General features: G+C 72.9%; 88 protein-coding genes and 1 riboswitch (1 of these 89 running past the window's edge). Of the genes, 70 read left to right on the forward strand and 18 right to left on the reverse strand.

What is annotated here, in order from left to right:
* The 3 genes from ACGFQ9_RS32400 to hflX all read left to right on the forward strand — a co-directional run.
* Positions 1-1,670 carry the 3' portion of a RelA/SpoT family protein gene (locus ACGFQ9_RS32400; RefSeq protein WP_393578824.1) on the forward strand. The gene continues 403 nt to the left of window position 1, outside the view, so the window shows 1,670 of its 2,073 coding nt (coding positions 404-2,073); its start codon lies beyond the left edge, outside the window; it ends in the stop codon at positions 1,668-1,670.
* A gap of 585 nt (positions 1,671-2,255) precedes the next feature.
* Positions 2,256-3,734 (forward strand): M1 family metallopeptidase, encoded by a 1,479-nt coding sequence (locus tag ACGFQ9_RS32405; protein ID WP_393578826.1) that lies wholly within the window; start codon positions 2,256-2,258, stop codon positions 3,732-3,734.
* Positions 3,735-3,888: 154 nt separating this feature from the next.
* On the forward strand, positions 3,889-5,367 hold the full coding sequence (gene hflX, locus ACGFQ9_RS32410) for a GTPase HflX (RefSeq protein WP_393578828.1): 1,479 nt from the start codon (positions 3,889-3,891) through the stop codon (positions 5,365-5,367).
* 110 nt (positions 5,368-5,477) lie between these two features.
* Here hflX and ACGFQ9_RS32415 read toward each other — a convergent pair whose 3' ends face one another.
* On the reverse strand, positions 5,478-6,659 hold the full coding sequence (locus ACGFQ9_RS32415) for a trypsin-like serine peptidase (protein WP_393578829.1): 1,182 nt from the start codon (positions 6,657-6,659) through the stop codon (positions 5,478-5,480).
* Between the two features lie 290 nt (positions 6,660-6,949).
* On the opposite strand from ACGFQ9_RS32415, the gene ACGFQ9_RS32420 reads away from it, so the two are divergent.
* Genes ACGFQ9_RS32420 through ACGFQ9_RS32435 form a run of 4 tightly spaced genes read left to right on the forward strand, consistent with a single transcriptional unit; the run spans position 6,950 to position 12,983 of the window.
* On the forward strand, positions 6,950-8,317 hold the full coding sequence (locus ACGFQ9_RS32420) for a diaminobutyrate--2-oxoglutarate transaminase family protein (protein ID WP_393578961.1): 1,368 nt from the start codon (positions 6,950-6,952) through the stop codon (positions 8,315-8,317).
* On the forward strand, positions 8,314-10,245 hold the full coding sequence (locus ACGFQ9_RS32425; protein WP_393578830.1) for an IucA/IucC family protein: 1,932 nt from the start codon (positions 8,314-8,316) through the stop codon (positions 10,243-10,245). The genes ACGFQ9_RS32420 and ACGFQ9_RS32425 overlap by 4 nt, the downstream gene beginning before the upstream one ends.
* A 5-nt stretch (positions 10,246-10,250) precedes the next feature.
* Complete coding sequence (locus ACGFQ9_RS32430) at positions 10,251-10,973, forward strand: GNAT family N-acetyltransferase (RefSeq protein WP_393578832.1); 723 nt, start codon at positions 10,251-10,253, stop codon at positions 10,971-10,973.
* Between the two features lie 39 nt (positions 10,974-11,012).
* On the forward strand, positions 11,013-12,983 hold the full coding sequence (locus tag ACGFQ9_RS32435) for an ATP-dependent DNA helicase (protein ID WP_393578834.1): 1,971 nt from the start codon (positions 11,013-11,015) through the stop codon (positions 12,981-12,983).
* Positions 12,984-13,054: 71 nt separating this feature from the next.
* Here ACGFQ9_RS32435 and lexA read toward each other — a convergent pair whose 3' ends face one another.
* Positions 13,055-13,849, reverse strand: a complete 795-nt coding sequence (gene lexA, locus ACGFQ9_RS32440; protein ID WP_365101790.1) for a transcriptional repressor LexA — start codon at positions 13,847-13,849, stop codon at positions 13,055-13,057.
* Between the two features lie 528 nt (positions 13,850-14,377).
* Here lexA and nrdR point away from each other — a divergent pair.
* From nrdR to ACGFQ9_RS32455, 3 genes are all read left to right on the forward strand, one after another.
* Positions 14,378-14,887, forward strand: a complete 510-nt coding sequence (gene nrdR / locus ACGFQ9_RS32445; RefSeq protein ID WP_393578836.1) for a transcriptional regulator NrdR — start codon at positions 14,378-14,380, stop codon at positions 14,885-14,887.
* A gap of 123 nt (positions 14,888-15,010) precedes the next feature.
* On the forward strand, positions 15,011-17,893 hold the full coding sequence (locus ACGFQ9_RS32450; protein WP_393578837.1) for a vitamin B12-dependent ribonucleotide reductase: 2,883 nt from the start codon (positions 15,011-15,013) through the stop codon (positions 17,891-17,893).
* A 160-nt stretch (positions 17,894-18,053) separates the two neighbouring features.
* On the forward strand, positions 18,054-18,737 hold the full coding sequence (locus tag ACGFQ9_RS32455; protein ID WP_393578839.1) for a DUF6215 domain-containing protein: 684 nt from the start codon (positions 18,054-18,056) through the stop codon (positions 18,735-18,737).
* Positions 18,738-18,778: 41 nt separating this feature from the next.
* Here ACGFQ9_RS32455 and ACGFQ9_RS32460 read toward each other — a convergent pair whose 3' ends face one another.
* Positions 18,779-19,165, reverse strand: coding sequence for a VOC family protein (locus ACGFQ9_RS32460; protein ID WP_393578841.1), 387 nt, complete (start codon positions 19,163-19,165; stop codon positions 18,779-18,781).
* Between the two features lie 199 nt (positions 19,166-19,364).
* Between ACGFQ9_RS32460 and ACGFQ9_RS32465 the strand changes: the two genes are divergently transcribed.
* The 5 genes from ACGFQ9_RS32465 to ACGFQ9_RS32485 all read left to right on the forward strand — a co-directional run bounded on the left by ACGFQ9_RS32465 (position 19,365) and on the right by ACGFQ9_RS32485 (position 24,723).
* Positions 19,365-20,189 (forward strand): arylamine N-acetyltransferase, encoded by an 825-nt coding sequence (locus ACGFQ9_RS32465; protein ID WP_393578842.1) that lies wholly within the window; start codon positions 19,365-19,367, stop codon positions 20,187-20,189.
* Between the two features lie 33 nt (positions 20,190-20,222).
* Positions 20,223-20,828, forward strand: a complete 606-nt coding sequence (locus tag ACGFQ9_RS32470) for a YdbC family protein (RefSeq protein WP_393578843.1) — start codon at positions 20,223-20,225, stop codon at positions 20,826-20,828.
* A 58-nt stretch (positions 20,829-20,886) separates the two neighbouring features.
* Positions 20,887-21,555 carry a histidine phosphatase family protein gene (locus ACGFQ9_RS32475; protein WP_393578844.1) on the forward strand — a complete coding sequence of 223 codons (669 nt, stop codon included), beginning with the start codon at positions 20,887-20,889 and terminating at the stop codon, positions 21,553-21,555.
* Positions 21,556-21,566: 11 nt separating this feature from the next.
* On the forward strand, positions 21,567-22,559 hold the full coding sequence (locus ACGFQ9_RS32480; RefSeq protein WP_393578846.1) for an ADP-ribosylglycohydrolase family protein: 993 nt from the start codon (positions 21,567-21,569) through the stop codon (positions 22,557-22,559).
* Positions 22,560-22,722: 163 nt separating this feature from the next.
* Complete coding sequence (locus ACGFQ9_RS32485; protein ID WP_393578847.1) at positions 22,723-24,723, forward strand: DUF4153 domain-containing protein; 2,001 nt, start codon at positions 22,723-22,725, stop codon at positions 24,721-24,723.
* Between the two features lie 51 nt (positions 24,724-24,774).
* Here ACGFQ9_RS32485 and ACGFQ9_RS32490 read toward each other — a convergent pair whose 3' ends face one another.
* Complete coding sequence (locus ACGFQ9_RS32490) at positions 24,775-26,361, reverse strand: MFS transporter (RefSeq protein ID WP_393578848.1); 1,587 nt, start codon at positions 26,359-26,361, stop codon at positions 24,775-24,777.
* 144 nt (positions 26,362-26,505) lie between these two features.
* Between ACGFQ9_RS32490 and ACGFQ9_RS32495 the strand changes: the two genes are divergently transcribed.
* From ACGFQ9_RS32495 to ACGFQ9_RS32505, 3 genes are read left to right on the forward strand one after another with little or no spacing between them, the layout of a single operon-like run.
* The gene (locus ACGFQ9_RS32495; RefSeq protein WP_393578849.1) at positions 26,506-27,087 is read left to right on the forward strand and encodes a TetR/AcrR family transcriptional regulator; all 582 of its coding nucleotides are present in this window, start codon (positions 26,506-26,508) and stop codon (positions 27,085-27,087) included.
* A 58-nt stretch (positions 27,088-27,145) separates the two neighbouring features.
* Entirely contained in the window at positions 27,146-27,856 is a 711-nt protein-coding gene (locus ACGFQ9_RS32500) for a ribonuclease HII (protein WP_393578851.1), read from the forward strand.
* Positions 27,857-27,915: 59 nt separating this feature from the next.
* Positions 27,916-28,560: a hypothetical protein gene (locus ACGFQ9_RS32505; RefSeq protein WP_393578853.1), complete on the forward strand. Its 645-nt coding sequence runs from the start codon at positions 27,916-27,918 to the stop codon at positions 28,558-28,560.
* A gap of 280 nt (positions 28,561-28,840) precedes the next feature.
* Here ACGFQ9_RS32505 and ACGFQ9_RS32510 read toward each other — a convergent pair whose 3' ends face one another.
* Complete coding sequence (locus ACGFQ9_RS32510; protein ID WP_393578855.1) at positions 28,841-29,470, reverse strand: hypothetical protein; 630 nt, start codon at positions 29,468-29,470, stop codon at positions 28,841-28,843.
* 405 nt (positions 29,471-29,875) lie between these two features.
* Between ACGFQ9_RS32510 and ACGFQ9_RS32515 the strand changes: the two genes are divergently transcribed.
* From ACGFQ9_RS32515 to ACGFQ9_RS32560, 10 genes are all read left to right on the forward strand, one after another.
* On the forward strand, positions 29,876-32,035 hold the full coding sequence (locus ACGFQ9_RS32515; RefSeq protein WP_393578857.1) for a DEAD/DEAH box helicase: 2,160 nt from the start codon (positions 29,876-29,878) through the stop codon (positions 32,033-32,035).
* Positions 32,036-32,891: 856 nt separating this feature from the next.
* Complete coding sequence (locus ACGFQ9_RS32520) at positions 32,892-37,082, forward strand: amino acid adenylation domain-containing protein (protein WP_393578859.1); 4,191 nt, start codon at positions 32,892-32,894, stop codon at positions 37,080-37,082.
* A 94-nt stretch (positions 37,083-37,176) separates the two neighbouring features.
* Positions 37,177-37,980, forward strand: coding sequence for an SDR family oxidoreductase (locus ACGFQ9_RS32525; protein ID WP_393578860.1), 804 nt, complete (start codon positions 37,177-37,179; stop codon positions 37,978-37,980).
* 149 nt (positions 37,981-38,129) lie between these two features.
* Positions 38,130-39,362 (forward strand): DUF4192 domain-containing protein, encoded by a 1,233-nt coding sequence (locus ACGFQ9_RS32530; protein ID WP_393578861.1) that lies wholly within the window; start codon positions 38,130-38,132, stop codon positions 39,360-39,362.
* Positions 39,363-39,547: 185 nt separating this feature from the next.
* Positions 39,548-41,524: a glycogen debranching N-terminal domain-containing protein gene (locus tag ACGFQ9_RS32535; RefSeq protein WP_393578862.1), complete on the forward strand. Its 1,977-nt coding sequence runs from the start codon at positions 39,548-39,550 to the stop codon at positions 41,522-41,524.
* 338 nt (positions 41,525-41,862) lie between these two features.
* On the forward strand, positions 41,863-42,606 hold the full coding sequence (locus ACGFQ9_RS32540) for an NUDIX domain-containing protein (RefSeq protein WP_393578863.1): 744 nt from the start codon (positions 41,863-41,865) through the stop codon (positions 42,604-42,606).
* A gap of 111 nt (positions 42,607-42,717) precedes the next feature.
* Entirely contained in the window at positions 42,718-44,553 is a 1,836-nt protein-coding gene (locus tag ACGFQ9_RS32545) for an ATP-binding cassette domain-containing protein (RefSeq protein ID WP_393578865.1), read from the forward strand.
* Positions 44,554-44,673: 120 nt separating this feature from the next.
* On the forward strand, positions 44,674-45,561 hold the full coding sequence (locus ACGFQ9_RS32550; protein ID WP_393578867.1) for a FadR/GntR family transcriptional regulator: 888 nt from the start codon (positions 44,674-44,676) through the stop codon (positions 45,559-45,561).
* A gap of 347 nt (positions 45,562-45,908) precedes the next feature.
* Complete coding sequence (locus tag ACGFQ9_RS32555; RefSeq protein ID WP_393578869.1) at positions 45,909-47,480, forward strand: RNA polymerase sigma factor; 1,572 nt, start codon at positions 45,909-45,911, stop codon at positions 47,478-47,480.
* A gap of 123 nt (positions 47,481-47,603) precedes the next feature.
* Entirely contained in the window at positions 47,604-48,428 is an 825-nt protein-coding gene (locus tag ACGFQ9_RS32560) for a S1 family serine peptidase (protein ID WP_393578871.1), read from the forward strand.
* A gap of 132 nt (positions 48,429-48,560) precedes the next feature.
* Here ACGFQ9_RS32560 and ACGFQ9_RS32565 read toward each other — a convergent pair whose 3' ends face one another.
* Complete coding sequence (locus tag ACGFQ9_RS32565) at positions 48,561-48,791, reverse strand: hypothetical protein (RefSeq protein ID WP_393578873.1); 231 nt, start codon at positions 48,789-48,791, stop codon at positions 48,561-48,563.
* Positions 48,792-49,244: 453 nt separating this feature from the next.
* Here ACGFQ9_RS32565 and ACGFQ9_RS32570 point away from each other — a divergent pair, with 453 nt between their 5' ends.
* The 5 genes from ACGFQ9_RS32570 to ACGFQ9_RS32590 all read left to right on the forward strand — a co-directional run bounded on the left by ACGFQ9_RS32570 (position 49,245) and on the right by ACGFQ9_RS32590 (position 56,133).
* A complete protein-coding gene (locus ACGFQ9_RS32570) occupies positions 49,245-51,365 on the forward strand; it encodes a type IIA DNA topoisomerase subunit B (RefSeq protein WP_393578875.1) in 2,121 nt (706 codons plus the stop codon).
* Between the two features lie 126 nt (positions 51,366-51,491).
* Complete coding sequence (locus ACGFQ9_RS32575; protein WP_393578876.1) at positions 51,492-51,965, forward strand: DUF485 domain-containing protein; 474 nt, start codon at positions 51,492-51,494, stop codon at positions 51,963-51,965.
* Positions 51,962-53,554 carry a cation acetate symporter gene (locus ACGFQ9_RS32580; protein WP_393578878.1) on the forward strand — a complete coding sequence of 531 codons (1,593 nt, stop codon included), beginning with the start codon at positions 51,962-51,964 and terminating at the stop codon, positions 53,552-53,554. Before ACGFQ9_RS32575 ends, ACGFQ9_RS32580 begins: the two co-directional genes overlap by 4 nt.
* 357 nt (positions 53,555-53,911) lie before the next feature.
* The gene (locus ACGFQ9_RS32585; protein WP_393578879.1) at positions 53,912-54,988 is read left to right on the forward strand and encodes a hypothetical protein; all 1,077 of its coding nucleotides are present in this window, start codon (positions 53,912-53,914) and stop codon (positions 54,986-54,988) included.
* A 53-nt stretch (positions 54,989-55,041) separates the two neighbouring features.
* Positions 55,042-56,133: a hypothetical protein gene (locus ACGFQ9_RS32590; protein WP_393578881.1), complete on the forward strand. Its 1,092-nt coding sequence runs from the start codon at positions 55,042-55,044 to the stop codon at positions 56,131-56,133.
* 9 nt (positions 56,134-56,142) lie between these two features.
* On the opposite strand, the gene ACGFQ9_RS32595 is transcribed toward ACGFQ9_RS32590, so the two are convergent.
* The 3 genes from ACGFQ9_RS32595 to ACGFQ9_RS32605 form a co-directional block, all read right to left on the reverse strand.
* Positions 56,143-56,868 carry a response regulator gene (locus tag ACGFQ9_RS32595; protein WP_393578883.1) on the reverse strand — a complete coding sequence of 242 codons (726 nt, stop codon included), beginning with the start codon at positions 56,866-56,868 and terminating at the stop codon, positions 56,143-56,145.
* A complete protein-coding gene (locus ACGFQ9_RS32600; protein WP_393578884.1) occupies positions 56,865-58,460 on the reverse strand; it encodes an ATP-binding protein in 1,596 nt (531 codons plus the stop codon). Before ACGFQ9_RS32600 ends, ACGFQ9_RS32595 begins: the two co-directional genes overlap by 4 nt.
* Positions 58,461-58,923: 463 nt before the next feature.
* A complete protein-coding gene (locus tag ACGFQ9_RS32605) occupies positions 58,924-60,159 on the reverse strand; it encodes a citrate synthase (protein ID WP_393578886.1) in 1,236 nt (411 codons plus the stop codon).
* Between the two features lie 55 nt (positions 60,160-60,214).
* Here ACGFQ9_RS32605 and ACGFQ9_RS32610 point away from each other — a divergent pair, with 55 nt between their 5' ends.
* Positions 60,215-61,402 carry a citrate synthase gene (locus tag ACGFQ9_RS32610; RefSeq protein ID WP_393578888.1) on the forward strand — a complete coding sequence of 396 codons (1,188 nt, stop codon included), beginning with the start codon at positions 60,215-60,217 and terminating at the stop codon, positions 61,400-61,402.
* 14 nt (positions 61,403-61,416) lie between these two features.
* Complete coding sequence (locus ACGFQ9_RS32615; protein ID WP_393578890.1) at positions 61,417-62,532, forward strand: CobW family GTP-binding protein; 1,116 nt, start codon at positions 61,417-61,419, stop codon at positions 62,530-62,532.
* On the opposite strand, the gene ACGFQ9_RS32620 is transcribed toward ACGFQ9_RS32615, so the two are convergent.
* Together ACGFQ9_RS32620 and ACGFQ9_RS32625 are read right to left on the reverse strand one after the other, a co-directional pair.
* Complete coding sequence (locus tag ACGFQ9_RS32620; RefSeq protein ID WP_393578891.1) at positions 62,511-64,865, reverse strand: restriction endonuclease; 2,355 nt, start codon at positions 64,863-64,865, stop codon at positions 62,511-62,513. The two genes, ACGFQ9_RS32615 and ACGFQ9_RS32620, sit on opposite strands and share 22 nt — an antisense overlap.
* Before the next feature lie 226 nt (positions 64,866-65,091).
* On the reverse strand, positions 65,092-67,548 hold the full coding sequence (locus ACGFQ9_RS32625; RefSeq protein WP_393578893.1) for a DNA topoisomerase (ATP-hydrolyzing) subunit A: 2,457 nt from the start codon (positions 67,546-67,548) through the stop codon (positions 65,092-65,094).
* Between the two features lie 236 nt (positions 67,549-67,784).
* On the opposite strand from ACGFQ9_RS32625, the gene ACGFQ9_RS32630 reads away from it, so the two are divergent.
* The 4 genes from ACGFQ9_RS32630 (at position 67,785) to ACGFQ9_RS32645 (ending at position 72,622) form a co-directional block, all read left to right on the forward strand.
* A complete protein-coding gene (locus tag ACGFQ9_RS32630; RefSeq protein ID WP_393578895.1) occupies positions 67,785-69,137 on the forward strand; it encodes a M16 family metallopeptidase in 1,353 nt (450 codons plus the stop codon).
* 20 nt (positions 69,138-69,157) lie between these two features.
* Entirely contained in the window at positions 69,158-70,525 is a 1,368-nt protein-coding gene (locus ACGFQ9_RS32635; protein ID WP_393578963.1) for a M16 family metallopeptidase, read from the forward strand.
* A 249-nt stretch (positions 70,526-70,774) separates the two neighbouring features.
* Positions 70,775-70,933: riboswitch (cyclic di-AMP (ydaO/yuaA leader) on the forward strand.
* Between the two features lie 12 nt (positions 70,934-70,945).
* A complete protein-coding gene (locus ACGFQ9_RS32640) occupies positions 70,946-71,743 on the forward strand; it encodes a M23 family metallopeptidase (RefSeq protein ID WP_393578897.1) in 798 nt (265 codons plus the stop codon).
* Between the two features lie 228 nt (positions 71,744-71,971).
* Positions 71,972-72,622: a GntR family transcriptional regulator gene (locus ACGFQ9_RS32645; RefSeq protein WP_393578898.1), complete on the forward strand. Its 651-nt coding sequence runs from the start codon at positions 71,972-71,974 to the stop codon at positions 72,620-72,622.
* A 353-nt stretch (positions 72,623-72,975) separates the two neighbouring features.
* Here the strand turns inward: ACGFQ9_RS32645 and ACGFQ9_RS32650 are convergent, their stop codons facing one another.
* Positions 72,976-73,257 carry an HPr family phosphocarrier protein gene (locus ACGFQ9_RS32650; RefSeq protein WP_393578899.1) on the reverse strand — a complete coding sequence of 94 codons (282 nt, stop codon included), beginning with the start codon at positions 73,255-73,257 and terminating at the stop codon, positions 72,976-72,978.
* A 185-nt stretch (positions 73,258-73,442) separates the two neighbouring features.
* On the opposite strand from ACGFQ9_RS32650, the gene ACGFQ9_RS32655 reads away from it, so the two are divergent.
* The 17 genes from ACGFQ9_RS32655 (at position 73,443) to ACGFQ9_RS32735 (ending at position 93,908) form a co-directional block, all read left to right on the forward strand.
* Positions 73,443-76,487 (forward strand): GNAT family N-acetyltransferase, encoded by a 3,045-nt coding sequence (locus ACGFQ9_RS32655; RefSeq protein WP_393578901.1) that lies wholly within the window; start codon positions 73,443-73,445, stop codon positions 76,485-76,487.
* 133 nt (positions 76,488-76,620) lie between these two features.
* The gene (locus tag ACGFQ9_RS32660) at positions 76,621-77,229 is read left to right on the forward strand and encodes a DUF5998 family protein (protein ID WP_393578902.1); all 609 of its coding nucleotides are present in this window, start codon (positions 76,621-76,623) and stop codon (positions 77,227-77,229) included.
* A complete protein-coding gene (locus ACGFQ9_RS32665; protein WP_393578903.1) occupies positions 77,229-78,437 on the forward strand; it encodes an alkaline phosphatase family protein in 1,209 nt (402 codons plus the stop codon). Before ACGFQ9_RS32660 ends, ACGFQ9_RS32665 begins: the two co-directional genes overlap by 1 nt.
* A gap of 44 nt (positions 78,438-78,481) precedes the next feature.
* Entirely contained in the window at positions 78,482-79,132 is a 651-nt protein-coding gene (locus ACGFQ9_RS32670; protein WP_393578905.1) for a thymidine kinase, read from the forward strand.
* A gap of 364 nt (positions 79,133-79,496) precedes the next feature.
* The gene (locus ACGFQ9_RS32675; RefSeq protein ID WP_393578907.1) at positions 79,497-79,646 is read left to right on the forward strand and encodes a hypothetical protein; all 150 of its coding nucleotides are present in this window, start codon (positions 79,497-79,499) and stop codon (positions 79,644-79,646) included.
* A gap of 198 nt (positions 79,647-79,844) precedes the next feature.
* Positions 79,845-81,005: a cytochrome P450 gene (locus ACGFQ9_RS32680; RefSeq protein ID WP_393578909.1), complete on the forward strand. Its 1,161-nt coding sequence runs from the start codon at positions 79,845-79,847 to the stop codon at positions 81,003-81,005.
* Between the two features lie 34 nt (positions 81,006-81,039).
* Positions 81,040-82,341, forward strand: a complete 1,302-nt coding sequence (locus tag ACGFQ9_RS32685; protein WP_393578911.1) for an MFS transporter — start codon at positions 81,040-81,042, stop codon at positions 82,339-82,341.
* Between the two features lies 1 nt (position 82,342).
* Positions 82,343-83,617, forward strand: coding sequence for a glycine amidinotransferase (locus ACGFQ9_RS32690; RefSeq protein WP_393578913.1), 1,275 nt, complete (start codon positions 82,343-82,345; stop codon positions 83,615-83,617).
* Between the two features lie 12 nt (positions 83,618-83,629).
* A complete protein-coding gene (locus ACGFQ9_RS32695) occupies positions 83,630-84,946 on the forward strand; it encodes an acetyl-CoA carboxylase biotin carboxylase subunit family protein (protein ID WP_393578914.1) in 1,317 nt (438 codons plus the stop codon).
* Entirely contained in the window at positions 84,943-86,250 is a 1,308-nt protein-coding gene (locus ACGFQ9_RS32700) for a peptide ligase PGM1-related protein (RefSeq protein ID WP_393578916.1), read from the forward strand. Before ACGFQ9_RS32695 ends, ACGFQ9_RS32700 begins: the two co-directional genes overlap by 4 nt.
* Positions 86,240-87,298, forward strand: coding sequence for a serine O-acetyltransferase (locus ACGFQ9_RS32705; RefSeq protein ID WP_393578918.1), 1,059 nt, complete (start codon positions 86,240-86,242; stop codon positions 87,296-87,298). The genes ACGFQ9_RS32700 and ACGFQ9_RS32705 overlap by 11 nt, the downstream gene beginning before the upstream one ends.
* 5 nt (positions 87,299-87,303) lie before the next feature.
* Positions 87,304-88,356, forward strand: coding sequence for a PLP-dependent cysteine synthase family protein (locus ACGFQ9_RS32710; protein WP_393578920.1), 1,053 nt, complete (start codon positions 87,304-87,306; stop codon positions 88,354-88,356).
* Positions 88,353-89,141 (forward strand): methyltransferase domain-containing protein, encoded by a 789-nt coding sequence (locus ACGFQ9_RS32715; protein ID WP_393578921.1) that lies wholly within the window; start codon positions 88,353-88,355, stop codon positions 89,139-89,141. Before ACGFQ9_RS32710 ends, ACGFQ9_RS32715 begins: the two co-directional genes overlap by 4 nt.
* Before the next feature lie 128 nt (positions 89,142-89,269).
* Complete coding sequence (locus tag ACGFQ9_RS32720) at positions 89,270-91,840, forward strand: MDR family MFS transporter (RefSeq protein WP_393578922.1); 2,571 nt, start codon at positions 89,270-89,272, stop codon at positions 91,838-91,840.
* 102 nt (positions 91,841-91,942) lie between these two features.
* Positions 91,943-92,425 carry a hypothetical protein gene (locus tag ACGFQ9_RS32725; RefSeq protein WP_393578924.1) on the forward strand — a complete coding sequence of 161 codons (483 nt, stop codon included), beginning with the start codon at positions 91,943-91,945 and terminating at the stop codon, positions 92,423-92,425.
* A gap of 83 nt (positions 92,426-92,508) precedes the next feature.
* Entirely contained in the window at positions 92,509-93,630 is a 1,122-nt protein-coding gene (locus tag ACGFQ9_RS32730) for a sulfite exporter TauE/SafE family protein (protein WP_393578926.1), read from the forward strand.
* Positions 93,627-93,908 (forward strand): cation transporter, encoded by a 282-nt coding sequence (locus tag ACGFQ9_RS32735; RefSeq protein WP_393578927.1) that lies wholly within the window; start codon positions 93,627-93,629, stop codon positions 93,906-93,908. Before ACGFQ9_RS32730 ends, ACGFQ9_RS32735 begins: the two co-directional genes overlap by 4 nt.
* Positions 93,909-93,929: 21 nt before the next feature.
* Here the strand turns inward: ACGFQ9_RS32735 and ACGFQ9_RS32740 are convergent, their stop codons facing one another.
* On the reverse strand, positions 93,930-94,706 hold the full coding sequence (locus ACGFQ9_RS32740; protein ID WP_393578928.1) for a VOC family protein: 777 nt from the start codon (positions 94,704-94,706) through the stop codon (positions 93,930-93,932).
* 191 nt (positions 94,707-94,897) lie between these two features.
* On the opposite strand from ACGFQ9_RS32740, the gene ACGFQ9_RS32745 reads away from it, so the two are divergent.
* Positions 94,898-95,734: a sulfurtransferase gene (locus ACGFQ9_RS32745; protein WP_393578929.1), complete on the forward strand. Its 837-nt coding sequence runs from the start codon at positions 94,898-94,900 to the stop codon at positions 95,732-95,734.
* Positions 95,735-95,799: 65 nt separating this feature from the next.
* Here the strand turns inward: ACGFQ9_RS32745 and sepH are convergent, their stop codons facing one another.
* The 3 genes from sepH to ACGFQ9_RS32760 all read right to left on the reverse strand — a co-directional run bounded on the left by sepH (position 95,800) and on the right by ACGFQ9_RS32760 (position 99,956).
* Positions 95,800-96,831, reverse strand: a complete 1,032-nt coding sequence (gene sepH / locus ACGFQ9_RS32750; RefSeq protein ID WP_393578930.1) for a septation protein SepH — start codon at positions 96,829-96,831, stop codon at positions 95,800-95,802.
* 598 nt (positions 96,832-97,429) lie between these two features.
* The gene (locus ACGFQ9_RS32755) at positions 97,430-98,752 is read right to left on the reverse strand and encodes a D-arabinono-1,4-lactone oxidase (RefSeq protein WP_393578932.1); all 1,323 of its coding nucleotides are present in this window, start codon (positions 98,750-98,752) and stop codon (positions 97,430-97,432) included.
* Positions 98,709-99,956, reverse strand: coding sequence for an MFS transporter (locus tag ACGFQ9_RS32760; RefSeq protein WP_393578934.1), 1,248 nt, complete (start codon positions 99,954-99,956; stop codon positions 98,709-98,711). Before ACGFQ9_RS32760 ends, ACGFQ9_RS32755 begins: the two co-directional genes overlap by 44 nt.
* A gap of 195 nt (positions 99,957-100,151) precedes the next feature.
* Between ACGFQ9_RS32760 and ACGFQ9_RS32765 the strand changes: the two genes are divergently transcribed.
* Complete coding sequence (locus ACGFQ9_RS32765) at positions 100,152-101,306, forward strand: ferrochelatase (protein WP_393578935.1); 1,155 nt, start codon at positions 100,152-100,154, stop codon at positions 101,304-101,306.
* An 11-nt stretch (positions 101,307-101,317) separates the two neighbouring features.
* Positions 101,318-102,151 carry an inositol monophosphatase family protein gene (locus ACGFQ9_RS32770; protein ID WP_393578937.1) on the forward strand — a complete coding sequence of 278 codons (834 nt, stop codon included), beginning with the start codon at positions 101,318-101,320 and terminating at the stop codon, positions 102,149-102,151.
* Between the two features lie 118 nt (positions 102,152-102,269).
* On the opposite strand, the gene ACGFQ9_RS32775 is transcribed toward ACGFQ9_RS32770, so the two are convergent.
* The gene (locus tag ACGFQ9_RS32775; RefSeq protein ID WP_393578939.1) at positions 102,270-102,437 is read right to left on the reverse strand and encodes a hypothetical protein; all 168 of its coding nucleotides are present in this window, start codon (positions 102,435-102,437) and stop codon (positions 102,270-102,272) included.
* A 335-nt stretch (positions 102,438-102,772) separates the two neighbouring features.
* Here ACGFQ9_RS32775 and ACGFQ9_RS32780 point away from each other — a divergent pair, with 335 nt between their 5' ends.
* The 4 genes from ACGFQ9_RS32780 to ACGFQ9_RS32795 all read left to right on the forward strand — a co-directional run bounded on the left by ACGFQ9_RS32780 (position 102,773) and on the right by ACGFQ9_RS32795 (position 106,276).
* Positions 102,773-103,426 carry a response regulator transcription factor gene (locus ACGFQ9_RS32780; RefSeq protein WP_393578941.1) on the forward strand — a complete coding sequence of 218 codons (654 nt, stop codon included), beginning with the start codon at positions 102,773-102,775 and terminating at the stop codon, positions 103,424-103,426.
* A 5-nt stretch (positions 103,427-103,431) separates the two neighbouring features.
* Positions 103,432-104,676: a sensor histidine kinase gene (locus tag ACGFQ9_RS32785; RefSeq protein WP_393578942.1), complete on the forward strand. Its 1,245-nt coding sequence runs from the start codon at positions 103,432-103,434 to the stop codon at positions 104,674-104,676.
* 383 nt (positions 104,677-105,059) lie between these two features.
* Complete coding sequence (locus tag ACGFQ9_RS32790; RefSeq protein WP_365101946.1) at positions 105,060-105,356, forward strand: DUF4193 domain-containing protein; 297 nt, start codon at positions 105,060-105,062, stop codon at positions 105,354-105,356.
* A gap of 11 nt (positions 105,357-105,367) precedes the next feature.
* Entirely contained in the window at positions 105,368-106,276 is a 909-nt protein-coding gene (locus ACGFQ9_RS32795) for a hypothetical protein (RefSeq protein WP_393578943.1), read from the forward strand.
* Positions 106,277-106,412: 136 nt separating this feature from the next.
* Here the strand turns inward: ACGFQ9_RS32795 and ACGFQ9_RS32800 are convergent, their stop codons facing one another.
* Positions 106,413-106,937, reverse strand: coding sequence for a DUF3093 domain-containing protein (locus tag ACGFQ9_RS32800; RefSeq protein WP_393578944.1), 525 nt, complete (start codon positions 106,935-106,937; stop codon positions 106,413-106,415).
* Between the two features lie 58 nt (positions 106,938-106,995).
* Here ACGFQ9_RS32800 and ACGFQ9_RS32805 point away from each other — a divergent pair, with 58 nt between their 5' ends.
* The 7 genes from ACGFQ9_RS32805 (at position 106,996) to ACGFQ9_RS32835 (ending at position 113,662) form a co-directional block, all read left to right on the forward strand.
* Positions 106,996-107,580 (forward strand): PaaI family thioesterase, encoded by a 585-nt coding sequence (locus tag ACGFQ9_RS32805; protein ID WP_393578945.1) that lies wholly within the window; start codon positions 106,996-106,998, stop codon positions 107,578-107,580.
* Complete coding sequence (gene dut, locus ACGFQ9_RS32810) at positions 107,580-108,116, forward strand: dUTP diphosphatase (RefSeq protein ID WP_393578946.1); 537 nt, start codon at positions 107,580-107,582, stop codon at positions 108,114-108,116. Before ACGFQ9_RS32805 ends, dut begins: the two co-directional genes overlap by 1 nt.
* A gap of 1 nt (position 108,117) precedes the next feature.
* Complete coding sequence (locus tag ACGFQ9_RS32815) at positions 108,118-108,912, forward strand: DUF3710 domain-containing protein (RefSeq protein WP_393578948.1); 795 nt, start codon at positions 108,118-108,120, stop codon at positions 108,910-108,912.
* Positions 108,913-109,029: 117 nt separating this feature from the next.
* The gene (locus tag ACGFQ9_RS32820) at positions 109,030-111,759 is read left to right on the forward strand and encodes an ATP-binding protein (protein ID WP_393578964.1); all 2,730 of its coding nucleotides are present in this window, start codon (positions 109,030-109,032) and stop codon (positions 111,757-111,759) included.
* Positions 111,756-112,442 carry a response regulator gene (locus ACGFQ9_RS32825; RefSeq protein ID WP_393578950.1) on the forward strand — a complete coding sequence of 229 codons (687 nt, stop codon included), beginning with the start codon at positions 111,756-111,758 and terminating at the stop codon, positions 112,440-112,442. The genes ACGFQ9_RS32820 and ACGFQ9_RS32825 overlap by 4 nt, the downstream gene beginning before the upstream one ends.
* Before the next feature lie 56 nt (positions 112,443-112,498).
* Entirely contained in the window at positions 112,499-112,918 is a 420-nt protein-coding gene (locus tag ACGFQ9_RS32830) for an OB-fold nucleic acid binding domain-containing protein (RefSeq protein WP_393578951.1), read from the forward strand.
* A 3-nt stretch (positions 112,919-112,921) separates the two neighbouring features.
* Complete coding sequence (locus tag ACGFQ9_RS32835; protein WP_393578953.1) at positions 112,922-113,662, forward strand: DUF3159 domain-containing protein; 741 nt, start codon at positions 112,922-112,924, stop codon at positions 113,660-113,662.
* Positions 113,663-113,819: the final 157 nt, after the last annotated feature.

The following is a 113,819-nucleotide window of genomic DNA, read 5'->3' on the forward strand; positions in this document are numbered from 1 at the left end:
GCTTCATCGTCGACGGCGTCACCAAGGTGGAGAAGATCGACTACGGTGCGGCCGCCGAACCCGAGACCTTCCGCAAGATGCTCGTCGCCACCGGCAACGACGTCCGCGTCATGTCCATCAAACTCGCCGACCGCCTGCACAACATGCGCACCCTCGGGGTGATGCGCCCCGAGAAACAGGCCCGCATCGCCAAGGTCACCCGCGACGTCCTGATCCCGCTCGCCGAACGGCTCGGCGTCCAGGCCCTCAAGACCGAACTGGAAGACCTCGTCTTCGCGATCCTCCACCCCGAGGAGTACGAGCACACCCGCGCGCTCATCGCCGCCCACGCCGGCGAGGCCGACCCGCTGCCCGCCGTCGCCGAATCCGTCCGCGGCGTGCTCCGCGAAGCCGGTATCCCGGCCGAGGTCCACATCCGGCCCCGCCACTTCGTCTCCGTCCACCGCATCTCCCGCAAACGCGGAGAACTGCGCGGCTCCGACTTCGGCCGGCTGCTCGTCCTGGTCGGCGAGAACGCCGACTGCTACGGGGTGCTGGGCGAACTGCACACCTGCTTCACCCCGGTGGTCTCGGAGTTCAAGGACTTCATCGCCGTCCCCAAGTTCAACCTGTACCAGTCCCTGCACACCGCCGTCGCCACCCCCGACGGCGAGGTCGCCGAGGTCATCGTCCGCACCCGCCAGATGCACCGGGTCGCCGAAGCGGGCGTGGTCGCCCTGGGCAACCCGTACGCCGTGGCCGAATCGGGCGCCGCGGGGGAGTCCGACGAGGAGCGGACCGACCCCACCCGGCCCGGCTGGCTCTCCCGGCTCCTGGACTGGCAGCAGTCCGCACCCGACGCCGACACCTTCTGGAGCTCCCTGCGCGCCGAACTCGCCCAGGACCGCGAGATCACCGTCTTCCGCGCCGACGGCGGCGGCCGCCTCGGCCTCCCCGCCGGTGCCACCTGTATCGACGCGGCCTACGCCCAGCACGGCGAGGCCGCGCACGGCTGTATCGGCGCCCGGGTCAACGGGCGCCTCACCTCCCTGGCCAGCCCGCTGGCCGACGGGGACACCGTGCAACTGCTGCTGGCCCAGGACGCCTCCTCCGGGCCGGCCCCCGACTGGCTCGACCACGCCCGCACCCCCGCCGCCCGGATCGCCATCAGCAGCTGGCTGCGGTCCCATCCGGACGGGGCGCGGACCGACCAGGCCGCCCCGCGGGCGCCGCTCTCCGTGGTCGGAGCCCGAGGCAAGGGCGGCAACGCCGTCGCCGACCTGCCCGACGCGCCGGTCCGGCTGGCCGGCTGCTGCACCCCGGTACCGCCGGACGACGTCGCAGGCTTCGTCGTACGCGGCGGTGCCGTCACCGTCCACCGAGTGGAATGCCCCGCGGTCGCCCAGATGCGGTCCCTCGGCCGCACCTCCGTCGCCGTGCACTGGAAGGCCACCGCCGACTGCCGGGTCACCCTGGTCGCCGAATCGTTCGGCCGCCCGCACCTGCTCGCCGACCTCACCGAAGCGATCTCCCGGGAGGGCGCCGACATCGTCTCGGCCACCGTGGAGCCCCCGAACGAACAGCGCGTCCGCCACCGCTACACCCTCCAGCTGCCCGATGCGACCGTGCTCCCCGCACTGATGCGCGCCATGCGCGACGTCCCCGGCGTCTACGACGTGGGCCGCGCCTGACCCGGCCGATGCGCAGCGCGGCCCCGCCACCGTGCCTGCCCCGGCCGCGGTGTGCGTGGCGGCCGCACCCTGCCGCCGCGCGGGCGGTCGTGCCGTACCGCGCCGCCGTGTGGGCAGGCGTGCCGCGTCGCCACCGGCCGTGTGGGCAGGCGTGCCGCAGGGCGATGGGGGTGGCCCCTGCTCGAGCGAAGTCGAGAGCTTGGGGGAGGGTGGGCACACGGCACGACGGCGCGCGCCGGTCGCGCAGCGTGTGCCTGCACCCCGACCCCGCTCACGGGTCGGACCCCGTCCGGGCGGAGCTCCGCTCCGGGCGGTGCCGGGTCGGGCGGAGCCCCGCCCAGGCCTGGGGGCAGCGGCTGCGGCCGGGGCCGGCCATGGCTTCGGTGGGGCGGGAGCGAGCCTGCGGGGCGGCGTTCCGGTGTGCCCACCCGTTCCGCCCTGCGGAACGCCTGCCCACACCTCCGGCGGAGCCGCGCCCACACCTTCTGCGGAGGCGCGGCCAGGGCGGGGCCCGTTCGGGTGGTCCCCGGACCGGGCCGCCGCGCCGCCGAAACGCATCGCGCAGCCCCTGGTATCGCCTAGGGAATGCGCCTCACCGCCCCCCGCCTGCGAGCAGCACTGCTCGCCACCGCCTCGCTCACCCTCGTCGCCGCGGTGCTCCCCGCTCCCGAACCGCTCGGCATCGGCGACCCCCTCTTCCCCGAGCTGGGCAACCCCGGGTACGACGTCATCGCCTACGACCTGTCCCTCACCTACCGGGACAACACCTCGGCGCTCGACGCGGTCACCGTCATCGACGCCCGCAGCCGGCAGCGGCTGGACCGGATCAACCTCGACTTCACCCACGGCAAGGTCGAGTCCGCCGTGGTCAACGGGCTCCCGGCGCAGTTCGCGACCGCAGGCGAGGACCTCGTCCTCACCCCGGAACGGCCGGTCCCCGCAGGCGCCCCCGTACGGATCACCGTCCGGCACACCAGCGACCCGAGCGGCCGCGGCGACGGGGGCTGGGTACCCACCCAGGACGGCCTGGCCATGGCCAACCAGGCCGACGCCGCCCACCGGGTCTTCCCCTGCAACGACCACCCGGCCGACAAGGCGTACTTCACCTTCCGCATCACCGCCCCGGCCGGCAAGACCGCCGTCGCCAACGGCCTGCCCGTCGCCGCGCCCCGCACCTCCGGCAGCGGCGCAGCCGCCACCACCACCTGGACGTACCGCACCCTGCACCCGATGGCCACCGAGCTCGCCCAGGTGTCCATCGGCGACTCCGCGGTGGTCCGCCGCACGGGCCCGCACGGGCTGCCGCTGCGCGACGTGGTGCCCGCCGCCGACCGGGAGCGGCTCGAGCCCTGGCTGAAGAAGACCCCCGGCCACCTGGCCTGGATGGAGGAGCGGGTCGGCCGCTACCCCTTCGAGACCTACGGCGTCCTGATCGCGAACGCCGCCACCGGCTTCGAGCTGGAGACCCAGACCCTCTCCTTCTTCGAACGCGGCCTGTTCACCACCGACGGCTACCCGGAGTGGTACGTCGAGGCCGTGATGGTCCACGAACTCGCCCACCAGTGGTTCGGCGACAGCGTCACCCCGCGCACCTGGTCCGACCTGTGGCTCAACGAGGGGCACGCCACCTGGTACGAGGCGCTGTACGCCGACCACCTGGGGAAGTACCCCCTGGAGCGGCGCATGCGCGAGGCGTACCAGCGCTCCGACCAGTGGCGCGCGGCCGGCGGCCCCCCGGCCGCCCCCAGGCTCCCCGAGCCCGGCCGGAAGATCAGCCTGTTCCGGCCGGTGGTGTACGACGGCTCCGCGCTCGTCCTCTACGCCCTGCGGCAGGAGGTCGGCACCGCCGTCTTCGAGCGGATCCAGCGCCGCTGGGTCTCCCGCCACGCCGACGGCGTGGCCGGCACGGCCGACTTCACGGCCCTGGCCTCCGCAGAGGCGGGACGGGACCTCACGGCCTTCCTGCACCCCTGGCTGTACGGGAAGACCACCCCGCCGATGCCCGGCCACCCCGAGTGGGGCGGTACCGCCGACCAGGGAAAGAGCACGCCGAAAAGGGTGTGACTCGCGTGGAACGGGCATGTCACCATCGAGAGGGCGGCAGCGCCGCCCGGTGGCGGGAATCCCCCGCCGGTGTGACACGTTGTACCCGTACAGCGCGGCACCCGACCACCAGCGGCACCCGACCGCCACCTGACACCAGCGACGTAAGGATCCAATGACCTCCTCTTCTTCCCCTTCACAGGACGCACAGAGCTTTACCGGGAGCCTTCGGGCCGATGCCCTGATGGAAGAGGACGTCGCCTGGAGCCACGAGATCGACGGAGAGCGGGACGGCGACCAGTTCGACCGTTCGGAGCGCGCGGCCCTGCGCCGCGTCGTGGGCCTCTCCACCGAGCTCGAGGACGTCACCGAGGTCGAGTACCGGCAGCTGCGTCTGGAACGCGTGGTGCTGGTCGGCGTATGGACCTCGGGAACGGTCCAGGACGCCGACAACTCCCTGGCGGAGCTCGCGGCCCTCGCCGAGACGGCGGGCGCCATGGTGCTCGACGGCGTGATCCAGCGCCGCGACAAGCCGGACCCGGCCACCTTCATCGGCTCCGGCAAGGCCCGGGAGCTCGCCGACATCGTCGTCGAGACCGGCGCCGACACCGTCGTCTGCGACGGTGAGCTCAGCCCCGGCCAGCTGATCGCCCTCGAGGACGTGGTCAAGGTCAAGGTGATCGACCGGACCGCGCTGATCCTCGACATCTTCGCCCAGCACGCCAAGTCCCGGGAGGGCAAGGCGCAGGTCTCGCTCGCGCAGATGCAGTACATGCTGCCGCGCCTGCGAGGCTGGGGTCAGTCGCTGTCCCGCCAGATGGGCGGCGGCAAGGGCGGCGGCCTCGCCACCCGTGGTCCCGGTGAGACCAAGATCGAGACGGACCGGCGCCGGATCCGCGAGAAGATGGCGAAGATGCGCCGGGAGATCGCGGAGATGAAGACCGGCCGCGACCTCAAGCGGCAGGAGCGCAAGCGGAACAAGGTTCCGTCGGTCGCGATCGCCGGCTACACCAACGCGGGCAAGTCCTCGCTGCTCAACCGGCTCACCGGAGCGGGCGTGCTGGTGGAGAACGCGCTGTTCGCCACCCTCGACCCGACCGTGCGCCGGGCCGAGACGCCGAGCGGCCGGATCTACACCCTGGCCGACACCGTCGGCTTTGTCCGGCACCTGCCCCACCACCTCGTCGAGGCGTTCCGCTCCACGATGGAGGAGGTCGGCGACTCCGATCTCATCCTGCACATCGTCGACGGCTCGCACCCGGCGCCGGAGGAGCAGCTCGCGGCCGTCCGCGAGGTGATCCGCGAGGTCGGCGCGGTCGACGTGCCGGAGATCGTCGTGGTCAACAAGGCGGACGCGGCGGACCCGCTGGTCCTGCAGCGGCTGCTGCGCATCGAGAAGCACTCCATCGCGGTCTCGGCCCGCACCGGCCAGGGCATCGGCGAGCTCCTGGAGCTGATCGACGCCGAGCTGCCCCGGCCCGCGGTCGAGGTGGAGGTGCTCGTCCCGTACACCCGGGGCGGCCTGGTCGCCCGCGCCCACGCCGAGGGCGAGGTGATCTCCGAGGAGCACACCCCGGAGGGCACCCTGCTCAAGGCCCGCGTCCACCAGGAACTCGCCGCGGACCTCGCACCGTACGCACTGGTCTCGCGCTGACGCCCAGCGCCGACCGGCACTGACTGGCACTGACCAGCGCAGACCAGCGCTGACCAGCACTGCGCCCCCGGGCCTCGGCCCGGGGGCGCACCTGTGCGTGGTGGTGCCGGTTACCGCTTGTCGAACTTCTTGCTCACGGCGTCGAAGATGCCCTTGGCCTCGGGGCCGAGTCGCGGACCCGCCAGCCAGGACGCCTTGGCCGGGCCGATCGAGGTGTTCGACACCAGCGCCGGCTTGCCGTCCGCGCCCGCCGCGACCCAGCCGCCGCCCGAGGAGCCACCCGTCATGGTGCAGCCGATGCGGTACATCACCGGGTCGTTCTGGTTCAGCGACAGCCGGCCCGGCTTGTCGGTGCACTGGAAGGCGCGCTGCCCGTCGAACGGTGCCGCGGCCGGGTAGCCCGTCGCCGTCATCTTGGTGATCTTCGGGACGGCCGGGGCGTTGAACTCCACCGGCAGCGCCGAACCGACCGTCTCCTCCAGGGACTTCGTCGTCGTCCCCTTCTCCGGGGTCACGTGCAGCACCGCGAAGTCGTACGGAGCGCCCGCGCCGCCGACCGGACCGCCGGTGGCGATCCACTGGTTGGAGGTCTGCGCCCAGTCGCTCCACCACACGCCGTACGGGGCCACCTGCTCGCGGGGCGCGCCCTTGATCTGCGCCGCCGACTTGCCCGCGTTGTTGTAGGAGGGGACGAAGGCGATGTTGCGGTACCAGCCGCCCTTGGCGCCCGCGTGCACGCAGTGGCCGGCCGTCCACACCAGGTTCGACTTGCCCGGGTGCGCCGGGTCCTTCACCACGGTCGCCGAGCAGACCATGGAGCCCTCGGGGCCGTCGAAGAAGACCTTTCCGGCCTCCGGAACGCTCTTGTGGTACGGCGGGGTCGCGGCCTTCGCGGTGACCGGAGCCGGCGCCGGGTCCGTCACGCCCTGGTCCTTGCCCAGGTCCGGGTCCGCGCCGCCCCGTTCGGGCTTCTGCGCGTCACGCATCCGGTCCGGGTCCCAGAGGTCCTCGATGATCGGGTTGACGTAGTCCTCGGCCTCCCGGAGCCAGTCCTCCTTCTTCCAGTTCTTCCACTCACCCCCCTTCCACTTGTCCAGGTCAAAGCCGCGTTCCTTGAGCTTTTCCTTCAGCCGGTCCGGGATCTGGATCCCGTCCGTGCCGGTGGGGTTGCTGGCTGCCACGGTCGGCTTGGCGTCGCCGCCCGCCTGGTCGTCCTCGGGCCCGCAGGCCGCAGCGGTCAGCGAGAGGGCGGCCGCGCAGAGTACGGCGGTGACCGGTCGCATCGGTCGCATGTCGTTGAGTCCCCCATGTGGATGGATCAGGTTTCGGACGTGGAGTGCAACCCCCCACTATGCCGATGACGTTGGGGACGGCGCAGAGCGGGTCCGCGGTTCCGGCAATGATCTTGACGCTACCCGTGATCTGCCGCGGACACCGTCGTTGGTACGTACGGGGGAAGCGCGACAGCGCTCCTGTTCGACGATCCAGCCTTCGACGAGCCATGCACGCGGGAGGTGCGACAGAGGTGGCCGCCTTGACCGAACGGGCCGTGGAGCGGGCGACCGCGGACGCCGGGACCACCGTGGCCGGAACGGAAGTTGACGGCCCGGCGGAAGCCGCGCCCGAGGCCATCCTGCGCCGGCAGTCCCTGCGCGAGTCGGCGGCGCGCACCTACGCCCGTGCCCTCCCGATCGTCCCGGTGAGGGCCCGCGGCCTCACCATCGAAGGCGCCGACGGACGCCGCTATTTGGACTGCCTCTCCGGCGCGGGCACCCTCGCGCTCGGGCACAACCACCCGGTGGTGCTCGAAGCCGTCCGCGGGGTCCTCGACTCCGGTGCCCCGCTGCACGTCCTGGACCTGGCCACCCCCGTCAAGGACGCCTTCACCACCGAACTGTTCGCCAACCTGCCGCCCGCACTGGCCGCGCACGCCCGGATCCAGTTCTGCGGCCCGGCGGGCACCGACGCCGTCGAGGCGGCGCTCACCCTGGTCCGCGCCGCCACCGGACGCTCCGGGCTGCTCGCCTTCACCGGCGCCTACCACGGGATGACCGCCGGAGCCCTGGCCGCGTCCGGCGGCGCGCGCGAGGGCCGGGTGACCAGGCTGCCCTTCCCGCAGGACCGTCACTGCCCGTTCGGCGTGGGCGGCCCCGAGGGCGCGGCCCTGGCCGCCCACTGGACCGAAAGCCTGCTCGACGACCCCAAGAGCGGGATCCCCCGGCCGGCCGGGATGATCCTCGAAGCCGTGCAGGGCGAGGGCGGAGTGCTGCCCGCCCCCGACGACTGGCTGCGCCGGATGCGCGCGATCACCGAGGCGCGCGACATCCCGCTGATCGCCGACGAGGTACAGACCGGGGTCGGCCGCACCGGCACCTTCTGGGGCGTCGACCACGCCGGCGTGGTCCCGGACGTGATGGTGCTCTCCAAGGCCATCGGCGGCAGCCTGCCCCTGGCCGTCGTGGTGTACCACTCCGACCTGGACGTCTGGCAGCCCGGCGCGCATGCCGGAACGTTCCGCGGCAACCAGCTCGCCATGGCGGCCGGCACCGCCACCCTCGCCTACGTCCGGCAGAACCGTCTCGCCGAACGCGCCGCCGCGCTGGGCGCCCGGATGCTCGCCGCCCTGCACGGCCTCGCCGCCGCCCACCCCTGCGTCGCCGAGGTCCGAGGCCGCGGCCTGATGATCGGCATCGAGTTCACCGACCCGGACGACCCGGACACCCCGGGGAACGGCGCAGCCCCGGCGCTCGCCGCCGCCGTCCGCCAGGAGTGCCTGGACCGCGGGCTGATCGTCGAGCTCGGCGGCCGCCACAGCGCGGTCGTACGGCTGCTGCCCCCGCTCACCCTGACCGACGAGCAGGCCACGGCGGTGCTGGACCGGCTCGCCGACGCCGTGGCCGCCGCCGAACGGGCCCGGCACCGCCGACTCACCCCAAGGAACCCGCAGTGACCTCCACACCCGATCCGTTCCGCTCCACCGGCACCCCGCACGCCGGTCTCCCGCGCCAGAACGACGGTTCCCTCCCGCCCCGCACCACCGCCCCCGCCGCGGGGTCCGCCGCCCCGGCCGACCCGCTGGACCATCCCGACCCGGCCGCCGCCGCCGACTCCGCCGCGGTGGAGAACCTGCTCCGCTGCTGGGTGCGCGAGCGGGCCCTGGCCCGGCCCGCCGGGGACGGCCCGCTCCGCATCCCGCTGCCCGCCTCCGGGATCGCCCTGCTCGTGCCCGTACGGCACTGGTCCGCGGCCGGCTGGCACCGTTTCGGGCCGGCGCGGATCGACGGCGCCCCGGCCGGCGCCCCCGCCCTGGACGCGGTCACCACCGCGGCACTCCTGGTCCGCGAGGCCGGTCGCGGCGGCCCGGCCGCCCCCGTCGCTCCCGGTGCACCGGGAGCGACGGGGGCACCGGCCGCTCCTGCTGCACCGGCCCCGCCCGGGGCGGACCTGGTCGGCCGGGTCGCCGACTCGGTCCGGCGTACGGCGGCCTTCCTCGCCGAGCGGCGCGCCAGGCCCGAGCCGCCCGCCCCCGTCGGCCGGGACCCCTTCCTCCATGCCGAACAGTCCCTGGTCTTCGGCCACCCCCTCCACCCGACCCCCAAGAGCCGGGAGGGGCTCACCGAGAGCGAGGCCCGCCGCTACTCACCGGAGCTCCACGGCTCCTTCCCGCTCCACTGGGTGGCCGTCGCCCCCTCCGTACTCGCCACCGACTCCGCGTGGACCGAGGGCGGACGCGCCCTCCCCGCCGGACACCTGCTGGCCCGTCTCGCCCCCGGACTCCCGCTGCCCGTCGGCACCACCCCCCTCCCGCTGCACCCCTGGCAGGCCCGCGAGGCGCTCCGGCGGCCGGCCGTCGCAGCCCTCCTGGACGCCGGACTGCTCCACGACCTCGGCCCGTTCGGCGCGCCCTGGTACCCCACCTCCTCCGTCCGCACCGTCCACCGCCCGGCCGGCCCCGCGATGCTGAAGCTCTCCCTGGGCCTGCCGATCACCAACTCCCGCCGGGAGAACCTCCGCAAGGAACTGCACCGCGGGGTCGAGGTGCACCGGCTGCTCCGGACCGGCCTGGCCGACCGGTGGCAGGCCGCCCATCCCGGGTTCGACATCGTCCGCGACCCCGCCTGGGTCGGCGTGGACGTCCACGACGGCAGGGGAGCCGCCACTCCGGTCCCCGGACTCGACGCCGTGCTGCGCCACAACCCGTTCCGCTCCGGCGAGCAGGCCCTCTGCGTCGCCGGGCTGACCGCGCTGCGCCCCCGGCCCGGCCGGAGCACCCTGGGCTCCCGGCTCGCCGAGGCCGTCTCCCGGCTCGCCGCGCGGACCGGGCGCCCGACCCCGGCCGTCGCCGCCGAGTGGTTCCTCCGCTACCTCGACCACGTGGTCCTGCCCGTGCTCGGGCTCGACGCGATCGCCGGCATCGCCCTGGAAGCGCACCAGCAGAACACCCTGGTCCTGATCGACGCCGAGGGCTGGCCCGTAGGCGGCCGCTACCGCGACAACCAGGGCTACTACTTCCGCGAGTCCCACCGCTCCGTCCTCGACGCCTGGCTCCCCGGCGTCGGCGCCGTGAGCGACACCTTCGTCTCCGACGCCGTCACCGACGAACGCTTCGCCTACTACCTGGGCGTCAACAACGTGCTCGGCCTGATCGGCGCCCTCGGCTCGCAGGGCCTGGCCGACGAGCGGGTCCTGCTCGCCGCCTTCCGCGGCTTCCTCGGGAAGGCCGCCGGCCTCGGCCCGCTGCCGGCCCTGCTGCTCGACTCCCCGACCCTGCGCTGCAAGGCCAACCTGCTCACCCGGGTGGGCGGCCTCGACGAGCTGGTCGGGCCGGTCGACACCCAGTCCGTCTACGTCACCATCCCCAACCCCCTCCACGGGTGACCGCCATGACCTCGATCCACATCAGCCCCGCCACCGCACCGGGCACGGCCCTCGCAGCGGAGACCGCCGCCGCACCGGAGACCGCCGTCCCGCCGGGCGCCGTACCCGCCCAGGCCCGGCCGCTCACCCCGGAACTGCTGCCCCGGCTCGCCGAGGCGGACCTCCTGGACAGCCCCGCCGACTGGGGCCCGGTCACCACCCGGGCCGGCCTGTTCCGGCTGGAACCCGTACGCCCCGCCCGTGACCGGAAGCTGATCGCCCGCTGGATGAACGACCCGGAGGTGGCTGCCTTCTGGGGGCTCAGCGGCCCCAGCCTGGTGACCGCAGCCCACCTGAGCGCCCTGCTGGCCGGGGACAGCCGCAGCATCCCCTGTCTCGGCCTGCTCGACGGCACCCCGATGAGCTACTGGGAGATCTACCGCGCCGATCGGGACCCGCTCGCCGCCCACTACCCGGCCCGCCCCCACGACACCGGGATCCACGTGCTGATCGGCGAGGCCACCGACCGGGGCCGCGGCCTGGGCACCGTTCTGCTGCGGGCCGTCGCCGACCTGATCCTCGACAACCGGCCCCGCTGCACCCGGGTCGTCGCCGAGCCCGACCTCCGCAACACGCCCTCCGTGACCGCCTTCCTCAACTCCGGATTCCGGCTGGCCGCGGAGATCGACCTGCCGGACAAGCGAGCCGCCCTGATGATCCGTGACCGCGCCCTCCGTACGCTGCTCTGACCACCGGTGTCGGTGGAGCCGCGTAGGGTTGTCAGTGCTATGACGAAGCCCTCCCTCCCCGACCTGCTGCACGCCGCCGTCACCGCCGTCGGCGGCACGGAGCGCCCCGGCCAGGTGGCCATGGCCGAAGCCGTCGCCGAAGCGATCGACGAGAACGCGCACCGGCTGATCCAGGCCGGCACCGGCACCGGAAAGTCCCTCGGCTACCTGGTGCCGGCCCTCGCGCACGGCGAGCGCGTGGTGGTGGCCACGGCCACCCTGGCCCTGCAGCGCCAGCTGGTCGAGCGGGACCTCCCGCGTACGGTCGAGGCGCTGCATCCGCAGCTGCGCCGGCGGCCGCAGTTCGCCATGCTCAAGGGCCGCTCGAACTACCTGTGCCTGCACCGGCTGCACGAGGGGGCGCCGCAGGACGAGGAAGAGGGCCTCTTCGACCAGTTCGAGGCGGCCGCCCCCAGCAGCAAGCTCGGCCAGGACCTGCTGCGGCTGCGCGACTGGGCGGACGAGACGGAGACCGGCGACCGCGACGACCTCACCCCGGGCGTCTCCGACCGGGCCTGGTCCCAGGTCTCGGTCTCCTCCCGGGAATGCCTGGGCGCGAGCAAGTGCGCGTACGGCGCCGAGTGCTTCGCCGAGGCCGCCCGGGAGCGCGCCAAGCTGGCCGACGTCGTCGTCACCAATCACGCGCTGCTCGCCATCGACGCCATCGAGGGCGCTCCGGTGCTCCCGCAGCACGAGGTGCTGATCGTGGACGAGGCCCACGAGCTGGTCTCCCGGGTGACCGGTGTGGCCACCGGCGAGCTCACCCCGGGGCAGGTCAACCGGGCGGTGAAGCGGGCGGCGAAGCTGGTCGACGAGAAGTCCGCGGACACCCTCCAGACCGCCGCCGAGTCCTTCGAGCGGATCATGGAGCTGGCCCTGCCGGGCCGTCTGGAGACCGTCCCGGAGGACCTGGGGTACGCCCTGCTCTCGCTGCGGGACGCGGCCCGCGAGGTGATCTCGCGGATCGGCGCGACCCGGGACAAGTCGATGGCCGACGAGGACGCCGTCCGCAAGCAGGCGCTGGCCTCGGTGGAGAACATCCACGCGGTGGCGGAGCGGATCACCCTGGGCTCCGAGTACGACGTGGTCTGGTACGAGCGCCATGACCGCTTCGGAGCGACCCTGCGGGTGGCTCCGCTCTCGGTGTCCGGCCTGCTGCGGGAGAAGCTGTTCGAGGACCGCTCGGTGGTGCTCACCTCGGCCACCCTGAAGCTGGGCGGGGACTTCAACGGGGTCGCGGCCTCGCTGGGTCTCTCGCCGGAGGGCGTGGAGGGCGAGGACGTACCGGTCTGGAAGGGCCTGGACGTCGGTTCGCCGTTCGACTACCCGAAGCAGGGCATCCTCTACGTCGCCAAACACCTGGCCACGCCCGGCCGCGAGGGCACCCGCGGCGACATGATGGACGAGCTGGCCGAGCTGATCGAGGCGGCCGGCGGCCGCACCCTGGGCCTGTTCTCCTCGATGCGCGGGGCGAAGGCGGCCGCGGAGGAGCTGCGGACCCGGCTGGACCACCCGATCCTGCTCCAGGGCGAGGAGACCCTCGGCGAGCTGATCAAGAACTTCGCGGCGGATCCCCGGACCTGCCTGTTCGGCACGCTGTCGCTGTGGCAGGGCGTGGACGTGCCCGGACCCAGCTGCCAGCTGGTGGTCATGGACAGGATTCCGTTCCCCCGTCCGGACGACCCGCTGATGAGCGCCCGGCAGAAGTCGGTCGAGGAGCACGGCGGGAACGGCTTCATGGCCGTCGCGGCCACGCACGCGGCCCTGCTGATGGCGCAGGGCGCGGGCCGGCTGGTGCGCGCTTCCGGGGACCGGGGTGTGGTGGCGGTGCTGGACCCGCGGCTGTCCACGGCCCGCTACGGCGGCTTCCTGAAGTCCTCGCTCCCGGACTTCTGGTACACCACGGACCGCAACCAGGTCCGCCGCTCCCTTTCCGCCATCGACACCGCCGCCAAGGCCGACGGCAAGTAGCCCCTCGCAACAGCCAGAACCCCCGGAACCGGCGCAGTGGGTTCCGGGGGTTCGCCAGGGGCAGCGGGGTGTCAGACCCGCCGCAGCACGGCGACGACCTTGCCGAGGATGGTCGCCTCGTCGCCGGGGATGGGCTGGTAGGCGGAGTTGTGCGGGAGCAGCCAGACATGGCCGTCCTCGCGCTTGAAGCGCTTGACCGTGGCCTCGCCGTCGAGCATGGCGGCCACGATGTCGCCGTTCTCCGCGACGGGCTGGCGGCGGACGGTGACCCAGTCGCCGTCACAGATGGCGGCCTCGATCATCGAGTCGCCGACGACCTTCAGAACGAAGAGCTCGCCGTCGCCGACCAGCTGCCGGGGGAGGGGGAACACGTCCTCGACGGATTCCTCGGCCAGGATCGGGCCGCCGGCGGCGATCCGGCCGACCAGCGGCACGTACGAGGCGGCGGGCTTGCCGGTGGTGTCCGTGGGCTGCGAGCTGGGCTGGTCCGAGCCACGGACCTCGTAGGCCCGGGGGCGGTGCGGGTCGCGGCGCAGGAAGCCCTTCCGCTCCAGGGCCATCAGCTGGTGCGCGACGGAGGACGTGCTGGACAGGCCCACCGCCTGGCCGATCTCCCGCATCGACGGGGGGTAACCGCGCCGCTGCACCGAGTCGCGGATGACCTCGATGACCCGCCGCTGCCGGTCGGTGAGTCCGGAGCTGTCGGCCCGGATCCCGGGAGGTCGTCCGGGCAGCGAGCGCGCGGGGCGTACGGAGGCCTCCCCGTCGGGGTTCAGGCTTGCGTCAGTCATGGCATGCACCGGCTCGACTCGGCTCTGGGAGCGGTTCTGGGCAGTGATGGTGGCACTGTCTGCGGTGGTGGTCACGTCGGCGGCCCCTCTCGAACGGAATGTTCTCCCCTGGCTGGACAACGGTAGTTGCTTTCGAAAGGTTGCGCCAAACACACGTTCGAGTGAAAAATCGCAGATTGCTCTACGTGACGACCGTAAGAGGTGTATAGACCGGAATCCGGGGTGCCGGGCTCCGTAACGGCCGGTGGCCTGGGTGCCGAACGCGGGTTCGGTCCGGCACCGCATCCTTACGGTACCCTTCCCGGTCGGACGGCCCCCGTCCGGGCCCGTGTCGCCCGGGCCGGCACCCAGTCTGGCAGTCCCGAGCCCCGAAACCGGTCATTCCGTCCCGCGACACGCGGTAGGGGTTCAGGTCCTGCGAAACACAAGATCTAGTGGTTGGATGGTCGAAGTCACCCACCAGTTGTGCTCCCAGTGGCTTCTGAGACGCCCGGGATCGCATATGCTGGTGGCTGCCTCAGGAGCCCACACCACAGCCGCCGCGCTGTTGGACAGGGCTGCCCTGGGCCATTCAGTCGTGCCGTGAGGGAGGGTGGGAGAACCGTGCATTGCCCCTTCTGCAGGCACCCCGACAGCCGCGTGGTCGACAGCCGCACCACGGATGACGGCACGTCGATCCGTCGTCGCCGTCAGTGTCCGGACTGCTCCCGCCGCTTCACCACGGTGGAGACGGCGTCACTGATGGTGATCAAGCGCAGCGGCGTCACCGAACCCTTCAGCCGTACCAAGGTCATCTCCGGCGTGCGCAAGGCGTGCCAGGGGCGGCCCGTCACGGAGGACGCCCTCGCCAAGCTCGGCCAGCGGGTCGAGGAGTGCGTGCGCGCCACCGGCAGCGCCGAGCTGACCACCCACGACGTGGGCCTGGCCATCCTCGGCCCCCTGCAGGAGCTCGACCTCGTCGCGTACCTGCGCTTCGCGTCCGTCTACAGAGCGTTCGACACGCTGGAAGACTTCGAGGCCGCCATCGCGGAACTGCGACAGCGGCATCACGGTGGAGTGAGCGAGCCCGCCGGGACCGGTCCGGTCCCCGCGCCCGCCTCCGCCGCCGACTGACCGGGCGGCCGCACAGCGGCCCGTCAGTCCGCACACAAAGCCACATGAAGATCAAGTCAGACCGTGCCACGGAATATTGCTGGCACATCAGGGCGTTTTTGCCCGCATATGGGAGGCGGCAGCATGACAGAGACGGCGAGCGGCCCGGCACGCGGTTCCCGCGCGAAGGGTGCAAAGTCGGCGGGCAAGGGCGGCCTGCGCATCGAGCGCATCCACACCACCCCCGGTGTGCACCCGTACGACGAGGTCGTCTGGGAGCGCCGTGACGTCGTCATGACCAACTGGCGCGACGGCTCGGTCAACTTCGAGCAGCGCGGCGTCGAGTTCCCCGACTTCTGGTCGGTGAACGCGGTCAACATCGTCACCAGCAAGTACTTCCGCGGCGCGGTCGGCACCCCGCAGCGCGAGACCGGTCTGAAGCAGCTCATCGACCGGATCGTGAAGACCTACACCAAGGCCGGTGAGGAGTACGGGTACTTCTCCACCCCCGCCGACGCCGAGATCTTCGAGCACGAGCTGACCTACGCCCTGCTGCACCAGATCTTCAGCTTCAACTCCCCGGTGTGGTTCAACGTCGGCACGCCCCAGCCGCAGCAGGTCTCCGCCTGCTTCATCCTGTCCGTCGACGACTCCATGGAGTCGATCCTCGACTGGTACAAGGAAGAGGGCATGATCTTCAAGGGCGGCTCCGGTGCCGGCCTGAACCTCTCCCGCATCCGCTCCTCCAAGGAGCTCCTCTCCTCCGGCGGCAACGCCTCCGGCCCGGTTTCCTTCATGCGCGGCGCCGACGCGTCCGCCGGAACGATCAAGTCGGGCGGCGCCACCCGCCGCGCGGCCAAGATGGTCGTGCTCGACGTGGACCACCCGGACGTCGAGGACTTCATCGCCACCAAGGTGAAAGAGGAGGAGAAGATCCGCGCCCTGCGCGACGCGGGCTTCGACATGGACCTGGGCGGCGACGACATCACGTCCGTCCAGTACCAGAACGCCAACAACTCCGTCCGCGTGAACGACGAGTTCATGACGGCCGTCGAGAACGGCACCGAGTTCGGCCTGCGCGCCCGGATGACCGGCGAGGTCATCGAGAAGGTCGACGCCAAGGCGCTGTTCCGCAAGCTCGCCGAGGCCGCGTGGGCCTGTGCCGACCCGGGCATCCAGTACGACGGTGTGATCAACCACTGGCACACCTGCCCCGAGTCCGGCCGCATCACCGCGTCCAACCCGTGCAGCGAGTACATGCACCTGGACAACACGTCCTGCAACCTCGCCTCGCTGAACCTGATGAAGTTCCTCAAGGACGACGGCAAGGGCAACCAGTCCTTCGAGGTCGAGCGCTTCGCCAACGTCGTCGAGCTGGTCATCACCGCGATGGACATCTCCATCTGCTTCGCGGACTTCCCGACCCAGAAGATCGGCGAGAACACCCGCGCCTTCCGCCAGCTGGGCATCGGCTACGCCAACCTCGGCGCCCTGCTGATGGCCACCGGCCACGCGTACGACTCCGACGGCGGCCGCACCCTCGCCGCCTCCATCACCTCGCTGATGACCGGCACCGCGTACAAGCGCTCCGCCGAGCTGGCCGGCGTCGTCGGCCCGTACGACGGCTACGCCCGCAACGCCGAGCCGCACAAGCGCGTCATGAAGCAGCACGCCGACGCCAACGCCGTCGCCCCGCGCACCGACGACCTGGACACCCCGGTCTGGGCCGCGGCCACCGAGGCCTGGCAGGACGTCCTCCGCCTCGGCGAGAAGAACGGCTTCCGCAACGCCCAGGCGTCCGTGCTCGCCCCGACCGGCACCATCGGTCTGGCGATGTCCTGTGACACCACCGGTGTCGAGCCGGACCTGGCCCTGGTCAAGTTCAAGAAGCTCGTCGGCGGCGGCTCGATGCAGATCGTCAACGGCACCGTCCCGCAGGCCCTGCGCCGCCTGGGTTACCAGGAGGAGCAGATCGAGGCGATCGTCGCCCACATCTCCGAGCACGGCAACGTGGTGGACGCGCCCGGCCTGAAGACCGAGCACTACGAGGTCTTCGACTGCGCCATGGGCGAGCGCTCCATCTCCCCGATGGGCCACGTCCGCATGATGGCCGCCATCCAGCCGTGGATCTCCGGCGCCATCTCCAAGACGGTCAACATGCCGGAGTCGGCGACCGTCGAGGAGGTCGAGGAGATCTACTTCGAGGCCTGGAAGCTCGGCGTCAAGGCCCTGGCGATCTACCGCGACAACTGCAAGGTCGGCCAGCCGCTCTCCGCGAAGAAGAAGGAGGACGAGAAGGCCGAGGTCACCGCCAAGGCGGAGGAGACCATCCGCACCGCGGTGGAGAAGGTCGTCGAGTACCGTCCCGTCCGCAAGCGCCTCCCCAAGGGCCGCCCGGGCATCACCACCTCCTTCACGGTCGGCGGCGCCGAGGGCTACATGACCGCCAACTCCTACCCGGACGACGGCCTGGGCGAGGTCTTCCTGAAGATGTCGAAGCAGGGCTCCACCCTCGCGGGCATGATGGACGCCTTCTCCATCGCCGTCTCGGTCGGCCTGCAGTACGGCGTCCCGCTGGAGACCTACGTCTCGAAGTTCACCAACATGCGCTTCGAGCCGGCCGGCATGACGGACGACCCGGACGTGCGGATGGCGCAGTCGATCGTCGACTACATCTTCCGCCGCCTGGCCCTGGACTTCCTGCCCTTCGAGACCCGCTCGGCACTCGGCATCCACACCGCCGAGGAGCGCCAGCGCCACCTGGAGACCGGCTCCTACGAGCCGCTCGACGAGGAGCTGGACACCGAGTCCCTGGCGCAGTCCGCCCCGCTGGCGGCCGTCCCGGCCGTCCCGGTGGTGGAGGTCCCGGCTCCGAAGAAGGTGGCCCACACCAACGCGGAACTGGTCGAGATGCAGCTCGGCGTCTCGGCCGACGCCCCGCTCTGCTTCTCGTGCGGCACGAAGATGCAGCGCGCCGGCTCCTGCTACATCTGCGAGGGCTGCGGCTCCACCAGCGGCTGCAGCTGAGCCTGACCGATAGGTGACACGAAGGGGACCGGCCCGCGGCCGGTCCCCTTCGGCGTACCCGCACGGGAAAGCAGCAGGTGAGACAGGTCTACCGTCGGGTAACGATCACGGGTTAGGCTGCCCGGCGCGCGCAGGGGGCGCGTGCACGGGGGGTGGGGACATGGCCGACAGGGTGGCAGTGGCGAACGAGGGCATGAGCGCGCCGGCGCAGGTGATCGCGGCCGTGGTGCTGGTCGGGGGCCTCGCGGCCGGGGCCTGGTCGATGCAGGCGGCCGATCAGAAGGAGGCGGACGGCCCGGCCAAGTGCTCCGTCTCCACGGACGTGCTGCCGGCTCAGTACGCCTCCGGGGCGCAGCTGTGCGCGGCGCTGAACCGGCCGGACCTGCCCACGCTCCTGGGCGCCCCGGAGGACCGGGTGAGATCCGCCAGTGGCACGGGCGACTGGCAGACCTTCGGCAGTGCCAAGAAGATGGCTGCGCCGGAGGCGACCGTGGAGACCGAGAAGCACCACGTGGAGATCGGGGTCGACTACGAGCTCCGGGTCGAATCGGCCGCGCTGCTGGGCTCGGACGTACAGAAGCAGACGGTCCTGGGGCGTCCCGCGGTCTTCTACTCCAGCCGGACCCTCGCCATCGGCTTCAACCTCGGCGGAAGCGGCAAGGCCACCTCCGGCCAAGGCCCCATGGCCCGTTCCCTGGCGGTGGCCAGGGACGCGAAGGACGGCGGCGGCTTCTACGAGGTGATCATCTGGCGGCAGAGCGGCAGCCTGATGCCCGATGACACGACCCTGCTGAGCGTGGCCGAGAAGGTCCTGCCGACGCTCCCGGGCTGGCAGAACGGCTGAGCCGGGGCGCGGGCCCTCCGCGCCCTCCGCCCGTTCCCCGCTCAGTTCTCCTGCATGACGGAGAGGACGTTGCCGGCCGGGTCGGTGAACCAGGCGATCGCCGCCGGGCCGCCCTCGGGGCCGCGGCGGGTGATCCCCTTCTCGTCGGCCTCGAACTGCGGGTAGCGCTCGAGGGTGACCCCGCGGGACGTGAGCTCGTCGACGGCCGTGTCGATGTCGGTGACGGGGAAGTTGAGGACCGTGTACGTCGCCGGGGTGTGCCCGTCCTTGGGGTAGACGAAGACCGGGCGGCCGCCGGGGATGTGGAGCAGGAGGGCCCCCATCGACTCGTCGGTGACGCGCAGTCCGAGGGTCTCGCCGTAGAACCGCCTGGCCCGCTCGATGTCGTCCACGGCGAAACTGCTGAATGCCTCGGTGTTCCCGAACATGCTGGTTCCCTTCTCCGGCGGGCCGCCCCGGTGCAGGTGGCTCCTGCCATGAGACCGCCCGGGGCCGCCGCCCGAGGCGGGCGACGCGGTCCGGCCGGCCGCGGACGGCGAGGATCACCCGTCCGGGCCCGTGCGGCACGCCCGAAGGGTGATCATGGTCCTGGACGGGACCGGACCGGACCGGAGAGTCGGGGGAGTCATGTGGAGCGGTGACGAGCTGGACCTGGAGGCCTACCTGGCGCGGATCGGGTACGCGGGGCAACTCGCCCCCGACCTGGACACCTTGCGCCGGGTGCACCGGGCGCACGTGCGGACGATCGTCTTCGAGAGCCTGGACGTGCTGCTCGGCCGCCCGGTCGGGCTGGACCTCAAGAGCATCCAGGACAAGCTGGTGCACGGCGGCCGCGGCGGGTACTGCTACGAGCAGAACTCCCTCCTCGCCGCGGCCCTGGAACGGATCGGCTTCCGGGTCTCCGGGCGGGCCGCCCGCAACCGCACCCGCGGCGCCCTGATGCCCGTCACCCACGCCCTCCTCGTGGTCACGCTGGACGGCGGGCCCTGGCTGTGCGACGCGGGCTTCGGCCACCAGGGTCCGCTGGAGCCGGTGCCGCTGGGCCGGGCCGGCACCGACGTCCGGCAGGGGGAATGGACGTACCGGATCCGCGAGGAGGAGGACGGCATCCTCGCCCTGTGCTTCCTGCGAGAAGGGGAGTGGCGCGACCTGTACGCCTTCTCTCCGCAGCGCATGTACCCCGTGGACTGGGTCCTGATGAACCACTACAGCTCCTCCCACCCCCGGGCCGCCTTCACCCGGCAGCTGATCGTCCAGCGGACGGCCGAGTCCGCCCGGACCGCCCTGATCGGCGACCGGCTGACCGTCCTGCCGGCCGGTGGCCGGGCCCCGGCCGTGCGGCGCACCGTGCCGGCCGGGGAGCTGCTCCCGCTGCTCGACCGGGAGTTCGGGATCCGGCTGTCCGATCGGGACTCGGTGGAACTCCTGCGGAGGTACCCGGCCGAGGACTGACCCCGGCCGGTCCCGGGCCCGTACGATGGTCCGGTGCTGGTCAAGTGGATTCGCTGCACGGTGACGGATCGACGGGGGTTCGAGCGTGGGCAGCGGAAATGGGCCGGGCTGCCCGGCGAGCCGGGATTCAGGGGGCAGGGCGGTGGCTGGAGCCGGGGGAGGCAGGGCGTCGCGCACATCTTCGCGTTCTGGGAGAGCCGGGCCTTCTACGACTCCTTCATGGCCCGCTCGTACGACCGGCTGGCGGCCGCGCAGAACGGCACCTACACGGGTCGGCGCAGCACGCTCTTCGATCACCGCTTCGACGTGAAGACCGGCTTCGAGCCGCGTTTCACCGACGCCGACGTGATCCGGGTCGCGCACACGCGGGTCCGCGACGGCCGGGTCGACCACTTCGCGCTGATGCAGGAGAAGGTGTGGAACCCGGCCATGGCCGGGTCCCCGGGCATGGTGCGGGGCCTGTTCGGGGAGGCGCCGGGGCGCGAGTTCCTGGTGCTGTCCATGTGGAAGTCGGCGGCCGAGCACGGCAAGTACCGGCAGGAAAGGGTCGAACGGCTGTCGCTGCGCGCGCAGACCGAGGCCGACGTCGAGGCGCTGACCGGGGACGTCGTCGACCTGGAGCCGACCTGGACGGTCTGATGGTCCTACCGGCGTGCTGCGTTCGTCCTCGGGGCGGTGTGCGATTTAGGGTCGGGGCATGGCACGCCCACAGCGCATCGTCCTCCTCCGGCACGGGGAATCGGAGGGCAACACCGACGACTCGGTGTACGAGCGCGCGCCCGATCACGCCCTGCGGATGACCCGGAAGGGGCACCGGCAGGCGGTAGAGGCGGGCGAGCGGCTGCGCGCGCTCTTCGGCGAGGAGCCCGTCAGCGCGTACGTGTCCCCGTACCGGCGCACCCTGCAGACCTTCCGCGAGCTGCGGCTGGACCCGGCGCTGGTGCGGATACGCGAGGAGCCGCGGCTGCGCGAACAGGACTGGGGGAACTGGCAGGACCGGGAGGACGTACGCCAGCAGAAGGCCTACCGGGACGCCTACGGGCACTTCTTCTACCGGTTCGCGCAGGGGGAGTCCGGAGCCGACGTGTACGACCGGGTGGGCTCCTTCCTGGACAGCCTGTACCGGAGCTTCGAGCAGCCTGACCACCCGCCGAACGTGCTCCTGGTGACCCACGGGCTGACGATGCGGCTCTTCTGCATGCGCTGGTTCCACTGGTCCGTGGCCGAGTTCGAGTGCCTGTCGAACCCGGGCAACGGCGAAGACCGGATCCTGCAGCTGGGAGCGGACGGGCGCTACCGTCTGGACCGCCCGTTCGAGCGGTGGACCACGCCCGAGACCTACGACCTGGACGACCGAGCCGACTAGAGTGACCCGCGATGACGACCGCTGACTCCTCTTCCGACGTTCCTGTCTCTTCCGGCAGCCCTGCCCCTTCCGGCCGCCCCGCGCCCTCCGGCCCTGCCCCCTCCGGCGTTGCCGCCGACCCCCGCTACGCCCGCGCACTGGCCAGTCTGCGCGCCCTGGCGGTGGGTGACGCGCTGGGCTCACAGTTCTTCGTCCCCGCCAACTACCCGCTGCTCAAGAGGCGCGAGCTGCCGCCCGGCCCCTGGCAGTGGACCGACGACACGGAGATGGCCTGCTCGGTGGCCGCCGTGCTCGCCGGGCACGGCCGGATCGACCAGGACGCGCTGGCCGCGTCCTTCGCCGAGCACCACGACTTCGACCGCGGCTACGGACCGGCCGTGAACCGGATGCTGCGGCTGATCCGGGAGGGCGGGGACTGGCGCACGCTGGCCGCCGAACTGTTCAACGGGCAGGGCTCGTGGGGCAACGGCGCGGCCATGCGGATCGCGCCGCTGGGCGCCTGGTACGCCGACGACCCCGAACAGGCAACGCACCAGGCGGAGATCTCCGCGTACACCACCCACCAGCACCGTGAGGCGGTGTGCGGGGCGATGGCGGTGGCCGCGGCGGCCGCCCTGGCGGCCGCTCCGGCGGGGCCGCCCGCACCGGCCGACCTGCTCGACGGGGTGATCGCGCTGGTGCCGCGCAGTGCGGTGGGCGCCGGACTGCGCCGGGCCAAGGACATGCTGGACTACGGCGACGCGACCACGGTGGCGGCGGTGCTGGGCTGTGGCCGCCGTACCAGCGCGCACGACACGGTGCCCTTCGCCCTGTGGTCGGCGGCCCGTTCGCTGGACGACTACGAGCGGGCCTTCTGGACCACCGCGCAGGCGGGCGGGGACGTGGACACCACCTGCGCCATCGTGGGCGGGGTGCTCGGGGCGCGGGGCGAGGGCCTGGTCCCGGCCGACTGGCTGTCCCGGACCGAGGCGCTGCCGGCGTGGCTGCCGGAGGCGGCGGCCTGAACCGGTCCGGACTCCGGGACCGCATCCGCCGCACCGGCCTCCGTTTGTCACGGTCCTGCCACAGCGCGCTCCGCGGCGGGATGAAGCCGCAGGTCATCGGCCTACCCTGACCGCTTGGACGCCCCGGAGCGGATCCCGGGGCGGCCGACAGGGGAGGGCATCGATGCCGGAACAGCGCGACGACGGCGCGACGGAGGACCGACCGGCCGAGCGGGCCGAGCGGCCCGAGGAGGCCGACATGGCCGGGCCGGCCAGCGAGGCCGGCGTTGCCGAGCCGGCCGGCGAGGCGGAGCCGACCAGCGAGGCGGAGCCGACCGGGCGGGCCGAGCGGCCCGAGGAGGCCGGGGGGAAACCCGCGCGGAAGGCCGGGCGGGCGCATGAGCCCCACCCGGCTTGGCGCACTCCGTCGGAGCCGGGCGAGCCCGGAGCGGTGGGGCACGCCGGCCGGGCGGGGCACACCGGGCCCGCAGGGCAACTGGCTGCCGGCGGCTCCACCGGACTCACCGGATCCACCGGATCCGCTGAACCTCCCACACCCGCAGGGGCATCGGGGCACGCCGGTCAGGCGGGGCACGGCAGCCCCTGGGGTGCGCCGGGCCGTGCCAACTCCTCCGGGCACGCGGGCCTCCCCGGCCGCCCCGGCCACGCCGGGATCCGGCCCGCGCAGCACGGATGGGCCGCCGTGATCCGCCCGGCCGACCCCGCCCCGGTCCGGCCGGCCACCCTCTGGGGCGTGCACGGCACCGGCCTCGCCGCCGCTCTGCTGCTCGGCGACGGGCTCGGTATCGGGCTGCTGATCACCGTGCTCCCGGCCGCCTTCGCCGCGTACGCGGCCGCCCGTACCGCCGGCCGCAAGGCCCGTGCGTGGACCGTGGCCTGGGCGCTGGGCTGTCTCGCGCTGCTCGCCGTGCCCGCGCTGCGGGACGCCGGCTGGCCCGCCGTCCTGGCCGTGTTCGCCGCCGTCGGCCTCGGCGCCCTCGCCCTGCACGGCAGCCGGACCTGGCCCGGGGTGCTGCTGGCCCCGCTCGGCTTCTTCGACGCCGCGCCGACCGGTCTCGCCTGGGCCTGGCAGGGCGTGCGCGGCCTGGGCGGCGGGAGCCGCGACCGCTGGTGGCCGCTGGTCCGGGCCGCGGCGGTGGCCGTGGTGCTGCTGGTTCTGTTCGGCGCCCTGTTCGCCTCGGCCGACGCAGCTTTCGCCGATCTGCTGGGTGAGCTCGCTCCCGACGTGTCGGTCGGGGACGGGCCGTTCCGGGTGCTGCTCTTCCTGTTCGGCGTGGTCGCGGCGGTGGCCGCCGCCCGGGCCGCGGCCGGCCCGCTGCGCTGGGACCGGATCCGGGTCGCCCCCGCGAAGCCGCGTTCCCGGGCCGAGTGGGCCATCCCGCTGATCGTGCTCGACCTGCTCTTCGCCGGGTTCAACACGGTGCAGCTGACGGTGTTGTTCGGCGGTTACGACCGGGTGCTGGAGCGTACCGGTCTGACGTACGCGGAATACGCCCGGCAGGGCTTCTGGCAACTGCTCTGGGCCACTCTGCTGACCCTGGTGGTGATCGCCCTGGCGCTGCGCTGGGCGCCCCGCTCCGGCCCCCGCGACCGGAGCCTGGTGCGCGCGGTGCTGGGCACGCTGTGCGTCCTGACCCTCGTCGTGGTCGCGTCGGCCCTGCGCCGCATGGACCTGTACGTGGACGCCTACGGGCTGACCCGGCTGCGGCTCTCGGTGGCCGCCGTGGAGCTGTGGCTCGGGCTGGTGATCGTACTGATCGTCGCGGCCGGGGTGTTCGGCGCCCGGTGGCTGCCCCGCGCGGTGGTGGCGAGCGCGGGCGCCGCCGTACTGGCCTTCGGGCTGGCCTCCCCGGACGGGCTGATCGCCGAGCGGAACGTGGCCCGGTTCGAGAAGGCGGTGGACAAGGACGGGGCGATCGACCTCGCCTACTTCCAGTCCCTGTCGGCGGACGCGGTGCCCGCGCTGGACCGGCTGCCCGAGCCGTACCGGTCCTGTGCCCTGCGCGGGATCAACGACGACCTGGCGGACCGGGGCCGGGCGCCCTGGTACGCGACGAGCCTGGGCGAGCAGCGGGCCCTGCGGATCCTGGAGAAGCGCCCGGTCAGCGCCTCGTACGAGGAATGCTCGCGGCTGGGGGCGTTCGCGGACCGCTACGAGTACTAGAGCGGGACGGGGCCACGGGTGCCGAGCGGGGCGGGGTGCCCCGGAGCGCCGTCAGTGGGCCGGACCCCCGGCCGCCGCGCTGCCGTTGAGGGCCGCGAGGTCGCTCTTGCGGACCCGGATCACGATCAGGGCGACGAGCAGGGCCAGCAGGGCCATGCCCACGGCCGCCGTGAAGGCGTCGGAGATGCCGACGGCGAGCACCTGGTGGCCGGCCGGGCCCGGCATCATTCCGGTCTCCTTGAAGACCGCCATCTGCTCGGGCGTGGCCTGGGCGGCGAAGGCCGGAAGCTGCTCGGTGGTCTCCTCGCGGGCCGCCGTGCCGAAGACCGTGACCAGGATCGACAGGCCGAGCGAACCACCCACCTGTTGGCTGGCGTTGAGCAGTCCGGAGGCGGCGCCCGCCTCGTGCGAGGCCACCCCGGAGACGGCCGTCAGCGTCAGGGTGACGAAGTTCAGGCCCATGCCGAAGGCGAAGATCACCATCGGGCCCAGGATCCCGGACACGTACGAGCTGTCGGTGTCGATGAAGGTGAGCCAGCCCAGGCCGATCGCGACGAGGCCGGATCCGGTGACCATGAACGGCTTCGGGCCGAAGCGGGGCAGGAGCCGCTGCGAGAGCCCGGCAGCGATGCCGATGGCGGCGGTCACCGGCAGGAAGGCGAAGCCGGAGGCGGTCGGGGAGTAGCCCAGCACGTTCTGCACGAACTGGACGATGAAGAAGAACATGCCGAACATCGCGGCGGCCAGGCTGAGCATGATCAGGTAGGTGCCGGCGCGGTTGCGGTCGGCGAACATGCGCAGCGGGGTGATCGGCTCCTTGGCCCGCGACTCGATCACGGCGAACAGGGTGAGCAGGACGACGGCCGCCACGAAGGAGCCCACCGTGAACCCGTCGCGCCAGCCCTCTTCGGAGGCACGGATGAACCCGTAGACGAGCGAGGCCATGCCGAGGGTGGAGGTGAGCGCCCCCGCGATGTCGAAGCGGCCGGGGTGCCGCTCGGACTCGCTGATGTAGAGCGGGGTCAGGAAGAGGATCAGGGCACCGATCGGCACGTTGACGAAGAGCACCCAGCGCCAGTCGAGCCAGTCCGTGAGCACGCCGCCGGCGAGCAGGCCGATCGCACCGCCGCCCGCCGAGACGGCGGCGAAGACGCCGAAGGCCCGGTTGCGTTCGGGGCCTTCCGGGAAGGTCGTGGTGATCAGCGCGAGGGCGGTCGGCGAGGCGATCGCGCCGCCCACGCCCTGCAGCGCGCGGGCGGCCAGCAGCTGCCACGGCTCCTGGGCGAAGCCGCCGATCAGCGAGGCCAGCGTGAACAGCGCGATTCCGGCGAGGAAGACCCGGCGGCGGCCGAGGATGTCGCCGGCCCGGCCGCCGAGCAGCAGCAGTCCGCCGAAGGTGAGGGTGTAGGCGCTGAGTACCCAGGACAGGCCGGTGGTCGAGAAGTCGAGCGCCGTCTGGATGTGCGGGAGCGCGATGTTCACGATGGTCGCGTCGAGCACGACCATGAGCTGACAGGCTGCGATGACGGTGAGCGCGATGCCGGGGCGTCCTTCCCGGCGGGCCGCTCCCGGTATTCGGGCCGCGGCCACTTGTGTCCTTGTCACTACTGATCCCCCAAGGTGAAATAGTGAACGCATCCGTTCACTAGATGCCACCGTAGGATGGCTGCGCGAGGGTACGCAAGCGTTCCCTAAGGCTGAAATCGTGTGCGACGGGTGCGCGAACGACAGGCGCTGCGCGCCCGGTTGGCGGTTTCCCCGAGCCGGGCGGAGGTGTGTGTGATGGTGGTTCCGGTGCGCAGGCGGGGTGCCGAGCTGGAGGGGGCGATCATCGACGCCGCCATCGAGCAGCTCTGCGAGGTCGGCTGGAAATCGCTCACCATGGAGGGCGTGGCGGCCGGCGCGCACACGGGCAAGGCGGCCGTGTACCGGCGCTGGTCCAGCAAGGCCGACCTGGTCGCCGACGCGCTCGAGGCGCGGCTGCCCCCGCTGCTGGAGGCGTCCGACACCGGGTCCATCCGGGGGGACCTGGTCCAGCTCTGCCGGTGGATGCGTGACGTGATGCACTCCCGGTCCGGGGAAGCCCTGAGGTCCGTCCTTCACGAATGCGACTCAACGGGCGTCGAACGCTTCCAGGGCCTGATCTTCAACCGGCTCGTCCGGCCCTCGGCTGAGGTGTTCCGGCTGCTCGTCGAGCGTGGAATCACGCGAGGTGACGTACGTGCGGACGCCCGCGGGGAGTACGTCGCGGACGTGATTCCGGCGATGATGATGTACCGCTCGAAGGTGTGCGGAAGCGAATGGCCGAACTCGGACATCGAGGAATTCGCCGACCAGGTGCTGGTACCGCTGCTCCGCGGGTGACCACGGTCCGGGCCGGGGTGTCGCAGGCGGCACCGACGGGCGTAACCTTGCTGGCGCCATGCCGTACGAAGCACCCACCCACACCGTCGAACGCTCCCTCCGCGCTACCACCGGCGCCAAGGTCATCGCCGGGGTCGACGAAGTAGGACGAGGGGCCTGGGCCGGCCCCGTCACCGTGTGCGCGGCGATCACCGGACTGCGCCGGCCGCCGGACGGACTCACCGACTCCAAGCTGCTCACCGTCAAGCGGCGTGACGAGCTGGCCGAGGTGCTGGAGGGCTGGGTGACGGCGTACGCCCTCGGCGACGCCTCCCCGGAGGAGATCGACGAGCTGGGCATGACGGCCGCCCTCCGGCTGGCCGCGGTCCGCGCGCTGGAGGCGCTGCCGGTCCGGCCCGACGCGGTGATCCTCGACGGCAAGCACGACTATCTCGGCGCGCCCTGGCGGGTCCGTACGGTGATCAAGGGCGACCGGTCCTGCGTCGCCGTCGCCGCGGCCTCGGTGATCGCCAAGGTCCGTCGCGACCGGATGATGGCCGCACTCGGCGAAGGCGCCGACGGGATCGAGCAGTTCGGCTTCGCCGCGAACGCCGGTTACCCGTCGCCCGTGCACCGGGCGGCACTTGAACAACTGGGGCCCACCCCGTACCACCGCCTCTCGTGGTCGTACATGGACGGACTGCCCCGGTGGCGGCACCTCAAGAAGATCCGCCGCAGCGAGGAATCGCTGGAACTGGAAACCGGAGGCCAGCTCGGCTTCGATTTCTGATCGCGCCCATGTGCCACCCACCGGTACGTTTCGTACCGGTGTTTGATAGACATCAACCCATGCCTCTCACCCCCGAGGAGCCTCAGATTCACGAGAGTGCCCAGGGTCCCCGCGTCACCCCGGCCCCGAGCCGCACCGCGCAGACCCCCCGCCCCGTACCTGGTCCGCGTCCCGCCGCCGTCCCGCGGCCCGGGCGCCCCGGTCCGTCCCCCGCAGCGGCGAACCGCGCGGGCGGTGCCCCCAGGCCCGCCCCGCCGGCGCAGCGGGCAGCCACTCCCGGACCCGCCCCCGCAGCCCCTTCGGTCTCCGCCGCGGTGCCGCAGGTCCAGCTCATCCCGGCCTCGGCCGAGGGCGCGCTGGACGCAGCCGAGGAAGCCGTCGACCTGCTGCTCGACACCGGCCGCGCGCCGGGCGACATCCTGTTCCTGACCACCGGCGAACAGCACCCGTGGGCCGCCCACGAGCTGTCCTTCGGTGAGGCCGCCTACTGGGCCCAGCACGACGCCGGTGACGACGTGTTCTACGCGGACGCGGCGCACACGCAGCGGGCCGCCGGCCGTCCCGTGGTGGTGTTCGCGGTCAACGGCGGGCCGCTCGACGCGACCTCCCGCGCCCTGCCGGCCGCGCTCGCGCGCGCCGGTGCGCTGCTGATCGTGTGCGGCGACCCGCAGCAGATCAACGCCGTGCTGGGGGCGGGCGTCTGACGCCCCGTTCCCCGGAGGGGGCCCTGGGGGCGTCTCGGAGCGGGGCAGGCCACGGCCCGCCCCGCGCAAGCCCCCGGCGCCGGGACACCGGAGTCCCGACGCAGGCCCCCGCCCCGCCGGCGGGCGACCGTACGTCCGTCCGCGTCCGTACGCCGCACCTCGCGCGGGGTGCTGACGGCGCGGCAGCGGCAGTGCGTACCGGTCGCCGTGTACCGGTCCGCCGCGTGCCGGTCCGGCGCCTGCCGGCTCCGGTGAGCGGCGAGCTCGACGAGCGGCGTGCTCAGCGAGCGGCGGTGCGGCGCAGCGGCTCGGCCGCGCCCCCGCCGGTGCGCAGGGTGAGCGGAACCGGGTCCGTCACGACCTCACCCAGCCCGACGGGGCTGGAGTCCGCATCGGGGCGGCGTCCGCCGCGGCCCTCTCCGAGCACCTGCCAGCCCTCCCGGGTCAGTGTGATGTACGCACCGCAGCGCAGCCCGTGCAGGGTGCAGGCGTCCCGCAGCCCCCACATCCACGCCCCGTCCTCCGCGGTCCACCGTTCGTCCCCGTCACGGCAGTAGAGCAGCACGGCCGTCCGTACCGGGGTCCGGCGCCGCAGATCGTGCGGGATCACCCGGCGCAGCCGGGCCAGCAGGGCGTTGCGGTAGTCCCATCCGTCGGCCGAAGCCGTCCGCTGGGTGAAGGAGGCGCTGGCCACGAGGCGTTCCTCCGGGCCGAGCACGGCGATCACCGCGACGCCGGGCACCGGTGCGTGCCGTGAGTGCAGTCCGCTGACCACCTCACGCGGATTGCGCAGCAGGGGAATTCCGGCGGCCGTCCACTCTGCGGGCTCCAGCACTCGGCCGTGCCGTCCGGCGCCGTGAGCGGCCGTGGCGGACGACGAGCTCGCGGACGGGGCGAATCCGAAGGTCACGGTCCTCCCTTCGGGTATACGCCCGGTGACGGGCACAGCTGGGTGCGGGCGCGCCGCAGCGCGGCCCTGTTCTGAGCGCCGTCGAGCCGAGCGGGAGCCCTCCAATTCTCGCGTGGCCCGTCAGCGCGCGGCAACGAGCAATTGCTGCCGCCGACCGGAATTGGCTGGTATGCCGTTCATATCCTTGCCCCGCCACGCCGAAGATGACCCATCACGTTCCATGCGAACCGCTATTACCAGCGGAAACACCTGATCGAACCCGCATGTCGGGGCGATCGCGCCGTCCCGGCGGGCCGCCGGGGCCGGCCTTGGTCGATCGCCGGCCGGGCGCGCGGACCGTTTGCCCCGGGGTCGTTACTCTGGGTGAGTTGGCCGATTGTCAGTGCCATCCGGTTGCATGGGGGCATGGACGACCTGCAGCTCCGTACCGAAGCCGATGCCATCCTCGCCGGACTCGTCGGCGCCCCCGAGGGTGCGGCACGGCTGCGCGAGGACCAGTGGCAGGCGGTGGCGGCCCTGGTGGTCGAGCGCCGCCGGGCCCTGGTGGTGCAGCGCACCGGCTGGGGCAAGTCGGCGGTGTACTTCGTGGCCACCGCCCTGCTGCGCCGCCGCGGCGCCGGCCCCACGGTGATCGTCTCCCCGCTCCTGGCACTGATGCGCAACCAGGTCGAGGCGGCGGAGCGGGCCGGCATCCGGGCCCGGACCATCAACTCGGCCAACCCCGAGGAGTGGGAGACCATCCACGGGGAGGTGGAGCGCGGCGAGACCGACGTCCTCCTCGTCAGCCCGGAACGCCTCAATTCCGTGGACTTCCGGGACCAGCTGCTGCCCAAGCTCGCGGCCACCACCGGTCTGCTGGTGGTCGACGAGGCGCACTGCATCTCCGACTGGGGGCACGACTTCCGCCCCGACTACCGGCGGCTGCGGGCGATGCTCGCCGAGCTGGCCCCCGGCGTACCGGTGCTGGCCACCACCGCCACGGCCAACGCGCGGGTCACCGCGGACGTGGCCGAGCAGCTGGGCACCGGCGCCGGCGAGGCCCTCGTGCTGCGCGGCCCGCTGGAGCGGGAGAGCCTGCGGCTGGGAGTCGTGGAGCTGCCGGACGCGGCGCACCGCCTGGCCTGGCTCGCCGAGCACCTGGAGGAGCTGCCGGGCTCCGGGATCATCTACACGCTGACCGTGGCCGCCGCCGAGGAGACCACCGCGTACCTGCGGCAGCGCGGCTTCCCGGTGGCCTCCTACACGGGGCGCACGGAGAACGCCGACCGCCTGCAGGCCGAGGCCGACCTGCTGGGGAACCGGGTGAAGGCGCTGGTCGCGACCTCGGCCCTGGGCATGGGCTTCGACAAGCCGGACCTGGGCTTCGTGCTCCACCTCGGCTCGCCGTCCTCGCCGATCGCCTACTACCAGCAGGTCGGCCGGGCCGGCCGCGGCGTGGACCACGCGGACGTGCTGCTGCTGCCGGGCAAGGAGGACGAGGCGATCTGGCGCTACTTCGCCGACACCGCCTTCCCGCCCGAGGCGCAGGTCCGCCAGACCCTCGCCGCCCTCGCCGAGGCGGGCCGCCCGCTGTCCGTGCCGGCCCTGGAAGCGGCGGTGGACCTGCGGCGCAGCCGCCTGGAGACCATGCTCAAGGTCCTCGACGTGGACGGTGCCGTGCGGCGCGTCAAGGGCGGCTGGGAGAGCACCGGCCGGCCCTGGTCCTACGACACCGAGCGCTACGCCTGGGTGGCGCGGCAGCGCGCCGCCGAGCAGCAGGCCATGCGCGACTACGTGGGCACGGACGGCTGCCGGATGGAGTTCCTGCGCCGGCAGCTGGACGACGAGGGGGCGGCCCCGTGCGGCCGCTGCGACAACTGCGCCGGCGCCTGGACGGAATCCGGCGTCTCGGCGGAGACGCTGACGGCGGCGGTGAAGGAACTGGACCGCCCGGGAGTGGAGGTCGAGCCGCGGCGGATGTGGCCCACGGGGATGCCCGCCCTGGGCATCGACCTCAAGGGACGCATCCCCGCCGGCGAGCAGTGCGCCACAGGGCGCGCCCTGGGCCGGCTCTCGGACATCGGCTGGGGCAACCGGCTGCGCCCCCTGCTGGCCGAGAACGCGCCCGACGGCCCGGTCCCCGACGACGTCCTCAAGGCCGCCGTGGCCGTCCTCGCGGACTGGGCGCGCTCCGCGGGCGGCTGGGCGCCGAACGTGCCCGATGCCTCCGCCCGGCCGGTCGGCGTCGTCGCCGTGCCGTCCCTGACGCGCCCGCACCTGGTCGGCTCCCTCGCCCGGGGCATCGCGACCATCGGACGCCTCCCCTTCCTGGGCACCCTGGCGTACACGGGGCCGGACGGCGCGCACACGGCCCGGCGCAGCAATTCGGCCCAGCGCCTCGGAACGCTGTCCGGCGCCCTGGCCGTCCCCGAGGACCTGGCTGCCGCGCTGGCCGGTTCCCCGGGCCCGGTCCTGCTCGTGGACGACTTCACGGACTCGGGCTGGACCCTCGCGGTGGCGGCCCGCCTGCTCCGCCGGGCGGGCAGCGAGCGGGTCCTCCCGCTGGTCCTCGCCGCGGCGGGCTGAGCATCTGCGGTCAAATTTCCCTTTCGCCCGGCATGAAGCATGCATTCCTCACGGGCTTGTCGTGCTGATTTCACCAAGTTGCTTTGCAATCGGATCCGATTGCTGACATTCACATCACCGGGTTGTTATCGTCGGGCCGTGCCTCTGCTCGCCCACTTCCCGGTGCCCGGAAGATGTCGACGGGCATGAGAATGCGATCGGGTGTGGAATCGATTGCGGCGTCGTCTGGGGGCGATTTCGGCCATGGGTATGGTGCGTGCGGAGTGCGTCGAATACCGCGTCGTTGAATTCGGCAGTCATTTCCGTGTGAGCCCATCCGGCGTCGCCCCCGGTACGGACGCCCGGCCGGTGGCGGCGCTGCTCCACGCGGCGGCCTGACCCCCGCCATCGGCGTCCGGCCGCTCCCGTACGGAGCCGGGCCGCTCCCGTACGGAGCCGGGCCGCTCCCGTACGGAGCCGGGCCGCTCCCGTACGGCGCCGGCGGCGGTCGCCGGCGCCGGTGGGCGCCGTACAGCCTTCGCATGCTCCGCCCGTGTGTGTGCAACCCCCACGGAGGAAGGCGTGAACCGCTTTCCCTCACCCGAGAGGTGTGTGTGACTCCGATGCCGTCGGACAGTCAGGAGCTCAATCCGGCCGGGCCGGTCGCGGTGAAGGAACTCCGTCACATCGGCGGTCCCCTCCTCGGTGGCGAACAGGAATCGTCGGTCCTGTCGGGCTGTCGCTCCGGCAGGGCCGCCCGGCAGTCGGCCGAAAACGTTGCAGGCGAACACACCTCGGTCAACGGGCTGAATGCGCCCGGTACCACCGTCCGGCGGTGGCAGGGGACGGCGGAGGGAACGACGGGGGACGGGCTCCGGTGAGCGCACACGAGCTGATCGCCGAGCTGGCCACGGCCGGCGTACGCCTGTGGGAGGACGCGGGACAGCTGCGGTACCGGGCCCCCAGGGGCGCGCTGACCCCCGAACGCATCGCGGAGCTGCGCTCCGCCAAGGGGGAACTGCTCGCGGCGCTGCGCAGCGCCGGGCTCCCCGCCGCCGTCGCGGACCCCGGCAACCGCCATGAGCCCTTCCCGCTGACCGACGTGCAGACGGCGTACCTGGTCGGCCGCCGGCACGGGTACGCCTACGGCGGCGTCGCCTGCCACACCTACCTGGAGGTCGAGTACCCCGAACTGGACCCCGAACGGACCGAGCGGGCCTGGAACCGTCTGATCGGCCACCACGACATGCTGCGCGTGGTGGTCCACGAGGAGGGCTATCAGCAGGTGCTGCCCTCGGTCCCGCCGTACCGGATCCAGGTCACCGACCTCCGCGGCGCGGCCACCGGCGCCGTGCACGCCCGGCTGGAGGAGGTACGGGAGGAACTCGGCCACAAGGTGTACCCGGTCGGCGAGTGGCCGATGTTCGAGCTGCGCATCACCCGGACGACGGACCGGACCGTCCTGCACCTGTCGGTGGACTTCCTGATGACGGACTGGACCGGCATCCGGCACCTGCTCGGCCGGCTGGAGCGGTTGCATGAGGACCCGGACCACGAGCTGCCGCCGTGCGGGATCAGCTACCGGGACTACGTGCTCGCCGAGCGCCGGCTGCCCCAGTCCCCGCGCTACCGGCGGGACCGGGACCACTGGCTGGCACGCATCGACGACCTCCCGCCCGCCCCCGAGCTGCCGACCGCCGAACGCTCCGAGGGGGAGCCCTCCTTCCACGGCCTGGCCGGCACCCTGACGCAGGCGGAATGGTCCGCGTTCAGGGACCACGCGGCCGCCGCGGGGCTGACCGCCTCCGGCGCCGTACTGGCCGCGTACGCGGAGGTCATCGGGCGGTGGAGCAGACGCCCGGAGTTCACCCTGAACCTGACCCTGCACAACCGCCTGCCGCTGCACCCCCAGGTGGACGAGCTGATCGGTGACTTCACCTCCGTCGTCCTGCTGGCCGTCCGGCCGGGAGCGGGCGAACCGTTCGCGGAGCGCGCACGCCGGCTGGGCGGCCGGCTGTTCGACGCGATGGACCACCGGCTCTACTCGGGGATCGAGGTCATCCGCGAACTCGTACGGCGGCGCAGCCGCGACGAGGCGGTCATGCCGGTCGTGTTCACCAGCACGATCGGCGGAACCGGACACGAGGACGGGGACGACGGTGGGGACGGGGACGGGGACGGGGACGGGGACGCGCGTACGGCCGGCGAGATCGGATTCGCCCTCACCCAGACACCCCAGGTCTGGATCGACTGCCAGGTGACGGACCGCCACGGCGCGCTGCTGCTGAACTGGAACGTCCGGGACGGGGTGTTCCCGCCGGGCATGGCCCGCGACATGTTCGAGGCCTTCCAGGAGCTGCTGCGACGGCTGGCGGGCGGACCGGGGCCCTGGTCCGACACCGAGGTCCTCGCGCTCCCCGCCGCGCAGGCCGGGCGGCGCGCCGCGGTGAACGCGACGGCGGGACCCCGGCCCCCGGCCCTCCTGCACGAGCCGGTGTTCGACACCGCCCGCCGCCATCCGGACCGGACGGCCGTCATCGACGCGGACGGCACGCACACCTACCGCACCCTGTGCGGCCGCGCGACCGCGATCGAGACGGCGCTGCGCGATGCCGGGGCCGTACCCGGCGACCTCGTGGCCGTCGCACTGGAGAAGGGACTCGACCAGGTCGCGGCAGTGCTCGGCACCCTCGCCGCCGGTGCCGTGTACCTCCCCCTCGACCCGGGTCAGCCCGCCTTCCGGCGCAACCTCATCCTCGGGGACTCCGGCGCCGGCTTCATCGTCTCCGCCGGGCCCGACGACACGGTGCCCCCGCACCTGCGGGTGGTCGCCCTCGACGCGGTGCCGGCCGACGGCGGACTCCCGGAGTCCACCAGGCGCCGGGTCGAACCCGACGCCCTCGCCTACGTCATCTGCACCTCGGGCTCGACCGGCACGCCCAAGGGCGTGATGATCAGCCACCGGGCCGCCGCGAACACCATCGCGGACATCAACGGGCGGTTCGGCATCGAACCCGCCGACCGCCTGCTCGGCCTGGCGAACCCGGGGTCGGACCTCTCCGTGTACGACGTCTTCGGCCCGCTCGCCCTCGGTGCCGCGCTGGTGCTGCCCGGACCCGACCGCGGCGGCGACCCCGGGCACTGGGCCGAACTGGTCGAACGGCACGGGGTGACCGTCTGGAACTCGGTCCCCGCACACCTGCAGATGCTCGGCCACCACCTGGCCGCCCACCCCGGCTCCGGCACGGGCTCGCTGCGCCTGGCGCTGCTGTCCGGTGACTGGATCCCGGTGACCCTCCCCGACCGGATCCGCGCCCACGTCCCCGGCCTCCGCCTGGTCTCGCTGGGCGGCGCGACCGAAGCGTCCATCTGGTCGATCCATTACCCGATCGGCGAGGTCGACCCGGCCGCGCCGAGCATCCCGTACGGCTTCCCGCTGCGCAACCAGACCTTCCACGTCCTGGACGGCGCGCTGCGCGACTGCCCGGACTGGGTGGCGGGCGAACTCTTCATCGGCGGGGACGGACTGGCGCTGGGGTACCTGGGTGACACCGAACGCACCCGCGAACGCTTCGTGATCCACCCCGTGACCGGCCGGCGGCTCTACCGGACCGGCGACCTGGGCCGGTACCTGCCGACCGGCGCGATCGAGTTCCTCGGCCGCGAGGACCACCAGGTCAAGATACGCGGCCACCGGGTGGAACCCGCGGAAGTGGAAGCGGCCCTGACGGGCCATCCGGCGGTGCGCGGTGCGGTGGTGCTCGCCGACGGGGACGACGCGCTGCGGCGCAGGCTCGTCGCGTTCGTCACCTTCGAGCCCACCGCGCCGAGCCTGGACGACCTGCGGCTCGAGGAGTACCTCCGGGAGCGGCTGCCGGACCACATGCGCCCGGCGGTGATCCACCCCATGGCCTGCCTGCCGGTCACCGCGAACGGGAAGATCGACCGGCGCGCCCTCACCGAGAAGCTGACCGAGATCACCGACCGCCGGGCGGTGCCCGGCAGCGCCGCGCCCCGTGAAGGGCTGGAGACGACCCTGGCCGGGATGTGGGCCGACGTCCTCGAGGTCGAGTGGGTCGGACGCAACGACGACTTCTTCGAGCTCGGCGGCAACTCGCTGCTCTCCGCCCGGCTCGTCGCCCGGCTGCGCGCAGGCGTACCGCAGGCGGCGGGCCTGTTCTTCGACACCCTGGTGCGTCAGCTCCTGCCCGAGCCCACGGTGGCCGCGATGGCCCGGTACCTCGAATCGCACGGCGTCACCGACCCGCAGGAAGCCGACAGCAGGAGGACGGCCTCCCCGCTGCACCGGCTGGGCACCGGCGGGACCGGACCGACCGTACTGCTCGTGCACGACGGCACCGGCGAGCTCGACCGGTACCAGCAGCTGGCCGACCTGCTCGACCCGGAGCGCCGGGTCCTCGGGCTCTCCGCCGGCCACGCGGACGGGTATCTGCGGGCCGCCGACGAGGTGCTGCTGCGGCGGCGGGCCGGCGGATACGCGCGCCTGGTACGGGCCGAGGACCCGGGCGGCGTCTGTGTGGTCGGCGCCGGAGCCGCGGCGCTCCTCGCGCTCGAAGTGGCCCGCGTGCTGGACGGGCTGGGGACCGAGGTCTGCGAGGTGCTGCTGGTCGACGGCTACCGGGTCGACGCACCGGTGACCGACGAACTGCTGCTGGAGAGCCTGTTCGCCGGGGAACTCGGGCTGCGGCCGGCGGAGTTCGACTACCCGGCCGGACCACCGGTGCCGGCCGACCACCCCTTGCGGCTGCGGCCGAGGGCCGCACGGCTGGAGGCCCTCGGCAGGGCGGCCAGGCTGCGGGCCCAGACCCCGGTCGGCACCCGCCTCGAGGTGTTCCGCAAGACGGTCCGGGTCCTGGGCGGGCACCGCCCGGAGCCGTACCCGGGCCCGCTCCGGCTGATCGACAGCGGGACCGCCCGGCACCCGCTCTGCACGGCGCTGGCTGCGGAGCCGGCCGCCGTCGGCCGCACCGGTGCCGAGGTGGTTCCGCAGCAGCAGCTGCCGGTGATGGCGGCCCTGGCCGCGCTCCTGGAAGAGCCGGGCCGGTGACGGGGTGAGCGGGCACGGGGTGGGCGGGCACGGGGTGGGTGGGCGGGCAGGGGGTGCCGCCCGGGCAAGGGGTTCGGCTGGAGGGAGGAGAGCTGTGACCGGCACGCATGCGACGCAGGACGGATCGGGGCTGTTCTCGGTCCACGGCAGGACGGCACTGGTGACCGGTGGGGCGAGGGGCGTCGGCGCGCTGATCGCGCAGGCACTGGTCGAGGCGGGTGCCACGGTGTACCTGACCTCACGCGACGCGGCGGCCGCCGAGAAGACGGCCGCCCGCCTCTCACTGCTGGGGGAGTGCTTCCCGCTGTCCGCCGACCTCGCGACGGAGGAGGGGTGCCGCGCTCTGGCCGAGGAGCTCACCGGGCGGACCGGCCGGCTGCACCTGCTGGTGAACGGCGCGGGCACCCTGCACTCGGCCCCGCTGGAGGAGTTCGGTGACGCGGGCTGGGACAGGGTGCTGCAGGTGAACCTGAAGGCCGTCTTCCACCTCACGAGGTTCCTCCGGCCGGCACTTGAGGCGGCCGCGGAACCGGGAGATCCGGCCCGCGTGGTCACCATCGGGGCCACCGACGGGCTGCACCTTCCGTCCGCCGAGGCCTACTCCCATGCGGCGGGCACGGCCGCGGTGCACCAGCTGACCCGGCAGCTGGCCGGCCGGCTGGCCCCGCGGATCGCCGTCAACGCCGTCGCGCTCGGACCGTTCGGACCGTTCGGACCGTTCGCGTCGGACGCGCCGCCGGGCCGCCCCGCCGCGGACACCGTTCTGCGTACCCCCCTGGGGCGGGCCGGGGGACTCGACGACCTGGCCGGCATCATCCGGTTCCTCGGTTCCCGGGCATCGGCGTACCTGACCGGCACCGTGATCCCCCTTGACGGTGGGCTGGCGTTGACCCGGTAGGGCGTACGCCCCCTGCCGGCAAGGAAATCGGGGGGCGAGGAGGGAGTGAAGACGCGGCGAGGAGAGGCGAAGACGCGGCGAGGAGGGGGCGGCCGGAGGGTTATCCACAGGGGTTTCGGTGCCGCGGGCGGGTGCGGGACCGTCGATCCATGACGAAGAACCACGAACCGAGCGCCTCCACCGGACCGTACGACGGCCCCCGGATCACCCTGCGCAGTCCGGCCGAACTGGCCGACGCACTTCCGTACATGATCGGTTTTCACCCCACGGACTCCCTCGTCATGGTCGCCGTGCACGGCGCGGGCGGACGGTTCGGCGGCCGGCTGCGGCTCGGCCTGCCCGCCGGCCCGGCGGAGTGGGACGACACCGCCCGGCAGGTCGCCGACTGCCTGGTGCACGGCAGCGAGCGGCGCGGCGGCAAGCCCGACGGCATCGTCCTGTTCCTCTGTCAGGACCCGCCCGACGGCGAGAGCCCGCAGCGGGTGATGACCAGGCTCCGGCCGTTCGCCCAGCGGATCCGGCTGGCCTGCGGGGCGCTGGACGTCCCGGTGCTCGAGGCCCTGTGCATCTCCGGCGGCCGGTACTGGTCGTACTGCTGCCCCGACCCGCGCTGCTGTCCGGCCGAGGGGAACCCGCTGGCCGCGCCCGGCACTTCGGTGATGGCGGCCGCCGCCACCTATGCCGGGCTGCGCGTCCGGGGCTCCCTGAAGGACATCGAGAGCCGGCTGGTCCCGCTGCGCGGCCGGGTCGCCGAGGAGCAGCTGCGGGCACTGGACCGGGCCGCCGCCACACTGATGCCGAGGATCCTCGGCGAGGCCACCCGAAAGGAGACCGGCGAGGAGACCCTCGCGCTGGCCCGGGCCCTGATGCGGCGGCTCGACCTGGCCCCGCCCGCGGAGGCGGGCCCCGCCGGCGACGGCTGGGACGACGCGCTCCTCGGCCACGACGAGGCCGCCGCGCTCATCCTCGGCCTGCAGGACCGGGAGATCCGCGACATCGCCGCCGAATGGATGGAGGACGACGAGGCCGCCCCCGCCCTCCGGCTCTGGCGGGCCCTGGCCCGCCGCTGTGCCGGCGCCTACCGGGAACACGCGGCGGCACCGCTCACCCTGGCCGGCTGGGTGTCCTGGTCCACCGGGGACGAGCCCACCGCCAGGATCGCCCTCGCGCTGGCGCTCCGGGCCGACGGCGATTACCGCTTCGCCCAGCTGCTGCACCGCGCCTGCAACGAGGGCATCGACCCCGAGGGGCTGCGGCGGTGCCTGCGCGAGGAGCGTCGCCGCCGGGAACCGCGGCGCAAGCGCGTCGCCGCCCGCCCACCGGGCCGCCGTTCCCGGGCCGGCCGGCGCGGTGCCCGACGTACGGCCGGGAGCGGGCAGTGAGCCCCCGGCGGGCCGAGCGGCGCCCCCGCGGGGCGTGCCGGGTGGGAAGGAGCGTGACCCGGGCGGGGGTGGGGGCGTTGCGCCATGCGGTGGCCGCGGTCCGGGCGCGCTGCCGCCCCCGAGGACCCGACCCGAGCGCGGCGCCGGCAGAGAGCGCAGCCCCGGCAGAGAAGGGAGGCCGACGCATGACGCACCCCGTTCCCCCCGCCCGCCGGCCCGAGCTGCCCCCGGTGCACGGCGCGGTGATCTGCGTCGCCGCACCCTGTCTGGCGATCTCCCCGGAGCACGGCCAGCTGACCGGACGCGGCCTGGACGGCATCTACCGCTCCGGGCTGCGACTGCTCTCGCGCTGCCTGCTCCGGGTCGCGGGCCGCGACCCGGTCGCGGTCCAGGGCCGCAGCCTCGGCGCGGACCGGGCCGGCTTCACCGCCACCGTGCGCACCGGGGCCGAGGCCGGCCCTGACCCGGACATCGGGGTCGAACGGGTCCGGCACGCGGACGGCACCGAGCGGATCACCCTGCGCAACTTCACGGCCCGCCGGCACCGGCTGCCCGTCGAGATCGCCCTCGGCACGGACCTCGCCGACCTGGCCGCCGTCGCCGCGGGCCGCGCCGGACCCGAACTGCCGGCCGGGGTGCACACCTCCGGCCTCTGCTGGAGCACGGAGGGCGGCGCCCAGGCCGTCACCACCGCCGAGCCGCCCCCGGACGACGCCCTGGCCTCCGCCGGTCTGCTCCGGTGGGAGCTGGACCTGCCGCCGGGGGAGGCCCGCACCATCGAGCTGCGCACCGCCCGGGACCGGGCCGGCCGGGTGCCCGGGGGACCGGCCGCCGGGCCGCTCGCCGAGGCCCGTGCCGAGGGCGACGACCCGCGCGCCGAGCACTGGTTCCGGACCAGCGTCGCGGACCTGCGGGCGCTGCTGCTGAGAGACCCCTCGGGGCCCGTGGACGCCTTCCTGGCGGCCGGTGCACCCTGGCGCCTTGGGATGGCACCGGCGGAGTCCCTGTGGGCCGCCAGAATGGCGCTGCCGCTCGGCACCGGGCTCGCCGCCGCGACCCTGCGCGTGCTGGCCCGCACCCAGAGCGCGGGCCCCGGTCCGGAAGCCGGGATGATCCCCGGTCCGCTGCGCGGGGCGGGCCCCCAGCTCCCTCCGGGCTGCACCGGGACGGAGGCCACCCTGGCCTTCCCGGTGGTGCTCGCCGAGGCCCGCCGCTGGGGCCTGCCCGAAGCGGAACTGGCCGAGCTGCTGCCGGCCGCCGAACGGTGTCTGGGCTGGCTCCGCGCCCGCCTCGGGGAGGACGGCTTCCTGGCGGACCCGGCCGGCGGACCGCGTCGCTGCGAGACCCAGGCCCACGCGCACCGGGCCGCGCTGCTCGGCGCCGACCTGCTCGCCTCCTGCGGGAGTCCCGGCGCCGAGGAGTGGCGGGACCGGGCGGCCGCGCTGCGGGAGCGGTTCCGTGCGGAGTTCTGGATCGACGCCGACGGCCCCTCCGGCGGCCGTCCCGCCGCCGCCCTGCACCCCGACGGCCGGCCGCTGCCCCGGCTCACCGCGGCCGCGGCGCACCTGCTCGACACCGGGCTGCTGGGCGGGGGCCGGCTCGCCCCGGGCCTGCTCGACCCGGTGCGCACCGAACAGCTGGCCCGGCTCCTGGGGGCGCCGCCGATGGACTCGGGCTGGGGGCTGCGGAGCATGGCGGCCCGGGAGCCGGGGCACAACCCGTTCGGCCACCGCTCCGGGGCCGTCCGCCCGCAGGACACCGCCGTGGCCGTCGCCGGTCTGGCCGCCGCCGGGTTCGAGAGGGAGGCCGCGGGCCTGCTGCGGGGCCTGCTGGACGCCGCCGAGCACTTCGGCTACCGGCTGCCCGAGATGTACGCCGCCGAGCAGCGGACCGCCGGCAGCGCGCCGCTGCCCCACCCCGCCGCCTGCCGGCCCGCCTCGGTCGCCGCCGCCGCGGGGGTCCACGTACTGGCCGCCGTGGTCGGGCTCCGCCCGGACGCCCCGGCCGGCACGGTCACCCTCGCCCCGTTCGCCGGGGCCCCGCTCGGCGCGCTCCGGCTGTCCGGGCTGCGGGTGGCGGGCGAACCCTTCGCGGTCCGGGTCAGCAGAACGGGCCTCGGCATGGTGGAGGAGGCGGCCGGCACGCTCCAGCTGGCGACTTAGGGGGTGTCTCGCCGATCACGCCGGGCTCGCGGCGTCCGGTGCCGCGCCTCGCCGCGTCGTCCTCACTCGCCGACGTCCCCCGGCTACCGCTGGGAGGCGCCCCCACCGCGTCGACTCTCCCCCTGTCTACGGCGGGGGGACCCCCATCCTCCGCCGTGCGATGCACGGCACCGGACACCGCTCCCTGATGCCGCCTGATCCGTAAGACACCCCTGGGCGTCGCCGTCCGGGCCGCGGAAACGGCTTCCGGCGGGGGGCCGGCCTTCGATCCGCGGGCAGGCTTCCTTCAGGATCACCAAAGCGCTGATTATCGTCAGGAAGACGACTATGATCGCGGCATGTCGCCCTACGACCCGTCGGCCTTCCCGCCCTTCGCCGTTACCGTCGACCTGGTCGTGCTCACCGTGCGGCGCCACGCGCTCTGCGCGCTCGTGGTCAAGCGGGGTGAGCAGCCGTTCCAGGGACGCTGGGCGCTGCCCGGAGGCTTCGTGCGCGGGGACGAGGACCTGGCGGCGGCGGCCGCCAGGGAGCTCGCCGAGGAGACCGGGCTGTGCGCCCACGACCCGGCCCAGCCCGACGCGGACAACGGTGCCCACCTCGAACAGCTCGCCACCTACGGGGCTCCCGACCGTGACCCGCGGATGCGCGTGGTCAGCGTCGCCCACCTGGTGCTCGCCCCGGACCTGCCCGCTCCGAGGGCCGGAGGCGACGCCAACAGCGCCCGCTGGGCGCCGGTCGACGAACTCCTCGTCCCCGAGGGAGAGGCGTCCAGGCTCGCCTTCGACCACGACCGCATCCTCGCGGACGGGGTCGAGCGGGCCCGCTCGAAGATCGAGTACTCCTCGCTCGCCACCGCCTTCTGCCCGCCCGAGTTCACCGTCGGCGAGCTGCGCCGGGTGTACGAGGCGGTCTGGGGCGTGGCCCTCGACCCGCGCAACTTCCACCGCAAGGTGACCGGGACACCCGGGTTCCTGGTGCCGGCCGGCGGTACGACCACCCGTCAGGGCGGCCGCCCCGCCCAGCTGTTCCGGGCGGGAGGGGCCACCCTGCTCAACCCGCCGATGCTGCGCCCGGAAGTCTGACGGTCCGACACCAAGCCGGGCCGGTTGCGCCGAAAATCGGACATATCGCGTTATCTTGATGGCGGTACTCACACGGCCGCCGAGCGGTCCCACCCCCCGCGAGAGACAGCGATGCTCCAGGCGATCGGACTCACCAGTACACCCCGCCGGGACCACCCGCCCGCCGTGGACGGCCTCACCTTCGAGGCCCGTCCGGGGCAGGTGACCGCCCTGCTCGGCGCGCCCGGCTCGGGCCGGACCACGGCCCTCCGGCTGATGCTCGAACTCGAACCCGGGCGCGGCGTCACCTACTTCCGGGGCAGGCCGCTCCACCGGATCCCGCATCCGGCGCGCGAGGTCGGCGTCCTGCTCGGCGACGTGCCCGGGCACCCCGCCCGGACCGTGCGCAACCAGCTGCGGATGCTCTGTGCGGCGGTCGGCGTCCCGGCCTCCCGGGCGGACGCCATGCTCGACGTCGTCGGGATCGCCGGCCTGCGCGACCACCGGCTCGGCTCCCTCTCCCTGGGCATGGACCGGCGGCTGGGCCTGGCCGCCGCCCTGCTCGCCGACCCGTGCACCCTGCTCCTCGACGAGCCCTCCGCCGGGCTGTCGCCCCGTGAGCAGAACTGGCTGCACGGACTCCTGCGCGGCCATGCCGCCCTCGGCGGCGCCGTGCTGTTCACCACCGGCGACCCCAAGGAGGCCGCCCGCGCCGCCGACCAGGTGGTCACCATCGAGTCCGGGAAGCTGGTCGCCGACCAGGACGCCGCCGGCTTCGCCCGGGCCCGGATGCGCCCGAGGGTCGCCGTGCGCAGCCCGCACGCCGCCCGGCTGGCCGACGTACTGGGACGCGAGGCCCGCGAAGGGCAGCGCACGGTGGAGATCGTCGAGGAGAGCGGCAACCGGCTCTCCGTCTACGGCAGCAGCTGCGCCGAGATCGGCGAGACGGCCTTCCGGCACGGAGTTCTGGTGCACCAGCTCGCCGACGAGACGGGCGACGCGGGCATCCCCGCCCAGGCCGCCCGGCCCAACCCGGACGGAGACACCGGAACAGCCGGCGCGGCCACAGCCACAGCCACAGCCACGGACGCAGCCACAGCCACAGCCGCGGCCGGGACCGGGGCAGGCGCCGCCGGGGACGCCGGCCGCGCCCGGCCGACCGCCTCCGGGAGGCCGCCCTCGGCCGTGCGCCGGGTCGGCGGACCGCTCCGGCCGCTCCGCTACGAGCTGCGCCGCGTCTTCGGCACCGCCACCCCCGTGCTCACCGCCGCCGCGGTGCTCGCGGCCTCCGTGCTCACCGCCCTGCTGCTCGCCCGCGCCGGGCACACCCCGCAGAACCGGCTGCTCGCCGCCTGGCCGGAGAAGCTGCCGCTGCCCCCGGCCGCGCTGGGCGCGGGACTGCTCGGCGCCCTGGCGTTCGGCGAGGAGTACCGGTACCCCGCGCTCGCCGCGGACCGGGGCACGGTGCCGCGCCGGATGGGCCTGCTCCTCGCCAAGCTCGGTGTCGCCGCGGCCCTCGCGCTGCTGCTGGGAGGGCTCGCCGTGGCCGCCGACGCGGCCGCGCTCCGGCTGGTGTTCGACCACGGCCCGCTGCGGCCCCCCGCGGAGTGGCTCTCACCTGCCGCGAGCTGGGCCGGGCTGCTGGTCGGCTGCGCCTGGGCCGGGGTGCTCGCCTCCGGGGTGTTCCGCTCCGCCGTGGCCGGGCTGGGCGCCGTGCTCGCCGTACCGGTGCTCGTCGTCCCGCTCGTGAGCCGGGCACTGGCCGGGCCGTCCGCCCACCCGGCGTCCGGGATCGCCGCCCGGCTGCGCGGTCTGACCCTCGCGCAGTGGCCGCCCGAGGCGGACCGCCTGGTCCTGGGCGCGCTGCGGGTCATGACCCAACCCGTCGGAACCGCACTGATGTTGTCCCTGACGGTACTGCTGTGCGCCTACGGATTCACCGGTCTGCGCGGCCGCGTTCGCTGGTGATCCGGCGATGATCGGTTCCTTACGATAAGGCGTCAATTGCGGAGGTGGCGCTGATCACCCTTTCGTGTGCTTTTCACCAAAGACCTCAAGGGGCCTCGGGGCACGGCCGACAAAGGATGCGTGAGTACCCTTGCGCACACCATGATGACCACCGCCCGCCACGCCGAGACCGGTCTCGCAGGCCCGGGCGAACTCGACCGCTACCCCTATGCGGAGGCCCCCGGCGCCGACCGCGTCGGCGCACCCCACTGGGACGGCTCCGACGTCGAGTTGGGCCGGGTCGGCCGGCGCGCGGCCGGCAGCCGCGGCCGCGGACTGCACGGCCAACTCGTCCAGCAGCTCGGGCAGATGATCGTCTCCGGCGACCTCGGCGCGGACCGCCCGCTGGTCCCGGAGGAGATCGGCCAGCGCTTCGAGGTCTCCCGCACGGTCGTGCGCGAGTCCCTGCGGGTCCTGGAGGCCAAGGGCCTCGTCAGCGCCCGCCCCAACGTCGGCACCCGCGTCCGCCCGGTCAGCGACTGGAACCTGCTCGACCCCGACATCATCGAGTGGCGGGCCTTTGGCCCGCAGCGCGAGGACCAGCGCCGCGAGCTCAGCGAGCTCCGCTGGACCATCGAGCCGCTGGCCGCCCGGCTCGCCGCCGGTCACGGCCGCCAGGACATCCAGCAGCGCCTCTCCGACATGGTCGAGATCATGGGCCACGCGCTCGGCCAGGGTGACGCGATCACCTTCTCCCGCGCCGACAACGAGTTCCACGCCCTGCTCATCCAGCTCGCCGGCAACCGCATGCTGGAACACCTCGCCGGCATCGTCTCCGCCGCCCTCCAGGTCTCCGGCAGCCCGGTCACTGCCTGTGACCGGCGGAGCGAGACCTGTGTCGTACACCACGCACGGATCGTCGAAGCCCTGGCCACCGGTGACGCCGCGGGCGCCGAGAACGCCGTACGCCAGCTGCTGACGGTGCAACCGGAGGTCGAGCGCGTGGTCCCCGCCCCGCGCGAGCACTGAGCGCCGGTGCGTGCGGGGGCTCGCGGGGGGGCGGAGCGGGTGGTCGCCGGGCCCGTCGGGTCCGGCGACCGGTCCGTCCGGCACCCGCTACGGGCCCGGCAGGAACGTATCGGGACGCCCCGGTGTGAAGGGGATGTGATTCGGGCCACGAATTTTGGGCGTAACGCTCTGCGAGGTCGTGCGATGACCTAAGAGGTGATGGCCGACGGAGGGAACACAGCAGCCGGACCGGGTGCTGTGCCGCTCCCAGGCCGCTGCCCGCGCCGCCGGCCCATCCCCGTCGGTGGTCGTCGGCTCCGGTCCAGCACCAGACCGGGGTCGGAAGCCGTTTCCATCGTTCCGAGAGGTTGTTCGTGTCGGCCAGCACATCCCGTACGCTCCCGCCGGAGATCGCCGAGTCCGAGTCTGTGATGGCGCTCATCGAGCGGGGCAAGGCCGAGGGGCAGATCGCCGGCGATGACGTGCGTCGGGCCTTCGAGGCTGACCAGATTCCGCAGACCCAGTGGAAGAATGTTCTCCGCAGCCTCAACCAGATCCTCGAGGAAGAGGGTGTGACGCTGATGGTCAGTGCCGCGGAGTCACCCAAGCGCAGCCGCAAGAGCGTCGCAGCGAAGGCGCCGGCCAAGCGGACGGCGACCAAGACCGCCGCGGCCAGGACGACAGCGGCCCCGGCCGCCGCCGCCCCGGAGGAGAAGCCGGTGGCCCCGGCCGCCGCCGACGCGACCGCGGACGAGACCGGAACCGAGACCGCGCCCGCGAAGAAGGCCGCGGCGAAGAAGACGACGGCCAAGAAGGCCGCCCCCGCCAAGAAGGCGGCCGCGAAGAAGACCGCGGCCAAGAAGACGGCGGCAGCCAAGGGCGGCGAGGAGCCCGCCGACGAAGAGCCCCTCGAGGAGGCCGTCGCGGCCAAGGGGAGCGAGGAAGAGGAAGAGACCGGCGAGGCCAAGGGATTCGTCCTGTCCGACGACGACGAGGACGACGCCCCGGCCCAGCAGGTCGCGGTGGCCGGCGCCACGGCCGACCCGGTCAAGGACTACCTCAAGCAGATCGGCAAGGTCCCCCTTCTCAACGCCGAGCAGGAGGTCGAACTCGCCAAGCGGATCGAGGCGGGCCTGTTCGCCGAGGACAAGCTGGCCAACTCCGACAAGCTGGCCCCCAAGCTCAAGCGCGAACTCGAGATCATCGCCGAGGACGGCCGCCGGGCCAAGAACCACCTGCTGGAGGCCAACCTCCGCCTCGTGGTCTCGCTGGCCAAGCGCTACACCGGCCGCGGCATGCTCTTCCTGGACCTGATCCAGGAGGGCAACCTGGGCCTGATCCGCGCCGTCGAGAAGTTCGACTACACCAAGGGCTACAAGTTCTCGACCTACGCCACCTGGTGGATCCGGCAGGCGATCACCCGCGCCATGGCCGACCAGGCACGCACCATCCGCATCCCGGTGCACATGGTCGAAGTGATCAACAAGCTCGCCCGCGTGCAGCGCCAGATGCTCCAGGACCTCGGCCGCGAGCCCACCCCGGAGGAGCTGGCCAAGGAACTCGACATGACCCCCGAGAAGGTCATCGAGGTCCAGAAGTACGGCCGCGAGCCCATCTCCCTGCACACCCCGCTGGGCGAGGACGGCGACAGCGAGTTCGGTGACCTCATCGAGGACTCCGAGGCGGTCGTGCCGGCCGACGCCGTCTCCTTCACGCTTCTGCAGGAACAGCTGCACTCCGTGCTCGACACCCTGAGCGAGCGCGAGGCCGGAGTGGTCTCCATGCGCTTCGGCCTCACCGACGGGCAGCCGAAGACCCTGGACGAGATCGGCAAGGTCTACGGGGTCACCCGTGAACGGATCCGCCAGATCGAGTCCAAGACCATGTCGAAGCTGCGCCACCCGTCCCGTTCGCAGGTGCTGCGCGACTACCTCGACTGAGGTCCGGCCCGACCGGGTCCGGGCACGCCGGAAGGGACGTACGCGGGTGGCCGCGCGGGTGCGCACGGCCACCGGGCATTCCACTCTGGGTGGAGTCACATCCACCCAGAGTCAGGAGGCCCCATGCGTCGTCCCATCGCCCGTTTTCTGGCGGGCGCACTGACCCTGGCGGCAGGAGCGGCCGCCATACCACTGGCCCAGGCGCCGCGGGCGGCCGCGGACGGGGTGGTGATCGGGGGGAAGGCGGCCAAGGTCGCCGACAGCCCCTGGGTGGTCGCCCTCTCCAGTCGTGACCGGTTCGGGGGTACGCGGGCGGGCCAGTTCTGCGGGGGTGTGATCGTCGGGCCGACCAAGGTGCTGACAGCCGCGCACTGCCTGGGCTCCCAGGTCCTGGGCGGCCCCGTCGAATCCGTGCGCGACCTGCGGGTGATCACCGGGCGGACCGAGCTGCGGGCCGCGGAGGGCCGGGAGATCGCGGTGCGCGGGGCCCGGGTGAACCCGGCGTACGACGCGGTGACGAACGCGGGGGACCTGGCCGTCCTGGAACTCGGCGAAGCCGTCCCCGCGGACCACGTCCTGCCGCTGGCCGCGGCGGGCGACCCCGGCTACGCCGCGGGCTCCGGGGCCTCGGTGTACGGGTGGGGCGACACCACGGGGTTCGGTGACTACGCGTACGGGCTCCGGGTCTCCGAGGTGACCGTGCTGGCCGACGCGGTCTGTCGGGAGGCGTATCCCGGCGACGCGGACGGACGGTACCTGGAGGACTCCATGGTGTGCGCGGGGGACGCCGCGGGCGGCAAGGACGCCTGCCAGGGTGACAGCGGCGGTCCGCTGGTGGCCGGGGGCCGGCTGATCGGCCTGGTGTCCTGGGGGCGCGGCTGCGGCCGCGCGGACAGCCCCGGCGTCTACACGAAGATCGCCCCGCTCACCGGGTTCGTGGCCGGCTGAGAGCACGGCCGGCGGTGCGCGCACCCGTCGCGGATGGAAACGAGGACGGGCGGTCTCCCCTGGATCTCAGGGGAACCGCCCGTCGACCGGCCTGGCCGGTCCTGGCTCGTCGGGATGCGAGGGATCAGCGTGTCAGCGTTCCTCGGTGTCGGCCGTGGCCGGAACGGCAGTGAGCCGCTCGGTCTCATCCTGTATTTCCGCGGCGATCTTCCTGAGTTCCGGCTCGAACTTGCGTCCGTGGTGGGCGCAGAAGAGCAGTTCACCGCCACTCATCAGGACGACGCGCAGATATGCCTGGGCGCCGCAACGGTCGCATCGGTCAGCGGCCGTCAGCGGGGTCGCGGGGGTCAGAACAGTAGTCACGTCGCCTCTTCTCTAGCTCGACGAGCTGTCGTACCAGGGTCAACATCCAACCAGGCCGAAAACGTTCCCGCTCTCGGCTTTTCCTCGAAACTTCCTTCCGAAGCTGGCCGGCTGCTGCCGGTTGGCGGCGAAGGAGCCGTATTGCGTTGCTTTACGGTTTCGCGTTGTTTGTCGTTGCTTGTCGTCGTCGCATGGGGTCTCGTCCTCCCCGGCGGGAGTGCCGGTTGTTCATGAGGACGTGCCCGAACCCTAAATGGTTCATGCGCGGAAGGGAACGTGATGTTTGCTTCACCCCATCGGGGGATCGAACATCCGTACGGTTCTGCATTAGGCTGATGAACCGCGAGGGTGGCGTTGTACCGGCTCTACCAGGCATCGGTACCCTCTGACGGGCAACGAGCCAACCCTGGGCCCGATCGGGCCGGAAAAGAAATTCAGCGAGGAGCGAACTGCGTGACCGCCGACACGTCCGTGCCTTCCAACGCGCTGCTGACCGGAGCGGACCGGGACGGCTCCAACTACACCGCGCGGCACCTGCTCGTCCTCGAGGGTCTCGAGGCCGTCCGTAAGCGCCCCGGCATGTACATCGGATCGACCGACAGCCGTGGCCTGATGCACTGCCTCTGGGAGATCATCGACAATTCCGTCGACGAGGCCCTCGGTGGTTTCTGCGACCACATCGAGGTCGTGCTGCACGACGACGGCTCGGTCGAGGTCCGGGACAACGGCCGGGGCATTCCCGTCGACGTCGAGCCCAAGACCGGCCTGTCCGGCGTCGAGGTCGTCATGACCAAGTTGCACGCCGGCGGCAAGTTCGGAGGCGGCTCCTACGCGGCCTCCGGCGGTCTCCACGGCGTCGGCGCCTCCGTGGTCAACGCCCTCTCGGCCCGTCTCGACGTCGAGGTCGACCGCAACAGCTCCACCCACGCGATCAGCTTCCGCCGCGGCGTCCCGGGCATCTTCACCGAGCAGGGCCCGGACAGCCCGTTCGACCCGGCCAACGGCCTGCAGAAGATCAAGCGCGTCCCGAAGGGCCGCACCGGCACCCGGGTCCGCTACTGGGCCGACCGGCAGATCTTCCTCAAGGACGCCCGGCTCTCCCTGGAGACGCTCTACCAGCGAGCCCGGCAGACCGCCTTCCTGGTGCCCGGCCTGACCCTGGTGGTCCGCGACGAGCGCGGCATCGACGGGGGCGGCAAGACCGAGGAGACGTTCCGTTTCGACGGCGGCATCAGCGAGTTCTGCGAGTACCTCGCGCAGGACAAGGCCGTCTGTGACGTGCTGCGGCTGAGCGGCCAGGGCACCTTCAAGGAGACCGTCCCGGTCCTGGACGACCGCGGTCACATGACCCCCACCGAGGTCACCCGCGAGCTCGGCGTCGACATCGCGCTGCGCTGGGGCACCGGGTACGAGACCCAGCTGAAGTCCTTCGTCAACATCATCGCCACCCCCAAGGGCGGCACCCACGTGTCCGGATTCGAGCGGTCGGTCACCAAGACGGTGAACGAGGTCCTCCGCTCCGCCAAGCTCCTCCGCGTCGCCGAGGACGACGTCGTCAAGGACGACGCCATGGAGGGCATGACCGCGGTGGTGACCGTCCGGCTGGCCGAGCCGCAGTTCGAGGGCCAGACCAAGGAGGTGCTCGGCACCTCGGCGGCCGCCCGGATCGTCGGCCAGGTGGTGGCCCGGGAGCTGAAGGCCTTCCTCACCTCCACCAAGCGGGACGACAAGCAGCAGGCCCGCGCCGTGATGGAGAAGATCGTCGCGGCCGCCCGGACCCGTATCGCGGCCCGCCAGCACAAGGAGGCCCAGCGCCGGAAGACCGCGCTGGAGACCTCCTCGCTGCCCGCCAAGCTGGCCGACTGCCGCAGCGACGACGTCGAGCGCAGCGAGCTCTTCATCGTCGAGGGCGACTCCGCCCTCGGTACCGCCAAGCTCGCCCGGAACTCCGAGTTCCAGGCCCTGCTGCCGATCCGGGGCAAGATCCTCAACGTCCAGAAGTCCTCGGTCTCGGACATGCTCAAGAACGCCGAGTGCGGAGCGATCATCCAGGTCATAGGGGCCGGCTCGGGCCGCACCTTCGACATCGACCAGGCCCGCTACGGCAAGATCGTCCTGCTGGTGGACGCCGATGTCGACGGCGCGCACATCCGCTGCCTGCTGCTGACCCTCTTCCAGCGGTACATGCGGCCGATGGTCGAGGCCGGCCGCGTCTTCGCCGCCGTACCGCCGCTGCACCGGATCGAGCTGGTCCAGCCCAAGAAGGGCCAGGACAAGTACGTGTACACGTACTCGGACAACGAGCTCCGCCAGACCCTGCTGGAGTACCAGCGCAAGGGGATCCGCTACAAGGACTCCATCCAGCGGTACAAGGGCCTCGGCGAGATGGACGCCGACCAGCTCGCGGAGACCACCATGGACCCGCGGTACCGCACCCTGCGCCGGATCAACATCGGCGACCTGGAGGCGTCGGAGCAGGTGTTCGACCTGCTCATGGGCAACGAGGTCGCCCCCCGCAAGGAGTTCATCACCAGCTCGGCGGCCACCCTGGACCGTTCGCGCATCGACGCCTGACCCGCCCCGGAGGGCTTCGCTCCATCACCTGATGGGGTGAAGCCCTTCGATACACCGGTCCGGAATGAGTCCTTCCGCCCATCCTTGGGGCACTCGGCCACAGCGGCCGCGACCAAGGAGAGCTCGGTGGACAAGCACGACGGTCGCGACGCCGGAACGATCCGGCTCGATGATCCCTGGTACGACGCGCTGGCCGCCGGCTGGGGCGAGGGCGAGCGCGCGGGCGAGGAACCCGACCCGGACCGGGCCGAGGAGCACACGGCCCGTACGGCGGCCGAGATCTATCTGGAAGTGCAGCGCAGTCCGGCCTTCCAGGACGTCCGCCGCCGGTACCGCCGCTTCGTGGTCCCCGCGACCGCGGCCTTCCTGCTCTGGTACGTCGCCTACGTGGTCGCCGCCACCGCCGCACCCGGCCTGATGGCCCGCCCGGTGTTCGGCGCGGTCAACGTGGCGCTGCTGGCGGGACTCGGCCAGTTCCTCAGCACCTTCCTGCTGACCTGGGCGTACGCCCGGCACGCCCGGCTGCGGCGGGACCGCGCCGCGCTCGACCTGCGGTGGACGGTCTTCGACGAGGAGCACGCCCGGGGAGCCGGCCGGTGACCGCCGAGCACCAGGCCCTCGCCCTGGTCCTGTTCAGCCTCTTCATCGCGGTCACCCTGGGCATCACCACCTGGGTCAGCCGCAACCGGCACGGCTCGGCGGAGGAGTTCTACGCCGGCGGCCGGCTGTTCTCCCCCCTGGAGAACGGTTTCGCCATCGCGGGCGACTACATGTCGGCCGCCTCCTTCCTGGGCATCTCCGGCCTGATCGCGCTCTTCGGCTACGACGGGATGCTCTACTCCGTGGGCTTCCTCGTCGCCTGGCTGGTGGTGCTCTTCCTGGTCGCCGAGCTGGTCCGCAACTGCGGCCGGTTCACCCTCGCCGACGTGGTCGCCGCGCGGATGAGCGAGCGGCCGGTCCGCATCGCCGCCGGAGCCTCCTCGGTCACCGTCTCGGTGCTCTACCTGGTCGCGCAGATGGTCGGCGCGGGCAGCCTGGTCGGGCTGCTGCTCGGCAGCAGCGGCGCGGCCGCCCGCACCTGGACGGTGATCGGTGTCGGTGCCCTGATGGTGTTCTACGTGTCCTTCGGCGGGATGCGGGCCACCACCTGGATCCAGATCGTCAAGGCCGTGCTGCTGATGGGCGGCGCGATCACCCTCACCGTGCTGGTCCTGCTCCGGTTCCACGGGGACTTCGGACGGCTGCTGTCCGCCGCCGCCGAACGCAGCGGACAGGGCGCGGCCTTCCTCGGGCCGGGCCTGCGCTACGGCGGCGACTGGACCGCGCGCTTCGACTTCATCAGCCTCGGCCTGGCCCTGGTGCTCGGCACCGCCGGCCTGCCGCACATCCTGTCCCGCTTCTACACCGTGCCGACGGCCCGCGCGGCCCGCCGCTCGGTGGTCTGGGCGATCGCCCTCATCGGCGGCTTCTACCTGATGACCATCGTGCTGGGATTCGGGGCGGCCGCACTGGTCGGTCCGGACGCCGTACGGGACTCCAACGCCTCGGGGAACACGGCGGTGCCCCTGCTCGCGGCCTTCCTCGGCGGCGGGGCCGACTCCACCGGAGGCGCGGTGCTGTTCGCCCTGGTGGCCGCGATCGCGTTCGCCACGATCCTCGCCGTGGTCGCGGGGATCACCCTGGCTTCCTCGGCCTCGGTGGCCCATGACCTGTACGCCTCCCTGCGCCGGCGCCGTGCGAAGCAGCGCAGCGAGGTGGCGGTGGCCCGGCTGGCCGCCGTGGGCATCGGCGCGGTGGCGATCGGACTGGGGCTGCTGGCCCAGGACCTCAACGTGGCCTTCCTGGTCGGACTGGCCTTCGCGGTGGCGGCCTCGGCCAACCTCCCGGTGCTGCTGTACTCGCTGTTCTGGAGCGGGTTCACCACCCGGGGCGCGGTGTGGTCGGTCTACGGCGGCCTGGTCCCGGCCGTCCTGCTGGTGGTGGTCTCGCCGGTGGTCTCGGGAAGCCCGGACGCCCTGTTCCCGGGCGTGGACTTCGGGTTCTTCCCGCTGCAGAACCCGGGCATCGTCTCGATCCCGCTGGGCTTCCTGGCGGGCTGGCTCGGCACCGTCACCTCGCGCGAGGCCCCGGACCCGGTGAAGTACGCGGAGACGGAGGTGCGCTCGCTGACCGGGGCGGGGGCCGTCTGAGGCACCCCCGGTCGTGGAAGCCCGGCCCTCCCCAGTGCCTGGGGAGGGCCGGGCTTCCACATGCGCATCTGCTACTCGAAAGTACGAAACGCCTATGTAGATGCACGGGCTAAGGGCTGCTAGAGTCCGCATGCGCTGCTCAGGACAGGGTGGCGAGATGGCCGGTCCGAACCCCGGGTCTGCCCTTGCGCGGCGTACATCCGCGAATCAGGCAGCCGTTGTGATGCCGTGGCAATTCCGCACCGACGACGCCCGTGCCCCTCTTCCGGACACCACTCCGTACCGCCCGCGCCCTCTTCGATGCCCATCGCCCGCTCAGCGCTGGTCGCTTATCGCCCGTCAGATGGGGAGATCCACATGAACTCAAGACTTCTGCGCCGCTTCGCCACGGGCAGGACGCTGGTCCTGGGCGCCGTACTGGCCCTGGCGTTGCCGGGATCCGCCTACGCCAACACCGTGAGCGTGACCGTGAAGACCCCCGGTGCCACCAGCGGCCCCGCCTCTTCCAGCTCCGAGATATCCACCCACGCGGACTGCGCCAGTGGCCTGATCTCCGGCGGTGGGATCAACCAGGCCATCGGAACCGGAGCGGGCGTGAACGGCAACCACGTCAACGGCACCTCGCCGAGCTCCGACGGCACCACCGAATACACCGGCTCCACCGGTGTCGTCGGCACCGACGTGACGCACTGGCTGGGCATCGGCGGGAGCGGGGGGCAGGTCAACGCCTCCTTCTCCAGCACCCCGTACGCGATGTGTTTCACCAGCAACCTGATCAACCACACCCAGGTCGTCATGAACAAGGCCAACACCCCCACCACCGGGGCGACGGTGGGCCGCGTCACGGCGACCTGCCCGGCCAACACCCGCCTGCTCGGCGGCGGTGCCCGGACCACGCCGGGCGACACGGGCAGCTACAAGGTGATCGCCAGCTTCCCCACCTTCAACAACTCCGCCCACAGTTACGGCGCCAAAGCCGCGGCGGACGGGGAGACCAACCCCGACTCCTGGTCGGCCGTCGGCTGGGACGGCAACTCCAACAGCGCCAACTACACCTACGCCTACGCGATCTGCAGCGGAAGCGGCATCAACGTCAGCGGAGCCACGGTGACGGTCCGTCAGAGCGAGGTGAGCGGCCCGACCAGCGGGAGCACCGGCCAGACGGCGACCGTGGGCTGCGGCCAGGGCGACGGGAACCTGGTCAGCGGGGGCGCCGCGATCAGCGGGGGCAACGTGACGACCACCGACTTCACCGGCCCGGCCTCGGGCGGCGACCACCTCAACGGCAGCTTCCCCAGTACCTCCGGCGGCGCCGCGGTCGGCGACGGGACCACCACGGCGGCGTACTGGACGGCATCCGCCCACACCGGCGGACAGAGCTCGCCGGGCACCGACACCGACGTCTGGGCGCTGTGCGCCAACGACGGCCTCTGAGGCAGCGGTTGCCCTCAACCAGCCACGCACGAGGAAACAAGAGAGAGATTCCGATGAGCACGAAACTTCGGCGGAGCTCCGCCACGGCCACGGCGCTGATCCTGGCCGGCCTGCTGACCGTGACGGTGCCGGGAGCCGCGTATGCCAAGACGGCCGACGTCACCGTCAGCACCCCCGGGGCCACCATGGGCCCCGCGACCCCCTTCACCGGCGTCTCGTCAAACGCCGATTGCGCCGACGGTCTCGTCTCCGGCGGCGGGGCCGACCAGGCCATCGGCACCGACGAGATGGCCAACGGCAACCATGTGATGGGCATGGTGCCCAGCGCCGACGGCGTCACCGAGTACACCGACACGCCCGGGATCGTCGGCACCGACGCCACGCACTGGATGGCGTTCGGCGGAAGCGGGAGCCGCAGCAGCCACGCCTTCTCCACCACGCCTTACGCGATATGCCTCCACAGCAACCTGATCAGGCACACCCAGGTGGTCATGAACAAGGCCCCCGGGCCCTCCGTCGGGCTGTCGGCCCGCATCGTGACGGCGACCTGCCCGGCCGGCACGGTCCTGATCGGCGGCGGCGCCCGCAGCACCCCGGCCAGCGTCGGCAGCCTCAAGCCCGTCGCCAGCTTCCCCACCTTCAATGACGCCGCGCACCACTTCGGCACGATCGCCGCGGGCGAGGGCGAGACCGACCCCGACTCCTGGACGGCCGTCGGCGGGATCGGCGGCGGCCGCGACCAGAACAACATGACCTACGCCTACGCGATCTGCAGCACGGACGACATCCGCCTCAAGCACGTCTCGACGACGGTCCGCTTCAACGAGGTGAGCGGCCCGAACACGGGCTCCACCGGACAGACCGCGACGGTCGGCTGCTCCCGCGAGGACGGACGGCTGGTCAGCGGCGGCGCCGCCATCAGCGGGGGCAACGTCACCACGACCGACTTCACCAAGGCGACTTCGGGCGGCCCCCACCTCAACGGCAGCTTCCCCAGCGACGCCGCCGGCACCCCGTTCGCCGACGGGAGCTCCAACCCGTCGTACTGGACGGCGGCCACCCACAGCGGGGGTACGCCCTCTCCGGGCAGCTACTCCGACGTCTGGGCGCTGTGCCTGGACGTGCGGCACGGGCACAAGCGGTAAGGACACCGCCTAGCGCTCAGCCCCGGCCGGGATCCAGGCGTAGCGGTGTTCGGGGCGGCCGGTCTCGCCGTAGCGGAGGGTGAGCCGGACCCGGCCCGCCCGGTCCAGGAGCTTGAGGTAGCGCTGGGCGGTCTGCCGGCTGATCCCGGCCCGGTCGGCGATCTGCTGGGTGGAGAGCGGGCCGTCGGCCGTACGGAGCACCTGCCGGACCAGTTCGGCGGTGGTGGGGGAGTGTCCCTTGGGGAGGTCCACCGGGCCCGCGGCGCCGGCCAGCGCTCCGAAGATCCGGTCGACCTCGGCCTGTTCGGCCTCCCCGCCCTCGTCCAGGGTGCGCCGCAGTGCCGCGTACGCCTCCAGCTTGGCGCGCAGGCCGGCGAAGGTGAACGGCTTGACCAGGTACTGGAGGGCGCCCAGCCGCATGGCCGACTGGACGGTGGCCAGGTCCCGTGCGGCCGTCACCATGATCACGTCGGTCTGCCGGCCGAGCTGGCGGAGCCGGCGTACGAGGTCCAGGCCGTTGCCGTCCGGCAGGTAGTGGTCCAGCAGCACCAGGTCCACCGGGTGGCCGCCGAGGAAATCCAGGGCTTCGGCCGCGGAATGTGCCTGCCCGGACACGGCGAATCCGGGAACCCGCGCCACGTACGCGGCGTTGATCCGGGCGACGTGCACGTCGTCGTCGACGACCAGGACGCGGATGGCCCCGGTGGTCGTCCCGCTGCCCGGCCCGCCGCTCATCGCAGGGCCTCCGGAAGGACGACGGAGAACTCCGCGCCGCCGTCCGCCGCCTCGCCGGCCCGGGCGCTGCCGCCCTGCCGCTCCGCCAGGCGGCGGACCAGTGCCAGCCCCAGGCCCCGCTCCCGGTGGGCCTTGGGCTGCTTGGTGGACCAGCCTTCGGTGAAGATCTCCTCGCGCCGTGCGGCGGGGACCCCGGGCCCGCTGTCGCGCACCCGCAGGACGGCGGTGCGGCCCTCCGCGCGCAGCTCCACCTCGACCCGGGCGCCCTCCGATCCCGCCGCCGCGTCCAGGGCGTTGTCCACCAGGTTCCCGAGGATGGTGACGAGACCGCCCGGGTCGACCAGGCGGTCGGGGAGGAGGGTGGATCCGGCCAGCCGCAGGGCGACTCCGCGCTCGGCGGCGACCGTGGCCTTGCCCACCAGCAGGGCGGCCAGCAGGGGGTCGCCGACCTTCTCGGTGACCTGCTCGGCCGTGCTCCGGTGCACCCCGGCCACCTCGGTGACGTACTCCACCGCCTCCTCGTGCAGGCCGAGTTCCAGCAGCCCGAGGAGGGTGTGCAGCCGGTTGGCGTGCTCGTGGTCCTGGGCGCGCAGGGCGTCGATCAGGCCCCGGGTGGAGTCGAGTTCGCGGCTCAGGTGCTCCAGCTCGGTGCGGTCGCGGAGGGTGGCGACGGCGCCGCCGTCCTCGGTGGGCATCCGGTTCGCCACCAGGACCCGGGGGCCCCGGACGGCGAGCAGGTCGCGCCCGGTGACCCGGCCGGACAGCACGTCGGCGGTGCGGCCGGGGCCGAGCGCCTCCGCCACCGGGCGTCCGGTGAGGGCGTCCGGGTCGAGGCCGAGCAGCCGGGCCGCCTCGTCGTTGACCAGGCGGACGCGGCCGTCGCGGTCGAGGGCGACCACGCCCTCGCGGATGGAGTGCAGCATCGCCTCTCGTTCCGCCAGCAGCCCGGAGATATCGGAGAAGGCCAGGTCACGGGTCTGCCGCTGGATCCTGCGGGAGATCAGCCAAGCGGCCAGCGCGCCGACGGCGAGCGCGCCGCCCGCGTACGCGAGCAGGCCGGGGATGGCGCCGAGCAGCCGGTCCCGGACGCTGTCGTAGGCGATGCCGACCGAGACGGCGCCGACGATCTCCCCGTCGGCGGCGAGCAGCGGCACCTTGCCGCGGGCCGAGCGGCCCAGGGTGCCCTCGTCGATCTCCATCACCTCGTACCCGGCGAGGGCCCGGCTCGGGTCGGTGGAGACGGGCAGCCCGATCCGGTCCGGGCTCGGGTGCGAGCGGCGGATGCCGTGCCGGTCGAGGACGACGACGTACTCGGCGCCGGTTGCGCGGCGGATCCGCTCGGCGGCGGTCTGCACGGGACCGTCCGCGGTGGCTGCGGAGTCCAGCAGGCCGGCCGAGACGGCGGGGTCGGCGGCGGTGCTCTGGGCGATGGCGAGGGCGCGCCGCATCGCCTGGTCGTCGAGCTGGGCGCCGAGCGGGGCCAGGAACAGCCCCGTGGCCAGCACGGCGACCCCGGCGGCGATGGCCAGCTGGGTCAGCAGGATCTGGGAGACCGCCCGCCGGGGGAACCGCGGGGCGCGCCATGTGCTCATGGCGCCCCACGGTAAGCCGATTCGCTCCCGCGGGGAATGCGCGCCTCCGGCCGTGCGGCCGTGCGGGCCGGATGGGCCGGTCCTGGGCCCACGCCGCCCGGCCCGGGACCCGCTCCGGTTCGGGGCGGCCCCGCCGTACCGGGCCTGCGGGCCGGCTGTGGCCGGTCGCGCAGTTCCCCGCGCCCCTGGCGGGGCGGGAGGTGGCGCCCATGCCGCCCGGCCGCGGACGCCCGGCTGAGTCGGAGGCCGCCCCGACCGGGACCCTGGCCGCCGGTCAGGGGCGGGCCCGGGTGTATCGGGTCTGCGGGCCGGCTGTGGCTGGTCGCGCAGTTCCCCGCGCCCCTGGGGGCGGAGGTGGCGCCCATGCCGCCCGGCTCGGGACCCAGCCCTGGTTCGGGGCGGGCCCGCGGTGTCGGGCCTGCGGGCCCGTTGTGGCCTGTCGCGCAGTTCCCCGCGCCAGACGTCAGGGGAGGGGCTGGGGTGGGCGGGGGCCGGTGTAGTGGCCGGTGGGGCGCATGCGGAGGGGGCGTTCGCCGTACTCCTCCAGGGCGTGGGCGATCCAGCCCGCGGTGCGGGCCACCGCGAACACGGTCTCCCCGGCCTCCGCGGACATCCCGTAGGACACGGTCAGGACGGCGAGCGCCAGGTCGACGTTGGCGTGCAGCCCCCGGCCCTGGCGGGCGGTGACCGCGACCACCTCCCGGGCGGCGGCCAGCGCCGGTGCGGCGGCGTCCAGTGCGGAGAGCCGCGCGAACAGTGCGCCGGCGCGGGGGTCCTCGCCCTGGTAGAGCCGGTGCCCGAGTCCCGGCACCCGGCGGCCGGTCCGCAGGTGGTCGGCGACCACGGGGGCGGCCCCGCCGCGCTCCAGCACGTCCAGCAGCATCCGGTGCGCCAGCGGCCCCGCCCCTCCGTGCAGCGGGCCTTCGAGGGCGCCGAGGCCGGCCGAGACGCAGGCGTAAGGGTGGGACCTGGACGAGGCCGCGACCCGGACCGCGAGCGTGGAGGCGGCCAGGTCGTGGTCGGTGAGCAGGGCGAGCGCGAGGTCCAGCACCGCAACGGCCGAGGGGTCGTGCGGGAGCCCGGTGAGCCGTGGCCAGAGCTGTCCGGCCAGTCCGTGCCCGCCGGCTTCCCCGCCGCCGGCCGGCGGCTCGGTGCCGAGCACCGGCAGGGAACCGACCAGGGTCGGGATCAGGCCCCGGGCCGCCCCGAGCACGGACTCCTCCGACAGGTCGAAGCGCAGCGGGTCCGCCACCGCCGCCGCGGCCGTCGCCACCCGCAGCCGGTCCACCGGCCCGCTGTGGTCGGGCAGCGCCGCCACCGCCCGGCGGGCTGCCGCCAGCAGCTCGGGCGGGGCCGTGAAGCGGGTCCCGCGAGGCAGCCGCCCGGTCCACAGCCACTCGGCGACCTCCTCGTAGCCGTACCGGCCGGCCAGCTCGACGGCGTCCACGCCGCGGAACCAGTAGCGGTCCGGCTCGATGAGCGTCAGCGCGGTGCGCACGGCGAGCTCGCCGGACGGGGCTGCGGCCTCCCGGCGGTTGCGTCGTGCCAGCGCGGCGACCTCGGCGGCGTCGAAGGTGCTTCCCCGGCCCACCGGGTCGCGGCGGCTGCCCAGCAGGCCGCGGCTGACGTACGCGTACACCGTCGCCGGCTTCACACCGAGCAGTTCGGCGGCCTCGCGGGTGGTGAGCCGGTCATTCATGCACCCCACCCTACATATATTGATTGAATCAAGATTGACTCAGACTGCATCAAGCATGGATGGTCGAGTCGTGAATGCAACCGCCACCCATACCGAGATCACCGATGGCCTCGCTCCCCGCGGACTCGCGGGCGTCGTCGTCACCGAGACCGCGCTCGGAGACGTCCGGGGCCGCGAGGGCTTCTACCACTACCGCCAGTACTCGGCCGTCGAGCTGGCCGAGCGCCGCGGCTTCGAGGACGTCTGGCACCTGATGTTCCGCGGCACCCTGCCCGGCCCCGCCGAGCGGACCGCCTTCGCCGCCGAGCTGGCCCCGCTGCGCCGCCTCCCCGAGGACGTACGGACGGCCCTGCCCGCCCTCGCCCGGTCCACCGCCGCCTCCGGTCCGCTCGCCGGCCTGCGTACCGCGCTGTCGCTGCTGGGCGCCTCGGCCGGGTTCCGCCCGCTGTACGACCTCGACCCGGCCCGCCGGGCAGCCGACGCGCTGGCCGCCTGCGCCGCCGTACCCACCCTGCTCACCGCCCTGCACCGGCTCGGGCAGGGCCTGGAGCCGGTCGAGCCGCGCGAGGACCTGCCGTACGCCGCCAACTACCTGTACATGCTGACCGGTGAGGAACCCGACCCGGTCCGGGCCCGGGCGGTCGAGCGCTACCTGATCTCCACCGTCGACCACGGCTTCAACGCCTCCACCTTCACCGCCCGCGTGATCGCCTCCACCGGGGCGGACGTGGTGGCCTGCCTCACCGGGGCGATCGGAGCGCTCTCCGGGCCGCTGCACGGCGGGGCGCCCAGCCGGGCCCTGGACACCCTCGACGCGATCGGCACCGCGGACCGGATCGACCCGTGGATCCGCGAACGGGTACGCGCCGGGGACCGGATCATGGGCTTCGGCCACCCCGTCTACCGGACCGAGGACCCGCGCTCCCGCATGCTGCGGGAGATCGCGCGCGGATTCGGCGGGCCGCTGGCGGACTTCGCCGTGGAGGTCGAGGAGCGGGTCGAGGCGATCCTCGCGGAGCTGAAGCCGGGCCGTGAACTGCACACCAACGTCGAGTTCTACGCCGGCGTGGTCATGGAGCTGTGCGGCCTGCCGCGCGAGATGTTCACCCCCACCTTCTGCGTGGCACGGGTGGTCGGATGGAGTGCGAACGTCCTGGAACAGGCGGCCGACTCGAAGATCATCCGCCCGGCCGCCCGGTACGTGGGACCCACCCCGCCGCAGCCCGTTCCGGCGGCGGGCTGACTACGATCGTCCGGGTGAACAGCAGCGCCCGGGCGAACAGCAGGCAGCCCATTCCCGTCGTCGTACTCGCCGGATTCCTCGGTTCCGGCAAGACCACCCTGCTCAACCACCTGCTCCGGGCCGCCCGGGGCACCCGGATCGGCGTGGTGGTCAACGACTTCGGCTCCATCGAGATCGACGCCATGAAGGTCGCCGGCCAGGTCGGCGACTCCATGGTCTCGCTCGGCAGCGGCTGTCTGTGCTGCGCGGTGGACGGCAGCGAGCTCGACCTCTACCTCGGGAAGCTCTCACAGCCGCAGCACCGCATCGACGTGATCGTCATCGAGGCGAGCGGGCTGGCCGAGCCTCAGGAGCTCGTGCGGATGCTGGTGGCCAGTGAGAACCCCGCCATCCGGTACGGCGGGATGGTCGAGGTGGTGGACGCCGCCGAGTTTGACGCCACCCGGGCCCGGCACCCGGAGACCGACCGCCACCTGGGCGTGGCCGACCTCGTCGTGCTGAACAAGACCGACCGCGTGGACCCGGCCGAGTCCGCCCGCATCGAGGAGGTGCTGGCCGGCCTGTGCCCCGGCATCCCGGTGGTCCCCGCCGACCACGGCCGGATCGACCCGGAGATCCTCTTCGACCGGAGGCCCTGGACCGAGACCCGGGGCCAGCTGTCGTTCGAGGACCTGCTCGCGGAGGCCGAGGACCACGAGGGGCACGCCCACGCGCACTACGAGAGCACCGAGTTCACGGCGGACGGCGCCCTCAGCCCGCGCCGGTTCATCGATTTCCTCGACGGCCGCCCGCACGGCCTGTACCGGATCAAGGGCTACGTGTACTTCGGCGTCCCCGGTCACGAGGAGAAGTACGAGGTCCATGCCGTGGGCAGGTTCCTGCGGTTCGCCCCGCATCCCTGGGGCCGGACCGAACCCCGCCGGACCCAGCTGGTGATGATCGGCTCCGGCACCGACGGGGCCGCCCTGCTCGCGGGGCTCGAGGACTGCCGGGAGCCCGACCCGGGCCGTCTCGGCCCCGACACCATGTGGGGCGTGCTGCGGTACGTACACCAGGAGCCGGAGCCGGAGCCGGAGCCCGAGCGGGACCCGCGCTCCGTCCCGGACGCTCAGGCGACCTCGACGCCGTAGTCGCCCAGCAGCTCCGCGAGACCGCCCCGGTAGCCGCGGCCGCCGGCCACGAAGTCCCAGTCTCCGTTCGCCCGGCGCCGGAACGAGCCGAGGGTGAGCGCGGTCTCGCCGGGCCGGCCGTCGCCGACCTCCAGCCGGTCCAGCTCCTCCCCGGCCGGGCCCAGCAGGCGTACGAACGCCCCCGAGAAGCCGGCCAGGTCGCCTGCCGGGGCCTCCTCCGGGTCCACTGCGGCGACCAGCACCAGCCGGTCGGCCCGGTCCGGGAGGTGGTCGAAGGCCACCTCCAGCGCGGCACGGTCCGGCGCGGCCTGCTGCCGGGCCCGCACGGAACCGTCGGGGGTGCCCGGGTTGTTGAAGAACACCAGGTGCTCCTCGCTCAGCACCTCCCCGCCCCGGCAGACCAGCGCGCACACGTCGAGCGGGACGCCGCCCGTCCAGTTCAGCCCGAGCACGTTGAACGCGTCCGCCGGTATGCGGCCGGCAGCCTGCGGAGCGACCGCGGGCCCCGCCGCGGCGACCGCGGGCATCGCGGCCACGGTGGGCGCCGTGGACACCGAGGGGAAGGCGGGGGCCGCCGGCGGAGCGGAAGGCATCGCGGGCGGCGCCGGGGGCACCTGGGGGAGCGGCAGCGCGGCCAGGGTCGGGGCCCAGGCGTCCGCCGTGGACGAGGAGCGCGCCGAGGAACCCGCCGAGGAACCCGCAGGGGAGCCCGCCGGGGAGGGCGGTGCGGCCGGGGCCGGCGGCGCGCCCGCCGGGCCGCCGCCCAGCCGCCCGCGCAGCCCGTGCCGGTGCAGCAGCTCGACCAGGTCCGGCCCGGACACCAGCTCCAGCGGCTTGCCCTCCGCGAACCGGTGCGAGGAGGGCCCGAACGAGGAGGTGGTGACCAGGACGCCCTTGTTCGCGCCGCGGTCCTGCACCGTCCCGAACAGGTCCCGGACCGCCGTCGGCGGCACCGTGTTCCGGTAGCGCTTGACCTGCACCACGATCCGCCCGCCGCGGATCGGCGTCGGGTCCACCGCCTCGACGTCCACCCCGCCGTCCCCGGACCGCTGGGTGGTCACGGCCTCCATGCCCATGGCCCGGAAGAGCTCGGCGACCAGGTCCTCGAACTCGATCGGGTCCATGACGAACAGATCGGGCTCCGGCCCGCCGTTCCCACCGCCCGCGGCGCCCGGGGTCCCGGTGCCCCGCACGGCTCCGGCGGCGGGTCCGGCCGCCGGTCCGGTGCCGCGGCCCGCCTCCGGGGCCTGCTGCACGGGCCGTACGGCCGTCTGCTGGTCGGGGCGCGCCGACAGCTGCCCGCGGAGCTCGTCCACCAGGCAGTCCACCGCGCTCACCTGCTCCAGGTGCAGCCCGGCCATCGCGGAGCGGTCGGCCCGCACGGTCGCCAGGTGGATCCGGGACGGCCGGCCGGTCGCCGGATCGTGCCCGTCCAGGAAGCCGTTGACCACCACCGAATCCAGCACGCCGGACTCGTCCGCCGCGAACGCCCGGTGCACGACCAGCAGCACGCACTGCGCCAGCACGTCCCGGTACAGCTCACGCCGCTGGGTGACCGGCCGGGCGGTCTCCTTGTCCTGGTCGGTGCTCGGCACGTACCGCACGGCCTTGGCCTCGGGTACCACGTCGAAGCCGGGCAGCTCCCAGTCCACGACCAGCCGGCGGGCCGCCGGGTCGTACGAGGCCTCGTGCTGCCGCGGCAGTTCCTGCGGCCAGCCCGGAGCGGCGTCCAGGGCCTCGGAGAAGTGGTCGACGACCGCGTCGGGGTCCCCGGCGCGCAGTGCGCCGCCCCGCCCTGCGAGCACCTCGTTGTGTCGGCGGATCTCGGCGATCCGCTGCTCCGCCCAACGGTCGTACTGCCTGCGGAGGGCCTCCAGTTGCCGCTGCCGCTCGGCCTCGGCGGCGTGCGCCGCCTGCCAGGCCTGGGTGTAGCGGGCGTGCGCCTCGCGCTCGGCCCGCTGCCGCTGGCCCGCGGTCAGCGACCAGCCGGTCTGTGCCTGGAACTGCGCCAGCTGGGGCATCGGCACCGGATGCGCCAGGTGCCCCGGGTCGAAGGGCTCCACCTGCTCCGGGAGCCGCTGCGCGGCGCCGGCCCGGAAGGCGGGGGCGCGGCACCCGGCGGCCAGCAGCCCGCGCAGGGCCTCCGTCCGGGCCTCCAGCTGCTCGGTCCGGCGCTGGGCCTCGGCCGCGCGGTGGCGCCGGTAGGCGGCCTCCTGGCGGCGCAGCCCCTGCGCGACCTCGCGCTCGTGGGCGCGCTGCCGCCGTTCCGCCTCCTGTTGCTGCCGCTGGATGGCTGCCCAGGTCTGCAGCGGACCGTTCGAACGACGGCTCATCAGCGGCTCTCCCCCCACCCGCAGCCGCTACGACACGAAGGGCCGGCTGCGTCACCAAGACCTTAACGGCCCGAAACGGGCCGCGGACCACCCGGTGTTGACCGGACCGCCCGGACCGCCCGGACCGCCCGGACCGCCGGGATCGCCCGGACTGCCCGGACCGGCCGCGGCGGGTGGAGCCGCGGCCGGTCCGGTACGAGGTCCGGCACGAGGTCCGGTACAGGTGTCAGAGCGCGGCGCCCGCCACCACGTCCACCGGCTTCGGCAGCGGCGCGCCCGAGCCGTCCCGGCGCGGGTCCGGCTCCGGCAGGTCCACCGGGGTGCCGTTGGCCAGGGCGCCGCGGGCCGGGGCGTGGCCGGCCCAGGCCAGCACCAGCCCGTCCTCGCCCTTGAGGAACCGCTGGCAGCGCACACCGCCGGTGGCGCGGCCCTTGCGCGGGTACTGGTCGAACGGGGTCAGCTTGGCCGAGGTGGCCGAGCCGTCCAGGGTGCCCGCGCCGCCGGCGACCGTGAAGACGTACGCCTCCGCAGCCGGGTCCACCGCCGAGAAATGGATCACCTTGGCGCCCTCGGAGAGCTTGATGCCGGCCATGCCGCCCGCCGGGCGGCCCTGCGGGCGCACCTGGCCGGCCGGGTAGCGCAGCAGCTGGGCGTCGTCGGTGATGAAGACCAGGTCCTCCTCACCGGTGCGCAGCTCCACCGCGCCGACGATCCGGTCGCCCTCCTTGAGGGTGATGACCTCCAGCTCCTCCTTGTTGGCCGGGTAGTCGGGCACCACCCGCTTGACCACGCCCTGCTCGGTGCCCAGCGCCAGGCCCTGCGAGTTCTCCTCGTCCAGCGAGGTCAGGCAGACCACCTTCTCGTCCGGCTCCAGGCCGGACAGGAACTCGCTGATCGGGGCGCCGCCGGCCAGGTTGGGTGCGGAGGCCGTGTCGGGCAGCTGGGGCAGGTCGATCACCGCGATGCGCAGCAGCCGGCCCGCCGAGGTCACCGCGCCGATATCGGCCCGGGCCGTCGCCGTGACCTGGGAGACGATCAGGTCGTGCCTGCTGCGCCTGCCGTCGCCCTCGGGCAGCGGGGCGGCCGTCACGGTGCGGGCCAGCAGACCCGTCGAGGACAGCAGCACCCGGCACGGGTCGTCCGCGACCTCCAGCGGGACCGCCGCCACCGGCGCGCCCGCCGACTCCAGCAGCACCGTACGCCGCTCGGTGCCGAACTTCTTCGCCACCGCGGCCAGTTCGGAGCTGACCAGCTTGCGCAGCTCGCTGTCCGATTCGAGGATCCGGGTGAGCTCCTCGATCTCGGTGTTCAGCCGGTCGCGCTCCGACTCCAGCTCCAGCCGGTCGAACTTGGTGAGCCGGCGCAGCGGGGTGTCCAGGATGTACTGGGTCTGGATCTCGCTCAGCGAGAAGCGCTGCATCAGGCGCTCCTTGGCCTGCGCCGAGTTCTCGCTCTCCCGGATCAGCGCGATGACCTCGTCGATGTCGAGCAGCGCCACCAGCAGGCCCTCGACCAGGTGCAGCCGGTCGCGGCGCTTGCCGCGGCGGAACTCGCTGCGCCGCCGCACCACGTCGAAGCGGTGGTCGAGGTAGACCTCCAGCAGCTCCTTCAGGCCCAGCGTCAGCGGCTGCCCGTCGACCAGGGCCACGTTGTTGATGCCGAAGGACTCCTCCATCGGCGTCAGCTTGTAGAGCTGCTCCAGCACGGCCTCCGGGTGGAAGCCGTTCTTGACCTCGATGACCAGGCGCAGGCCGTGCGCGCGGTCGGTGAGGTCCTTGACGTCCGCGATGCCCTGCAGCTTCTTCGAGCCGACCAGGTCCTTGATCTTCGCGACGACCTTCTCCGGGCCGACCGTGAACGGCAGCTCCGTCACGACCAGGCCCTTGCGGCGGGGCGTCACGTCCTCCACGGCCACCGTGGCGCGGATCTTGAAGGTGCCGCGGCCGTTCTCGTACGCGTCCTTGATCCCGGCCAGGCCCACGATGCGGCCCCCGGTCGGCAGGTCGGGGCCCGGGACGAAGCGCATCAGCGCCTCCAGGTCCGCGTGCGGGTACCGGATCAGGTGCCGGGCCGCCGCGATGACCTCGCCCAGGTTGTGCGGGGGCATGTTGGTGGCCATGCCGACCGCGATGCCGGAGGCGCCGTTCACCAGCAGGTTCGGGTACGCCGCCGGCAGTGCGACCGGCTCCCGCTCCTGGCCGTCGTAGTTCGGCGTGAAATCGACCGTGTCCTCGTCGATGGACTCGGTCATCAGCGAGGTGGCGTCGGCCATCCGGCACTCGGTGTACCGCATCGCGGCCGGCGGGTCGTCGTTGCCGAGCGAGCCGAAGTTGCCGTGTCCGTCGACCAGCGGCAGCCGCATGGAGAAGGGCTGCGCCATGCGCACCAGGGCGTCGTAGATCGACGCGTCACCGTGCGGGTGCAGCTTGCCCATGACCTCGCCGACGACGCGGGCGCACTTGACGTAACCGCGGTCGGGGCGCAGTCCCATCTCGTTCATCTGGTACACGATCCGGCGGTGCACCGGCTTCATGCCGTCCCGGGCGTCCGGCAGGGCGCGCGAGTAGATCACCGAGTACGCGTACTCGAGGAAGGAGCCCTGCATTTCGTCGACGACGTCGATGTCGAGGATCTTCTCCTCGAAATCCTCCGGCGGCGGGGTCTTCGTGCTGCGGCGGGCCATCGCTGCGGCGCTCCTTAACCATGACGTGGGTCTGACGCGGACCATTGTGGCCCCAAGCACCGACAACGCCGACCCCGACCCGGGGGAGTCGTCCCGCCGGGCCGCTCCCCGGCCGTTCCGGGGCCGCCCCCGCGGGGTGGCCGGCTGCCGGGAACTTCTCCGGCTGTCGGTGCGCTTGCATACAGTGACAGGTCTGACAGGAATCTCAGCATCGCGATCGAAGGGACCACATGCCCATGGGTCACACGGCCACCGAGCAGACCGCCTCCGGCGGCCTGACAGCGACCGAGCACCGGCTGGCCAATGGCCTGCGCGTGGTGCTCTCCGAGGACCACCTGACCCCGGTGGCCGCGGTCTGCCTGTGGTACGACGTCGGCTCCCGGCACGAAGTCAAGGGGCGTACCGGCCTGGCTCACCTCTTCGAGCACCTGATGTTCCAGGGTTCGGCGAGCGTGAAGGGCAACGGCCACTTCGAGCTGGTCCAGGGTGCGGGCGGCTCCCTCAACGGCACCACCAGCTTCGAGCGCACCAACTACTTCGAGACGATGCCCACCCACCAGCTGGAGCTCGCGCTGTGGCTGGAGGCGGACCGGATGGGCTCGCTGCTGGCCGCCCTGGACGACGAGTCCATGGAGAACCAGCGCGACGTGGTGAAGAACGAGCGCCGCCAGCGGTACGACAACGTGCCGTACGGCACCGCCTTCGAGAAGCTGACGGCCATGGCCTACCCCGACGGCCACCCGTACCACCACACCCCGATCGGCTCGATGGCCGACCTGGACGCCGCCTCCCTGGAGGACGCCCGCGCGTTCTTCCGGACGTACTACGCGCCGAACAACGCGGTGCTCTCGGTCGTCGGCGACATCGACCCCGAGCAGACCCTCGCCTGGATCGAGAAGTACTTCGGCAGCATCCCGGCACACGACGGCAAGCAGCCGCCGCGCGACGGCACGCTGCCCGAGATCATCGGCGAGCAGCTGCGCCAGGAGCTCGTCGAGGAGGTGCCCGCCCGGGCCCTGATGGCCGCCTACCGGCTGCCACACGACGGCACCCGCGAGTGCGACGCCGCCGACGTGGCCCTGACCATCCTCGGCGGGGGCGAGTCCTCCCGGCTCCACAACCGCCTGGTGCGCCGTGACCAGACGGCCGTCGCGGCCGGCTTCGGCATGCTGCGGCTGGCCGGCGCGCCCTCGCTGGGCTGGCTGGACGTCAAGATCTCCGGCGGGGTCGAGATCCCCGCCATCGAGGCCGCCGTGGACGAGGAGCTCGCCCGGTTCGCCGCCGAGGGCCCCACGGCCGAGGAGATGGAGCGCGCCCAGGCCCAGCTGGAGCGCGAATGGCTGGACCGGCTGGGCACGGTGGCCGGCCGCGCCGACGAACTCTGCCGCTTCGCGGTGCTGTTCGGCGACCCGCAGCTCGCGCTGACCGCCGTCAAGCGGGTGCTCGACGTCACGGCCGAGGAGGTGCAGGCCGTGGCCGCCGCGCGGCTGCGTCCCGACAACCGCGCGGTGCTGGCCTACGAGCCGCTGGCCGCCGACGCCGACGCCGACGATGCCGAGAACGACGAGAACGAGGGGGCGGAGCAGTGAGCGACACCGCAGCCGTCACGATGACCTTCCACCCGCAGCCGCAGGCCGGCGCACCCAAGCCGTGGGCCTTCCCCGCTCCCGAGCGCGGCACCCTGCCCAACGGCCTGACCGTGCTCCGCTGCCACCGCCCCGGACAGCAGGTGGTGGCCGTCGAGATCTTCCTCGAGGCCCCGCTGGACGCCGAGCCCGAGGACCTGGACGGCGTGGCCGCGATCATGGCGCGGGCGCTGTCCGAAGGCACCGACAAGCACTCCGCCGAGGAGTTCGCCGCCGCGCTGGAGCGCTGTGGTGCCACCCTCGACGCGCACGCGGACCACCCCGGCGTCCGGGTCTCCCTGGAGGTCCCCGCCTCCCGGCTGCCCAAGGCGCTGGGCCTGCTCGCCGAGGCGCTGCGCGCCCCCGCCTTCGCCGACGGCGAGGTGGACCGGCTGGTCCGCAACCGGCTCGACGAGATCCCGCACGAGCTGGCCAACCCGCAGCGCCGGGCCGCCAAGCAGCTCTACAAGGAGCTGTTCCCGGCCGCCACGCGGATGTCGCGGCCGCGCCAGGGCACCGAGGAGACCGTCGCCCGGATCGACTCCGCCGCCGTACGCGCCTTCTACGAGGCCCACGTACGCCCCGCCACCGCCACCGCCGTCGTCGTCGGCGACTACACCGGCATCGACCTGGACGCGGTGCTGGCGGACACCCTGGGCGGCTGGACCGGCGGCAGCGCCGCGCCCCGTCCGGTGCCCCCGGTGAACGCCGACGACACCGGGCGCGTGATCATCGTGGACCGGCCCGGCGCGGTTCAGACGCAGCTGCTGATCGGCCGGATCGGGGCGGACCGGCACGACCGCGTGTGGGCGGCCCAGGTGCTCGGCACGTACTGCCTGGGCGGCACCCTGACCTCCCGCCTGGACAAGGTGCTGCGCGAGGAGAAGGGCTACACCTACGGGGTGCGCGCCTTCGGGCAGGTGCTGCGGTCCACCCAGGAGGGCACCGGAGCGGCCATGCTGGCCATCAGCGGCTCCGTGGACACCCCGAACACCGGTCCGGCGCTGCAGGACCTCTGGAAGGTGCTGCGGACGCTGGCCGAGGGCGGCCTGACCGACGCCGAACGGGACGTGGCGGTGCAGAACCTGGTGGGCGTGGCCCCGCTGAAGTTCGAGACCGCGGCGTCCGTCGCCGCCACCCTCGCCGACCAGGTCGAGCAGCAGCTCCCGGACGACTACCAGGCGCAGTTGTACGCGCGGCTGGCCGAAACCGGCACCGTGGAGGCCACGTCGGCCGTCGTCAGCGCCTTCCCGGTGGACCGCCTGGTCACGGTGCTGGTCGGCGACGCGTCGCAGATCGAGGAGCCGGTACGGGCGTTGGGCATCGGCGAGGTGACCGTGGTCGCCAACTGACCGCGGTGACACCCGGTTTGGCGCCGGGCGGCTGAGTCCGGCCGACGTCAAACGGGTTTCGGGCCATGAGGTCCTGGCGGGTTGTCCGCCAGGACCTCATGCGTCTCGAATGCCCCTTTTACGGGTGGGGTTGCCCGTATGTCGTGTGGCGTACGCAACAAAAAGCCGTGTCCATTTGGTGATCGAGTGATGATCCGCCTAGCGTCGGTCTCGCTGTCCGTCAGCTGCAACAGCCGCACCCGCGGCACCGGACAGCGATCGCCGAGTCCCCGTCAGGCGCGAGCCTGGGGAGCCGGGGACCCACATCAGTCCCTGGGGTGAATCGGACCTCCTCCGCGGAGGGGTCCGTAGGAGACCTTCCTGCTCCGAACCCGTCAGCTAACCCGGTAGGCGAGAGGGAAGGAAAGGATCACCCTTTTCATGGGCACTCGTGGCGCCGGCAAGCACCGTGGTTCCAGCCGCCTGACGAAGAAGACCGCCGGCATAGCCGGGATCGCCGCGCTCGCCACCACCGGCGTCATCGGCGCCTTCGCGGCCCCGGCCTTCGCGGCCGACAACGACAGCGCGCCGCAGGACCCGGCCCTGAACCACATCAGCATCGGCGATGACGCGGCCGTCGAGATCGAGGCCCAGGCCGACGCCCAGCAGGCCGCCGCCGAGACGGCCGCCGAGGCCGCTGCCCTCAAGGCGCAGGCCGAGGCCGAGGCCAAGCAGCGGGCCGCCGAGGCCAAGCGCATGGCCGAGGCCAGGGCGAAGGCGGAGCGCGAGGCCAAGGAGCGCGCCGAGCGCGAGGCCGAGCGCAAGCGGCTGGGCACCTTCGTCTCGCCGCTCGCCGACTCCTACGTCTCCACCCAGTACAAGGCCGGCGGCGGCATGTGGTCCTCCGGCAGCCACACCGGCATCGACTTCCACGCGGCCTCCGGCACCGTGGTCCGCGCCGTGGGCATGGGTACCGTCGTCGAGGCGGGCTGGGGCGGCGCCTACGGCAACAACGTGGTCATCAAGCACGTGGACGGCACGTACACCCAGTACGGCCACATGTCCTCGCTCAGCGTCCGCGTCGGCCAGCAGGTCACCCCGGGCCAGCAGATCGGCCTGTCGGGCTCCACCGGCAACTCCAGCGGCCCGCACCTGCACTTCGAGGCCCGCACCGGCGCCGACTACGGCTCGGACGTCAACCCGATCACGTACCTGCGCAATCACGGCGTCACCGTCTGACCGGACGGAAGACCCCGAAGGTCTCCGAAGGTCTCCGAAGACCCTGAAGACCCGAAGATCCCGAAGAAGGCCCCGGCTCACCGAGCCGGGGCCTTCTTCCGTCTCCGGATCCTTCCGTTTTCCCGTCCGTACTCGGAAATTCCCGCGCGCTGCCATACAGTTCTTGGATCGGTATCCGATCGGTACCGGTGTCGAATCGGCGGCTCGTAATCAGGCGGAGGTCCGGTCTTGCGTATTCCTGCGCATGCGGTGTGTACGGCAATTCGCGACGACATCGTCACCGGCGTATTCGCACCCGGCGGCAGACTCACCGAGGAGCTGCTGGCCCGCCGTTACGGAGTCTCCCGGGTCCCGGTCCGCGAGGCGCTGCGCACCCTGGAGTCCGAGGGGTTCGTGATCACCCGGCGGCACGCCGGGGCGTGCGTGGCCGAGCCGACCGAGCAGGAGGCGGCCGATCTGCTCGAGCTGCGGATGCTGCTGGAGCCGCTGGCGGCGGCCAGGGCGGCCCGGCGGCGTACCGACGCCCACCTGAAGGTGCTGCGCGGGCTGGTCAGGCTGGGCCAGGAACGGGCCAGGCAGGGGCAGGGCGAGGACCTGCGGGCGCTGGGGGGCTGGTTCCACGAGACCCTGGCCCAGGCGTCCGCCAGCCCCGGCCTGATCTCGCTGCTGGGGCAGCTGAGGCACAAGGTGGCCTGGATGTTCGCGGTCCAGCCGGCGGCCCGGCCGGTGGAGTCCTGGGCGGAGCACGGCGCGATCGTGGACGCGGTGGCCCGGGGGGACGCGGAGCGGGCCCGTGCCCTGACGGCGGCGCACGTGGAACGGGCGGAAGCGGGGCACCGGCCGCGGTGGCGGGGCGCCCGGGCGGGGGCGGCGCGGTGAGGAACCCGCAACCTGGCGTCAACATGCCGAGCGGCCGCAGTTAACAGCAGCCGTATACAAAGGGAAGGCAGTGTCCGGCACCACGGGTGCCCGGCCCATTTCCGGAGTCCGGGAATTCGCGCGACTCCGTGCCTGATATTGCTGCCGCTTCTCGGCCGTGCTCATTATCGCGCCCGGAAATGAGGCCTGCCCGGAAATCCGGTATACCCGGAAATCCGGTGTACCCGGGAAAGTCCGGAGCGGTTCCGCTTCGGGGAATTCCCGCCCGCCGGTCCGGCCGCACATGCCGGAGCCGCGGCTCCCGACCAAGCGGAGCCGCGGCTCTGGTGTATGGGGTGGGGGGACCCGAAGGGTCAGACCGTCTCGGGGAGCTCCTCGAGGCCCTCGGCGACCAGCTTCGCCAGGCGGTCCAGCGCGACCTCCGCGCCCTCCACCTCGGAGGCGAGCACGATCTCCTCGCCGCCCTGGGCGCCCAGGCCCAGCACCGCGAGCATGGAACCGGCGTTGACCGGGGTGCCGTCCGCCTTGGCGATCGTCACCGGGATGCCGGAAGCCGTCGCCGCACGGACGAAGATCGAGGCGGGACGAGCGTGCAGGCCCTCGGCCCAGCCGACGTTGACGCGGCGCTCTGCCATGGTGGTTGCCCTTCAGGTTCTGGCGGTTGTCTAGACCAGTCTCTCACGGCGTGCGGAATGCTCAGACCGACCTCCGGGCCGAAACATTTCCGCCGTTGGACCTCCCAGCTTGCACCCCTTCGTCCCGTATTGCCCAACACGCCGCGCGAGCGCTCACCGGCCCCTTCCGGCCTTAAGATCACTCCATGACCACCGCGTCGGATCCCTCGTACCCGGCTCACTGGGAAGCGGACGTCGTGCTGCGCGACGGCGGCACCGCCCATATCCGCCCCATCACTCCCGAGGACGCAGACCGACTGGTCAGCTTCTACGCGCAGGTCTCGGAGGAGTCGAAGTACTACCGCTTCTTCGCCCCGCACCCCCGGCTCTCCGACCGCCAGGTCCACCGCTTCACGCACCACGACTACGTGGACCGCGTCGGCCTCGCCGCCACCGTGGGCGGGGAGTTCATCGCCACCGTCCGCTACGACCGGATCGACGCGGACGGCCGTCCCGCATCCGCTCCCGCCGACCGGGCCGAGGTCGCCTTCCTGGTCCAGGACGCCCACCAGGGCCGTGGCGTGGCCTCCGTACTCCTCGAACACATCGGCGCGGTGGCCCGCGAACGCGGCATCCGCCGCTTCGTCGCCGAGGTACTGCCCGCCAACACCAAGATGATCAAGGTGTTCAAGGACGTCGGCTACCAGCAGAAGCGGACCTTCGAGGACGGCTCCGTGCACCTCACCCTGGACCTCGAACCCACCGCCGAGTCCCTCGCCGTCCAGCGCGCCCGCGAACAGCGCGCCGAGGCCCGCTCGGTGCAGCGGCTGCTCGCGCCCGGCTCCGTCGCGGTGATCGGGGTCAGCCGGTCCGGCGGCGGCGTGGGCGCCGCCGCCCTGCGCAACCTGCGCGACAGCGGCTTCCGGGGGCACCTCTACGCGGTCAACCACGCCCTCCCCGCGGGCGGCATGGCCGGAGACCTCCTGGAGGGCGTCCGCGCCTACCGCTCGCTCGCCGACATCGGCGCCCCCGTCGACCTCGCGGTCGTCGCCGTCCCGGCGGAACGCGTACCCGAGGTGGTCGCCTCCTGCGGGGAACACGGGGTCCAGGGCCTGGTGGTCCTCTCCGCCGGCTACGGCGAGAGCGGCCCCGACGGGCTGGAGCGGCAGCGCGAACTCCTGCGCCAGGCACGGTCGTACGGGATGCGGATCATCGGCCCCAACGCCTACGGCATCATCAACACCTCGCCGGAGGTCAGCCTCAACGCCTCGCTCACCCCGGCCCCCGCCCCGGCCCGCGGCCGGATCGGTCTGTTCACCCAGTCCGGCGCGATCGGCATCTCCCTGCTGTCCGGGCTGCTGCGGCGCGGCGAAGGGCTCTCCTCCTTCGTCTCGGCCGGCAACCGCGCCGACGTCTCCGGCAACGACATCCTCCAGTACTGGTACGAGGACCCGGACACGGACGTGGCGCTGATGTACCTCGAAACCCTCGGCAACCCGCGCAAGTTCACCCGGCTCGCACGCCGGACCTCGGCGGTGAAGCCGGTGGTCGTCGCCAAGGGCGGCAGCCACACCGGGGTCACCCCGGCCGGGCACGCCGTCCCCGCCACCCGGCTCCCCGACGCCACCGTCTCGGCACTGCTGCGCCAGGCCGGCGTGATCCGCGTGGACACCGTCACCGAACTGGTCGACGCCGGCCTGCTGCTGGCCGCGCAGCCGCTGCCCGCCGGACCGCGGGTGGCCATCCTCGGCAACTCCGAGTCGCTGGGCGTCCTCACGTACGACGCCTGCGTGTGGGAGCGGCTGCGCCCGCGGCCGCCGCTCGACCTGACCACGGAGGCCACGCCGGAGGACTTCCGGGCCGCCCTCGCGGCAGCCCTGTCCTCGGAGGACAACGACGCGGTGGTCGTCACCGCCATACCGGCGGTGGGCGAGCCGGAGCTGGCCGACGAGCTGGCCCAGGCCCTGCGCTCCGCTGTCGCGGAGACACCCGGCAAGCCGGTCCTGGTGGTCCACGTCGAGCTCGGCGGCCTGGCCGACGCCCTGTCCGCCGCGCGGACCTCCGGGCCGTCGGGCCTCGGAGGGCTCTCGCGCGTCGCGGCCGCAGGCGAGGACGCAGGCGAGGACACGGGCATCGCCCGGAGTGCCGGTGCACACCAGGGCTCCGCCCACGCGGCCCGGGAACCGGGCGGTCCCGAGGCCACCGGCCTCGCGGCTTCCGGTACGACCGCCGCCGGTCCCGCGGCCGCCGGCCGCGCGGTGGCCGCCGGTGCCGGATCCGCCGGTTCGGCGGCACCCGGCTCCGGCTCAGGGTCCGCGGCCCCCGGGCCCGCCGGCTCCGAGGCGCCGGGTGGCCCGCACCCCGACCCCGCGCGGGAACCGCTCCGCATCCCCGCCTACCCCGCGGCCGAACGCGCCGCACGCGCACTGGCCCACGCCGTCCGCTACGCCGACTGGCGCCGCGCCGACGCGGAGGCCGGCAGCACGCCCGAATACGAGGACATCGACGAGGCCGGAGCCGCGGAGCAGCTCGCCGGACTGCTGCGGGAGGCCGGCGGCGACGCCGTCCTGACCCTCGGCCCGGCGGACGCCGCCGCGCTCCTGGCCCGGTACGGCATCCGCGTCCTCCCCACCCTGCCCGCGCCCACCCCCGACGCCGCGGTCGACGCCGCCCGGCGGCTCGGCTACCCCGTCGCCCTCAAGACCACCGCCCCGCACCTGCGGCACCGCGCCGACCTGGGCGGCGTACGACTGGACCTGACCACCGAGGCCGAGCTGCGCCGGTCCTACGACGAGCTGACCGAGACCCTCGGGAAGCCGGCCGAACTGCAGCCGGTCGTACAGGCCATGGTGCCGCGCGGGGTGGACACCGTGATCCGGTCCGTGATCGACCCGGCCGTCGGTGCGGTGCTCTCTTTCGGCCTGGCCGGCGTTCCCTCCGAACTCCTCGGCGACACAGCCCACCGCCTGGTGCCCGCCAGCTCCCGGGACGCGGCCGAGCTCATCCGGTCCATCCGGGCCGCCCCGCTCCTCTTCGGCTGGCGCGGCAGCGACCCCGTGGACACCCCCGCCCTGGAGGAACTGCTGCTGCGGCTCTCCCGGCTGGTCGACGACCACCCTGAGGTGGTCGGGATCTCGCTGGAACCCGTCGTGGTGGCCACCGAGGGCTTCTCGGTGCTGAGCGCGAGCGTCCGCGTGGCGCACCCGCCCGCCCGCACCGACCTCGGCCCGCGGACCCTGCCCAGCTGCTGAGCCGGACGCCGCGGGGGCCACCGAGGACCTCCGTCCGGGACGGGCGCCCCCGCCCGCGGCGCGCGCCCCGGGGGCGCGCGCCGGCCACGGGGCGTCGCACGGCGAGGCCGGAGCGCCCCGTACGGGCCGTAGGATGGACCCCATGGCGAAATCCGGTACGACGACCCAGGGGCTGCGCGCGGCGATCGAGCGCAGCGGCTACTACCCGGCCCTCGTGGCCGAGGCCGTGGAGGCCGCGGTGGGCGGCGAGCCGATCTCGTCGTACCTGGTCCACCAGGAGACCACCTTCGACTCCAACGAGGTGCGCCGGCACGTCACCGTGCTGGTCCTGACCGGCAACCGCTTCATCGTCAGCCACACCGACGAGCAGGCCGCCGACGCGGGGTCCCCCTCGCCGTACGCGACCACCTCCACCGAGTCGGTCAAGATCGGCGCGATCTCCTCGGTGGTCCTCAGCAGGGTCGTGGCCAACCCCGAGTCCTACACCCCGGGCACCCTGCCCCGGGAGGTCGTCCTCACCATCGGCTGGGGCGCCGTCTCCCGGATCGACCTGGAGCCGGCCGCCTGCGGCGACCCGAACTGTGACTCCGACCACGGCTACACCGGCAACTCCACCGCCGACGACCTGAGCCTGCGGGTCAGCGAGGCCGGTGACGGCCCCGAGGCGGTCCGCCAGACCCTGGCCTTCGCCCAGGCGCTCTCCGAAGCCACCGCCGCCGCCGGCTCCCCGGCCGCCCGCTGATGGCGTACACGCCCGCGCACTCGGACTGGGACGAGCCCGAGCTGCTGGACCTCGGCACGGCCCCGGTTCCCGAGTACGGTGCCGGCTCGCTCGCCGACCTGCTGCCCACCCTCGCGGCCGGCCAGGGAGTGCCCGGCCTCTCCGCGACCCTCACCGAGCTCACCCCGGCCGACCGGAACTGCGTCTTCCTGATCGACGGGCTCGGCTGGGAGCAGATCAAGGCCCATCCGGCCGAGGCCCCCTTCCTCACCTCGCTGCTGCCGTCCTCCCGTGGCGGCACCGGCCGCCCGATCACCGCCGGCTTCCCGGCGACCACCGCCACCTCGCTGGCCTCCGTGGGCACCGGCCTCCCGCCGGCCCGGCACGGCCTGCCCGGCTACGCGGCCCGCAATCCGGCGACCGGCGAGCTGATGAACCAGCTCCGCTGGTACCCGTGGACCGTGCCCGCGGTCTGGCAGCCCTACCCCACCGTCTTCAGCCTCGCCGACGCCGCCGGGGTGGCCACCGCCCAGGTGTCCTCACCGGCCTTCGAGACCACCCCGCTCACCAAGATCGCGCTGAGCGGCGGCACCTTCCACGGCCGGATGAGCGGCGAGGAGCGGGTGGACCTGGCCGCGGACCGGCTCGCCGCCGGAGACCGCTCGCTGGTCTACACGTACTACAGCGAACTCGACGGCGCCGGACACCGGCACGGCGTGGACTCCGACCTCTGGCGCGGCCAGCTGATGTACGTGGACCGGCTCGTGCAGCGCCTGGCGGAGCAACTCCCGCCGCGCACCGCCCTCTACGTCACCGCCGACCACGGCATGGTGGACATCCCCTTCGACGAGGACGCGCGGATCGACTTCGACGAGGACTGGGAACTGCGCGCGGGCGTCGCCCTGCTGGGCGGCGAGGGCAGGGCCCGGCACGTGTACGCCGTCCCCGGCGCCGAGGCCGACGTACTCACCGTGTGGCGCGAGGTGCTGGGCGACCGCTTCTGGGTGGCGAGCCGCGAAGAGGCCCTGGAACTGGGCTGGTTCGGGCCGCCGGGGGAGTGCGACGAGCGCGTCCTCGGCCGGATCGGGGACGTGATCGCGGCGGCCCACGCCGATGTGGCGATCACCGCGTCCGTCAACGAGCCCAACGAGTCCGCCCTGACCGGCATGCACGGCTCGATGACCCCGGCGGAACAGCTCGTCCCGCTCCTCGAAGTCCGCTGCCCCTGACCCCCGCCGACCGACCGACCCTGCCGAAAGGTTCCGAACTTCCCATGCCCGAGCTGGTGTTCTTCTCCGGAACGATGGACTGCGGAAAGAGCACCCTCGCTCTCCAGATCACGCACAACCGCTCCGCCCGGGGCCTGCAAGGGGTGATCTTCACCCGCCAGGACCGGGCCGGGGAGGGCAAGCTCTCCTCCCGCCTGGGCCTGGTCACCGACGCGGTCGAGGTCACCGACCCCATGGACGTCTACGCGTACCTCGTGGCCGAGCTCTCGGCGGGCGGCAGGGCGGACTACGTGATCGTGGACGAGGCCCAGTTCCTGACCCCCGCCCAGATCGACCAGCTGGCTCGGATCGTGGACGACCTCGGCATGGACGTCTTCGCCTTCGGCATCACCACCGACTTCCGCACCAAGCTCTTCCCGGGCTCGCAGCGGCTGATCGAACTGGCCGACCGGATCGAGCAGCTCCAGGTCGAGGCCCTGTGCTGGTGCGGCGCCCGCGCCACCCACAACGCCCGCACGGTCGGCGGCGTCATGGTCGTCGAAGGCGAACAGGTGGTCGTCGGCGACGTCAACCGCCCTGCCGAGGAGATCGGCTACGAGGTCCTCTGCCGCCGTCACCACCGCCGCCACATGACCTCCGCCTCCACCCACGCCGGCGCCCTCTCCCCGGACGTCCTCCCCGTCAACCACGTCTGACCGCGCCCGTCGCGCCCGCCCCCCGGCCGTTTCCGGGGGGCTTTTTCGGCATGCCCTGAAACTGCGGCCGCGACCGCGCCCACGTCCCCGTTGAACCGCACGACCTCCGCCGTCGCATCCGGACGGTGACCGGCCGGCCACCCGGGGTTCCCGGCATGCCGCCGGCGCGGCCCCTACCGGGGCGGCACAGGGACGTCAAGCCACGTTCTCCAGTGACGTGACGCGTTTTTCCCGGTCGGGTTTATTTGAAGTCACGGCCTCGCCCCAACCCCAACCCCTACCCATATCCACATGCGGGGCCGCGCTATCGCCTCATATCCGCGGGGAAAACAACAGACCCCCGCAAAATTTGAGGGAGGACCCGATGAATGGACATTACTGGACGCGTCGTCTTTCGGCGGTCACGGCCACCCTGGCCCTGACCGGCGCCGTCGTGATGATTCCGACCACGGCTTTCGCATCGCCGACAGCCGACGCCAAGGCCAGTCCGTCCTTCGTCTGCCGTTCACGGTGACTCCGGGGCTTGTTTTGCCCCGGACGCCGAATGTGCGGCTGATGTTTCTCGCAGAGAAAGGAGGGGTCGCCATGCGGTACGACCATTGCCTCTGATTCAAGCAGGTCGGGCCCGGGTGACGCCGGGCCCGACCTTATTTCACCCCATTCACCCACTTCGCACATGACGTGCCGAGAGCGAAAGCAGGAACGAAGGCCAATGACGACATCCATCAGCTATGAACCGCTGGACTGGTCGACGATCGTCGACCCGTATCCGGTCTATGCCGAGTTGCGTGACCGTGCGCCGGTGTTCTGGCACGAGCAGATGCAGTCCTGGGTGCTCACCCGGTACCCCGACTGTCGGGACGTTCTGCGCAACCACGAGTTGTGGGCCCGGGACTTGCGCCGACTCGGCGCCGAGGTTCCCGACGAGCGGCTGAACATCCAGTACCAGGACCCGCCGGAGCAGGCGAAGTTGCGTGCGCTGATCGTCAACGCCATGCGGACGCCGGACACGAGGGACATCTGCCGACGCGCCCGGCCCGATCTCGAAGGACATTTCGAACGGCTCGGTGATCGCGAGGAGTTCGACCTCATGAGCGAGGTCGCCGCCCCGCTGGCACTGCAGATCACGTGTGACCTGGTCGGCGTGGAACCGCCGGCGCTGGAAACCTACGTGAGGATCTTCGAGGGGCTGACCCGGCGGATGGACAGCGGGCTCGACCCGAGCCATGCCGAGCCCGGAGAGAAAGTGGGACTCGAACTCCACGCGATGATGAAGGCGTGGTTCGAGCAGACCCGGCTGCCGGGAATGATCGCGAGCCTGCGCGAGAGCCCCCACACGAAGTCGATGCCGGACACGTACGTCCGGAACACCGTGAGCGCGGTTTTCAACGCCAGTTACAGCACGGTCTATGCCTCGACCGGAGCCGTCGTCCTGACTCTGCTGGAGCAGCCGCACGTGCTCGATCAGCTGCGCGATCGCAGCCTGATGGCCACGGGTGTGGCGGAGCTGATCCGCTTCTGCAGCCCGGCCCAGGGAACGAGCCGGGTGGCGACCGAGCGAACGAGGATCGGCGACACCACGATCGAACGGGGCGAGTCCGTCGTGACCCTTTTCGCCGCCGCCAACCGCGATCCGGAGTACTTCGAGCGGCCGGACGAGCTCGTTCTCGACCGTTCGCCCAACCGGCATCTGGGATTCGGGTGGGGTCCGCACATCTGTGCCGGTGCTCAACTCGCGACGGACTGGCTGTGTGAGCTCATCGAATTCCTGAACGAGCAGCCGCAGGAATTGACCTTGGCCGGCAAGCCCGTCTACATGCGCTCCGCGACGCTCCGCAATCTGGAATCGCTGCCCGTACGCCTTGTCCATTGACCGATGTTCGCGAGCCAGAAAGGATTCTGACGGCATGACCGGCAAGCTGACGCTCGACGTGACGCCACTGCGGCATTCGCCGGCATTCCGCCGACTCTGGATCGGGCAAGCCGTTTCCGGTATCGGCGGGCAGATGACCGTTTTCGCCGTGGCGCTCCAGGTCTATCTGCTCACCAAGAGCACTCTGGCGGTCGGCGTCATCGGTCTGTGCACCGTGATTCCCACGCTGGCCCTGGCGCTGGTCGGAGGCGCACTCGGCGACAGGTACGACCGCAGGAAGATCGTCCTCTTCGCCGGCAGCGGTCAGGTGGCCGTGTCGCTGGGATTCGCCGTGCAGGCCATCGCCGGAAACGACCGGCTCTGGCTCCTGTACGTCCTCTGCATCGCCCAGTCGGCCCTCGGCGCCATCAGCGTCCCGGCCAAACGGACCTTCATGGCGCACCTGCTGCCCAAGGACCAGATTCCGGCGGGCGCCGCCCTCACCATGCTCGCCATGCACGTCGCCGGGATCGCGGGACCGGTCCTCGCCGGTGCGGTCGCCGGGGTCTGGGGACTGCAGGTGTGCTACACGGTGGACGCTCTCAGTTTCATCGCCGCGATCTACGTCGTCGCGAAACTCCCGGCCATGCCGCCGCAGGGATCGACCGCCCGCCCCGGTGCCAAGGCGATCGTCGCCGCCCTGCGCTACATCCGCGTGAACGACGTCCTCAAGGGCGCGTTCCTCGCCGATCTCAGCCTGACCCTGCTCGCGACGCCGACCCCGCTGCTGCCGGCGGTCAACGATCTGAATCTGGGAGGCGATCCCGAGACGCTCGGCATGCTGATGGCGGCACCGGCCGTCGGAGGCGTCCTGGGATCGCTGTTCTCCGGGCGGGCGGGCCGCGTCGCCCACAAGGGCCGCGGCATGCTCCTCGCGGGGGGCGTATGGGGGACCTGCATCGCGTTCTTCGGGCTGGTCCATGTTCCGGCCCTCGCGATCGCGCTCCTGGCCGTCGCGGGCATGGCGGACGTCATCAGCGTCGTCTTCCTCACGACGATCGTCCAGACCACGGTGGACGACAACTACCGGAGCAGGGTGAGCGCCGTCGAATTCGTCGTGGGCGCCGGCGGCCCCCAGCTCGGCGGAATGCGTGCCGGCGCGCTCGGCGCGATCGCCTCACCAGGCCTGTCCGCCGTCATCGGCGGCGCGGCATCCGTTCTCGCGGCAGCGCTGCTGGCCGTCGCCCTGCCGAAGTTCACCCGGTGGGAATCCGAGCCCCCGGACCCGGCGACCACCGGAGCACACGCCGGGGAGCCGTCTGACATCACGGCATACGCCGACTCTGAGAGGGACTGACATGACTCTGGAGACCTTTCCGCCGCAGCAGGAGGACATCGACGCCCACGCGTCGAGGATGACCCGGACAGGCGCGCCCGCCGGCCCGATCGTCAATGCGTGGAACGAATGGGACCCGCTCGAGGAGATCCTCGTCGGCCGCGCGGACGGAGCCTGCTTTGAACCGAGCGAATCCGGGTACCGCCCCCAACTCCGCGGAACCCCCGTCGGTCAGGGCTTTCCCACCGGGCCGAAGTCGCCCGAGGTGATAGACCGCGCGAACGAGGAGCTCGAAGGGCTCGCCGGGCTCCTGCGCGCGCTCGGGGTGACGGTCCGCCGCCCCGACGCCGCCGATTTCACCACGGCCGTGAAGACGCCCTCCTTCGAGGTCGCGAACCAGTACTGCTCCGTCTGTCCCCGCGACGTCCTCATCACGGTGGGGAACCAGATCATCGAGGCCACCATGTCGCGGAGGGCCAGGTTCTTCGAGTACCTGCCGTACCGGAGCCTCGTCTACCGCTACTGGACGGCCGACGAGGGCGTGGTGTGGACCGCGGCGCCGAAGCCTTCCATGAGCGACACGATGTACCGCCCGGAATTCTGGGAGTTGACCCTGGACGAGCGGCACGCGCGGATGCACGACTTCGAGTTCTGCGCCACGCAGGACGAAGTGATCTTCGATGCGGCCGACATCACCAGGGCGGGCCGGGACATCTTCGTCCAGGAATCCATGACGACCAACCGGATGGGGATCCGCTGGCTGCGCAGAGAGCTCGAACCCCGCGGTTTCCGCGTCCATGTCCTGCACTTCCCGCTCGACTTCTTTCCCTCCCACATCGACTGCACGTTCGTCCCGCTGCGACCGGGGCTGGTGCTCACGAACCCGGACCGGCCGCTCAAGGCCGACGAGCGGGAGTTCTTCGTACGCAACGGATGGCGACTCGTGGACGCGCCCGCACCGGCGTACGGCAATGACGAGATGCCCCGCTACTGCCAGTCCTCCAAGTGGCTGTCGATGAACCTGCTGAGCGTCGCTCCGGACGTGGTCGTCTGCGAAGCGAGCGAGAAGAACCTGCACGAGCTGCTGCGCGGGCTGGGATTCGAGGTCCTCACGGTCCCGTTCCGCAACGTCTACGAGTTCGGCGGCTCGCTGCACTGCGCGACCTGGGACATCCGCCGGACCGGTGAGTGCCAGGAGTACTTCACCGTTCCGGACGTTCCGGACCGCACCCTGCGCCGCGCCCCCGGCACAGACCCGGGCCTCGGAATCCCCCGCGGCCCGATCACCCACTCCTGATGGAGGAAGACCATGCACGTCCTGCACATCGGCGCACATCCCAAGGCGATCCGCGGGCTCCACCGCGGCGGCCATGAGATCACCGTGCTGTACGAAGCGGCGGACGGGGACCGGATGTACCGCACCCCCGGTCTCAGGCACCTCGCGACCCGCGCCTGCGCGGTCGATTCCTACCGCCATGTGGAAGCGCTGTGGTCGGCCCTGCACCACCTCGGGCCGATACCCGAGGTGGACGCCGTACTGACGACCAACGAGTACGGCGTCGTCGGCGCCGCCCTCCTCGGCGAGCAGCTGGGGGCCATCGCCCTGGACCCCGCCGTCGCACTCGCCTGCCGGGACAAGGCCCTGCAGAAGAGCAAGTGGCACGAGGCGGGCGTACCGACGGCGAGGTTCGCGGTCCTCCCGGAGGCGGCGGTGCAGTCCGCCGATGCCGTCCGCACGCTGCTGGCCGCGGCCGGCCTCGACTTCCCGGTCGTCATCAAGCCCCCGGCCGCCGGCGGCGCGGAGTCGGTGTCCGTCGCGGAGACCCCCCACGACATCGTGCGGGTCGCGCGGCGCGACCCCCAGCTGCACAGGGTCCTCGTGGAGGAGTTCGTCGACGGCCCGGAATGGCACTTCGACGGCGTCGTCCGGAACGGATCGGTCGACCGGCTCATGGTCTCCCGCTACGGCGAACCACTGCTGTGCACCAAGCGGGGCGAGCCGACCCGGTCGATGGGCCTGCCCCCCGCCGGGCACCACGGCGCGTACGCCGCCGCGGACGAGTTCGCGAGGCGCGCGCTCAGGGCGCTCGGACTGGAGACCGGCGTCTTCCACTTCGAGGCGTTCGGTCACCCGGGCGCGTTCGTCGCCAACGAACTCGCCTGCCGGCCCGGCGGAAGCGGACTGTGGACGGTGGCCGAGAAGACGATCGGCCTCGACCTGTACGCCGCCGCCACGCAACTGTTCACCGGAGACGAGGTGGAGACGCTCAAGGCCTCGCCGGACAAGGTCCACGGATGGGTTCACCTGCCGTCGGTGGCCGGACTCCCGAACACCGTGCACGAGGCCGACCTCAGGGCCATCCCGGGTGTCGACGGCGTCGTTCTCGTGCCCCCGGGCGTGCCGATGCGGGACATGTCCGAGACCTCGTCCGCCGGGATCGGCTACGCGACCGTCGCCGCGGCGGACGAAGCCGGATGCCGGCAGGTCATGGCCGAGGCCGTGGCCCGGGTCCGCGCGATCCACGAGGGGCGCGGCCGCGCCGCACTGCGGGCCGGGAGCCACGTCGCGTCGGCCGGCGCCCCTCTCCGCCCCATGCACCGGGCGCCGTCGATGGGAATGCGATGAAACTCCTGATTGCGAACGACATCGACGACACCCTCTTCCTCCGGCCGGACCCCCGGGCCTGGGCACAGCGCGTGTTCTGGTTCGCGGAGGAAGGCGATCTCGTCCTCGTCTCCGACACGCCGGATCCGGCCTTCGTCGAGCACGTCGGCAGGGTCAAGGGCGCGGACATGTCCCGGGTGGACGTCCGTCTCTGTCCCGAGGGCCTCCACGGCAGGCGACGGATCGACTTCCTCGCGCTGTTCGACCGCCGGTTCCTCGACTCGGTCGCCCCTGACGTCGCCGACGTCACCGAGGTGTTCAGCCTGTTCCCGTCCCCTCAGCTGAGCGAGCTCGCGGCACGGCTCGGCATCCGGGACCGCCTGCCGGGAGCCGGCTTCATCGCCCAGGGCGGCGGTGAGCTGGCCAACAACAAGGCGACCTTCCGGGCCCTGGCCGCGGCCGGGGGCGTGCGCATCGCGGCGGGGTCGGTGTGCCGGAGCCCCCACGAGGCGACCGCGGCGACCCGCTGGCTGCTGGACGCGGGCCACGACGTGATGGTGAAGATGGCCCACCACGGGGCCGGGTCCGGCAACGAGATGGTCCTGCGGCCGGGCAGGCGGGCACCCCGTCACATCGGCGGCCGGACCGTGCACGAGCTGGACGGCCTGCCGGACGCCGTACCGCGGTACTGGCGTGACCGGTGGGACTGGGCGTCCGCGGACGGCAAGTACGCCGTCGTGGTCGAGCAGCTGCTCGATGCCACCGCCAGCTACTACGCCGAGTACACCGTGACCGATGCCGGAGTCGAGCTGGGGGGCGTCGGCCACCTGTCCTTCATCGACGGGCGGCTTGCCTCCGAGACGTTCCCGGAGCGCTCGCTGACCGGGATGCAGCACCTGGAGCTGGTCTCCGGGGCCGAGACACTCGCCCGTGCCTACCACGGCATCGGATACCGGGGGCAGCTCTGCGCCGACGCGGTGGCCACCGGGGACGGTCGGATCGCGTTCACCGAGGTCAACGCCCGGACGACGACCTCCACCCACCTCTACGAGTCCATGGCGGGCCTGACGCCCGGCACGACGGCGATGCTCAGCCAGCGGCTCACCCCCGCGACCTGGAAGCCGGTCTCCACCGAGGGCTTCCTCGACACCGTGGCCGATGCCGGCCTCCTGTTCGACCCCGATCGGCGGCGCGGCGTGCTCATGACGATGCCCGTCTCGGGGACATCCGGGAAGGGCGGGTTCCTGTACGTGATCGTCTGCGGCGATCCGGAGGAGGAAGCGGCATACCAACGCGAACTGGAGGGACTGTTCGATGAGAAGTAACCGTTCGCCGGGCGCGGTCACCGCGCCCCGGCTCCAGCACACGACCACCGCGGTCGACACGGAGGCGCGGGAGCGGCGCGCGGCGCTGGCCGTCGCGCTGCGGGACGCCGCGCGTCCGCGGATGCACCGGATCAGGTCGCTGCTCGACGCATGGAATCCGTACGCGCCGGAGCTCCTCGGCCTGGTGGAAGGCGACCTGCTCGCCTTCGCGCAGCGGGATCCCGCCGCGCACGGCTCATGGCGTGAGGTCATGGGGTCCTACCGGTGCTTCCGCGCCGTGCTGAGCCACCGACTGGCGCATGCGGTCCTCGGCGCGCCCCGGCGCGCCGGCGTCGACGGCGGTCACCTGCGGATGCTCGCGCGCTCCATCGCCGAGCAGGCCACGGCCGAGACGGGCGTCGAGATCCACCCGGCGGCCACGATCGGCAGGCGGTTCGTCGTCGACCACGGCACGGGAACGGTCATCGGTGAGACCGCGCGTCTGGGTGACGACTGCTACGTCCTGCACGGGGTCGTCCTGGGATCGACGGGAATCGCGGACAACCCGCGGGGCCGACGGCACCCCGCCATCGGCTCGCGGGTCGAGATCGGAGCCTTCGCACGCGTTCTCGGCCCGGTCGAGATCGGCGACGATGCCGTGATCGGATGCCACGCCCTCGTGCGGAGCGACATCCCGGCGGGCGCCCGGGTGATCGTGCTGAACCACCAACAGGAGATCCGGGGCGGAAACACCATCGGCATCACCGCCATCGAAGTGATCGGCGAAGGCATCCTCCTGGTGCGCGGCAGCGGTCTGGCCCATCCGGGCCTCCGCGTGGAGGGTCTGTCCGGCCGTGGCCGGAACGCCACCCCGGTGACCGTCCTCGACCGCGGCAACCGGCACCTGCTGCTCGGGCTGGACGCACCGGCCGGCAAGCCTCCCGCGTATGTCCGGCTGACCCTGCCCGACGGCACCAGTACGTCGGTCCTGGTGCCGCGCACCGCCGGTGTCCGGCGCACGCGCGACGGTGGAGCCGGCTCCACCGCGTCACCGGCCGGGGCGGGGTGACGGACATGGACATGCACACGGACATGCACACGGACATGCACACGGACATGCACATGGACGTGCACACGGACATCGGTGTGGACACGGGTCCAGGCAAGGGCAGGCCCGCGATCGCCTCGTCGGTGCTGGATCTCATCGGCGGGACGCCACTGCTCGAACTGCGGCGGCTGACCGCCGGCCTGGACCGGACCGTGTACCTGAAGCTGGAGATGCTGAACCCGGGCGGAAGCCACAAGGTGAGGATCGCGCTCAACATGGTGCTGGCGGCCGAGCACGAGGGACTCCTGGTTCGCGGCTCCGGGCAGACCATCCTCGAACCCACCGGCGGGAACACCGGCATCGGGCTCGCAATGGTCTCCGCATCGCTCGGATACCGCCTGGTCCTCGTCATCCCCGACAACTACAGCCCGGCCAAGCAGCGGCTCCTCCGGGCGTTCGGCGCCGAGATCGTGTTGTCCGATCACCGACTGGGCGGCAACTCGCACGGCGAGAAGGCGATGGAGCTGCAGTTCGAGCATCCGGACTGGGTCCTGCTCAACCAGCAGGCCAACCCCGCGAACCCGGCCATGCACGACCGGACCACCGCCGTGGAGCTGCTGGAGGCGTTCTCCGGGAGGCTGCCGGACGTGATGGTCGCCGGGGTCGGGACCGGGGGGCACCTCACCGGAATCGGCCGGACCCTGCGCCGGCACAGACCGGATCTGCGGATCGCAGCGGTCGCACCTCCGGGATGCTCCTACACCCAGAACAGGTTCACCACGCACCGACTGCAGGGTCTGGCCGTGGGACTGGTGCCCGCCAACCTCGACGTCGCGCTCATCGACGAGGAGATCGTCGTCACCGAGGACGAGGCCGCGAAGATGATGCGGACGCTGATGCGCGCCGAAGGCGTCGCGGTCGGCCTGTCCTCCGCGGCCAACGTCGTCGCCGCACTCGCCTGTGCACGGACCAGCCGCCCCGGCACCCGGATCCTGACCTTCGCCTACGACTCCGCCCAGGACTATCTCAACGAGCTCGCGGAGCCCGGTGAGACCGCTCACCCGAGGAACACGCCATGACCGACATGCTCACCTTCGACACGGAAGAGGCGCGCAGGATCGAGCGGACCTACCGCACACCCGATGTCGCCGCGCAGCGCCGCACCGTCCTCGACACCCTCGCGCTGCGGCCCGGCGAGCGGGTGCTCGACATCGGGTGCGGCCCCGGTCTGCTGGCCGCGGAGATGGCTGCGGCCGTCGGCGCGCGCGGTCATGTCATCGGCATCGACGTGAGCGACAGCATGCTGGCGCTGGCCCGGTCCCGGGCCGTCGTGCCGGGCGGGGCCCGGGTCGACCTGCGGCCCGCGGCGGCGGATCGGTTGCCGTGCGCCGATGCGAGCGTCGACGTGGCCGTGTCGACGCAGGTCCTGGAATACGTCGCGGACGTGCCGGGCGTGCTCGCCGAGATCCACCGGGTACTCGCGCCGGGCGGGCGGGTCGCGGTGCTCGACACCGACTGGGACTCCCTCGTGTGGCACTGCACCGACCGGTCACTGATGACCCGGATGCTCGCCGCATGGGATCGGCATCTCGCCGATCCACACCTCCCCCGAACCCTTCTCCCGGCTTTGCGCCGTGCCGGTTTCGAGACGTCCCCACCGCTCGTCATACCGCTGCTCAACGTCGGCTACCGACGCGACACGTACAGCGCCGGGCTGATCGACATCGTCGCCTCGTACGTCGCCGGGCGCGGCGCACTGACCGGTGACGAGGTCGCCGCCTGGTCGGACGAGCTGTGCGGACTCGGCCACGACTACTTCTTCAGTCTGAACCGGTACCTCTTCACCGCGACCAAGCGTTCCTGAGCCCGGCGCTGTCGCCCCCGGCGCTCTCTCCCGGACGTCCTCCGGTCAATCGCCTTCGAGGCGCGCACAGTTCATGTGATTGGGCGGTTGTCCCGACTGTCGTCCGACAGGCGGACTATCGTGCTGCCGTGGAGCAGCTGATCACTGAAGACCCGGCGCACATAGGCCCGTACCGACTGATCGCCCGGCTGGGCGCGGGCGGTATGGGGCTGGTCTACCTGGGCCGTTCCGAGGGCGGCCGGACGGTGGCCGTGAAGGTCGTACAGGCCGAACACGCCGAGAACCCCGAGTTCCGCAGGCGTTTCGCCCGTGAGGTGGCCGCCGCGCGGCGGGTGGGCGGGAGCTGGACGGCGGCCGTGCTCGACGCCGACCCGGAGGCGGCCGTGCCCTGGGTGGCGACCCAGTACATCCCGGGGCCCGACCTGCACGCCGTGGTGGCCAGGGACTTCGGGCCGCTGTCCGAGCATTCGGTGCGCGTCCTCACCAACCGCCTGGCGCTGGCCCTGCAGGCCGTGCACGAGGCGGGCCTGATCCACCGTGACCTCAAGCCGTCCAACGTGCTGGTCACCGTCGACGGCCCCCGTGTCATCGACTTCGGCATCGCGCGGGCGATGGACAGCCTCGGGCCGGACAGCCTGCACACGCACACGGGCATGCTGATCGGTTCCCCCGGCTTCATGTCTCCCGAGCAGGTCCGGGGGCTCGAACTCACGCCCGCGAGCGATGTCTTCTGCCTGGGCGCGGTCCTCGTCTACGCCGCCACCGGGCGCATGCTCTTCGGCGCCAGGGACACCGGCCTGAACGCCCACCTGTTCCGCGTGGCCGAGGAGGAGGCGGACCTCACCGGCGTCCCCGAGAGCCTGGTCGGCCTCGTGCGTGCCTGCCTGGCCAAGGACCCGGCCGCGCGCCCCACCCCGGAGCAGGTGGCCGAGCGTACAGCCGAAGACCATGCGGCGGACGGGGACGGGGAGTGGCTGCCCGGTCCGGTGCTGGCGCAACTCGGGCGGCACGCGGCCAGGTTGCTGGACTTCGCCCCCGAAGCCCGCGCCGGGACCCCTGACCCCGGTCCCGCCGCTGCCCCCGCCGACGCCCGCGCGGAAGCGTCCGCGGCGGGCCCGGACCCCCGGGTGCCCGCCCGGCCGGCGCCCCGGTCCGGGCCGTCGTCGGCGCCCACGCCGCCGGTGGCACCCCCGCCACCGGCGTACGCCCCGACGACCCCGGCGCACTCCGGCGCGGAGCAGGGTTTCGGCCCGCCGCCCGTCACCGTCCCGGACCGGCTGCCACCCCACCCCAGGCGCTGGTGGGGGCTGGCGGTGGTCGCCCTGGCGCAGCTGATGGTGCTGCTGGACGCGACGACCTTCAACATCGCCCTGCCGGTCCTCCAGGCGGACCTCCAGATCCCCTCCGATGATCTGGACCCGGTGTTCAGGGCGTACACGCTCGGCTTCGCCGCCCTGCTCGTCCTCGGCGGCCACCTCGCGGACCTCGCGGGGCGCAAGGCCCTGCTGATCACCGGACTGGCCGGATCCGGCGTGGCCTCCGTGGTCGCCGGCACGGCCGGCGATTACGAGGTGCTGATGTGGGCCCGCGCGGGGCAGGGAGCCTTCGCCGCACTGGTGACGGCGTCCGCGCTGGCCCTGGTGACGGCCTCCTTCACCGGCGCGAAGGAGCGCGGCAGGGCGTTCGGCGTCTACGCCGCGGTCGTCGGCGGCGGTGCGGCCCTCGGCCACTTCACCGGCGGATGGCTGCTGGAGTCCCTGTCCTGGCGGGCGTCGGCGTACGTCTCCGCCGCTCTCGCCATGATCGCCCTGATCGGAACGCTCACTCTGGTGCACGATGCGGCCGGCCGTATGGGAGCCCGCTTCGACGTGGCCGGTGCGGTCCTCGGCACCGCCGGACTCGTGGTCCTCACCTTCGGCTTCATCGCGTCCCAGCCGGACAACTGGGCCAGTGTCGCGTCCACGTCCCGGGTCGTGGCCGGCGCCACGCTCCTCGCGGTCCACCTGGTCTGGCGGGCCAGGTCGTCGAGCCCGTTCCCCGGGCCCGACGGCGTGCCCGTCCGGGCCCGCCTGGGCAGCTTCCTCGCCGTGCTGCTGGCCGGGGCCGGCACCTTCGGCGCGGTGCCGCCCGTGGCCTACTTCCTGGCGGCCGCCCTCGACTACGGGCCTGCCGAGGCCGGAGCCGCCTTGCTGCCGATGGCGGCGGCCGTAGCCATCGGCTCCACCCAGATCTCCGCCCGCCTGCTGCCCAGGCTCGGGCCACGCCTCCTGAGCGCGGCAGGGCTGGCGACCGCGGCCCTCGGGCTGCTGCTCCTGGCCGGCATGGACGTCGGCGGCGCCTACGCCGTCGAGGTCCTGCCCGGCATGCTCCTCACCGGTCTGGGCATCGGCGTGGCCCTGACACCGCTCTTCGCCACCGGGACCTCGGGCATCGCCCCGCAGGGCTCCGGCGCGGGGGCCGCGGCCGTCACCGCGGCCCAGTACGCGGGGGCGACCCTCGGCGCGGCGGTCTTCAGCAGTGTCCTCACAGCCCGTCTGCGCGACTGGAACCCCCAGTCGCCCGGCGCCTCCCTGCTCGCCGGCTACATCGACACCCTCTGGTGGTCGGCCGGATCGGTGCTGTTGGCAGCCCTGGCCGCCGGCCTGCTGATCAACACCAAGGCCCCCGCGCGCACGGCTCCGCAGCCGGGGCGCCGTTGACCTCGGGCGTCGTGCCGGACCGGCACGGCCGGAGGACCCCGTTCCGGGGACGGCGGCGGGGCGGTCAGGGGCCGGCACCCGGCGGGTCCTAGCATGGCGGGCGTGCTGCGCTGCCCTCCTCTGCCGCTCCGTGCCTGGTCCGGGGTGCTGCTGGTGTGCGCGCTGTTCGTGTGCATGTCGGGAGCGGCACGGCAGGCCGGAGCGATGCACGGGGTGATGCCGGGGGCGACGGTGGCCTCCACGACGGCCCCCGTGGCCTCCCCGATGCCGATGCCGATGCCGATGCCGATGCCGATGCCGATGTCGGCGGAGGTGGTGGCGGTGGCGGTGGCGGTGCCGATGGTGGCGGAATCGCCGACGGCGGCTGTCAGGGCCGCCTGGCAGCACACCGGCTGTCCCGACGTCGAGCCTTGTCCCGCTCCGCAGGTGACGCTGGGCCAGGACGCTTCCGCGTACGCACAGCCGCCCGCCGTGGCGCGCCCGGCGGGGTGCGGTACCACCCCGGTGACGGAGCGGGCCCATGCCCCGCCGCCGCCCGGACCCGACCCTCCCGATCTGCACTGGTTGTGCGTGTCCCGGACGTGAGACGACAGGCCCCGCCTCGTCGTCCCACGTCCCTTCGGCGTGCCCGGAAGCACGCCGACATCGCAGAACAGGAGACACGACGCATGTCGTCGTCCGTCGCTTTGCTGATCACCGGTGCGGGCACCGGTCTGTTCGCCGGCGGTGCCTCGTGCGCCGCCGTACAGGGGGGTCTGCTGGCCGGGGCGGTGACCCGCCTCCGCGACCCCGAAGAGGGCGCACGCGCCCCACTGGCCCCGGTCGGGGCCTTCCTGGCCGGGAAGCTGGTCTCGCACACCCTCCTCGGTGCCCTGCTGGGCGCCTTCGGCAGTGCCCTGCAGCCGAGTCCGCGCGTGCAGGCGGGGCTGCTGCTCGCGGCCGGAGCGCTGATGGTGCTGTTCGCTCTGGACCTCTTCGGGGTCAGGGGAGCCGGGCGGCTGGTGCCGCGTCCGCCCGCCGCGTTCGGCCGGGTGCTCAGGCGCAGCGCCCGTACCCGCTCGGTCGGCACCCCCGCCCTGATCGGCTTCGCCACGGCCCTGGTGCCCTGCGGGGTGACCCTGTCCATGGAGCTCCTGGCCGTCACCTCGGGCTCGCCGGTGGCCGGGGCCGCCGTGATGGCCGGCTTCGTCGTGGGTACGGCGCCGCTGTTCGGCCTGCTCGGGTACCTGTTCCGGCGCGGCAGTCAGGCCCTCTCCGGGCAACTGGCCGGGCTGACCGGTGTGGTGGTGCTCGCGGTGGCCGCCTGGACGATGGCCTCCGCCCTCCAGGCGGGCGGCTGGGTCACCTTCGACTCCCCGGACCGCCCCGCCACCGCTGCCGGTCCGTTCACGGTGGAGGGCGTGGAAGGCGGCGGACCGGCCCCCGCGGACTCCGCCGGGTCCGAGGGGGCCGGTGGGTCCGCAGGGTCCGGCGGCTCCGCCGCCGACGCCGCGCCCGTACGGACCGACGCGAACGGGCGGCAGATCGTCACCCTCACCGTGACCGACTTCTACGCGCCCACCCGCTTCACCGCCAGGTCCGGGGTGCCGACGACGCTGGTGCTGCACGGCAAGGACTCCGGCGGCTGCGCCCGTGCCTTCACCATCCCCGCCCTCGGGGTCCAGGAGATCGTCAAACGCGACGGGGACACCGAGGTGGACCTGGGCACCCCCGGGCCCGGCACCCTGCGCTTCTCCTGCGCCATGGGGATGCAGACCGGCGCCATCGAGTTCGGGAAGGAGCGGTCGTGAACCCCTTCCGCCGCAAGGGCCGGCCCGGCGAAGCATCCGGCGGGCAGGTGGTCCTCCTCGTCGAGGGCATGCACTGCACCGGCTGCGGCCTGCTGATCGACGACGAGCTGGAGGAGCTCGACGGGGTCCGCTCGGCCGTCACGAACGCGCGTACCGGCCGCACCGTGGTCCACCTCGTGCCCGGCGCCCGGGTCGGGACGGCCGCTCTGGTCGCGGCCGTCGAGGCGGCGGGGGAGCCGGGCCGCTACACGGCCCGCCCGGCGGACCCGTCCCCCTGATCCGGCCCGCCGGCCGACGGCTCAGCGTTCGCTGCGGACGATCGTGAAGATCGCGCCCTCCGGGTCCGCGACCACGGCCAGCCGGCCGTTCGCGGTCTCGTGGGGCGGCCGCAGGACCCGGCCGCCGAGGTCGGCCGCCAGCTCCGCGGCCGCGTCCGTGTCGTCGACCTCGAAGTACGTCATCCAGTGCGCGCCCCGGTCGTGCGGCAGTGCGCGCCCCACCCCATGCACGGCGGCGACCGGGCGGCCCGCCACGTGGAGCGTCAGGTAGTCGAAGTCGGCCGAGACCACGGCCTCCGGCTCATGGCCGAAAACCGATTGATAGAACTTGCCGACCGTGGACGTGTCCCGGGTGACCAGTTCGTTCCAGGCCGGGGTGCCGTGCACCCCGGTCAGCCGGGTGCCGATGTGCGCGGCGGCCTGCCAGATGCCGAAGACGGCGCCGACCGGGTCGGAGCAGATCGCCACGCGGCCGGCCGAGCCCGCGTCCAGCGGGCCCACCGCCACGGTGCCGCCGCAGCCGCGGATCGTCTCCGCCGTCTCGTCGGCGTCGTCGGTCGCGAAGTACGTCGTCCAGGCCATGGGCAGGTTGTGGTCCGGCGGCAGCTGCCCGATGCCGGCCACCTCCTTGCCGTCGATCAGCGCCCGCACGTAGGGGCCGAAGGGCTCGGGGCCGGGCGCGAACTCCCAGCCGAACAGGGCGCCGTAGAAATCCTCCGTCGTGCCGAGACCGTGCACCATCAGGCTCACCCAGCACGGTGTGCCGGGGGCGCGCCGTGTCTCCGCCTGCTCGGTCATCGCCCTGTCTCCTCCGTCGTGCCGCCGTCGCCGCCGCGTCGGTTGTGGGGCTGATGCTTCCACTCCGAGGGCCGTCCCGCGCCCCGACCGGGCCGCGTTTCGCGGTGGCGGCGAGGAGATGACCGAATCACTGCGCCCCGTCGATGTCGTCCTTGTTACACGCGGTGCGGGCGGGGGTGGAGGATGGAGACATGACTGCGATCCTCTCTGCAACCGAACTGACGGCCGAGCTGGCGGGCTCCCGGCCGCCGGTGCTCCTGGACGTCCGCTGGCAGCTGGGCGGCCCGAACCTGCGGCCGGAGTACGAGGCCGGGCACGTGCCGGGGGCCGTGTACGTCGACCTGGACCGGGAGCTGGCCGGTCCGCCCGGGGCGGGCGGGCGGCACCCGCTGCCGGACGCGGAGGCGTTCGGAGCGGTGATGCGGCGGGCGGGTGTCGGGTCGGACACGCCCGTGGTCGTGTACGACGGCGGGCTGGGCTGGGCGGCCGCCCGGGCGTGGTGGATGCTGCGCTGGACGGGTCACCCGAACGTGCGGGTGCTCGACGGGGGACTGCCCGCGTGGACCTCGGCGGGCGGCGCGCTGTCGGCAGAGGTGCCGGCTCCGGCGGAGGGCGATTTCAAGCCACAGCCGGGCGCGGTGGGGCTGCTGGACGCGGACGGTGCCGCGGCGCTGGCCCGTTCGGGGCTGCTGCTCGACGCGCGGGCGGGGGAGCGGTACCGGGGCGAGGTCGAGCCGATCGACCGGGTCGGCGGGCACATCCCGGGGGCGGTGTCGGCCCCGACGACGGAGAACGTGGGACCGGACGGGCGCTTCCTGCCCGCGGCGGAGCTGCGGGAGCGGTTCGGGGCGCTGGGCGCGGCGGGGTCCACCGAGGTGGGCGTGTACTGCGGGTCGGGCGTCTCGGGCGCGCACCAGGTGCTGGCGCTGGAGGTCGCGGGGATTCCGGCCGCGCTGTACTCCGGCAGCTGGTCGGAGTGGTCCTCGGACGACTCCCGCCCGGTTGCCGTGGGCCCGGACCCGCAGTAGGCGCGTCCCGGCCGGCGCGGGCCGTGTCCGCACCGGCCGGCGCGGTGGTGCGCGCCGGCGGGCGGCTACTCCTGCTTCTTGCGGCGGGTGCCGAAGACGATCTCGTCCCAGCTCGGGACCGCCGCACGGCGGCCCGGGCGGACGCCGTCCGCCTCGGCCTGCCGGTCCGTGGTGCCGGTCAGCCGTTCGCGGTGCCCCGCCACCGTGCGCGGCATGAGGACGTCCGCGTACGCGGACCCCGCCGATGCCGCGGGCGGAGCGGCTGCGGCCTCCTCGCTCTCCTCCGCGTCCGGGGCCGGTTCCGCCGATGCCGCGGGCCGCTCCGGGACGACCAGGTCGCCCCGGAAGCTGGGCACCGCCTCCAGCAGGGAGGTCAGCGAGTCCCGTTCCTCCTCCGGCTCCGGCGGCGGCGCGGGCGCGATCGCCGGCAGCTGGCGGTCCAGGGCACGGTCGAGCGGCCGGTCCCGCGGCAGCCGCGCGATCCGCGGCACGAACGGGAAGGTCGGCTCCGGCGCGGACGGCAGGTCGTCCGACTCGCCGATCAGCCTGCGGGCCTCGTCGTCCACGGCCACGACCAGCCGGCGCGGCGGGTCGTACGTCCAGCTCGCCGAATGCGGCTCACCCGCGACCCGGTAGACCAGCAGCACCTCCCAGGTGCCGTCGTCGCGGCGCCAGGAGTCCCACTGCACGGTGTCCTTCTCGACCCCGCGCAGCAACAGCCGTTCCTGCACGGCCTCGCCGAGCTGCGGTCCGGTGCTCTCGCCGGGGCGCCGTACGGGGGTCTTCCGGGCACGCTCGGCCATGAAGGCGCGCTCGGCCAGGACCGGTCCCTCGAAGCGGCGGACGCGGTCCACCGGGATGCCGGCGAGCTGGGCGACCTCCTCCGCGGAGGCACCGGCACGTATCCGGGCCTGGATGTCCCGCGGGCGGAGGTGGCTCTCCACCTCGATCTCGATCTGGTTCAGCCGGGCGCGGTCGTTCCGGACCGCCGCCCGCAGCCGTTCGTCGATCGGAAGCGTGTACTCCGTGCTGTCCGCAGCCTTGAGAACCAGTCGTGTGCCGTCATTGGAGACGGCCACGACACGCAGTTCGGGCATGGGGACCTCCCGGGTGGTGCCTGCCGACGTCACGTGCGTCGCTGCTTCCGCTAGTCGAGTGTGGCCTGCCCGGGTGCAGCCTGCCACAACCTTGCCGAGTTAAACCGGCGTGTCGGGCATGCGCCCTTGATCGCCGTTATGGCACGGTTACCTGTTGGCCACTCACAGTGACCGAGTGGTCACTCTGCGCAGCAGGAACCCGTGCGATAGTGCGTCATCGCCGGTTTCGAGCGCCGTTTCTCCATCGTCGGCCCCCTCTCCCGGGTCCGGACATCCGTGAGGATGGACGGTCCCAGGGTTCGCCACAGTACTCCATTCGGGCCACCTGGGTGGACCGCCGCGCCGCCGAACTTGTGCGGGGGCTGGGTCGTTGTGCGCCCGGCTGGGTCGATATGCCTGCGGACAGGGCCGATTCGGGGTGTCCTGATTCACAGAATCCACAGAAGTGGAACTATCTGTTTCGCCCATCTGTCAGTGGCTGCCCGTTCACTGCCGGGACGCTCTCCGCCGACTGCCCGTCCGCCGCCCGTCCGGCGTCGTGACCCCTGCGGCCCGGGGGAGCTCCCCGGACCGCGCGGGAGGCGGTCCTGACCCCGGGTCAGTCCCCGAGCACCCGCCTCAGGTAGTCGTTGGCGAACCGGCGCTCCGGGTCCAGCCGGTCCCGCAGCGCGGTGAACTCGCCGAACCGGGGGTATGCCTCCGCGAGGTACTCCGCGTCCCGGGTGTGCACCTTGCCCCAGTGCGGCCGGCCGCCGTGGGCGGTGAAGATGCGCTCGGCCGCGGTGAAGTACGCCTGGTAGGGCGTGCCCCGGTACATGTGGACGGCGATGTACGCGGTGTCCCGCCCCGACGCGGTGGACAACGCGATGTCGTCCGCCGGGGCGGTGCGCACCTCCACCGGGAAGCTGATGCGCAGGTCCGACCGGTCCACCAGGTCCTTCAGCTCGCGCAGCGCCTCGACGACCCGCTCGCGCGGGAGGGCGTACTCCATCTCCACGAAGCGCACCCGGCGCGGGCTGGTGAACACCTTGTACGGGATGTCCGTGTAGGTGCGGGGGGAGAGGGCCCGGCTGGCGATCCGGGCGATGGAGGGAATGGCCGAGGGGACGGCCCGCCCCAGTGAGTTGACGGCCTGGAAGAGCCCGTTGGAGAGCAGCTCGTCCTCGACCCAGGCGCTGACCGCGCCGGGCGGGGCGGCCGGGCCGGCGCTGCGGTTGTTGCGCTTGGTGTTGCAGTTGCCGGTGTGCGGGAACCAGTAGAACTCGAAGTGCTCGTTCTCCGCGTGGTGCTGCTCGAACTCGGCGGTGACCCGGTCGAAGCGCATCGGCTCCTCGCGGGCGGTCAGGAAGAAGAGGGGCTCGACCGCGAAGGTGATGGAGGTGACCACGCCCAGCGCGCCGAGCCCGATCCGGGCCGCCGCGAAGACCTCGGGATTCTCCTTCTCGGAGCAGCTGATCAGGCTCCCGTCCGCGGTGACCAGTTCCAGACCGCGGATCTGGGCCGCGATGGAGGCGGAGTCCCGGCCGGTGCCGTGGGTGCCGGTGCCGGTCGCGCCGGAGACCGTCTGCTCCATGATGTCGCCCATGTTGGTCAGCGACAGGCCCTCCCGGGCCAGGGCCCGGTTGAGGTCCTTGAGCGCGATCCCGGCGCCCACCGTGACCGTTCCGGCGGCCCGGTCGACCGAGAGGATCCCGGCCAGGGCCTGGGGCCGTATCAGTACGCCGTCGGTGACCGCGGCCGCGGTGAAGGAGTGGCCGGTGCCGACCGCCTTCATCCGCAGCCCGTCCTCGGCGGCCCGGCGGACCGCCTCCTGAAGCTCCCCGACCGACGCCGGGGTCACCACACGGGCGGGTGTGGCCGAGACGTTGCCCGCCCAGTTACGCCACTCGGTCCCGTACTTCGCTGCTGTCGCCGTCCCCATCGGTAGAGGGCTCCTCCCCTTGCGCCGGCCTCGTCAGCCGGCGGTAACCCGCGAACGCCACCGCCGCCGCGGCCGCTCCCGCCGAGATGGAGACGACGTATCCGGCGCGCGCCCCGGACATGTCGGCGACCTGCCCGGTCAGGGACGACCCTGCCGCGACCCCGACCGCCAGTCCGGTGCTGATCCAGGTCATGCCCTCGGTCAGCTTCGCGCGTGATACGTGCTTCTCGATCAGGGCCATCGTGGTGATCATCGTGGGAGCGATGGCGAGGCCCGAGACGAAGAGCGCCACGGCCAGAAACGGCAGGTTCCCGGCCAGTAGGAGGGGGATCATACTCACGGCCATGGCCAGTACGCCCAGGACCCATCGGGGTTCGGCCCGGCCCTTCAGCTTCAGCAGGCCGAAGACGATCCCCGCCACCATGGAGCCGAACGCCCAGATCGCCAGGACGATCCCGGTGAGGTTCTTGTGGCCCAGTTCCTCCGCGTACGCCAGCGTCGCCGTGTCGATGGAGCCGAAGATGGCGCCGGTGGCCACGAAGGTGAGGGTGAGGACCTGCAGGCCGGGGGAGCGCAGCGCGGACGTCTTGTCGGTCTGCTCGGCGCGCGGGTGCGGCTCCGGCTCGGTGGCGCGCTGGGCGGTCAGCCACCACACGCCGACCAGCAGGAAGGCCGCGGCGATCAGCGGACCCGCCTCGGGGAACCAGACGGTCGACAGGGTGATCGAGATGATCGGGCCGAAGATGAAGCAGATCTCGTCGAGCACGGACTCGAAGGAGTACGCGGTGTGCATCTGGGGCGTGTCCCGGTAGATGGCCGCCCAGCGGGCGCGGGTCATGGAACCCACGCTCGGCACGCAGCCGGCGATCACGCAGCAGACGAACAGGGTCCAGTCCGGCCAGCCCTGCGAAGCGGCCACCAGCAGGACCGCGACGGAGAGGAAGCAGACCAGCGCGGCCGGCCGCAGCACCTTCCGCTGTCCGTGCTGGTCCACCAGCCGGGAGATCTGGGGGCCGACCGCCGCGGCGGAGAGCGCGAGCGTGGCGGTGAGGGCACTGGCCAGCCCGTACCGGCCGGTGAACTCCGAGATCATCGTGAGGATGCCGACCCCGACCATGGACAGCGGCAGCCGCCCGATGAATCCGGCGGTGGTGAACGCCGTGGTGCCGGGGGCCGCGAATATCGCGCGGTAGGGACTGGGCAAGGCGTGCCCTCCGTAAGGGACGTGGTCAATCCGAACAGATTACGTTCGCGCGGTTCAGGGCGCACGGGCTGTCCAGGCAGCGGGATCATGAGAAGTAAGGGTTACCTTACCTGCCAAATGGTGAGGGTCGCCTAACCTGCGGAATTCCAGCGGGCCGGTTACCGCCGGTCGGCGGCGGGTGGCAGGATTCCAGACATGTCTGACCAGCGCCCGAATCCCGGAGGCGGACCCGCCCGCCCCTACGACGCCCTTCTGCTGCTGTCCTTCGGCGGCCCGGAGGGACCCGACGACGTCGTGCCCTTCCTGGAGAACGTCACCCGCGGCCGGGGCATCCCGCGGGAGCGCCTCAAGGAGGTCGGACAGCACTACTTCGGCTTCGGCGGGGTCAGCCCGATCAACGCGCAGAACCGGGAACTGCTGGACGCGCTGCGCAAGGACTTCGCCGAGCACGGCCTGGACCTCCCGGTGTACTGGGGCAACCGGAACTGGGCCCCGTACCTGAACGACGTGATGCGCGAGATGGCCGCCGACGGGCGCCGCCGCATCGCCGTCCTCGCGACCAGCGCCTACGCCTCGTACTCGGGCTGCCGCCAGTACCGCGAGAACCTCGCCGACGCGCTGGCGCTGCTGGAGGCCGAGGGCTTCGACCTGCCACAGGTGGACAAGCTGCGGCACTACTTCAACCACCCCGGCTTCGTCGAGCCGATGACCGACGGGGTGCTCGCCTCGCTGGCGTCGCTGCCCGAGGACGTCCGTGACGGCGCCCGCCTGGTCTTCACCACCCACTCGATCCCGACGGCCGCGGCCGACACCTCCGGCCCGGTCGAGGACCACACCGAGGGCGGGGCCGGCGGCGCCTACGTCAAGCAGCACCTGGACGTCGCCGAGGTGATCGCGGGCGAGGTCGCCAGGGTCACCGGCGTGGACCGCCCCTGGGAGCTCGTCTACCAGTCCCGCAGCGGGGCCCCGCACATCCCGTGGCTGGAGCCGGACATCTGCGACCGCCTGGAGGAGCTGCACGGGGCCGGCGCCCCGGCGGTGGTGATGGTCCCGATCGGGTTCGTCTCCGACCACATGGAGGTCCTGTACGACCTCGACACCGAGGCCACCGCCAAGGCCGCCGAACTGGACCTGCCGATCCGCCGCTCGGCGACCGTCGGCGCCGACCCGCGCTTCGCCGCGGCCGTGCGCGACCTGGTGCTGGAGCGGGCCGCGCGGGAGCGCGGGGAGCCCGTGGAGCGGTGCTGGGTGGGCGCGCTGGGGGCGTCGCAGGACCTCTGCGCGGTGGGCTGCTGCCCGGCGCGCGAGGCGCGTCCCGCGGCCGCCGGCCTCGACAGCCCGTACGCGTGAGGGCCGCGGAGATGCCGAACGCGGAGAACCCGGACGCGGAGATGCCGGACGAGGACCTGAAGCGGGAGCTGCTGGAGCTGGCCCTGGAGGCCGCCCGGCGGGCCGGCGGTCTGCTGCGGGACGGCCGCCCGGCCGACCTGTCCGTTGCCGCCACCAAGACCAGCGCCGTCGACGTGGTCACCGAGATGGACATCGCCGCGGAGAAGCTGATCACCGGCTTCCTGGCCGAGCGCCGGCCCCAGGACGGGCTGCTCGGCGAGGAGGGCTCGGACAGCGAGGGCACCAGCGGCGTGCGGTGGGTCGTGGACCCGCTGGACGGCACGGTGAACTACCTCTACGGCCTGCCGAGCTGGGCGGTGTCCATCGCGGCCGAGTACCGCGGCGAGACCGTCGTGGGCGTGGTGTACGCCCCGATGCGCGGGGAGACGTACCAGGCGGTGCTCGGCGGCGGGGCCTGGCTGGACGGCGTACGGCTGTCCTGCCGCCCGGCGGCGCCGCTGGACCAGGCGCTGGTCGCGACCGGTTTCGGCTACCTGCAGGAGCGGCGGGCGCACCAGGCGGAGGTCGCGGCCCGGGTGATCCCGCTGGTGCGGGACATCCGGCGGGGCGGATCCGCGGCGGTCGACCTGTGCGACGTGGCCTGCGGCCGGGTGGACGGCTACTACGAGCGCGGACTGAACCCGTGGGACCTGGCCGCGGGCGAGCTGATCGCCCGCGAGGCGGGCGCCTCGACCGGCGGCAGGCCGGGCGAGCGGGCCTCCGGCGAGCTGGCGATCGCGGCGACCCCCGCGGTGTTCGCCTCGCTGCAGCCGCTGCTCGACGAAGCCGGCGCCTGGCACGACTGACCACGGGGCCGGGAACGCCCTCAGGAACCCCGCGTACGGCCGCAGGGCGCGTGGAAACGGCGACGGGGCCGGTCCGCCCCCGAGGGTGGGCCGGCCCCGCCACGAAGGCGAAGCGCCGTCAGGCGGCGTTCACGTGCACGCCGTGTTCCGCCGCGAGGCGGTGGAGGTCGTCCAGTTCGCCCTGTTCGAGCTCCGCCAGGAAGTCGTCGCCCGATTGGCGGGCCCGGTCCAGGTCGGACTGGGTGGTGTGGATCCGCTGCAGGAGCCCTGCGGTGAATGCGTCCATGGTGGTTGCGCCCCCTCTTCGTGGCACGGAGGTGTCCGGGAGGTAGGTGATCGGGTGATCGGGGTGTGCAGTCGTCCTCCCCAGCACCCTGGACCCAGAAACCTCGTGAAGCGAGGGAATCCTCACCTCCGCCTCACCTGCGCCGTACCTTCGCACCACCTCCGCATCGCGTACGCCTGACGTCCCCCTGACGTCCACCGCCCCGGCCACCGCCCGGCGTGGAGGGGCCGTACCGCCGCCGTACTCCGCCTTACAGCCGGTTTACGGCCGAAACGGGCAGGATGTATGGCGGAATCGACCCTGCCCGCCCCGGGCACATGAGGAAGGAAATCGACGTGCGCGTACTCGTCGTCGAGGACGAGCAGCTGCTCGCCGATGCGGTGGCCACCGGACTGCGCCGGGAGGCCATGGCCGTCGACGTCGTGTACGACGGCGCGGCCGCCCTGGAGCGCGTCGGCGTCAACGACTACGACGTGGTCGTGCTCGACCGGGACCTCCCGCTCGTGCACGGAGACGACGTCTGCCGCAGGATCGTCGAGCTGGGCATGCCCACCCGGGTGCTGATGCTGACCGCCTCCGGCGACGTCAGCGACCGGGTCGAGGGCCTGGAGCTCGGGGCGGACGACTACCTGCCCAAGCCGTTCGCGTTCAGCGAGCTGACCGCCCGCGTGCGCGCGCTGGGCCGGCGCACCACCGTCGCCCTTCCGCCCGTCCTGGAACGGGCCGGCATCAAGCTGGACCCGAACCGCCGTGAGGTGTTCCGGGAGGGCCGCGAGGTCCAGCTGGCGCCGAAGGAGTTCGCCGTGCTGGAGGTGCTCATGCGCAGCGAGGGCACCGTGGTCTCCGCCGAGCAGCTGCTGGAGAAGGCGTGGGACGAGAACACCGATCCCTTCACCAACGTGGTCCGGGTGACCGTGATGACGCTGCGCCGCAAGCTCGGCGAGCCCCCGGTCATCGTGACCGTGCCCGGCTCCGGATACCGGATCTGACGCGCGTGGCCACGACCCCGGCACCACCCGCGGCACCGCCGAAACCGACCTGGGACCCCGGCCCGCCCGAGGGTCCCTTCCCTTGGCTCAGGCCGACGATCCGGATACGGCTCACGCTGCTCTACGGCGGCATGTTCCTGATCGCCGGCATCCTGCTGCTGTCGATCATCTACCTGCTGGCCGCGCAGACGATGCGGGTCGGCAGCCCCGTCCCGTTCAAGATCATCGGCGGGCAGGACGTCAAGGTCACCAGCAGCACCTGCCCGGCCGTCGACCTGGTGCGGACCGCACGGGAGCTCAACGACGCGGTCGCCGCCTGCATGGACGTCCAGCGCAAGCACGCCCTGGACGACCTGCTGAGCCGGTCGCTGATGGCCCTGCTCGGCCTGTCGATCATCGCCTTCGCCTTCGGCTACGCGATGGCCGGCCGGGTGCTCTCGCCGCTGGGCAAGATCACCCGGACCGCCCGCCGGGTGGTCGGCTCCGACCTGACCCGGCGGATCGAGCTGGACGGCCCGGACGACGAGCTCAAGGAGCTGGCCGACACCTTCGACGAGATGCTGGACCGGCTGGAGCGGGCGTTCACCGCCCAGCAGCGCTTCGTGGCGAACGCCTCGCACGAGCTGCGGACCCCGCTCGCGATCAACCGGACCCTGCTGGAGGTGCACCTCTCGGATCCGGGGGCCCCGGTGGAGCTCCAGCAGCTCGGCAAGACCCTGCTGGCCACCAACGAACGCAGCGAACAGCTGGTGGAGGGCCTGCTGCTGCTGGCCCGCAGCGAGAACCAGATCGTCGAGCGCAAGCCGGTGGACCTGGCCGAGGTCGCCTCGCGCGCCATCGACCAGGCGCGCGGCGAGGCCGACGCGCTGGGCGTGGAGATCCGCGGCGAGCGCGCCCCTGCCGTGGTCCAGGGCAACGGCGTGCTGCTGGAGCGGATCGCGCTCAACCTGGTGCAGAACGCGGTCCGGTACAACGTGCCGGAGGGCGGCTGGGTGGAGGTCATCACCGAGGCCGCGCACGGCCAGGCGGTGCTCGTGGTCTCGAACACCGGCCCGGTGGTTCCCGCGTACGAGGTCGACAACCTCTTCGAGCCCTTCAGACGGCTCCGTACGGAGCGAACGGGCAGTGACAAGGGTGTCGGCCTCGGGCTGTCCATCGCGCGCTCCGTGGCGCGCGCACACGGCGGCCGGATCCACGCAGAGCCCCGGGAGGGCGGTGGCCTGGTGATGCGTGTCACCCTGCCGATCTGACGCAGGACCCCGCTGTTCGCTCCGGGCTGAAATCCGGAGCGGGCGGCAGCCCGGACTCCTGTGTGATCGATCACAGTGCGTCGTGCCTGCCCCGGCACGTTCCGTGATGCGCCGGGCGCCGGAACGCCCGGGAAAGTCCGGGTTTCCGGCACCTCGAACGGCGGAAAATACTCGGGGTGGCGTCCGTGCAGCCGGTTTCCGAACCGTGTACGGTCCGCCTCGACATATCGGCCCATCGCCCCTTCAGGCGGGCGGCCGGGTGTCGATTGAGTAACAGACCTTGATGTGAGGCAAAATCTCCGCCTCAGGTCGGGCACAAGTCCGGCCTCTCGCGCGTTACGTGCGCTGAGACACCGCTAACACCCAGAGGGGGAGAGCGAAAAATGGCAACGGACTACGACACCCCACGCAAGACCGACGACGACGTCGACAGCGACAGCCTCGAAGAACTCAAGGCCCGGCGCAACGACAAGTCGGGCACGGTCATCGACAACGACGACTTCGACGGCGTCGAGGGCCTGGAGCTGCCGGGCGCGGACCTCTCCAACGAGGAGCTGGCCGTCCGGGTGCTGCCCAAGCAGGCCGACGAGTTCACCTGCATGAGCTGCTTCCTGGTGCACCACCGCAGCCAGCTGGCGCGCGAGAAGAACGGCCAGCCCATCTGCCGCGACTGCGACTGAGGCTGCCGGCCGTGACAGGCGCGACGCCGTCCCGCAGGCGCTTTTTCCGCAGGCAGGGTGACGCGGTGGAGACGTATGTGGAAGCCACGGGCCCGGAGACGGGCCCCGGCGTCCCTGACGTGTCCACCGGGCCGGCCGGACTGCCGGCGCCCGTGCTGCCCGGAGAGGACCCCGGCAAGGCCGCCGGAGGCCGTCTGAAGGCGGTCCGCAGCGGCATGCGCAAGGGCGGCGTGACCGCCAAGGCGGTGGTGGGCTACATCGCCGACCGGATCATCGAGATCGCCCCGCGCGTTCCGGTGCGCGACCTGGCGAAACTGCGTGCCCAGTTCCCGGGCCTCGGCCCCGATCAGCTGGCCGACAAGCTGATCGCCGGCGCGGCCCACGGGTCCTCGGCCGTGGGCGCCGGAATCGGCGCGGCCGCGATGCTCCCCGCACCGCCGGCCATGCCCGCCGAGCTGGCCGCCGAGATCACCGGAGTGGCGGCGATCGAGCTGAAGCTGATCGCCGAGCTCCACGAGGTCTACGGGCAGCGCCCGCCGGGCGGCCTCAGGGAACGCAGCATGGCGTACCTGACCTCGTGGACGGAAGAGCGCGGCATCGACCTGACCAAGCCGACCACGCTCAACGCAGCGCTCGGCGGTCAGATGAAGCGCGAGCTGCGCCAGCAGATCATGAAGCGGATGTTCCGCAACCTGCCGAACCTGATGCCGTTCATGGTGGGTGCGGCCGTGGGCGCGGTGATGAACCGCCGCGACACCAGGAAACTCGCCGAGAAGGTCCGCGGCGACCTCCGGAAGCGGGCCGTCCCCTGGGACGCGCTGCCCGCGCTCCCGCCACTGGAACAGCCCGAGCGCCCGCTCGGCCCCGGCCCGGAGGACCCCAAGGCCCTGCAGGGCCCGAACGCCGGCCCACCGGCCTGAGCCCACACAGCCGGGCCGCCCGGCCCCGGGCCTGTCCGGCCTCAGGCCTGTCCGGCAGATCAGGGTCGGCCGGGCCCTGGGGGGTGCCTCGCCGATCACGCCGCGAGCTGATCCGGCCTGATCGACAAGACGCCCCCTAGCGGGCGGCAGCCGTCCGGGCCGCGGTGATCGCCGCCGCGAGGGCCGCCGGCTCCCGTGTGGAGAGGTAGACGTACGGCGTCGGGTCCTGCGGGTCGGAGACCTCGACCCGGACCGCCGTGGGCACGTAGCTCCGCATCAGCATGAAGGCCCGGGGGTCCGCCTTGTACGTGCGCCACGCGCGCGCCTGCTCCGCGTCCAGCACCTCCGGCTCGCCCAGTGCCGAGACCGGGATGCGCGCGTCCCCCGCGGCCAGCACCCCGTTCACCACTCGAACGCGAGCGCTGCCGTACGCGCTCGCCGCCAGGCCCGCCAGGGCCGTGCCGCCGACCAGCCCGGCCAGCAGCGGCAGGGTCCCCAGCGGCAGCAGCATCAGGGCGCAGGACAGCCCCAGCAGGACCGAGATCCCCCACCAGGTGCGGGGAGCGGTCAGACGCTCGTCGTGGTGCGCGGACGGGCCCGCGGCGGGACCTGCGGGAGGGCCGGCGGGCGGGCCTGCGGGGGAAGGGGGGACGTGCTGCATGTCCCCAAGCTTGGCACGGGGCGACCGGCGGGTAGCCGCGCGGGTAAGGTCTCCGCCTGTGAGTGGACGAAACCCAAGCCTGACGCCCCCGGCCGATGCCACGGCGCCGGTCCGGCACCCGGACGCCCCGGCTCCCGGGGAGCTCCTCGGCGCGCACTACGAGCACTGCTTCGGCTGCGGTGCCGGGCAGCCGCACGGCCTGCACCTGGAGGCCCGGGCCGGGGACGGCGTGAGCGTCACCGCCGAGTTCACCGTCAAGCCCGCCCATCAGGGCGCTCCCGGTCTCGCCCACGGCGGGGTGCTGGCCACCGCGCTCGACGAGACCCTCGGCTCGCTGAACTGGCTGCTGCGGGTCATCGCGGTCACCGGCCGGCTGGAGACCGACTTCCTGCTCCCGGTCCCCGTGGACACCGTGCTCCACCTGTCGGCCGAGGTCACCGCCGTCGCCGGGCGGAAGATCTACTCCACGGCCGTTGGCCGGATAGGCGGCCCCGAGGGCCCGGTCGCGGTGCGCGCCGAAGCCCTCTTCATAGAAGTCAAGGTCGACCACTTCATCGAGAACGGCCGGCCCGAGGAGATCCGGAAGGCGATGGCCGACCCGGACCAGGTCAGGCGCGCCCGCGCCTTCGAGGTGAATCCCTGATGGCCCAGTTCTTCCACGCCCCCGTCGACGTACTCATCAAGAGGGTCGACCCGGAGGTGCCCATTCCGGCGTACGGCCACCCCGGCGACGCCGGCTGCGACCTGGTGACCACCCGGGCCGCCGAGCTCGCCCCCGGGGAGCGCACCGTACTCCCCACCGGGGTGTCCATCGCCCTGCCCGACGGCTACGCCGCCTTCGTGCACCCGCGGTCCGGACTCGCGGCCCGCTGCGGGCTCGCGCTGGTGAATGCCCCGGGGACGGTGGATGCCGGGTACCGTGGGGAGATCAAGGTGATCGTGGTCAATCTCGACCCGCGCGAGAGCGTCCGGTTCGAGCGCTTCGACCGCATTGCCCAGCTGGTTGTCCAGCGGGTCGAGAAGGTGCGCTTCCACGAGGTGGCGGAACTTCCCGGCTCGGCACGGGCCGAGGGGGGTTTCGGCTCCACCGGCGGTCATGCGGCTGTGGCCGGAAACGGCGCTGGTCAGCAGGGTGGGAATGGCTACGCTTCGGTCGTATCCGACCGGGAAGGACAGTGACGTGTTCGGACGTCGCAAGAAGAACAGCTCCGTCAAGGACGGTGGCGCGGCCGAGCAGGTCGCGGGCGGCGTCGGGGCGGAGGAAGACCTTTACTCCGATGAGGCCGACGAGGCTGCCGAGACCGGTGCGCCGCGTCGCGTGAACCTGCCTCCGGCCCCGCGGCCGGACGGCCCGTGGGACGTCTCCGAGGTGCCCGGCGACCCGGCCGAGGGCCGGGTCGACCTCGGCGGCGTCTTCGTACCCGGTGTCGAGGGCATGGAGCTCCGGGTGGAGGTCGCCGGTGACGCGATCGTCGCCGCGACCGTGGTGCTGCGCGACAGCGCCATCCAGCTCCAGGCCTTCGCCGCCCCCAAGAAGGAAGGCATCTGGGGAGAGGTCCGCGAGGAGATCGCGTCGGGCATCACCCAGCAGGGCGGACTCATCGACGAGGTCGAGGGCCCGCTGGGCTGGGAGCTGCGCGCGCAGGTCCCGGTCCCGCTGCCGGACGGCACCCGGGGCGCGCAGCTCGTGCGCTTCGTGGGCGTGGACGGACCGCGCTGGTTCCTGCGCGGTGTGATCTCCGGCCAGGGCGCCGTGCAGCCCGAGTCGGCGGGTCTGCTGGAGACCATCTTCCGTGACACCGTGGTGGTCCGCGGCGAGGGCCCGATGGCCCCGCGCGACCCGATCGTCCTGAAGCTGCCGACCGACGCCCAGATGGTGCCGGACGGCGTGCAGACGGAGGACCAGGAGGGCTCCCGCTTCTCCGGCGGCATGGGCCAGCTGGAGCGCGGCCCGGAGATCACCGAGGTCCGCTGACCACCCCTCCGCAGCCTGCCCGCAGGTGTCCGACGGGCCGTACACCCCTGCCCGGGGGAGTGCGGCCCGTCGCCGTACGTGATGTTGCCGTACGTGACAATGGGACGCATGGGACAGATGGGGCGCGGACAGCTGCGGATCTACCTCGGTGCTGCGCCCGGGGTCGGCAAGACGTACGCGATGCTGTCCGAGGCACACCGGCGGCTGGAGCGGGGCGCGGACTGTGTGGTGGGCTTCGTGGAGCACCACGACAGGCCGCGGACCGAGGTGATGCTCCACGGGCTGGAGGAGGTCCCGCGGCGGCGGCTGGAGTACCGGGGGGCGGTGTTCACGGAGATGGACGTGGACGCGGTGCTGGCACGCCGGCCGGCCGTGGCCCTGGTGGACGAGCTGGCCCACACCAACGTGCCGGGATCGCGGAACGCCAAGCGCTGGCAGGACGTCGAGGAACTGCTCCGGGCCGGGATCGACGTGGTGTCCACGGTGAACATCCAGCACCTGGAGTCGCTGGGTGACGTGGTCGAGTCGATCACGGGGGTGCGGCAGCGGGAGACGGTGCCGGACGAGGTGGTGCGCCGGGCGGACCAGATCGAGCTGGTGGACATGTCCCCGCAGGCGCTGCGGCGGCGGATGGCCCACGGGAACGTCTACCAGCCGGACAGGGTCGACGCGGCCCTGTCGAACTACTTCCGGCCGGGGAACCTGACCGCCCTGCGGGAGCTCGCGCTGCTGTGGGTGGCCGACCGGGTCGACGAGTACCTGCGCGAGTACCGCGGCGAGCACGGCATCCGGACGACCTGGCAGGCGCGGGAGCGGATCGTGGTCGGGCTGACCGGCGGTCCGGAGGGGCGGACGCTGATCCGGCGGGCGGCCCGCCTGGCGGAGAAGGGCGCGGGCGGGGAGGTCCTGGCGGTCTACATCTCCGCGAGCGACGGCCTGACCTCGGCCTCGCCCAAGGAACTCGCGCTGCAGCGCACGCTGATCGAGGACCTCGGCGGAACGTTTCACCATGTGATCGGGGACCGGGTGCCCGAGGCGCTGCTGGAGTTCGCCCGCGGGGTCAACGCCACCCAGATCGTCCTGGGTTCGAGCCGCCGCAGACCCTGGCAGTACCTGTTCGGGCCCGGCGTGGGGGCCACCGTCGCCCGCGAGTCCGGGCCGGACCTCGACGTGCACATCGTCACCCACGAGGAGGCCGCCAGGGGGCGCGGCCTGCCCGCCGCGCGCCCCGGGGCCCGCCTCGGCCGGACCCGGATCGTCGCCGGATGGGCCGTCGGCATCGCCGGGCCGGCGCTGCTGGCGCTCCTGCTGACGCACATGGACGCCGACCCCGGGCTGGCCAACGAGATGCTGCTGTTCCTGGCGCTCACGGTGGCCGCGGCCCTGCTGGGCGGCCTGCTGCCGGCGCTGGCCTCCGCCGCCTTCGGGTCCCTGCTGCTCAACTACTTCTTCGCCCCGCCGCTGCACCGGCTGACCATCTCCGACCCGGACAACATCGTCGCCATCGTGGTGTTCTTCTGGGTGGCCTCCTCGGTGGCCTCCGTGGTCGACCTGGCCGCCCGCCGCACCCAGCAGGCCGCGCGGCTGCGCGCCGAGTCGGAGATCCTCTCCTTCCTCGCCGGGAGCGTGCTGCGGGTGGGGGTCAACCCGGCCGAGCCGGGGGGAGCGAGCACCCTGGACGCCCTGCTGGAACGGGTCCGGGAGACCTTCGCGATGGAATCGGTGGCCCTGCTGGAGCGGGACGGCGACGTGGGCCCCTGGGTCCCGGCCGGCAGCGTGGGCCCGCACCCGGCGTCCCGTCCCGAGGACGCCGACGTCGACATGCCGGTCGGCGAGCACCTGGCGCTCGCCCTGTCGGGGCGCGTCCTGCCCGCGGAGGACCGGCGCGTGCTGAGTGCCTTCGCCGCCCAGGCGGCCGTCGTACTCGAACGGCAGCGGCTGGTCGACGAGGCGGACCGGGCCCGTCGGCTGGCGGAGGGCAACAAGATCCGCACCGCTCTGCTCGCCGCCGTCAGCCACGACCTGCGGACCCCGCTGGCCGGAATCAAGGCCTCGGTCAGTTCGCTGCGCTCGGACGACGTGGAGTGGTCCGAGGAGGACCGCGCCGAACTGCTGGCCGGCATCGAGGAGGGTGCCGACCGGCTGGACCACGTGGTGGGCAACCTGCTCGACATGTCGAGGCTGCGGACGGGCACCGTCACCCCGCTGGTGCGCCCGGTCGGCCTCGACGAGGTGGTCCCCATGGCCCTGGGCGGCGTACCGGCGGACAGCGTGACGCTGGACCTGCCGGAGAACCTGCCCCTGGTGGAGGTCGATCCCGGGCTGCTGGAGCGGGCGGTCGCCAACGTGGTGGAGAACGCCGTCAAGTACAGCCCCGCCGGGCAGACCGTCACGGTGGCCGCCAGCGCCCTCGGGGACCGGGTGGAGCTCCGGGTGGTCGACCGCGGCCCCGGAGTGCCCGACGAGGCCAAGGAGAGCATTTTTGAACCCTTCCAGCGGCACGGTGACGCCCCGCGCGGCGCCGGAGTGGGCCTGGGGCTCGCCGTGGCCCGGGGCTTCACCGAGGCCGTCGGGGGCACGCTGACCGCCGAGGACACTCCCGGCGGGGGACTGACCATGGTGCTGACCCTGCGTGCCGGGGCGCCCGGGCCGGCGGCGGCCGTACCCGACGGCCCGCGGGCACGCGCACAGGCACACGCACAGGCACACGCACAGGCACACGGACAGGCACCCGGACGGACACGCGCACAGGCACGCGGACAGACCGGCGAACAAGCAGACCAAGAACAAGCAGACCGGCAGGTGCGCGCACCGTCGCGCGAACAAGAGAAAGCAGGACCTCAATGACCCGGGTGCTCGTGGTCGAGGACGAGCCGCAGATCGTCCGCGCCCTCGTGATCAACCTCAAGGCGCGCAAGTACGAGGTCGACGCGGCCCCCGACGGCGCCACCGCGCTGGAGCTGGCCGCCGCCCGTCACCCCGACGTGGTCGTCCTCGACCTGGGCCTCCCGGACATGGACGGGGTCGAGGTGATCAAGGGCCTGCGCGGCTGGACCCGGGTTCCGATCCTGGTGCTCTCCGCCCGCCACAGCTCCGACGAGAAGGTCGAGGCGCTCGACGCGGGCGCCGACGACTACGTGACGAAGCCCTTCGGCATGGACGAGCTGCTGGCGCGGCTGCGCGCGGCCGTCCGCCGGGCCGAGCCGGTGGGCGCGGCCGGCGGGGAGGAGGTGCTCGTGGAGACCGCCGGCTTCACCGTGGACCTGGCCGCGAAGAAGGCGGTCCGCGACGGACGCGACGTACGGCTGACCCCCACGGAATGGCACCTGCTGGAGGTGCTGGTCCGCCATGGCGGCAAGCTGGTCAGCCAGAAGCAGCTGCTCCAGGAAGTGTGGGGCCCGTCGTACGGGACCGAGTCGAACTACCTGCGGGTCTACATGGCCCAGCTGCGGCGGAAGCTGGAGGCGGACCCCTCGCACCCCGTGCACTTCATCACCGAACCGGGCATGGGTTACCGCTTCGAGCGGTAGGGGGTTGACAAGGAAGGGGGCTTCGGGACCTCCGGGGCCGCCGGTACGCTTCCTGTATGAGTGCTGAACCGCGTCCCGACAGGCCCGCGAAACCGGCGAAGCCGGCGGGCCGGTTCCGCCGGATGATCGAACGGCTGTCCTCCACCCAGGAGGAGCTGCATTCGGCGGAACTGCAGGAGGACGCAGAGGCCGCGGGGTGCACGCGGATCTGCGACTGCCACGACCGCCAGATAGTCAAGGTGACCGGAACCCTGCGTACCGTCACCCTGCGGCCGCGCGCGGGCGTGCCCGCGCTGGAGGCCGAGCTGTTCGACGGCTCGGCCGCACTGGACGTGGTGTGGCTGGGACGTCGCTCGATCGTGGGAATCGAGCCCGGCCGGCGCATGATCGCGTCCGGGCGGATCTCGATGAGCCACGGCCGCCGGGTCCTCTTCAACCCGAAGTACGAACTCCGACCGCTGGGACAGGAGCACTAGCCGGTGACGTCAGTGGACAAGCCGACCCCCGGGCAGGCCGCGGCCTCCGCCGATCAGAAGGCGGTGACGCAGGCGGCCCTCTTCGATGCTTTCGGCGGCATCCGCGGCACCCTCGAGACCATGCTCCCGGGGCTGCTCTTCGTGATGATCTACACGGTCAACAAGGACGTGAAGATGTCCGCCATCGCGGCGGGCGCCGTCGCGGTCCTGCTGGTGATCGTGCGGCTGCTGCGGCGGGACACCGTCAAGCACGCCTTCAGCGGGGTCTTCGGCGTCGCCGTGGGCGTCGCCTTCGCCCTCTTCACGGGCACCGCCAAGGGCTTCTACCTGCCGGGCATGATCTACGGCGCCGGCCTCGGCGTGGCCTTCACCCTCTCCGCGCTGGTCGGCTTCCCGCTGCTCGGGGTGGTCCTGGGCCCGGTGTTCAAGGAGAACCTCTCCTGGCGCACCCGGAACCCGGGCCGCAAGAAGGCGTACACCAAGGCGAGCCTGGCCTGGGGCATCATCTTCCTCGCCAAGTACGCCATCCTCTTCCCGCTGTACTGGTGGGGCGACGCGACCCAGCTGGGATGGCTGCTGGTGGCGCTGAAGCTGCCGCCGATGGTGCTGGCGGTGTACTTCACCTGGGTCTTCCTGGCGAAGGCCCCGCCGCCGATCGACGTCTTCGCCGAGATGGAGGCGGAGGAGGAGGCGGAGCGGGCGCGGAAGGCGGCCGCCGCCGGCGCCGAGCGACACGAACGCTGACCCGCGCGCATCCGACGTACACAGAAGAGGGGCGGGGGGGCCCCCCCCCCCCCCCCCCCCCCCCGGGGGGGGGGGGGGGGGGGGGCCCCCCCCGCCCGGGGGGGGGGGGCCCCCCCCACCCCCCCCGCCGGGGGGGCGCCCCCCCCACCACCACACC

This window comes from Streptomyces sp. NPDC048603 (assembly GCF_043199475.1).
Classification (GTDB): Bacteria; Actinomycetota; Actinomycetes; order Streptomycetales; family Streptomycetaceae; genus Streptomyces.

Coding starts and splice junctions, on each gene's coding strand:
- ACGFQ9_RS32635 (WP_393578963.1), top strand. CDS start 69,158: ATGACCTTCCACCCGCAGCCGCAGGCCGGCGCACCCAAGCCGTGGGCC.
- ACGFQ9_RS32765 (WP_393578935.1), top strand. CDS start 100,152: ATGTCTGACCAGCGCCCGAATCCCGGAGGCGGACCCGCCCGCCCCTAC.
- ACGFQ9_RS32605 (WP_393578886.1), bottom strand. CDS start 60,159: ATGAATGACCGGCTCACCACCCGCGAGGCCGCCGAACTGCTCGGTGTG.
- ACGFQ9_RS32515 (WP_393578857.1), top strand. CDS start 29,876: ATGGACGACCTGCAGCTCCGTACCGAAGCCGATGCCATCCTCGCCGGA.
- ACGFQ9_RS32730 (WP_393578926.1), top strand. CDS start 92,509: ATGTCGTCGTCCGTCGCTTTGCTGATCACCGGTGCGGGCACCGGTCTG.
- ACGFQ9_RS32630 (WP_393578895.1), top strand. CDS start 67,785: ATGGGTCACACGGCCACCGAGCAGACCGCCTCCGGCGGCCTGACAGCG.
- ACGFQ9_RS32665 (WP_393578903.1), top strand. CDS start 77,229: ATGGCGTACACGCCCGCGCACTCGGACTGGGACGAGCCCGAGCTGCTG.
- sepH (WP_393578930.1), bottom strand. CDS start 96,831: ATGCCCGAACTGCGTGTCGTGGCCGTCTCCAATGACGGCACACGACTG.
- ACGFQ9_RS32755 (WP_393578932.1), bottom strand. CDS start 98,752: ATGGGGACGGCGACAGCAGCGAAGTACGGGACCGAGTGGCGTAACTGG.
- ACGFQ9_RS32600 (WP_393578884.1), bottom strand. CDS start 58,460: ATGAGCACATGGCGCGCCCCGCGGTTCCCCCGGCGGGCGGTCTCCCAG.
- ACGFQ9_RS32685 (WP_393578911.1), top strand. CDS start 81,040: ATGACCGGCAAGCTGACGCTCGACGTGACGCCACTGCGGCATTCGCCG.
- ACGFQ9_RS32610 (WP_393578888.1), top strand. CDS start 60,215: ATGGATGGTCGAGTCGTGAATGCAACCGCCACCCATACCGAGATCACC.
- ACGFQ9_RS32455 (WP_393578839.1), top strand. CDS start 18,054: ATGGCCGACAGGGTGGCAGTGGCGAACGAGGGCATGAGCGCGCCGGCG.
- ACGFQ9_RS32450 (WP_393578837.1), top strand. CDS start 15,011: ATGACAGAGACGGCGAGCGGCCCGGCACGCGGTTCCCGCGCGAAGGGT.
- ACGFQ9_RS32770 (WP_393578937.1), top strand. CDS start 101,318: ATGCCGAACGCGGAGAACCCGGACGCGGAGATGCCGGACGAGGACCTG.
- ACGFQ9_RS32500 (WP_393578851.1), top strand. CDS start 27,146: ATGCCGTACGAAGCACCCACCCACACCGTCGAACGCTCCCTCCGCGCT.
- ACGFQ9_RS32430 (WP_393578832.1), top strand. CDS start 10,251: ATGACCTCGATCCACATCAGCCCCGCCACCGCACCGGGCACGGCCCTC.
- ACGFQ9_RS32710 (WP_393578920.1), top strand. CDS start 87,304: ATGGACATGCACACGGACATGCACACGGACATGCACACGGACATGCAC.
- ACGFQ9_RS32705 (WP_393578918.1), top strand. CDS start 86,240: ATGAGAAGTAACCGTTCGCCGGGCGCGGTCACCGCGCCCCGGCTCCAG.
- ACGFQ9_RS32690 (WP_393578913.1), top strand. CDS start 82,343: ATGACTCTGGAGACCTTTCCGCCGCAGCAGGAGGACATCGACGCCCAC.
- ACGFQ9_RS32670 (WP_393578905.1), top strand. CDS start 78,482: ATGCCCGAGCTGGTGTTCTTCTCCGGAACGATGGACTGCGGAAAGAGC.
- ACGFQ9_RS32775 (WP_393578939.1), bottom strand. CDS start 102,437: ATGGACGCATTCACCGCAGGGCTCCTGCAGCGGATCCACACCACCCAG.
- ACGFQ9_RS32480 (WP_393578846.1), top strand. CDS start 21,567: ATGACGACCGCTGACTCCTCTTCCGACGTTCCTGTCTCTTCCGGCAGC.
- ACGFQ9_RS32800 (WP_393578944.1), bottom strand. CDS start 106,937: ATGCAGCACGTCCCCCCTTCCCCCGCAGGCCCGCCCGCCGGCCCTCCC.
- ACGFQ9_RS32620 (WP_393578891.1), bottom strand. CDS start 64,865: ATGAGCCGTCGTTCGAACGGTCCGCTGCAGACCTGGGCAGCCATCCAG.
- ACGFQ9_RS32560 (WP_393578871.1), top strand. CDS start 47,604: ATGCGTCGTCCCATCGCCCGTTTTCTGGCGGGCGCACTGACCCTGGCG.
- ACGFQ9_RS32590 (WP_393578881.1), top strand. CDS start 55,042: ATGAGCACGAAACTTCGGCGGAGCTCCGCCACGGCCACGGCGCTGATC.
- ACGFQ9_RS32715 (WP_393578921.1), top strand. CDS start 88,353: ATGACCGACATGCTCACCTTCGACACGGAAGAGGCGCGCAGGATCGAG.
- ACGFQ9_RS32535 (WP_393578862.1), top strand. CDS start 39,548: ATGACGCACCCCGTTCCCCCCGCCCGCCGGCCCGAGCTGCCCCCGGTG.
- ACGFQ9_RS32640 (WP_393578897.1), top strand. CDS start 70,946: ATGGGCACTCGTGGCGCCGGCAAGCACCGTGGTTCCAGCCGCCTGACG.
- ACGFQ9_RS32405 (WP_393578826.1), top strand. CDS start 2,256: ATGCGCCTCACCGCCCCCCGCCTGCGAGCAGCACTGCTCGCCACCGCC.
- ACGFQ9_RS32475 (WP_393578844.1), top strand. CDS start 20,887: ATGGCACGCCCACAGCGCATCGTCCTCCTCCGGCACGGGGAATCGGAG.
- ACGFQ9_RS32825 (WP_393578950.1), top strand. CDS start 111,756: ATGACCCGGGTGCTCGTGGTCGAGGACGAGCCGCAGATCGTCCGCGCC.
- ACGFQ9_RS32695 (WP_393578914.1), top strand. CDS start 83,630: ATGCACGTCCTGCACATCGGCGCACATCCCAAGGCGATCCGCGGGCTC.
- ACGFQ9_RS32650 (WP_393578899.1), bottom strand. CDS start 73,257: ATGGCAGAGCGCCGCGTCAACGTCGGCTGGGCCGAGGGCCTGCACGCT.
- ACGFQ9_RS32740 (WP_393578928.1), bottom strand. CDS start 94,706: ATGACCGAGCAGGCGGAGACACGGCGCGCCCCCGGCACACCGTGCTGG.
- ACGFQ9_RS32585 (WP_393578879.1), top strand. CDS start 53,912: ATGAACTCAAGACTTCTGCGCCGCTTCGCCACGGGCAGGACGCTGGTC.
- ACGFQ9_RS32460 (WP_393578841.1), bottom strand. CDS start 19,165: ATGTTCGGGAACACCGAGGCATTCAGCAGTTTCGCCGTGGACGACATC.
- ACGFQ9_RS32745 (WP_393578929.1), top strand. CDS start 94,898: ATGACTGCGATCCTCTCTGCAACCGAACTGACGGCCGAGCTGGCGGGC.
- ACGFQ9_RS32625 (WP_393578893.1), bottom strand. CDS start 67,548: ATGGCCCGCCGCAGCACGAAGACCCCGCCGCCGGAGGATTTCGAGGAG.
- ACGFQ9_RS32820 (WP_393578964.1), top strand. CDS start 109,030: ATGGGGCGCGGACAGCTGCGGATCTACCTCGGTGCTGCGCCCGGGGTC.
- ACGFQ9_RS32465 (WP_393578842.1), top strand. CDS start 19,365: ATGTGGAGCGGTGACGAGCTGGACCTGGAGGCCTACCTGGCGCGGATC.
- hflX (WP_393578828.1), top strand. CDS start 3,889: ATGACCTCCTCTTCTTCCCCTTCACAGGACGCACAGAGCTTTACCGGG.
- ACGFQ9_RS32545 (WP_393578865.1), top strand. CDS start 42,718: ATGCTCCAGGCGATCGGACTCACCAGTACACCCCGCCGGGACCACCCG.
- ACGFQ9_RS32700 (WP_393578916.1), top strand. CDS start 84,943: ATGAAACTCCTGATTGCGAACGACATCGACGACACCCTCTTCCTCCGG.
- ACGFQ9_RS32680 (WP_393578909.1), top strand. CDS start 79,845: ATGACGACATCCATCAGCTATGAACCGCTGGACTGGTCGACGATCGTC.
- ACGFQ9_RS32530 (WP_393578861.1), top strand. CDS start 38,130: ATGACGAAGAACCACGAACCGAGCGCCTCCACCGGACCGTACGACGGC.
- ACGFQ9_RS32490 (WP_393578848.1), bottom strand. CDS start 26,361: ATGCGTTCACTATTTCACCTTGGGGGATCAGTAGTGACAAGGACACAA.
- ACGFQ9_RS32790 (WP_365101946.1), top strand. CDS start 105,060: ATGGCAACGGACTACGACACCCCACGCAAGACCGACGACGACGTCGAC.
- ACGFQ9_RS32495 (WP_393578849.1), top strand. CDS start 26,506: ATGGTGGTTCCGGTGCGCAGGCGGGGTGCCGAGCTGGAGGGGGCGATC.
- ACGFQ9_RS32655 (WP_393578901.1), top strand. CDS start 73,443: ATGACCACCGCGTCGGATCCCTCGTACCCGGCTCACTGGGAAGCGGAC.
- ACGFQ9_RS32540 (WP_393578863.1), top strand. CDS start 41,863: ATGTCGCCCTACGACCCGTCGGCCTTCCCGCCCTTCGCCGTTACCGTC.
- ACGFQ9_RS32830 (WP_393578951.1), top strand. CDS start 112,499: ATGAGTGCTGAACCGCGTCCCGACAGGCCCGCGAAACCGGCGAAGCCG.
- ACGFQ9_RS32660 (WP_393578902.1), top strand. CDS start 76,621: ATGGACCCCATGGCGAAATCCGGTACGACGACCCAGGGGCTGCGCGCG.
- ACGFQ9_RS32505 (WP_393578853.1), top strand. CDS start 27,916: ATGCCTCTCACCCCCGAGGAGCCTCAGATTCACGAGAGTGCCCAGGGT.
- dut (WP_393578946.1), top strand. CDS start 107,580: ATGGCCCAGTTCTTCCACGCCCCCGTCGACGTACTCATCAAGAGGGTC.
- ACGFQ9_RS32435 (WP_393578834.1), top strand. CDS start 11,013: ATGACGAAGCCCTCCCTCCCCGACCTGCTGCACGCCGCCGTCACCGCC.
- ACGFQ9_RS32595 (WP_393578883.1), bottom strand. CDS start 56,868: ATGAGCGGCGGGCCGGGCAGCGGGACGACCACCGGGGCCATCCGCGTC.
- ACGFQ9_RS32485 (WP_393578847.1), top strand. CDS start 22,723: ATGCCGGAACAGCGCGACGACGGCGCGACGGAGGACCGACCGGCCGAG.
- ACGFQ9_RS32415 (WP_393578829.1), bottom strand. CDS start 6,659: ATGCGACCGATGCGACCGGTCACCGCCGTACTCTGCGCGGCCGCCCTC.
- ACGFQ9_RS32675 (WP_393578907.1), top strand. CDS start 79,497: ATGAATGGACATTACTGGACGCGTCGTCTTTCGGCGGTCACGGCCACC.